This window comes from Psychrobacter sp. JCM 18903 (assembly GCF_000586475.1).
In the GTDB taxonomy this organism is placed as follows: domain Bacteria; phylum Pseudomonadota; class Gammaproteobacteria; order Pseudomonadales; family Moraxellaceae; genus Psychrobacter.
Genome location: NZ_BAWJ01000004.1, coordinates 1 through 115,343 on the forward strand (window position 1 = coordinate 1; position 115,343 = coordinate 115,343).

The following is a 115,343-nucleotide window of genomic DNA, read 5'->3' on the forward strand; positions in this document are numbered from 1 at the left end:
TTTAACCGAAGTGTTCGAGAAGCTTCCTTCTAATTTTAACGAACTACAAAGAGTTAAGGCGTTGGATTTTAGTACCGATCCTAAACAATGGAAAATCTACGACTATTTTTCGAACTGGATATTGGCATGTTTAGTATTGCTGATTTTAGATTAAGGTTATACGCGTAAAGACTTTAAATGAGATTAAGTTCATTACTTCTCAAAACAACTCACCCATCTCAACGTCTTCCTCAAAATCGAATCTTAACTGTTCACCTTTACGCTGTCTCATCTGCTCTATACGCAGTTTACGTCCAGAAACCAGCCTTAAAACTTCACGGCGTTGCTCCGTTGTCATATCATGCCATAATTGACGCTCGACACGACTTCGCAAGCAACCAAAGCAATAGCCCTTTTTATTGCTAGTGCAAACACCAATACATGGATTGGCAATCTCAAACAGCTCAAACTGTTGGTTCATGGCGACTCCATTGCTATTATCGTCATTCCTTTGACTTGCATAGAACTATTATGACCATATTATTATGTCGCAAATACTGACTAATGGTGTGCCGTTTTATTGTTATTATTTTTGTTTAGCGGGTGCTATGCTTAGCGTCACTAGCCTATATAAGATAATCATAACAAAATTAATAAGTGAGATGATACGTGAACTTGATTTATATCCATGGACTGGACAGTGATGCGAACTCTACCAAGGGAATGCTATTAGAAAAATACTGCCAGCATCATCACCCTGATATCAATGTACTGCGTCCCGATTTGAATAAATCGCCACAAGACGTGTTCGATAAACTGATAAGTCTAGTTGAGGAATGGGGCAGCGACTCAAAAGTTGTATTCGTTGGTAGCTCATTGGGTGGCTATTTTTCTACCTTGGTGAGCAATCATACAGGCTGTGCGGCTTTACTATTAAATCCTAGTACGCAGCCACATATTACGCTGCAGCGTTTTGCTAATGAGTTGTTGGCAAATACTGATGGGGAAGGTGAGGTGTTAAACAATGAAATTCTGCATACCACAGCGGGCGGTTGGAATATTACTCACTCAGATTTGCAATGGTTTACAGATCATCAGTTATCAGAAGTTCATTATCCTAAAAAAATTGCTGTATTTATTAAAGAAGGCGATGAGTTATTAAATCCTGAATTGTCTAAAGCCTTTTATCAACAGCAAGGGAGTACGGTTATTTTACAAGCGGGTGGCGATCATCGGTTTAGTGACTTTGGTGAGCAGTTGCCGATGATGATAAATATGCTACAAGATTTAGTACGAGTCTAAACAGGCGACATTATATGACGTGAGCGATGGACTATTAACCTTAACGTCGCTATTTTTGGTTATAATGGTTGAATAGAATTAATCAGACATGAATCGTTAAGGATGCATTTGTGAGTCAATATAATGCGCAATCGTTAGAAGTTTTAGAAGGGCTTGAGCCAGTACGTCGTCGTCCAGGTATGTATACCGATACCACCCGCCCAAACCATCTGGCGCAAGAGGTTATCGATAACTCAGTTGATGAAGCGTTGGCGGGTTATGCTAAAACCATCAAGGTGCAACTGCATAGTGATGGCTCATTGTCAGTTGAGGATGATGGGCGCGGTATGCCGACTGATATTCATCCTGAGTTTAATCAGTCAGGGATTGAGCTGATTTTAACTCGTTTGCATGCTGGTGGGAAGTTTTCAACTTCTAATTATGAAGTGTCAGGCGGTCTGCATGGGGTAGGTATCTCTGTTGTCAATGCCTTGTCGACGCGCGTTGAAGTGACGGTATGGCGTGATAGTACACAGTTTGATATGGCGTTTGAAAATGGCGCACCAGTGACGCCGTTGACTGAAACTATCAGCTCGAATAAACGTAAACGTGGTACCAGAGTGCATTTTTGGGCAGATGGTCGCTTTTTTGATACGCCTAAATTTAATGTCAAGCAGCTCAAGCACAATCTAAAAGCCAAAGCGGTTCTAGCAGCTGGGCTGACGATTGAATTTGTTGATGATATTAATAATGAAAAGGTGGTTTGGCAGTTTACTGACGGAGTGGTCGAATATCTAAGCGAACAGTTGGATGGTTTAGAAACCTTACCTGAAGCACCGTTTTATTATAATTACGATGCGAAAGCGGGCGAACGTGCTGCTATTACCTTTGCCTTGTCTTGGTTACCTGATGGTGGCACGCCGATTCAAGAAAGTTATGTGAACCTTATCCCGACAGCGCAAGGCGGTACGCACGTCAATGGTCTGCGAACGGGTATTTTAGAAGCATTGCGTGAGTTTTGCGATATTCATAACTTATTACCACGGAGTGTCAAGCTAACGGCAGAAGATGTCTGGGATGGGGTGAACTATATTCTGTCGCTCAAATTTTCTGAGCCGCAATTTTCTGGGCAGACCAAAGAGCGTCTATCTAGCCGTGAAGCTGCTGGGGCAGTACAGACATTAGCAAAAGATGCCTTTAGTCTGTGGTTAAACCAGCATGCTGATATGGGTACTCAAATCGCAGAGCTGGCGATTAATAAAGCTGGACGTCGTCTCAAGTCTGCCAAAAAAGTCGCCCGTAAGAAAATCACGCAAGGTCCTGCGTTGCCGGGTAAGTTGGCAGATTGTCGCGGTGATTTGCGTGATGGTGCTGAGCTGTTTTTGGTGGAAGGTGATTCTGCGGGTGGTAGCGCCAAGCAAGCACGTGACCGTCATTATCAGGCGATATTACCGCTGCGTGGTAAGATTTTAAATACGTGGGAGGTGTCATCAGATACGGTGTTATCGAGCCAAGAGATTCATGATATCGCCATTGCTATCGGTGTCGATCCGGCATCTGATGATTTGTCTGAGCTGCGGTATGACAAGGTATGTATCTTAGCGGATGCGGATTCTGATGGTTTGCATATTGCCACGCTCATCTGCGCCCTATTTGTTAAGCATTTTCCTGCCTTGGTGGATGCGGGTCATTTATTTGTCGCCATGCCGCCGTTATATCGAGTAGACGTGGGTAAAGAGGTGCATTATGCGTTAGATGAGCCTGAGCTTCAGCACATTTTGTCCAATGTGCCGGGCAATAAAAAAGCGCAGATTACCCGTTTTAAAGGCTTGGGTGAAATGAGTGCAGAGCAGTTACGTGAGACGACCATGAACCGTGATACTCGGCGTTTAGTTCAGCTAGATATGGATGACATAGTGTTGACTAATAGCGTGATGGATATGCTGTTGGCTAAAAAACGGGCTGCTGATCGCAAGGTTTGGCTTGAGAATAAAGGCAATTTGGCTGACATATCCTAATGGGCTTGATGGATATGTCCATCAATAGCTATATATTTATATAACTTTATAAACCGGTAAGCTGGTAAGCAATAAAAGCCTATAAAATTCAATTTAGTTGTATAAGCTTAATGTTATTATGTAGGTATCTTTTATTATGTGGTGCCGTCATGACATCAAAGTTGTTTAATCGCTCAAAAGCTGCTGCTTCTAAGTCTGTAAACTCTAAAATATTGCCTAAGCTTAGTAGAAAGCAGCTGGGTAGTTTAGTCCCGAAACGCGGTAATAAAATTGCGCCAGTGATTGCCTCAGCTATGCTAAAAGCTGCGGGTTGGCGTACAGTTGGAGAGATTCCAAATATTTCACAAGCCGTGGTTTTAGCGCTGCCGCATACTTCGAATATCGACGGGGTTTATGCGATACCCAGTTTATTCGCCCTAGATTTAAAAATCAGTATTATGGGTAAGCATACGTTATTTAAAGTGCCAATATTTGCTCAGCTATTAAGCTGGATAGGGGTGATTCCCATTGATCGTAGTGATAAAGGCTCAGTGCTGCAAGCAAGTATTGATAAGTTCAAAACCGGTAAGCCACTATTTTTGGGTTTAGCACCAGAAGGCACGCGTCAATATACTGAAACTTGGAAATCTGGCTTTTATTATTTAGCAGTGGGCGCTGGTGTACCTATTTTGCCGGTAGCGATGGATTACAAAACTAAAGAGATACGCTTTATGTCGTTGGTTTATCCTAGTGGTGATATCGAAGCGGATTTACCAAAAATTTATGCTCAGTATAAAGGGGTGATACCAAGACATCCTGAGCGCTTATCTCAACCATTACAAGATATCAATCATTCAGCTGAATAACGTTTTTAAATGAGTTATGAGTATCTGTATTATATTAAGACCCCCTGACAGATTAATGTCAGGGGGTCTTTTGTTTGCGGTGATGAGTTTTAAGAATGGCTAAAAAACTAAGCATTGAGTTAGCTATTAAACGTACTCACCCCGCCATCGACAGGTAAATTCATACCAGTAATGATGGCAGCATCATCACTGGCTAAAAACATCACAGCGGCGGTTACATCAAACGGTGTCGCTGTCTTCCCTAGTGGGGAGTGGCTAATAAATGGATTTGGACTGATGTCTGTTGCCACCAATCCAGCAGATACGGCATTAATACGTACATTATTTGGTATATTCTCTAATGCCAGCTTCTTTGTAACATCAGTCAAATTCTTTTGTCTAGCTTTATAGGTCTCTATATTCCAGTCTGCTGATATCTCCGTTAGCGTTGACACATTAACGATATTGCCTTGTGTTTTTATCAGTTCTGGAATAACTGACTGATGAATGCCGACCGCAGTATCTATGTTGACCATCACATCAATATGTTTATATTTATCGCGTACATGCTCTATCAATCTTGCCGTTTGGGTCAAATCATTAATATCACTGGTCACGGTAAGGTGGTTACCTGTATTGATCCATGTATGATCCTGTGGCAGATCCTCGTAGATGTATTCTAAAATATCGTTATTAATACCAACGATTATACAATTCGCCCCTTCTTGTGCAAATCTAAGCGCCGTTGCACGACCAATATCAGAATCTGCACCTGTTATAATGACAGTTTTCTCTTTAAAGCGTTTCATAACGTTCAATCCTTTTTATTATATAATGGTCATTAAATAATTTTAATAAATGACTCTAAAAAATGTAATCAAAGGCAGCCCATAAGCGATAAGTTTGACTGCAAATCATGCTACTTTGCTATTATCATAACAACTCATTGCCCTGAAAGCGACTGCATTTAATAAGGCTTATTTTGTTAAGTTTTTCGTCGGTAGCCTGTCGTTATAGCAAAAACATTTGCGAATATTCAACATGCTCTAGTGTTATGCTCATCAATAGCAACTTACCATACAACGCGTCCATTCGATAATAAAAGGTTAACACTGTGTCTAACTCATCTATTACCCTATCTGATAATGATTGTCTTGTTAATGAGTTGACCTGCTATTTGCAGAAAGATGCTGTAGATATTGCTTTGGCCAATATGCAGCATCTTGAGCATAAATATGACGCGTGTTACCGTGCTCAGCAATATCACTATCAATTGCCACTGGGTAACCTATCATTACTTGAGCTCATATTGTATTTGCCTGCTAAAAGTAGTTTGGTCGATATTAAAGCTGCGCGTGTGGCGGTAGTAAAGGCCGCGCTCATATGGCACAAGACATATCTTGCTCAGCATAAAAATAACGACAACATGAGCCATAATGTTTTAGTTTTTGATATTCAGCGCACCGATAAAGGTGAAGAAATCAATAAAATTAAGATAAATAACCAGCAACGACAACCCCTAAAAAGGCTCACTCATGGCTTTGGTGTCCACTATTTTATGGAAGATTTGGTGGTGGATATGAGTGACAGTATGCAGCAGCTACAAGTTTTTAGCTGGCATGACTGGCAGGCGATATTAGCAAGCTACAAGCACCATGCGAGTTATGGCGATTTTTGCATTATCGTTTAGGGCAATTGCAGTATTCAGCCAGTAATCATGTCGCTAGCTTTGAATCAGAAGCAGATCTAGTCACTCAGTTTTTACATAGCCCAACTTTGTTTACGGACGCTATCGCAGTAGAGAATGCACTCATCAAGTACGAGGTGCAAGATGAGCCCAATTCTGCATTAGTCGCTATGACACTTGCCTACAAAAACAAAAGCACGACTGCACACATGTATCATCAGCATATGGCGCAAGCGGCAGCTCTGTGGTCGCAGCTAAGCACCCAAATGATAGAGATGCTCGATGCAGAAGTACTAGACAATGCTGATAAAGAGACACTAGGAACAAAACGCTGTTATTGGCAACAGCAGCTATTGGACGAGTCTTTATTTTCGCGCATGAGCTGGTCCGAACTCTATATAGGCATCCTAAACAAGCACATGGTCTGCAAAAAGAAGGTTATGTCGTCCATCAGCACTCTTATGAAAGCTTGGGACGGCATTATGTATTGATCTTCTATGGGCAAGATGTTGAGAGCCAGCACAGTAAACAGGCTATTCAGCCAAACTTAGCAAAGATTGCACAGGATGTTGCGAGCCGCCTGCCAATAGCCGAGCTGCATCATGTAATTGTGTTGGGCATTGATTTTATTGACGAGTCTAATGACACCTTTATTGATATAGATTTATGGATTCAACCGGTTGATCCGATGACCCAGCGTGAGCGGCAGCTGACCAAGCAACTACAGCGCTTAAACCAACAGCATAAACAGCAAACAGTAAATAACTTATCAGCAAGTAATTTATCAGCAAGTAAAAATGAGCCAATGCGAATGCAATTAAATTTGAATATACCTGCACGGAAGACCAAGTCCTGAATATGATTTTGTAGCGATGTTTTGTAGAAAATAAATTTACGCCATAAAAAAGACAGCCTAGGCTGTCTTTTTTGTTCAAAATATATCGTTAATGATGACTTATTTTAAGTCGTTATTATCAATATCAGTAAAGCCTTTATTACTTGGCGCTAGATTTGAACCAGTGTCGATATCGTCATCACTTGTTTCAACATGAGTGATATCTACATGACCCGTACTAAGGTTGTTGGTATCGACAGTGCTAGTAGGGAAGTCACTAGTCATTGTACCTGAAGCAGCAGGAGTGTTCTCTCGAACTGAGTCAGCAACTTTTTCTTGTGTACTTGAGCTAGCATGAAGAGCAGATTTCGCTTTAGCTTCTTCACGTTCTTTGTCCATTTTATCCTGCATTTTACGTAGGAAACGTGCAGCAGCTTCTTGACCACCAAGACCAAATGAAAGGGCGAAGGCTACCGCTACGGCACCTAGCGTTAGACCAAATGCTAGGTTAACGATAGAGTCAGCAATACCCATCGCTTTTAAACCCATGGCAAGTACTAAACCCATGATTAATACACGGACGATGTTTGCTAAGAATTGTGAGCCTTGCTCAGAACGCTCAACGACACCTGCAATGATATTGGCAAGCCAAAAGCCAATAAATAGGATAATTGCGCCCAAGATAATGTTAGCACCAAACGCAATAAACATGGCGATAATGGCTGAGATAGGCTCAAAACCTAGTAAGTCAGCGGCGGCAATTGAGGCAAATAACATCGCAAAGAAGATAATCGCATAACCAACAAGGTCAGAAACTCTCTTATCGCCCATCGTTTCTTGTAAACCAACTTTCGCAGGCAATTGATTAATCTCAGTGTTTTCGATCAAACCTTTGATGATATTGGCAACCATACGTACCACATAGAAGGTCACGACTAAAATTGCAACGGCCATAAAGATGTTTGGCAATGCTTCCATGATTTTGTTCAGCATGTTTGTCGCAGGACGAGCAATCACTTCAATTTTTAATGCGTTTAATGCAGCAATAATAGTTGGAATGATCACTACTAAAAATGCCAATGAACCAGCGATATTAGGCAAACTGTTTTTTTCGCTTAAGCCTGCTTTTGTAGCCAATTCTTGAACATTAAAAGTAGAAACAAGGTTGGTCACAATGCCGCGTACCACTTTGGCAATGATATAACCGACGACAAAGACGACACCTGCAATGAGGATGTTAGGGATAAAGCTAAAGATTTTATCAACCATATTAGTCAATGGAGCAAATAAACCATCAAGCTCTAATTTACCCAATACCATCGTCAAAACAACCAACAAGATGAACCAATAAACCATATCGGCAATCGTGCTACTCATCGGTTTTACACCTGCCTGAGCACTTAAACGCTCATCCATTGACGTTTTCGCCAATGCCGCGTTGATAGCTGTGCGTGCAACAGTAGCCAAGACCCAACCAATAATACCCACAGCGATAGCGCCGATAAGATTAGGGATAAAGGCTAGGACTTGATTGACCATATTTGCAAACGGTGTCGAGATTGAGTTCAAATTCAATTGATTCAGCGCCCCAGAAATCGCGATGATAAAGATGAACCAAAATACAATCTTTGAGATAATACCTTCTAAATCGTAGGTCTTACCCGTTGAAGAGTTCATGCGTTGGTTCAGATTGACTCTAGATAATACATTACGAACCAGTGCCGCGATACCCAGTGCCACTAGCCAACCAATAATAAATATTAAAATAGCACCAATAATAGAGCCGATAGGCCCACCAAGATAACCGTTAAAAGATGTGTACATTGGATTCATCTTATCCTCCTTTAATCATCATACGAAAGCCACTCAACAATATCATCAGTACAGCTATTGTTGAGCGAAACCAATACATAGATGGTTATAATTAATAGTGTTTTTAAAGTAAGTTATGCGGTGATATTATAATTTTTGAGTAGGTAACCTTATCAAAAAACCTTGGTTTCCCTCGTGTTAATTGCTTTACTGCCAATGTTAATCATCCATGATAAAGACGTACACTCGGTTACTTATCACCTTAACTAATTTAGCTTAGCTGATGTATTAGTAGATTTAAAGATAGAAAGCTTAACGTGTTACTGTATTTGTGTGATAACTTGTTATTATGATGAGAAATATTAACATAGACTGTACATTCGCCCGATAATTTGACGGCAAACATGGTTCCTAAAACTAAGATTTGTTATTATAGGAACATGTGACATCTCGCCACTATCCTTACAATTTGAGAGTACTTTATGAAAAAAATCACTACTTTAAGCGTTGGTGCACTTGCTAGTGCTATGTTGTTGGTAACAGGCTGTAGCACAAATAACGGTAACCAAGAGATAGCTGCTAAAAGCGTTTCAATCACCGAGCAAAGCTCAGCAAATGAAAAAGTAGGTTATAGCTTAGGCTTCATGATGGCTGAAGGTAACAAAGAAGCGGTCGGTGACCTGAATCTTGATACCTTTGAAAAAGGCTTCCGTGATGGTTATGAAGGCAATAAATCAGCATTGACCCAAGAACAAATGCAGGAAGTGTTGACGACTTATCAAAAAGAGCAAGAAGAAAAGTTCGTTAAAGACATGGAAACAAAAGCTGGAGAAAACAAAACCAAAGGCGCTGCATTCTTAGCAGAAAATGCTAAAAAAGAAGGCGTCAAAGAAACGGCTTCTGGCTTACAGTACAAAGTTATCACCGCAGGTACGGGTAAATCACCAAAAGCGACTGACGTGGTTGAAGTGAACTACGAAGGTAAGTTAATCGATGGCACAGTATTTGATAGCTCTTATGAGCGCGGTGAGCCAATTGAGTTTCCGTTGAACCAAGTCATCGCTGGCTGGACAGAAGGTCTACAGCTGATGAAAGAAGGCGGCAAATACGAGTTTTATATCCCATCAGATATTGCTTATGGTGAAGCGGGTAACGCAGGTATCGAGCCTAACAGCACGCTTATCTTTACGGTTGAGCTGTTAAAAATAAAATAATACTTAGTACACACCCTAGTGAACAGTGTTAAAAAATAAAATCATAAAAAAGCTCATAATATTATGAGGGCTTTTTTATGACTAGAGATTGAGCATCTAAAGAGTTTTTTGAAAGACTTTAGAATTACGACCATTATGGTATTTTTCTTGACGCGATGCAGGTAACGCGCTGGCCTCGACTTCCGCAAAGCCTTGCTCGACGAACCAATGTGCCGTCCGTGTCGTTAACACAAACAACTTGTGCAGACCATGACTGCGCGCTTGTTGCTCTAAAAATGCCAGTAAGTCCGCACCGCGACTACCGCTACGATAATCGGGATGTACGGCGACACAGGCAACTTCTGCTGATTCTGTATCCAATGGATATAGCGCCGCGCAGCCCAAAATCATACCATCGCGCTCGATGACGCTATAATTATCGATCTCTTGCTCTAGGCGTTCGCGTGAGCGGCTGACTAATATGCCTTGCTCTTCTAGCGGTGATAATAGCTCAATCAGTCCGACCACATCGTCAATATTGGCACGACGAATCTCTTCGTAAGGGTCATGGCTGATAAGAGTACCAGAGCCATCACGAGTGAACAGCTCTTCTAATAAGGCACCGTCTTTGGCATACGAGATAATATGGGTGCGATGGACGCCTTGGCGGCAAGCCAAACTGGCGCAATTTAAGAAATAATTGATCTCGCAATTTAAATCACGATCACGTAAGAAGCGATCGACTTCATTAGGAATCATCTCTCTTAGTAAGCGATCATCGTCATTGATGCCTGCTTCTTCGCCCAAGAAGATAAGCTTATCAGCACCCAGTGCCACAGCCGCACTGAGCGCCACGTCTTCAGCCAACAAATTAAAGACTTCACCAGTCGCTGAATAACCCATTGAGCCTAAAATCACAATATGGTCGTGTAGCAGGTTGTTTTTGATGGCTTCAACATCGATAGAGCGCACTTCGCCAGTCATTTGGTAATCGATACCATCACGAATGCCGTAAGGACGTGCGGTCACAAAATTGCCTGAAATGGCATCGATGCGTGAACCATACATAGGTGAATTGGCCAGTCCCATCGACAGCTGCGCTTCGAGTTGCAGGCGAATAGCGCCTACCGCCTGTAAAATAGCAGGCATCGCCACGCGCGGTGTAATTCGAATGTCTTGATGCAGTGGGGATGTAATGTCAGCATCTTTCAAGTTCTTTTCGATTTGCGGTCGCGCTCCATGTACTAATACCAGCTTGATACCTAAGCTATGTAATAAAGCAAAATCATGAATAAGGGTGCTAAAATTTGGATGATTGACCGCCTCACCACCAAACATAATCACGAACGTTTTGCCGCGATGGGTATTGATGTAGGGGGCAGAGTTACGGAACCAATGGACGTATTCAGGGTTGATTTGGGGCATGGCGCTAGTAGTCATAATAAAGGCAATAGTAGTGAGAATAAGAAAAGGGGCGTAGCAAAAAATGCCTATCGCTAAAGAATTACCATAGCAAAAAACGCCGTTATGAGCTATCTTTTATTTCAGTAGTATCAATCAATTTTTATCACTGATGGACGATATACACAACCTCAACACGGGGTTAGTGTACGTACAAACACTTTTTGCTATGCTAAACGCTATTGCTTTACAGGCGATGAACGAAGATAATCAATAAAAATAAGAATTTTATACGATAAGCTTACCAGCTATGACAAGATAGACGCCAGCAGCATAGACGCATGCAGCGCTTGCCATTAGCTGTCACTACAATCAGCAGCAATACTAGGTCTGCCAATACTATAACAGTCGACCATTTATAATGAGTTATGTTTCTTATGACATGTTTATTATAAGTGGGTATGTTCCGTCTAAATTGCGCTGCCTGTCAACGATTCAATATATATCAAAAGTTATTCAAGTTTTACCAGCTGCGTTTTACCGACATATTAACCAGGGATAATGAAAACCATGAAAAAAAGTAACCAATTTGCTAGCCATTTAGTGCTTGGAGCGGACATCGCTTATTTCACGTTGTGGCTGGTACGCTCATCGGTGCGATGGTAGTGACGCAAGCCTCGGCAATGCTACCGACGCCAGAACAAGCCGTTGATAGTTCGGCAGCTGTACAGACCAATGCTACTAAAAGCAGCAACTCGAGTGCACAAGCTGTCAATAGTAAAATTACCGCGTCATTGATTAGCGTTGATGCAAACGGTCAAGAGGTTTTGGCTCCGGTGAATGCTAGTACGCGCCTGCAATCAGGTAATGTCTTGGAGTACCAAGGTTATTTTACCAATACCAATGCAGATCGCGTCCGAAAAATGACAGTGACGATGAGTATCCCTGAGCAGGTAGAGTTATTGCGTACAGTATCACCTGAGTTTCCATACGGCAGTGCAGACGGCAATACTTTTGCCCGTATGCCATTACGTGGAAAAGTGGATAACCAACTGCAAGAAATTCCATTAAAGTATTATAAAGCGGTACGCTGGGATTTAGAGGGTGTTGGTCTTAATGACACCGTAGTGGTTAAATACCGTGCACGTGTGAAATAAGCCAGTCATTTAATATTAAGTATTTTATCAGTGTGATTTATTTAATACTGGCTTAATATTCGTTTAATCTCAAAAAGCATCACGGCTCGTTGCTGTGGTGCTTTTTTATAGTTTGTTAAAAAGATATTTTGGTACGCCGTTGCAAAGCGCTTAAAGCGTCGCGTATTTTCCGCTAGATTTTTCTTTGATTAATTGCTTGATGGCAGCCATCTGTGCGGTAGTGGCTTGCGAGCCTGCAGCTATGAGAGCACGGCGCTGGCTGGTATCTAGTGAGCTGATATGACTAACCGCAGGCGTAATCAGCACATCAGCACGATCTCGTTCACGTTGTATCGATGAGGCACGATTGGCGCTTGGCGAGGCTACGACATTACTCTCCAAAAATCCCCAAAAACTGCTTAATCCGTTGAGGTTTAATTTTTTATCAAGTGTAGACACACCGTTAGTATTGTTAATAGCAGTATCTGTCACATCAACGGCAATAACAATATCAGCACCTAAATAACGGGCGCTATCGACAGGTACTAGGCTGACCACGCCACCATCGATATACTTTTTACCGACCTTTTCGGGAATACGCGGCGCAATAAAAATATTCGGTACGCTACAGGACGCTTGAACAGCAAGCCCCGCATCACCAGTGGTAAAAATGGCTTTTTTCAAAGTATGCTTCTCCGCCGCGACTGCTGCAAAGCGGATGGGGAAATCCTCTATTGCTTGTCCATCGACTTTATCGTTGATAAAGTTCTTGAGTTTGATACCCTCGATGACACCTTGGTTGGATAAGACAAAATCTGTCAATTCGCTATCTGTAGTGGTCAGTGCCAGTTGCTCAAGTTGTACTGGTGTGTAGCCGCTGGCATATAGGCTACCAACCAAGCTGCCGACGCTGGTGCCAACAATGAGCGTTGGTTTGATACCATTTGCTTCTAGTGCTTTAATCACCCCAACATGGGCGAAGCCTTTGGCACCGCCGCCGCCCAATACTAACGCCACATTAAGTGGCGCTATTTCAGGTGCTTCAGGTAACGGCTGCGCTGGCGTTAGAGAGCTACAAGCGCTGATAGATAATCCGAGTACGATAATTAAGCTGGTGCATAGCACTCTCATACTATGTTGCACTCTTAGACTATGAAGAGGTTGTCGGTACTGGGCAGGAGCGAACATAAAAACACCTTATAAAATGACCATAATACGGAAAATAAGACATCAGTTATTGATATGATACAAATGAGCCGTTTGACTTTCAGGCTTTTTGACGCAGTATTACTAAATAGCTGAGCATAAGCAATTGTATTGTCAGCTATAATGAAATGAGTCGGTGTTTTGATGTGTCCTGTTGATGACAGCTGTTTTATAAAAACTGTCATCATCTACGGTATATTGAAAATACTTGAATGAGTATATGAAACTAAAAATAATATCGTTAGGATCTTTGATGTCAGTATCGGTGAACGCTTCTTTATCCACCAAACAGACCACTTTAGGTCTGAGTTGCCACTCTCAGCGCTAGATATGCCAGTGACGGCGCTGGCGGGTGTGGGATTAAAAGTCGCAGAACAGTTGGCACAATTGAATATTAAACGAATATTTGATTTATTGCTGCATTTGCCACGTGATTATGAAGATCGTAGCCGATTGCTGTCCATAGCAGAGGTGGGGCACGGGCAGTCTGCGTTGATTGCTGGGCGTGTGGTACACGTTGACACCAAGCGCAGCGGTATGACGGTCATGGTAGATGATGATACGGGCACCATATCGCTACGGTTTTTTAAGGTTTATCGTGGTCTTGCACAAACCATGAGCTTAGGGACGCAATTGCAATTATTTGGCGAAGTGAAAGTGAGTCGTTATGGTAAGCAAATCCACCATCCTGAATATCAAGTTATTAGTAGTAATGAGACGGTAGTAAATACTGGTTTGCAGCCCATTTATCCAAGTGTTAAAGGTTTGCATCAAAATAAGCTGCGCACCTTAATTAAGCTGGCATTACAGACGGTTCGCAGTGAAGGCTTACCGATGACGCTGTTTACTCCTACAGACTTTGCAGTCGTGGCTGACTTGCCATTAGCACCTTTTGAACCGGCTAAAATACCGATAACAGAGGCAGAGTATCCAGAAGATATATTCTCGACACTGGCGCGTAGTGTGCCAGATAATACGACTGGTCATAGCGTTAGTAGTGTCAATAAAGCCAATGTCTATGATGCCAATAATAATACAAACAGTGATATCCATACAGTCGCTAATAGAACAGTTAATAACAACGTCTATAATTTGACGATATTTGAAGCCTTAGTATTACTGCATACACCGCCGACTTATACCGACGCAGGACGACAATATCAGCTACTCACCCAGTTAAGTGCCCGTACTCATGCAGCATGCCAGCGTTTAATTATTGAAGAATTAACTGCCCATCAGCTCAGCTTGTTATATCGTCGTCAGCAACTGCATCAGCATAAAGCACCCAAATGTGCCACACAAAGTCCATTGGCTGATAAGCTATTTGCCGCATTGCCGTTTGATTTAACGGGTGCCCAGCAACGAGTCATGAAAGATATTACGGCTGATATGGCGACTTCCATTCCAATGTTGCGGTTGGTGCAGGGCGATGTTGGCGCGGGCAAGACTCTGGTCGCAGCAGGTGCAGCGGGTTATGCGTTAGATAGTGGTTGGCAAGTGGCTGTTATGGCACCCACAGAAATTTTAGCAGAGCAGCATTTGGTCAATTTTAAACAATGGTTTGAACCGTTAGGTATCGGTGTCGGCTGGCTTGCTGGTAAACAAACGGCGAAGCAGCGCCGCGAAGCGTTGGAAGCAGTCGCAGAAAACGCGGTGCAAGTGGTCGTCGGGACTCATGCATTATTTCAAGAGCAGGTGCAGTTTGCCAAATTGGGCTTAGTTATTATCGATGAACAGCATCGCTTTGGTGTTGAGCAGCGTATGGCACTGACCAATAAAGGTGTGGCGAATAGCACGCCGCATCAGCTGATTATGACCGCTACCCCGATTCCGCGCACGCTGGCGATGAGCGTTTACGGTGATATGGATACCTCGATTATCGATGAATTGCCACCGGGGCGTACGCCAATTACTACGGTGACCATTGACCGTAATCGACGCGATGAAGTCATTGAGCGGATTGCAATTAATTGTGAAGCGGGTAGGCAAGCGTACTGGGTTTGCTCGTTGGTCGAAGCGTCTAGTGTGCTAGATGCGCAAGCCGCTGAAGCCACTTATGAGGATTTAAATGAGCGCTTGAATATTCGTATTGGTCTTGTTCATGGCAAGATGAAATCCGTTGACAAACAAGCCATCATGCAGGCATTTAAAGCAGGTCAGCTCGACTTGCTAATTGCCACAACGGTCATTGAAGTCGGCGTAGATGTCCCTAATGCGTCGTTAATGGTCATCGAAAATGCCGAACGATTAGGTCTATCGCAATTACATCAGCTGCGCGGGCGAGTCGGGCGTGGCTCAACCAAAAGCTATTGCGTACTGTTATACCAAAAGCCATTATCAGAGACAGGTACAGAGCGCTTAAATGTCCTGCGTGATAGCACTGATGGTTTTGTTATTGCGCAAAAAGATTTGGAGCTACGTGGTCCCGGTGAGTTATTGGGCAAACGTCAAACGGGTAACGTCGGTTATTATTTGGCTGATCTGATACGTGACGAGCAGCTGTTTGCCATTGCTCAGCGTTTAGCCAAACATCTAATTGCAGATCCTACGCGCAAGGCAGATGTCAGCCAACTGATTCACCGCTGGATGCCTGAGGCGAGTCGTTATACTAATGCCTAAGGGGTGTCCTCAATTCAATCGATTATCGTTTAAATGGGCTAAAAATGGCTAAATTAATGGTAAAAAAGAGGACAGCCAACGCTGTCCTCTTCTATTTTTTGACGTAAAGCCATCATTTCGAAACAAAGCTATTTGGCTTTTTTCGACTTTTTCAATGACTTCTTAAGCTCTTTGAGGTCTTTCTTTTTCTGCTTAATTTTTGCTTTGGTGTCTTTAATTTCTTGTTTAAGCTTCTTTACGTCTGATTTATTAGCCATGATGGATTCCTTTATTAGTAGAGTTATCTTAATAATGACAAATTACCCCATAAATACAAGTCTAAACTGTAGGGCGTATGTATCATTAATTTTTACGAGTGATTGTTCCAACTATAATGGTCGTATCTTAATTCATTCAATATGACAACATATTTGGTCATTTTTTCATTGGCGGAATAAGTTTTAAGAGAGGAACTTTGCGCGAAGAAGACTTATGCAATGAACTGGGACTGAGCTAGGAATAGGCTGTCTTTTGTCTTTACTTATCGTTCACTTTATAATCTTTGCTACTAATATTTTTATTAAGTTCAATGTCTTGATTGCTATCAACAATTGACTATGTAGATACTTAACACAATTGACCCAATGACGAGATAGTCTACAATGATAAAAGACTATTTTGATAAGCTCTGCCTGCATCATTTTGTTTCCCTTATACTTTTTACGGCGTTAGTACCGTGCTTATTTATAGAGACCGACTATGAGTGATTTTGAACACCCTAATAATAAGCAAGCACCGACTAGCGAGCAAGAAACCAACATTGAGCCACCTCAACCATCTGAGCTACCACCGTATCGCCAGTCTGATACTTTGTCTAAAAAAACCGCTTCAAAATTACCATTATGGTTGTTACCCGTATTGGCAGCCGTGCTTATCATTGGTGTGCTACTTGGAAAGTATTGGGGCGGGAGTGATGAAGCCGCGACGGATGAATCGCCAGTTTCTAGTGGTACTTCAAGTGATGGTGCCACTGCAAGCGCTACAAGTACTGAGCAGGCGGTATTATCAGTAGAAACGGTCAGCCCAAGCCAAGATGATATTGGTAACACACTCAGTCTGATGGCACCATTGATGCCAAAGATACGGCGAATGTCAGTGCCAAAGTAAACGGTGTTGCTATCGAGCGTATATTGGTCGAAGAAGGTGATCGCGTCAAAGCGGGTCAAGTATTGGCGATATTTGACACCGATGCTATGGAGCAGCAAGTCTTGCAAGCAGAGGCAGATGTTGCCGAAGCAGAAGCGACGCTTGCCAATGCCAGTGCTGATGCTGCCCGTGTATTGCCATTGATAGATATTGATGCCATTAGTAAACAAGAAGCCGATCGCTATCGTACTGCAAAACTTCAAGCACAGGCTGCGCTACAAGCTTCCAAAGCGCGTCTGAGCACTCAGCGCTTGAGTGTAGATAATGCAACAGTGGTCGCACCAGTCAGCGGTGTCATCAGCGAGAAAATGGCGGAGGTTGGTATGGTTGCTGGTGGCGAGCCATTATTTACTATCATTAAAGGTGGTATTTTGGAATGGCGTGCAGATATTGATCCCAAGCTTGTCGGTGAAGTCAGTGTCGGGACGCCAGTACGGGTGAGCTTACCAGATGGTGATACGGTAATGGGGAAAGTGAGCCGCATAGCACCAACGGCGGACAACAACCGGCAGATTACTATCTATGCGAGCTTGGCGGCCAATGCAAAAGTACGGGCAGGTATGTATCAAACGGGTGAGTTCCTATTAGGCAGTGCCAGTACGCAAACGGTACCCAATAGCGCTATCGTCAGCAACGATGGCTATGATTATGTGATGCTAGTAACCAATGTGACCACTCAAGATGGTCAGACCATGGGTCGTATCAAGCAACAACGAGTGACATTGGGCGAGCGACTTGGCGAAAATGTGGCCGTGCTAGAGCCTTGCCTAGTGACAGTCAAATTGTCAAACAAGGCGGCAGCTTTTTAAATGATGGAGATTTGGTGCGTATCGTTGATGGTGTTAGCCAAACGAGTACAGCAGCGCAGGCAAAACCATGAGTTTAAATGTTTCTGCTTACTCGATAAAAAATCCTTTAGTTGCCATTTTGCTGTTTATATTACTGACGTTAGGCGGTATTTATGGCTTTATGAAAATGAAGGTGCAGCAGTTTCCTGATATTGATTTACCTGCAGTTGTGGTCACGGTGACTTTACCGGGTGCCGCGCCATCACAGCTCGAAAACGACATCGCAAAAAAGATAGAAAACAAGCTCACCAGTATTGAGGGTATCAAGCATATTCGCACCACGTTACAAACGGGTGCTGCCACCATGGTCACAGAGTTTGTGTTAGAAAAGGATATTCAGGAAGCGGTCGATGATGTGCGCTCGGCAGTAGCGAGGTACGCGGCGATTTGCCTGCCGCTGCCAATGACCCTATTATTACTAAAGTTTCAACCGCAGGATTCCCCGTTGTCACTTATTCTGTGGCTTCTAAAAACATGAATGTGGAAGACTTGTCTTGGTTCGTCGATGATACGGTCACCAAGCGTCTTTCTGACATACCGGGTGTCAGTACGGTTAGCCGTATTGGTGGTTTGCAGCGTGAGATTACCGTCGCAGCTGACCCGATTACCTTGAGTGGTCTTAAGCTTCCTATCACACAACTATCCAATCAAATCACGGGTATTCAGCAGGACAGCTCTGGTGGTGAAGCAGAAGTGGGCAAAACCACCCAGACGATTCGTGTCCTTGGTGCGGTGGAGCGGGCAAGTGAGCTCAATGATTTACAAGTGGCAATCCCAGCAGGTGGCACGCAAGCGCTTGGACGTATGGCACAAATCACAGATGGCGCGGCTGATCCAAGCTCTATTGCTAAGCTTGACGGGCAAACGGTGGTGGCATTTAACATCACCCGCTCGCGTGGTGCCAGTGAAGTCGAGGTCATGGAGCTGGTTGATGCAGAGCTTGCCAAGCTGTCAGCCGATGTAGGTAACATCACGATTGAAAAGGTCTATGATCGGGCAACGCCCATCGCTGAAGATTATCAAGCTTCTTTACGGATGCTGATCGAAGGTGGTCTGTTAGCAGTTGTCGTCGTATTCTTATTTTTGCGCAACATTCGGGCGACTATAGTTGCTGCTGTCGCCTTGCCATTATCAGTGATTCCCACCTTTTTAGGTATGTACTTATTTGGCTTTAGCCTCAATATTATATCTTTGTTGGCATTGTCGTTAGTGATTGGTGTATTGGTTGATGATGCGATCGTCGAGGTCGAAAATATCATACGGCATTTACGTATGGGCAAGACACCGTATGAAGCGGCGATGGAAGCGGCTGACGAGATTGGCTTGGCAGTAGTCGCGACCACCTTTACTTTGATTGCCGTGTTTTTACCCACCGCCTTTATGGGCGGTATCGTTGGTCAGTTTTTCCGTCAGTTTGGTTGGACAGCTGCATTATCGATTTTTGCGTCTTTGATGGTCGCACGTCTCATCACACCGATGATGGCAGCGTATATATTGCGACCAGAGAAAAAACACGTTGAGAAGCAAAGCGCGCTGATGGGTTGGTATCTCAAAATAGTGGCATGGACACTGCATCATCGCTGGCTGACGATGGGTGCAACTTTAGTGTTATTCGTGGCGTCACTGATGCTTGTCAAATTACTACCAACCTCTTTTATTCCTGATAATGACATTGACCAAACTCGTGTGGCGATTGAGTTGACACCTGACGTTGCGCTGGAAGACACAGAGCGCGTTGCTGCGCTGGCAAGTGAGCGTATTTTGGCAATGCCTGAAGTCACCAATATTTTTACCTCAGTCGGTGAGGCTCAGGCTAGCATGGACTCAAACTCTAGTGGTGGCAAAGCCGAAAATATAGCAGGTCTAGATATCGTGCTAGCACCACGTGCAGAGCGCGGCTCTAAGCAAGAGATTGAACGTCAAATAAGTAACTTGTTAGCAGAAGTGCCAGGTGCGCGCTTTACCGTCGGTTTATCGAGTGGCGGAGAGAGCGGTTACAACTTCTCTATGACCAGTACCAATCCGCAATTGCTTGAACAGACTGCTCAGCAAATTATGTCAGAGATTCGAGGGTTGCCCAGTGCGGGCTCGGTGACCAGTGACCGCAGTTTGCCGCGTCAAGAGTTAACGGTGACGCCAGACAGACTGGCGATGGCGGATAAAGGGGTGACCACGCAAGACATCGCTACGACGTTACGAGTGGCGACGGTGGGTGACTATGAGCAGCGTTTATCCAAGCTCAATTTGGATACGCGGCAGATTCCTATCGTCATTCGTCTACCAGATGTTGCCAAACAAAATGTCAGTCAATTAGAAGGTCTATATGTACCGAGCTCGTTACCAGCAGGACAGGGTGTACGTGTGGGTGAAGTCGCGTCATTAGACTTTGGCACTGGGCCGGCGCAGATTAGCAGGCTCGATCGGGAACGCGCCATCAGTATCACGGTGCAACCTGCGAGTGGCGAGCTTGGAGACTTGGTACAAGCGGTTAAATCAGTACCTGCCATGCAACAACTACCGCCTTCCATTACCATTATTGACCAAGGTCAAGCAGAAAACATGGCTGAGCTATTCAGCGGTTTTGTGATTGCGATGTCGGTCGGTGTGGTTTGTATTTTAGGCGTACTTATTCTATTGTTTGGGCGTATATTGCAGCTTTTACCATTTTGATGGCATTGCTTTATCGATAGGCGGCGCTTTTGTGGGTTTGGTTATTACCAATAGCAGTCTTTCTATGCCGTCGATGATTGGCTTTATTATGCTAATGGGTATTGCTACCAAAAACTCTATCTTACTGGTCGATTATGCACTGATTGCACAGCGTCGAGGTTTGGCGCGTTTTGAGGCTATTATCGATGCTTGTCGCAAGCGGGCGCGTCCTATTATTATGACCACCATTGCGATGGGGGCAGGTATGTTGCCCTTAGTCTTCGGTTGGGGTGATGCTGATCCAACCTTCCGTCGTCCAATGGCTGCTGCGGTACTGGGTGGTCTGGTGACTTCGACGTTATTAAGCCTTGTGGTGATTCCCGTGGTTTATACTTTGATGGATGATTTGTCAGGATGGTTTGCTAAATGGCTCGTACCTAGTGGCAAAGAGCAAACAACGACAAATGGTAAAGTATGATTTAACGGGTTTATTTGATCATACCTATGACATAGCGTTAGCAGTGAGAATGCTATGTCTAAAACAGACAAGCCCATACTGATTGATTAAGTATGGGCTTGTTGTCATTATATAAGAGAGTAATTATAAGAGCACAATTACAAAGGATGTGATGGCTCTATCATTTATGCAGCAAAGGAATGTTACTATGAATCAAATGTCCCTCTCGACAGTCATACTGTCCTCTCGACCGTCTCTCCTAGCTTTATGTATAAGCATGTTGGGTATCGCCAGCAGTCAGGCGAGGACTTACGATATTGATCCCACCCATACCAATGTACGCTTTGCTATTGACCATTTTAATACCTCTACCAACACAGGTGGCTTTTATAATATCACTGGACAGCTAGATTATGATCCAGCGGCTAAGACCGGTAATATCTCGCTAGTAATTCCTCTGAATAGCCTAAATACAGGCAATACAGCATTTGATATCACACTAAAAAGCGCAGATTTTTTTGATATTGAGCAGTTTCCACTGGCGCAATTTGAGTCTACCAAATGGTATTTTACGACTGATGGTAGTGGTTCAAATGTCAGCAAAGTCGATGGTATGTTGACACTACACGGCAAGACTAATCCCATTACGCTGACGGCCAGCAAGTTCAATTGCTACCTAAATCCAATATTGAAAAAATCAGTGTGCGGTGGGGATTTTACAACGACCATTGATCGAACGAAATGGGGCATCAGTAAATATACGTTATTGGGTATTACTAAAGAAGTTCAGCTAAATATTCAGATTGAAGCGGCAAGGCAGTAGTTTGACCTCGTTAAAGTTGAAAAAATATTTATCGCTAACACAATCAATAGAAAGCAATTCTCTATTTATATTATCAAAAAAAGGGCTGAGACTTAGAAAATAAGTTTCGGCTTTTTTAATGAGAGAATCCTTAGATTCGTTAGTTAATTTATCGAAATTTTCTTTATGCTTTCTTTAGCGTAGCTCATTTTTCTACAGGCTTATTTTTTGCTCAATGATCCTATCGAGTAAGTCGTACAGTCTCCGCTATCCAATCTCATGTCATACCATAATTTAATTAACATGAATTATATTCATCTTATATTTAAATAGTATCGTTTTTATTCATGTAATAGTTTGGGTATGATTCACCTCATACACAAATTTGGTTTTATCTCAAATAATGAGAGTAGATTAGGGTAGCGGATTATCATGAGTAAAGAATTTAACTGTGCAATTAAGCGCATTCGTTTTGATGAAAACTATCATCCTGCAAATAGCACGCGTCTGACGACGAACTTTGCGAATTTGGCGCGTGGCGAGCATCGTCAAGAGAACTTAAGCAAAACATTAAGAATGATAAATAATCGTTTTAATGCTTTGGCACATTGGGATAATCCCACCGCAGATCGTTATTCTGTTGAGGTTGATATTATTTCTGTCGACATGGATGTGGCAGGAAATGGCGATACTTTCCCTATCATCGAGATGCTGCAAACAACGATTGTGGATCATAAAGAAAACACCCGTATTGACGGTATGATTGGTAATAGTTTTTCATCTTATGTGCGCGATTATGACTTTAGCGTCGTCTTATTAGACCATTTCGATAAAAATCCAGCAACCGCACCACCAGTAGATTTCGGTGACTTACACGGCAAACTGTTTCAGTATTTATTGAATTCAGAAGCTTACCAAGCTAATTTCACCAAGAATCCTGTGATTTGCTTGAGTGTTTCCACCAGTAAAACCTATCAACGTACGACCAATCAGCACCCTGTATTGGGCGTTGAATACAAACAAGATGGCTGTTCTTTGAACAAAGGATCGTTGACTGATGAATATTTTTCTAAAATGGGCTTAACGGTTCGCTACTTTATGCCTGCTGGCAGTGTTGCACCTTTAGCCTTTTATTTCTCGGGTGACTTGATTAGTGATTACACCGATCTTGAGCTAATCAGTGCGATTAGTACCATGGAGACGTTTCAAAAAATCTACCGACCTGAGATTTATAATGCCAATTCGGCAGCGGGTCAAGTGTATCAGCCAGCTTGAAGTACCAAGATTACTCCCTAACTCAAATTGTGTATGACCGTGAAGAACGCACCAGATGGCAGTGACGCAAGGTAAATTTACGGAAGAGCAGTTTATCAAGCCTTATAAAGCTATTCTTGAAGAGTGGGCGGCAAGCTACGATGTTGCCAGCTACACTGTGCAAAAAGAAGCTGTGAAAAAAGCCGCAGCATAGCCAATATAAATGTAGCCGAAAAGTAAAATACAAATTAATAAGAAGATGAATCGTATGACAATATTATTACCGACACAAAAGTTATTACCGACGTCAACGGCTGGCAGCTTACCGAAACCTTCTTGGCTTGCAGAACCTGAAAAAATCTGGTCACCTTGGGCATTAGAAGGTGAGCAACTGCTTGAAGCCAAACAAGATGCGCTACGTTTGACATTGCAAGAACAAGTGCATGCAGGCATTGATATTGTCAGTGATGGCGAGCAAACTCGTCAGCATTTTGTGACCACCTTTATTGAACATTTGGATGGCGTCGATTTTGAGAAACGCGAGACCGTGCGTATTCGTAATCGTTATGATGCCAGTGTGCCGTCAGTCGTGGGCGCGGTAAGCCGTCAAAAACCTGTATTTGTTGAAGATGCTAAGTTTTTACGTGCGCAAACCGATCAGCCAATCAAATGGGCATTGCCTGGTCCGATGACCATGATTGATACCTTGTATGATGGTCATTATAAAAGCCGTGAAAAATTGGCTTGGGAATTTGCTAAAATCTTAAATCAAGAAGCGAGAGAATTAGAGGCGGCTGGGGTGGATATTATCCAATTCGATGAGCCTGCATTTAATGTGTTCTTTGATGACGTCAACGACTGGGGTATTGCCACGTTAGAGCGTGCCATTGAAGGTCTAAAGTGTGAAACGGCGGTGCATATCTGCTACGGCTACGGCATCAAAGCCAATACCGATTGGAAAAAGACATTGGGTTCAGAGTGGCGTCAATACGAGCAAGCATTCCCTAAATTGCAACAGTCGAATATTGATATTGTCTCTTTAGAATGTCAAAACTCACATGTACCCATGGATTTAATTGAATTGATCCGCGGTAAAAAAGTGATGATTGGTGCCATTGATGTGGCAACCAATACCATTGAGACCCCTGAAGAAGTGGCCAATACGCTACGTAAAGCTTTGCAATTCGTCGATGCGGATAAGTTGTATCCTTCAACCAACTGCGGTATGGCACCACTATCGCGCCAAGTGGCACGAGGTAAGCTGCAAGCGTTAAGTGCTGGCGCGGCAATCGTGCGTCAAGAACTGACCGCTTAGGGTTCATTAAATAAACTGATGCAAAATTTAGCTTTTATAGGTTGGGTTTTTAACCCGTCTATACTAGATTGTTTAAACTCATGAGTGACCTCAGTTATCAATGAACTTAAAGATTTAAAATTTAGGAGTTAAGTCATGATTGAAGCCACCGATTTTAGAGACGGTATGTCTTTGTTAACAACAGCGGTCAATGTCATTACCACAGAAGGCAGCGCTGGTACTCATGGGTTTACCGCATCTGCGGTGTGTAGCGTTACCGATACACCGCCAACCTTGCTGGTTTGCATGAATCAGACGTCTCGCTCACATGCTCATTTTATTGAAAATAAAACGTTAAGTGTCAATGTTTTAGGCGCACAGCACGAATCAATATCTAACGCTTTTGCCTCCAAATTGAGTTCACAAGAGCGATTTGAATACGGCTCTTGGTCACAACTCAAAACAGGCGCTCCCGTTTTAGAAGATGCGTTGGTCAGTTTTGATTGTGAGATTGAGGACATTCAGCAAGTGGGCACGCATAGTGTTTTCATGTGCCGAGTGGTCGCTATTAGACAAAGTGAGCAAGAGGAAAGTTTGGTGTATTTCAATCGTGCCTATTCTCGGGTTGGTCAAGTGGATCAAGCAGAAATCGCTTAATTTGGCTTTTTAACTGATTGATTGTCACTGAACTAAAATAACCATCGTACTAACTCTACATAAGAAGTAAATATCCCGTGGAATTAATCATTTTTTTAATCATAGGTGCGCTAGCAGGATTTGCTGCGGGGCTATTTGGTGTAGGCGGTGGCACAATTATCGTGCCATTATTATTCATCGTCTTTACGCAAATGGGTTACAGCCCTGACAATATCATGCATTTGGCATTAGGTACGTCATTGGCGACCATCATTGTCACCTCGATCAGCTCGCTCATGGCACATAATAAAAAAGGCGCAGTCATGTGGCCTGTCTTCAAAAATCTGGCACCAGGCTTAGCGATTGGTTGCTTTTTAGGGGCAGGGATTGCAGGGCAGATGTCTGGGCTATACCTTCAGCTCATTGTTGGCGTATTTTTACTGTGGGTCGCTACAAGATGTTTTTCGGTGGCAAAAAACAGGTTACTAATCCTGCTACCAATTCTAGTAGTGCCGACGATGCTAATACACAACTGCCTTCAAAACCTAGGCAGCTCGCAGCAGGTGGGGTTATCGGTATCGCTTCTGCCATTTTCGGTATTGGCGGCGGTAGCTTAACCGTGCCTTATCTCACGCGGTATGGTGTTGTGATGCAAAAAGCCGTTGGCACCTCAGCAGCTTGTGGTCTGCCGATTGCTATTGCTGGAGCATTAGGTTTTATGTTTTTTGGGATGCAGCAACGAATTGATGTGCCTAACACCATTGGCTTTGTGCACATTTATGCCTTTTTAGGGATCAGCATCATGAGCTTTTTTACCGCCAAGCTAGGCGCGAAAGTTGCTCATATACTATCACCAGAGCTTTTAAAGAAATGCTTTGCGTTGTTATTAACGGTTGTGGGGTGCTATTTCCTTTATAAGGGGTTGGTTTAAGTCTTTATATTGGCGCGTTTACACTGCAACGTTTAGATCGTTCAAAAGTCTATTTTGAGTGGTTCTCTTATATCAGTCTGTTTTAAGTGGTCTATTAATGGATTTAAAGGGTGAAGTATCTGGGTTCTGTTGGGTATACGTATTTTTGTTTTTCAGAATGACTGTCCTTTCTAAAATAAGCATGGTTTGACATATAAATTAAATGCTAGAATGCCAACAAAAGCTTACTCTGGTAGTCGTGTTTAATGAGTAATATTGCCTTATACGTTCTTATCGCCTCTGCCACTATTGCTAGCCCAGGTCCTGGTGTCATTCTAAGTATTACAAACTCCCTGACGCATGGTCGAAAAAAAATAGCTTATGGCATCTTAGGTATCTCTCTAGGAATGCTAGGCGTGGCTATTTTCTCAGCTACTAGTATTGGACTAGTGATCGCAACATCAAAGAAAATGTTCTTGGCCATTCAATTGGTGGGCGCAATGTATATATTTTACTTGGGTTTTAAAATAGCCTTTGGAAAAAGAAAATCATTTGTCCTAGAGTCTGATAGCAACTTAGAGGTTAGCAGTACAAGCGCTGGTAGGTTATTCAAAGAAGGTTTGCTAACCTCTCTTTCTAACCCAAAACCTATCTTATTTTTTATGGCTGTATTTCCGCAATTCATCGATACTGAGCAAACCTATCTTTCTCAATTTCTGATTTTAGCTTCAGCTTTTTGCCTGCTGGTCTTACTGATCCATTTTTGCTACGAAGAAGCATTTGCTTTAGCCAGTCGGTATCTATGGAAAGCTCAAGATAACCTCTAGTTAATTACAAAAATAGGCGGTGCAATATTAATGCTCATTGCCGTTCTATTGTGTGTAAGTGTAGTGCTCACTATCTAAAAGCCTTCTATGGTTAATACGAGATTGTCATAAAATTTTTTTAAATATAATAATCAGCCATAACTTCCTAGGCCAACGATATGACTCCTATATACACTGCATTGGCTGTACTGGTTACTTTTATTTGGGGTGTAAACTTTACCTTTATTGCATGGGGACTTGAAAGCTTTCCACCGCTAATGCTCACCGCCCTGCGTTTTTTCTTTACCGCTGTGCCACTGGTTTTTTTTCTAAAACCGCCTAAATTTAACCGTACATTACTTATCTATGCTATCGGTACGTTTGTCATGCAGTATGCTTTTGTCTTTACTGCCATGCATTTAGGGGCATCGGTAGGGTTGACGGCACTATTGCTACAAATTCAAATTTTTATTACCGTATTGTTGGCGTATTTTATACTGGGTGAGGCAGTGAGTCGCATGCAAATCATCGGTATGCTGGTCGGTGTGCTAGGGCTTAGCGTCATCGCGTTGAACCTTGGTGGTGATATGCCTCTGGCTGGGTTTGTCTGTATCTTGATTGCGGCCATAGGCTGGAGTTTTGGTAACATTGCTTCAAAACAGGCGTCAACACAAGCGACGCAGCAAGGATCAGACGGGGCTATTATTCCGTCTAATACTGAAAGGAATAAGGCATCCGCGTTGTCTGCTCTCGCTCTCGTGGTTTGGGGTGGTCTGATCGCTTGCGTGATTTTAACTCTATCTTCTCTCATATTTGAGACCGAGGCATGGCAGCTGGCGACGTTTAACGAGGCATCGCTTAAGTCTTGGCTATCACTTGGGTTTATCGTGTATGTCTCAACGTTGATAGGCTTCGGACTGTGGGCGCATCTGCTTAGTCAAAATACGGCTTCTAAGGTTATGCCGTTTGCTCTATTGGTGCCAGTATTCGGTATGACAACCTCAGTGCTGCTTACAGGAGAGGTCGTGACATGGTGGAAGATGCTGGCAATGATATTGATATTGTCGGGGTTGGTGCTAGCGAATATAAAAATGAAACTGGGAAGAAAGCGCCAGCCAATATGATGTTAGCTGCTCTTATTCCTATAACAGCGCTTACGGTAAATAAAAATCCAAAAGCTCATAGCCGAAGATTGAAGTCCTCACTAAGGTATCGAACCTTCATATCTAGCATCAGTATGTCGACTTCTTTGATATGACTATCTAAGATAAAACCTACGCTGTTTAATCTTTAGCGCTGTCCACCCAAGAAAACTCTTCTAAGATACGCATCCATTGGTCGTCTAATTTAGCTTTTAGCAATAATGGCTCACCAGTGACGGGGTGGCTGAGCGCTAAAGTCTGAGCATGCAGCAACATGCGCGTACAATCATAGTGAGTACGAAAAAATCGTGTGTGACGTATATCACCGTGGCTAGTATCACCCACGATATGATGGAATACATGTCGCATGTGCCGACGCAGCTGATGCTTGCGCCCAGTCTCGGGTGTCAAGCGCACAAGACTATAGCGGCTCGTGTCATGCTTTTTTGATACGGCAAATGGTAGCTCGATTTGTGCCAAACTTTGCCAATGGGTCACCGCCTCTTGAGCGGGTCTGTCCAAATCGGCAAACTTATCGGCGATGGCATCGGGTTGAAAGCTCAGCGCATAATCAACGGTGCCTTGTTCTGACATATAGCCGCGCACCACGCTAAATACTGCTTGGTAACTTTGTGTTCAGTAAAAGCCTCGCCAAGGCTGCGCGCCACGGCTGAGCTCTTGGCAAACAATAATACGCCCGATGTGGGCTTGTCTAACCGGTGCACTGGAAACACGTGGCAACCTACCGCATCACGGGTGAGTTGCATGGCAAAGCGCGTCTCGCCTTTATCTAGCCAACTGCGATGCACCAATAGACCAGCCTCTTTATTAATTGCCACCAGAAATTCATCTTCATAGATTATTTCTATTTGGTTAGCGATTTGATTGGCGGTGCCGCTTTCGATATCCATGTTTTCATTGTCCATACTGTAGATACAGTAATTATATAAGTGATTGAATTATATAAATTACTGATATTTTTCTATTTCGTTATTCACAAAAAATCCTTCGCTATCTTATTCGTACCAGATAGCGAAGGACTCGGTGTAAAAAGCAATTTATTGATAATAAAATCAAATACTTATATTACTCAACAGTCACTGATTTAGCAAGGTTACGTGGCTGATCGACGTCTGTACCGCGCATTACTGCGACATGGTATGACAACAGCTGTACGGGTACGCTATAGACGATAGGGGCAAGCGTCTCGCACACATCAGGCACATAAACCACGTGCATTCTATCTTCTGCAACCATCTTGCTTTCTTCACTGGCAAATACAAACAGCTCACCGTGGCGCGCGTGTACTTCTTGCATATTGGCTTTTAGCTTATCAAACATGCTGTCTTTTGGCGCTAGTACGACGATGGGCATGTCTTTATCGACCAATGCCAATGGTCCATGCTTAAGCTCGCCTGCTGCATAGCCTTCAGCATGAATATAAGAGATTTCTTTCAGCTTTAAAGCGCCTTCTAGCGCTATTGGAAACTGCAAACCACGACCTAAAAACAGGCAGCTCTTTTTATACTCAAAATGCTCACTCATGGCTTTGATAGGCGCATCGAGGTTTAAGCTGGCATGTAGTTGACCACGTAGCTCTTGTAATTGACCAAGCAAGGTACTCAGGTTTTCGCCAGTCATGCGCTCTTGAACCATACCTACTTTTAAGACCAATAGCATTAAAGCGGCAAGCTGAGTGGTGAATGCTTTGGTAGAAGCAACACCAATCTCGGGACCAGCAAGCGTTGGTAAAAAGATATCCGTCTCACGTACCAAAGACGATGTCGGTACGTTGCATAATGCTAAGCTAACTAGACCTGCTGGCGTGTGCTTTTGAATATCACGTAGCGCCGATAACGTGTCTGCCGTTTCGCCAGATTGAGAAATACAAATGACAAGTGTATTGTCGATGACGACAGGATTGCGATAGCGGAATTCGCTAGCGACTTCAACGGAACAAGGCACACGAATCAGGCTCTCAAACCAATATTTTGCGACCAAGCCTGAGTGGTAACTGGTACCACAAGCGATGACTTGGACATGCTTAATGCCTTTTAATTGCGCTTCATGACGCTGTAAAAAATCATCACGCAGTTTAGACGGCTCATCGCTATCTACAGCCATCTCAACAGTACGGGCAACCGCGTCTGGCTGCTCATAGATCTCTTTGAGCATATAATGCTTAAATTCACCTTTATCCGCATTGTGCTGTGCCGCATCAATTTCATGTATCTGACGTTTTACTTCGACACCATCGGCATAAACCTTAATGCTACTGCGCGTCAATTTGGCGATATCACCTTCTTCTAGATACATAAAGCGATTGGTGACTGGTAGTAGGGCTAATTGATCAGAAGCAATAAAATTCTCACCGATACCCACACCAATCACTAGTGGAGAGCCCAAACGAACAGTAATCAGCTCTTCTGGGCAGTCGATATGTAGAATACCAAGGGCAAATGCGCCATGTAATAACGGAATAACGGCACGAACCGCCTCTAGTAAATCAGGTGTGGTTTTGTAGATATCATTGATTAGATGAGCGACGACTTCGGTATCGGTCTGCGAAGTGAACACGTAACCTTTAGCAATCAATTCTTCTTTTAATTCGGCATAGTTTTCAACGATACCGTTATGTACCACAGCAATCTTGCCTGATACGTGCGGATGGGCATTACGCTGTGCCGGCTCGCCATGGGTTGCCCAGCGTGTATGCGCAATACCAATATGACCATCGAAAAATTCAGGATTGACGGCCACAGCATCGACCAATGCTTGCACTTTACCCACTTGGCGCTCGCGATGGAGTTCGCCATCACGAATGACGGTCAGACCGGCAGAATCATAACCACGGTATTCTAGACGCTTAAGACCCTCAAGTAAGATATTAGCGATATTACGCTCAGCGACTGCTCCAACGATTCCACACATAACTATTCCTTAAATTCGATGTTTCATGTTTTGATTTTTAAAGGCTTCAATGTTTCAATGCTTAACCGCTCAAATGCTTTGAGAGGCAATAATGTTCAGTCAATAAATAATAGAAGTTCATACTGGCAGAGCTTTTATACTAACAATTTTGACGTTATAAATATAAGGAAGCAGCATCACAAAAATTGTCATGCTGCTTAGTATTACTTCAATAGATATTGTTCAAAATACTTGTGATTGACCATTGCTATTTTGACTTTTTGGTCGGACGCTGAAAGTCGTTTTTCTGAGTTTGTCGTGCCCGTCCAAAGGCTAATGCTTTACTGTCGACGTCTTTAGTAATCACTGAACCTGCAGCAACCGTAGCGGTATCACCAATAGTCACAGGTGCCACTAAACTTGAGTTCGAGCCAATGAAGGCATTGTCTTCAATAATGGTTTGTGATTTATTGACACCATCATAATTGCAAGTAATGACACCTGCACCGACATTGACATCTGTACCAATGGTCGTATCACCGATATAACTCAAGTGATTAACCTTGCTGCCATGACCGATAGTCGATTTCTTAATTTCGACGAAATTACCAACTTTACTATTGTCAGCCAATACCGTTTCAGGACGCAAATGGGCGAAAGGACCGACATCAACACCTGCCCCAATCTCAGCGCGATCAATCACGCAATAAGGTTTTATGTGGCAGGCATTACCAATGTGGGCGTTTTTGATGACACAGCCTGCTTCGATATAAACATTGTCACCTAAGACACAATCACCCTCGAATACCACACCCACATCGACAAACACATCTTGACCCGCAGTCAAGGTACCGCGAATATCAACGCGACTTGGATCAGCAAACTGCACGCCCGCTTCTTGTAAGTCGGCGACCAGTTTGCCTTGCCAAGTGCGCTCTAAGCTAGCGAGCTGTTGGCGGTTATTGACGCCTTCAATCTCAAAGGTATGCTCAGGCTCAATCGCGACAATATTAATGCCTTCAGCGACCGCCATTTTGACAATATCCGTCAGATAGTATTCTTGCTGCGCATTGTCATTAGACAGTTTTGGCAGGTATTTATGCAATAACGCATTATCGACGCAGTAAATACCGCTATTAATCTCTTGGATTTTCTGCTCATCGGCGCTGGCATCTTTTTGCTCGACGATGGCTTCGATGTTGCCGTCTTTGTCACGTTTGATACGACCGAGACCAAAAGGATTGTCTACGGTCAACGTCAACATCGACATGCCGTCAGTATTAGCCGCTTGTAGCGTTGCTAATGTCTGGCAGCTGACTAATGGCACATCACCATAGAGAATCAGGCTTTGCCCTTCTTTGGGTAATTCCGACAGGGTCACTTTCACCGCATGTCCAGTACCTAATTGCTCAGTCTGAGCAACCCAAGTAATAGGCAAATGCGCATATTGAGCATTGATATCTGCTTGGACTTGCTCGCCACCAAAACCATGAACAATAATGGTGTCATCAACCGTTAATTGATGACAAGTATCAAGGACATGACCCAATAACGACTTGCCAGCCAATGTCTGTAGCACTTTTGGCTTAGCCGACTGCATACGTGTGCCTTTGCCAGCAGCGAGAATGATTACCGAGAGGGGAGTTGTCATAATAGCCTACAAATGTAACAAAATATAATTTCAAATTATAACTCAAACAGTCATTTAACTGAAACGCTATGTCGTGACATCTTTGTAACTTACGTTGCTTGTCATGGGCTTACCATTTACTGGTAGCTTGCTGATAAATTGGCTATCGTCACAAACTCATTATTAAAAAAGTGGGAGAGTCAAAAAAATGGTGGACTATAAACGACAATCGGTTATCAAAGACCGTCGCTTATATAAAAGCGAGGCTAATTTAACAATTAAAGGATGGTGGTATAAATAATGATCCAAACGGCTGCTGCCATGACCCCTGCGATGATGTCATCAAGCATGATACCTAGGCCGCCTGCGACTTTTTTATCTGCCCAGCCAATCGGTGGTGGCTTAATAATGTCAAAAAAGCGGAATAATATAAAGGCGATAATAATGGCAACAATAGAAGAGGTTTGGGCGATATTTTGCCAAAAATTGCCGTCAGCGATACCCATATAAGATAGCGGCAGTAGGGTAAGCCACATGCCTGCCCATTCATCCCAGACGATATGCGGGTTATCATGCCCGCCCATCAGATTCGAGGTGCGACCACATATCTCGTTACCAACCAGACAGGACAGAATGGTAATAATCAAGAATGGTACGAAGCCTAAGCTCAGTAGCGGTATGGCGACGATTAAGCCGCCAACAGTTCCCCAAGTACCAGGCGCACGGCGCGGTAGGCCACTACCTAAACCTAACCCAAGCCAATAAACTACGCGGTCAAGCATATTGGCATTGGCGGGTAGCGGCGGGCAATCATTGGCTTTACGGATATCAGGCTTAGATAGGTTGTGATCAATCATGTTAACCTGCAAAATGTTGGTAACCCGTCAGATTGGGCCAAGTAGTAAAGGGGGCGGGATGGGTAGGTGTGATGGGCTGTCCTTGATAAAAAAGCCCTGATGGTAAATTTTTGATAGAATCTGGCTCATTTACGGTTATGACTTCGCCGATACAGGTAACAGGCGTGTTGCTACTGTCATTAACAGGTGGTTCAATATGAGCAGGCAAAGTAAAAGCCAATTCATAATCATCACCGCCAGTCAGCTGGCACAACAAGCGCTCGGTTAACTCAGCGTTTGCCAATGCTTTGCTAGTAGGTAGCTGATCGAGATGAATGCGCATACTAACGCTGCTTTGTTGGCAGATATGTCCAATGTCTTGATACAGACCATCAGAGATATCTATCATCGCAGTCGCACCAATTTTTGCCAATGCTGCACCCAGTGCAATACGCGGCGTTGGCATATGTAGACGATGCGTAAGCTCAATACCGATAGCAGTATCAGGATGCTGTAGCGCATAAGCGGCATCGCCAAGCGTGCCTGAGACATAAAGTTTGTCGCCAACTTGCGCGCCTGAACGGTAGACGGCTGGCGTCTCTTTGGTGAGTAACCCTTGCGCGCTGACACTCAGAACTAAATTGTCGCTGCGCGTGGTATCACCACCAATCAGCGTCACCCCAAATAGCTGGCAAGCATGAAATAAGCCTTTAGCAAATTCACTTAACCAGTGCTCATTTGCCAAGCGCTCAGGCAAAGCTAACGCCAGTAGAATACTATGCGGAGTTGCACCCATAGCGGAAATATCTGAGACATTAACAGCTACGGCTTTATAACCGATGGTAAATGCCAGCTTACTTATTTGCTCCCAGTCAGCGCTAAAGTGTCGACCTTGAACCAGCGTATCAATGCAGCTGACCAAGCGCGCGCCTGCAGGCAAGCTCATCACCGCGGCATCATCACCAATGCCTTTTTCGACACTGCCTTTGTCGACACTGCTAGACAATGACTGCGCAGCTTGCATTTGGGAGAATATACGCTCAATCAGCTCAAACTCATTCATGATTAGTCTTTGCTGTCTGCATCAGTGCGGTCTGTTTCAGTCGCTTTTTTGCTCGCTTTTTTGCTCGCTTTAAAGTCACTAATATTGGCAGTAGCTTACTAGCGCTATTGCGTTTGACAGTAGCATTATTGGCACTGATACGAGGCTTGTTTGAAGTAGTTGGTTTTTCTTCAATGGCAGCTGTATCAGCACTATCTTCTATATCGGCATTATTTTCTGCATTGATATCAGCTTTTATTACAGGTTTAGCAGCCGCTTTTTGTGAGGTGCGTAAATTGGCTTTGCTATCTGCTTCTACTTCAATAGCACGTAGCTCTACCGCCATTTTATCAAGGACGGCATTAATCAATTTATGCGCGTCAGTAGCGCCAAAGTGATTATTGAGCTTCATCGCTTCATCAAGTACCACTTTATACGGAATCTCTAAGCGGTTCTGTAGCTCGTAAGCACCAATTAAAAGAATAGCGTGTTCGACGGTATCCAATTTATCGATTTCACGGTCAAGATGCTGAGAGATAAGGACATCTAGCGCCTCGATCTGCTCTGGGATATCACGCATCATTTCATGATAATAGCCAATATGTACGGTATGCATGGCATTAGTCGCGCGGGTGCGAGCGGCGATATCGTGTGGTGCATTGTCTTTCCAGCCAAGCTTACCATCGATATCGAAGCGGCGATCAGTGACGAGCCATTCGTATAGACCTTGCATCGCAAAGCGTCGCGCTTTACGAATAGCGGTGTGACTGGTCTTGTAAGAAGACTCACTCATATCGAAGATTTGATCACCCGCACTGCTGCTCGCGATGCGCGTGGCTTCAGCTTGTTTATCATTGGTTTGGGCGGTTTTCGCAGCGCTGATAGCGCGCTTGAGTTGGTCAGTCATAGGGGGTCTATACCTAGTTGCTAAGATAAAAAGTTTTTAAGATAAAAGTTTTAAAATAAAATGTTAAATAGTAGTTAGCTGGCAGCTTTGCCAGTCGAGTTTTGTAGTGTACTTGGTAACAGTCTTTGTAACACTGACGCTGTGGTCTCGATAAAAACGAAAGCTTATAAAAACCACAGCGCTCATTAAATAACTAACAGCCTATCAAATGATGGCTTGATTAAGCGTCTTCACTGTCATCTTCAATATCTAACTGTGATAGTACCGCAAGCATTTCTAGTACAACCATCGCCGCTTCTGAGCCTTTGTTACCCGCTTTCGTGCCAGCACGTTCAATCGCTTGCTCAATGCTGTCAGTGGTCAAGACGCCATTGGCAACAGGGATATTGTAGTCCATAGCTACCGCGCTTAAGCCTTTTGCAGATTCGCTTGCAACGAAATCAAAATGCGGTGTGCTACCACGAATAATCGCACCTAAAGCAACGATGGCATCAAAACGATCAGATTCAGCGGCACGTTGAGCAACCAATGGCAATTCAAAAGCACCAGGCACGCGGATAACGGTAATGTTGCTACCCAATACACCGTGACGTAGTAGCGCATCAATTGCACCATCTACCAATGACTCAACCACAAAACCATTAAAACGACCGACGACGATACCAATACGAACGTCTTTGTTTTGATGTAAATTACCATCGATGTGAGTCACGTCATTGCGCTGCTGTTGTAGATTTGACATAAAAAATCCTTTGCCGAATGGGCTTTTAATTAAAATGTAGGAATAAATAATGCGCTAAATATATCGCTAGGTTCAAATGGCTTATTATCCGTTAGATAATCAGTTAAATGAACGAAAATAAGTGGTTAGCGCTATGATAACATTTTTTTCTGTTTTATTTGTACTTTACGAGCGTACTATAGACGCATTTGTATGCCTTGCGCTGCCATATACGCTTTGGCTTCTTGAACCGTATACTCACCAAAATGGAAGATGCTGGCAGCAAGTACGGCATCGACGCCGCCTTCCAACACCCCTTCGGCTAAATGTTGCAAATTGCCGACGCCGCCTGAAGCAATAACAGGCACATTGACGCGGTTAGTGATTTGCTTCATTAGTGCCAAGTCATAGCCTTTTTTGGTGCCATCACCATCCATCGAGGTGACCAGTAATTCACCAGCGCCAAGCTCAGCCATTTTGCTTGCCCAAGCAACGGCATCGATACCCGTTGGTTTGCGACCACCGTGGGTAAAGATCTCCCAACGCGGCATGATAATGCCATCGACGTTGATATCAGCAACGCGTTTGGCATCGATAGCCACGACGATACATTGGTTACCAAATTTCTGCGCCGCTTCACCGACGAACTCAGGGGTAAATACCGCTGCTGAATTAATCGCTACTTTATCCGCACCTGCATTGAGTAAGTTGCGGATATCCGCAATCTTACGCACGCCACCACCAACTGTCAGCGGAACAAATACCGTCTCCGCCATACGCTCAACGGTATGATAGGTGGTATCGCGCTCGTCATTGGTCGCAGTAATGTCCAAAAAAGTAATTTCGTCAGCGCCTTGTTCGTTGTAGCGTTTCGCTACTTCGACAGGATCGCCTGCGTCTTTAATATCGACAAATTGTACGCCTTTGACCACACGACCATTATCAACGTCCAAACAAGGAATGATACGCTTTGCTAACATAGGGACTTTCGCCTTATAATCAATTCATTCTATAAGCGCTAGTCTAGCAAAATCACCGCCATCTCAGGCAGGTTTTCGCAAGATTATTATGCTTTTAACCAAAGTTTGCTCATGCACGGTACAATCACTGTCATTACCGTCGATATTTATCCTATTTACCTTCTTTTAATTGCCATAAGTGAGATGTCATGTCCGTCTATACCCAGTTAACCGATGACCAGTTTGCCGATTTTTGCCACCGTTTTGGCGTATCGTTCGCGCGTGCCATTCCGATCACCCAAGGTATCAAAAACTCTAACTGGTTTATTCAGACGACTGACGATGTAGATGGCGCACACTCTTATGTATTTACCTTATTTGAAGAACGTCCACCAGAAGACATCGAAAAGATGGCGATTATCTTAAATCAATTGGACGGTAAGTTACCGGTCGCTGCGCCGTTAGCATTGGTTGATAGCGCAGAAAAATGCTATGTCATACGCTATGACAATAAAGCAATTACCTTAGTGCCATGCCTAGCAGGCTCGCATCCACAGCAGACGACGCAAGCGATGTGTCATGAAATTGGCGCCGCTTTAGCGATGCTGCATGAAACATTGCAAGCACTACAACCTGCGGAAGAATATGGCGTGCCGTTATACCCATGGAGCGAGGTGCGTGACCGCGAAAGGCAATTTATGCCAGCTGACGAAGCCAAATTGATGAGTGATATTTGGCAGTCTTATACGGATTTGCCGCTTGCCAGCTTGCCAAAAGGCTTATGTCATTTAGACATGTTCGCTGATAATACCTTGTGGAATCTACAAGTAGGTGAAGAACGTTTAACAGGTTTATTGGACTTTACCGAAGTCAGTGTTGAGCATTATGTGATGGATATTGCCATTACGATTAATGACTTTTGTACCACTTGGGGTATGGCTGAACAAGGCGAGTCAGTGAATTTTGACCGCAGCAAAATGGCGGCTTTCTTACAAGGCTATGAGTCGAAACGCATCCTCGGTGAAGATGAAAAACGTGCCTTACCAGTGATGCTCGCAAAAGCGGCGGTGATTTTTTGGCTATTACGTCTCAACGTTATTCACTATAACCGTACCGAAGGACGTACGGGCGATAATATCATGGTCAAAAATCCTGACCTGATGAAACGCCTTGCCGCTTATCATTGGTCACATGTTGAAAAAGCGCAAAGTACCGTATTTGTACTAGAGCATGCACGTTATAAAGACGATGATAAAAATAACGATGTCGAAGATTTTAAGATAATCGGTGTGTTTGTGACTGAGCAACAAGCACAAGCTGCTATTGAGCAATTAAAATCACAATCTGGCTTTAAAGATTATCCAAACGGTTTCCATATTGATGCTTATCCGTTAAATCAAATTAATTGGTCACAAGGTTTCGGTTGCTAATAGAATGATAGCAACGAGTTATATTTATAAATATTTAAAAGGAATTTATCATGACTGATCAAGTTGATAACTGGCACAAACTGGCACGCTACGACACCAATATTCAAGGTGATCTGCATGCCAATCTGCTGCGTAACAATGGTATTACGGTGTCTCTGCAACCGCTGAGCGCAATGCCGGGTATGAATTCTGGGATTGTGCTGTGGGTGCAGGATACTGATTTGGCGCATGCACAGCGCATTTTGGCAAATATTGACACCGATGGGGCAACGCCTTATGAGGTGTTTGATGAAACGTCAGCCGCCAAAATTAACCCTACTTTAAATTCTGCACAAGACGACAAGAACGGCGGTGAAGTATAAATGTGTCAACTCCTAGGAATGAACTGTAATACCCCAACCGATATTGGTTTTAGCTTTGCAGGGTTTCGTCGCCGCGGTGGCATGACCGATAGCCATGAAGACGGCTTTGGCATTGCATTTTTTGAGCGTAGCGAATGCACTAATAGTGACAAACCAGAGAATGCTTCAACTGGTCTACGCTTATTCCATGACAATCGCCCAAGCCATTTATCGCCCGTGGCTGATTTGGTTAATAACTATCCAATCAAAGCCATGAATGTTATCGCTCATATTCGTAAAGCGACCCAAGGGCAAAATTGCTTGGCGAACACGCATCCCTTTGTCCGTGAAGTGTGGGGCGAGCAGTGGGTTTTTGCCCATAACGGGCAGATGAATAGCGAATTTATCAAACGCTGTCAGCGCTTGCAAGACAACGGCAACGCCTCACATTGCCAGCCAGTCGGCACAACTGATTCTGAAATGGCGTTTTGCTACCTTGTTAATCGCCTAAAAAGTAGCTTTAAAACCCGTCCGGATGACAAAACGCTGTTTAACTTTTTGACCACTCAATGTCGTTATTTATCCGCCAATGGGTTGTTTAATTGCTTGATATCAATGGTAGCTGGCAATTGGCTTATGCGGGGAGTTTATTGTTTTATCTCACGCGTCAAGCGCCGTTTGGCGAGGCGAAATTGGCAGATGATGATTTGGCGATTAACTTTGGTGATGTGACGACAGATACCGATAAAGTGACGATACTAGTGACCGTGCCATTGACTGAAAATGAAAAATGGCAACAGTTAGCCGTCAATGAATGTCTGATATTCCAAGATGGCGACGTCATTTATAAAGATAGTCCAAGCCAGCGGAAGTTTTTGACGATTGATGAAGGCATTGCGGTGGCACGGGCGGTTGGGGCGAGTGTTTAGGGGGTGATATGAACCATGATGAGCTTTTAGAGTTACTCGATACTCTTATTGAATGTTGGGAAAATGAAGTTGTCGAATTTAAGCGCGGTAAAAGAGAGTTCTCTTTATCTGATATCGGGAAGTATTTCTCAGCTATATCTAACGAAGCCAATTTGCGAGGGCAAAGTTTTGGCTGGCTAGTATTTGGTATTGATGATAAAACCCGACAAGTTATTGGCACAGACTACAAAGCTAAGAGTTCTGAACGTATACAAGCAGTGAGTCAGCAGATTTCTCAAGATACGCAACCAACAATTACATTTAGAAATATTTTTGAATTGCAACATCCTAAAGGGGGTGTTGTTATGTTTCAAATTCCAGCAGCACCTAAAGGTTCGCCAATATCTTACAACGGGCATTACTACGCTAGAGCTGGTGAAAGCTTAGTAGCACTAGGATTGGATAAGTTAAATGAGATTAATCAACAAGAAAAATGGATAGATTGGTCAGCACAAATAGTATCAGAAGCGACTATAAATGACCTAGATCCCGATGCATTAAATAAAGCAAAGCAAGGTTTTGCTAGAAAAATGGGTCAAAGGCTTGAAAATGAAACAGTGCTTGAGCTAGACGATTTAGATTTTCTAAACAAAGCTAGATTAACTGAAAATGGCAAAATTACTAGATCTACACTTTTACTTCTTGGAAAACCAGAGTCAGCTAGATTTCTTTCACCGCACCCTGCGGCTATGGTATGGAGCTTAGAAGCGGAAGAAAGAGCTTACGAACACTTCTATCCACCTTTTTTATTAACATCAACACAGCTATACCAGAAGATACGTAACTTCCAAATACGAATTTTACCTGATGATGAGCTCATTCCTGTTGAAATCGATAAATATAATCAACGTGTCGTTTTAGAAGCTTTGCATAACTGTATAGCCCATCAGACTATACTAAAAACTCTAGAATTATCGTGTCTGAAAAAATAGATCGTTTAATCTTTGAAAGTGAAGGAAGCTTTTTCGAAGGCAAACCTGTGGATTATGTAACAGAAGAGAGAAGACCAAAAAAGTATCGTAATTATAAGCTTGCGCAAGCTATGGTTCAGCTCAATATGATTGACACGATGGGTTATGGAATCCATGAAATGTACGAAAAACAAGCGAAGCGCTATCTGCCGTTACCTGATTACGATTTGACTATGCCACAGGCTGTTAAGTTAATTATATATGGTGATGTTGTAGACCCTGCATATAGCAAGTTATTAATTAAAAACACAGATTTATCAATAATGGAAATTATAGCTTTAGATAGAGTTCAAAAAGGTCAGAATATTTCTAAGGGTATGGCTAGAGAGTTACAACGGAAGAACCTTATCGAGGGACGAAGACCGAACTACTATGTATCATCATCAGTAGCAGAAGCCACTAACAAAAAAGCTAAATACATACGTAATAGAATTCAAGATGATACTTTTTATATGCAACTTATTTTAGACTATATAGACAAATATGAATGTGCTACAAGGCCTGATATCGACAGTTTGCTAATACCAACACTTAGTGAAGTTCTTGATGAAAAACAGAAAATCACTAAAATAGGTCATTTATTAACTAAACTTAGAAAAATAGAAAAAATAGAAAACGTTGGGGTGGGTCGGTACTCTAAGTGGGTTATGAAGTGATAGAAGCATTTTAATTGAGAGAGGTTTGAGAGAGAAAAGGCCCAAATGAGAGAGAGAAAGAGCGGTAGTGTTTTTAAGGGTTTGATATATATAGCTTTTATAAAACGAATAATTATAAGTAAACTAGTAATTTGAGAGAGAAACACCAAAAATTGAGAGAGAAACTAACCCAAATAAACCCCACAACAACGCTTAAACTTCTCCCCTGATCCGCAAATACACGGCTGTTTCTGTGTCACAGACAGTGAAACAGTCGGATCTAAAAAGTACCAGCGCGCATCGTTATTAGCTTTGTCTTTTACTCTCACAAAGGTAGACAGCTCATGATGCGCCTGCACTTTCTCTTTTAAATTACTTGCATTATTAGTTGGCTTGAAATAAGCCTTAAACTCAACTTGTGCATGCCTTTTGCCTAGCTTTGGCGTGTGCGCTACGATTTCTAGTCCTGCCCAATTCGTCTCTTTTGCCCACGATTCAATCGCGTTAATATCAAGCAAGTCTTGCTGCGCGGGTAGCGTAGTCTTGACGATATAGTCTGGCTTAATCAACACAAAGGCACTATAGCGCGTGCGCATGAGACGTTTGGCTGTCTCCGCTTTTATACCCTCTGCTTTGCCAACTTCATCATTATAAAGAGTATCATTATAAACAGCCTCATGATAAGGCTGACAGCAATCTTTATACAGTAGTGGTGAGCTGATAGCGCTTGATGATGGATGAATTTGGCAAGGGCAAACGTGTAGATTAGGTTGCATGTTTTATTCTCATTTTCGCTTGGGTTTTACTGCTTTACCGTATCTTTATCGCAGCATGCTTTTTATTAGTTCTGGCAATATGCCAACTTTTAGCTGTGCCCATGGTGCTGGGTCACGCAGCTGCTGCCAAAACGAATCAAACGGCGGGGCAAAATAGACCAACATGGCGAGCAGTGTATATAGTAATAAATACCACCACTTATCTTTAGGCTGATAAAACTTCATCGCTGTACCTGATGAGCGCTTCATTTTCATATTCGATAAGTTAACACTATATAGCTCGTCCAATGTCAAATGCACTAGCGCGCCACCGAATAAAAATAAACCGTAAAACCAGCTTGCCGTCAGTGGAAGGTGCAAAACGTAGTAGCTTAAATAAGTCAGCCCCAAACCCAAAATTGCCATATAAGGCACGGAGTGAATCACGCCGCGATGCACGGTCATGTTGGTAAAAATAGAGAAAACCACATAACGCATAAAGCCGTAGCCTGCCAGCCATAATGCAATCAGGCGAGCAAACTCAGCTCACTGCGCCAATGCATGACCAAACCAAAGGCAAAAATAAATGAGGTGATATTAAAGCCAAGTTTAATCGGTGTGGAGTTATCAGAATCCAAATCGGGAAGTAGCCCACCGATGGTGCCGAGCGCCACGCAAACTAAAAACCCCGAGTCATCAATCAATCCCGCTTTATAAACTGTCAAACTGAGTGTACCACTGACCATAAATGCAACATTCAGGTGGGTGTTAAAATTTGCCATAAAAACTCATCAATAAGTAGCGCGCGAAACGATTGTTTCGAGGCGTTTGCCTAGCGGTAAAAAAGCGCACCATAATAGCATAGCCCAGCCAAACGTCTAATAGATAAGGCTCGTATGCCGCGACTGGTTTACCCATTACCTTTGATTCTAATATTTCTTTGGAAAATATATTGATACTTAATAATAGAACGTTAAACCCTTGTTACGTTTACGATTATGCCACGATTTGACAACGTCTAGACGTTAACAAAGCGCCGCCGTTTTGTTATGGTAAAAGAACGTTATTGTTAAGTCCTAAAGAGTCACTTAGCTATTTTGTTAACTCAAATTTATATTGTATTGTGTCAAATAATAATGATTTTGAATACAACTCGTACAATCATCTATATAGCCACCAATCCTCAGCATAAACCTATAACCGTTTGGGCTTAGGATTTATAACAACGATAAGGAAGCTACCATGAGTGATATTTTTAATGTAAAAGACACCATTTCGGTCGCGGGCAAGGAACATGCCTATTACAGTTTGCCAAAGCTGACCGAAACTTTTGAGCACATCAGCAAATTGCCATTTTGTATGAAAATCGTCTTAGAAAACCTATTACGTAATGAAGATGATGGTCAATCTGTCGGCAAAAACCATATCGAAGCCGTTGCTAACTGGGATGCAGGCGCAGAAGCGTCAAAAGAGATCGCCTTTATGCCAGCGCGTGTAGTCCTGCAAGACTTTACTGGTGTGCCATCAGTTGTCGATTTGGCAGCCATGCGTGATGCCGTGGTTGAGCTTGGCGGTCGTGCTGAGCAAATTAACCCATTTATCCCGAGTGAATTGGTTGTCGATCACTCTGTACAAGTCGATGCTTATGGCCGAGAAGATGCACTAGATTTAAACGAAAAAATTGAATTTAAACGTAACAATGAACGTTATGAATTCCTGCATTGGGGGCGTAATGCGTTTAAAAACTTTGTGGTCGTACCACCAGCGACGGGTATTGTGCATCAAGTTAACCTTGAATACTTAGCTCGTGTTGTAATGGCTGCTGATGTCAATGTTGATGGTAAAAGTGAGTTGACGGCTTATCCTGATACGGTATTTGGTACGGACAGCCATACGACGATGATTAACGGTATTGGCGTGCTTGGTTGGGGTGTCGGCGGTATTGAAGCGGAAGCGGCAATGCTTGGTCAACCGTCATCAATGCTGATTCCACAAGTGGTTGGCTTTGAGCTAAAAGGTAAACTCACTGAAGGCGTTACCGCGACAGATTTGGTATTGCGTGTGGTTGAAATGCTACGTGCGCATGGTGTGGTTGGTAAATTCGTTGAGTTTTATGGCGAAGGCTTACACAGTATGCCACTGGCAGATCGTGCGACGATTGCCAATATGTCACCAGAATATGGGGCAACCTGTGGTATTTTCCCGATTGACCAAATGGCGATTGATTATTTGCGTCTATCAGGTCGTGAAGAAAGTCAGATTGAATTGGTCGAAAAGTATGCCAAGCGCAAGGCTTATGGCACGATGCCGATACCCCAGCGGCAACTTATTCAAGTAAATTAGAGCTAGATTTATCATCAGTACAGCCCGCACTTGCCGGTCCGAACTTGCCACAGCAGCGTATCAATCTATCTGATATGCACGAAAAATTTGGCGAAACCTTAGAAAAAATGACCAAAGACCGCAAGTCAGAAGTCGAAGGCAAGGTACGCTTTGATGAAGAAGGCGGCGAGCAAGAGCAAGCGGATAGACTCTATGCTAAGCCTAATGTTTTCTCTGACGTCAATATTGATGATAAGAGCCATAAATTGCGTGATGGTTCTGTCGTTATCGCAGCGATTACCTCATGTACCAATACCTCAAACCCTGCAGTGATGATTGGCGCGGGATTAGTGGCGAAAAAAGCCGCTGCAAAAGGTCTAAAAGCCAAGCCTTGGGTTAAAACCTCGTTAGCTCCCGGTTCGAAAGTCGTCACCGATTATCTTGAAAAATCTAAGTTAATGGACGAGCTTGAAAAAACAGGCTTCTATTTAGTCGGTTATGGTTGTACCACTTGTATCGGTAACTCAGGACCGCTCCTAGAATCGATTGAAAAAGGTATCGAAGAAAAAGACTTAGTCGCTGCTGCCGTGTTGTCGGGTAACCGTAACTTTGAAGGTCGTATCCACTCGCACGTAAAAGCCAGTTATTTGGCGTCACCACCATTGGTAGTGGCTTATGCGTTGGCAGGTACGGTTGATATTGACTTAACGACGCAGCCGTTAGGACAAGATCAAGATGGCAAAGATGTCTTCTTAAAAGATATTTGGCCAACGTCAGATGAGATCAATGAGCTGATTGCCAATAATATCGATGCGGATATGTTCCGCAAAAACTACGGCGAAGTGTTTGACGGTAGTGCTGCCTGGAACGCCATTAGCTCAGCCGATAGCCAGTTGTATCCGTGGAGCGAAGCGTCTACTTATATCAAAAACCCGCCGTTCTTTGATGGAATGACCATGGAGCCAGAAGGTATCCCTGATATCGAAGGCGCACGCATCTTAGGGTTGTTCGGTGATTCAATCACCACTGACCATATCTCACCAGCTGGTAATATCGATCCAGATTCGCCAGCAGGTAAGTACTTGCAAGAGCGCGGTGTGATGCAAGCCGACTTCAATAGCTATGGCTCACGCCGTGGTAATGATGCAGTCATGACGCGCGGCACCTTTGCCAATATCCGTATCAAAAATACCATGATGGCTGGCAAAGAGGGCGGCTATACTTATTACTTCAACGGCGATAGCGCCACTCTACAAGACGGCGAAGAAATGGCCATCTATGATGCGGCAATGAAGTATAAAGAAGATAAGCGTCCGCTCGTGGTACTTGGCGGTGCAGAATATGGTTCTGGCTCTAGTCGTGACTGGGCCGCGAAGGGTACGATTTTGCTCGGCGTAAAAGCAGTATTGACCAGCTCGTTCGAACGTATTCACCGCTCAAACCTAGTCGGTATGGGTGTCTTGCCATTAACCTTTAAAGACGGTGAAAATGCTGCGACCTATAATCTAGACGGTTCTGAGGTGCTTAGTATTACAGGTCTAGATAATGGCAAGAGTAAGACCGCCAAAGTCACGGCCACGCGTGCCGATGGTTCGTCTGAGAGCTTTGATGTCAATGTCATGCTACAGACGCCAAAAGAGCGCGAATACGTGCGTCACGGCGGCGTGTTGCACTATGTGCTACGTCAATTGGCTGCTGAAAGTAAGAGCGCAGCATAATAGTCAATTGAGCTTAGTATGATAAAAAGCCCATTCCCAGTCGAACTAGGGGATTGGGTTTTTTTATTATCTGGGAAAAAGGAAACACGTATCTGCAAATCTATTCCAATGAATTATCTAAAGTTTTCATTCCAGCTCTCCTTAAATATTTTATTTAAGAATGCTTCTTTATTGATACTGCCGTCATTGTTTAAGCAGGTCTTATCAACAAAAAGATAATTAGTCCAGCTGATATCAGGAGACAGTTCATTGATTTCATTTACGATATCAACTTCACTAATTTCAGAGAAATCTCTAATAACAAGTTTTTGTGCTAGCTCTAAAATGCGACTTTTTGTTTTATACTCATGAGAATTTGGATACTCAGAAATTTTATCAAAAAATTTCTCATAATTGATACTTAAGTCTTCGTTTACATATTCATCACTCCAGAATATATAGTCACTCCAAAATGGGTCAGGAGACAGTTTGTCTAGTTCACGCTTTATTGCTACCTGCCTTGACTCTGAGCATGGAGTATTAATTAACTCTTCAAGTAATAAAGTGATTTTTTGCTTAGTATCATCGTTCATTATTATTTCCTCTGCTATTTATTCCAATGGTTTCAACTCTTCTCAGTCAACAGCCTAATTCCCAAGCCAATAAATACCACACCACTTATCTTGTTTAAAATGGCTTCGATAGAGCTTTTTTCTCAGGTTTTCACTGAATTTTGACGCCAATAATGCTAAGCATAAGCACCATATAAAGCCAGTGACAGCAAAGGTCAGTCCTAAAATGACGAACGACACCATGCTATAAGCATAACTGGCATCGATAAACTGAGGGAAGAACGCCAAAAAGAATAATGCAACTTTTGGATTAAAGGTATTGGTGAGCACGCCTTGCTTATATATTTGCCAGTGATCTAAAGGCTGAACGGGCTTTGGCTTCTCGTCATCCTGCAAACTCGCGGCTATCAAAGGCTGTTGTTGACTTATGAGCATTTTGACGCCTAGATAGCACAAATAGCTGGCACCAATATATTTTACGAGCATAAATGCCGTAGGGGAGTTAGCCAGCAACACGGACAATCCTAGCGAAGCCAGTAGCGTATGCACCAAAATGCCTGAAGTAATACCCAACACAGAATAAAACCCTGCCGTTTGCCCCTGCGAAATACTACGGGTAATGATGTACATGCTGTCCGTGCCTGGGGTCAGGTTTAACAAAATAGCTGCCATGATAAACCCTAGATAGTTCTCAATCCCGAACATGGTTAAAACGTCCTTGTGTTAAGCCTAAAAATTTGTACGTTATAAAGTATTTATACATTCTATAAAATCCTTATAGGATTGATGGTAGCGAGGATCTTACGGGTTGGCAATAGAATAAATCATTCAATAAATACTGATATTAAAAACTATTCAGCATGGTTATGGCTTCAGTCTTTATCGAAATCAATAAAACGTAAATATCTTATAAAATCGCAGATACCGCAATGTGAACTCTGATAAGATATCAGAGATTAATAAGACATTTGTTGATAATGAGGATTTGAGATGAAACGTTTGGCTTATACCATTGCTGTATCTGTTTTGGCCACGACTGTTGGGATAAATGCCGCGCATGCCGAGAGAGTTTGCAAAGTAACAGATCCGACGGGTACTCCATTAAATATTCGTGATGAACCTAATGGCAAGGTTATTAATCAGCTGCGTAATGATCGCGAGGTGTATGTCACAGATACCACTTACGATAATAAAAACCGTCCGTGGGTATATTTAGAAGGCTATTACAAGGGCGAATACAGGCATTGGGGCTGGGCGATTAGAGAGTTTGTCTCTTGTTATGATCGTTGATATATTAATTTCAGCTTATCCAAACCATAATGAACTGGATATAACAAAACCAATAGACATAAAAAAGCCCAGTCACCGTATGATGACTGGCTTTTTTATTGTTCGCTTATTAGTCTAACCTGATGCCAAGCAAAAGTGCTAATAAGTGACGCCGAATAGTGGCGTCCCCAGGGGGATTCGAACCCCCGTTACCGCCGTGAAAGGGCGGTGTCCTAGGCCTCTAGACGATGGGGACGCATAGAGTGTTATAACCAATGGTTACAACGGTACTTCACAATATCAGATAGCTTAATAAATAAGCATTGCCTAGGTGCTGATATCGTCCTACTAGCGAGTATTTATGGTTACGTTTCAGTAGTACTGAGCGTTGCAATAAATAGTATGGTGGAGCTAAACGGAGTCGAACCGTTGACCCCTTGCATGCCATGCAAGTGCTCTACCAACTGAGCTATAGCCCCTCGCTAAGAGTGTGCGTATTTTATGTAAGAGCGGCAGTCTTGTCAACTACTATTTTAAAAATAATGCATAAATATTCGAAAAAAAGCGTTTAAAGCTATTTTAGCTACTTAATAAGCCCAAATTAGCGTGGATTTTGCTTGATGGCAAGCTCTTTGATGGCTTTATCGGTAAAGAATTCTTCTTCAGTACCGTTAGAGAAAATAACGGCAGCACATTCTGTGGGGATATATTGCCCCCCTTTTTGTTGTACTGTGCTGATACCTTTAAAGCCAACGATGTCAGATTCTTTCAATCGATCGACATTATGATTGGTATAACCACAGTAAGTGGTGTATATCCACTTTAAATCTTCAAAATCTTGACCTTTTGTCAGGGTAAGTTTTGCCTCAAAAAGCTCTTTTACGATGGCATCATAGTATTTCTGTGCTTCTTTGAGAGTGCTAAAGACATAATCTTTGCTTTCTATCGTGACGGTTTTGGCGGCCATATTTATATCCAATAAAGGTGTTGAATTTTAAATGCTGAGATTAACGTAAAAAAGGGTTAGTTCAGCCTGACCCCTCTTTTTTTTATCAGCTTTAAATTAAAGACTGCAGTGTTTACTATTATACAATATGTATTAACTTACTAAATTGCATCTCCACCAGCACTATTCCAAGCTTTAGTAAAGCCTGTTACTGGGAAATATAATGTTTCATTGTTATATTGAATCTCAATAGGTGATGTGGCTACTTTGAACAAATTAATGACATAACTTTCACCACGATCTGTTTCAGGCGTTAAGCTAAAATAATACTGTTCCGCATCTTGAAATTTATAACACCAACGTAGCATCTTGACCGCTTGTCCATTAAATATCATAGTGATGCTATCGGGTGTAGTAGTTCTATATTTACAGACGTTAGTATCTTCCGCATAGTAATCACTAAAATAAACTCCTTGATGACCTAGTTTTGAGTGACCAACTTTGGCTTCAAAAACTCTAGTTTCATCACTATAATCACTAACGTATAAAACTGATGCTCTTGCTTTTTCATTTTCTGCCCATGAGAAAGGCATTTGGAAGCCTGTCGAATGACTAGGCATGATCAAAATACCGCTTATAAAGAGTGGTGCTAAGAATTTTATAATACTCAAGTCGATCATCTCCAAATTTATTAAATTGGCTAACTAACTAATGAGATAGTTTACAATATTCTAGTTTTATTAAAAGGCTCAGCACTTAAAAAATGAAAAAAGTGGATTTTGACATCGTAAAATCCACTTTTTCTTATATTAATACTGTACTGTTTGAGCTATTCAGCGGCCAAAAAATCTGGCAATTCTGCTGCTTGTTTTTCAAGTTTTTTCAGTTTCTTTTTACCAAGCCACCCAGTACATCAACCGCATGGCGCAAGCGCGTCAGCGTCATATCAGCGCCGATAATTGCCATAGAATTCATAACTGGCGTCGATGAGGTGCTACCAGCGATAGCGATAAAGAACGGCGCCATAAAGTCACGCATCTTAATATCAAGATGGGCGGCAAGACCTTTAAGCGTGGCGTAGATGTTTTCTTCTGACCACGTTGGCAAGGTTTCTAGCTGCCAAAGCGCCAGTTGCAGCATCTCTGTAATTTGCTCGGGCGTCAGAGATTTATGGGTAAAGCTCTCAGCATTGATATCAGGTAAGTTTTGGAAATAGAAACCGCCCCAATTGACCGCATCAGACAATAATTCAATACGTGGCTGAATAGCAGCGGCGATAGCGGTTAATTTATCGCTGTTACTTGCCCAGTCAAGGATTTTATTCTTTAACTCTTCAGGGGTTAGCGCACGTAGCCATTCGGCGTTAAGCCAATTGAGCTTTTCGATATCGAAAATAGGGCCGCCAAGGGACACACGTTGAATATCAAAGCTGGCAATCATTTCCTCTAAGGTAAATTTCTCAGCTTCGTCAGGCATAGAGTAGCCCATACGACCAAGGTAGTTAAGCAGCGCTTCAGGTAGCACGCCAGCATCACGGTAGTAGGTGATAGACGTTGGGTTTTTACGTTTAGACAGCTTTGATTTATCTGGATTACGTAGTAGCGGCATATGGCAAAGAACCGGCATCTCCCAGCCAAAATACTCATAAAGCAGCTGATGTTTCGGCGCAGAGTTGAGCCACTCTTCACCGCGCAATACATGGCTGATGTCCATTAAATGGTCATCGACAACGTTGGCTAGATGGTAAGTTGGCATGCCGTCGGTTTTTAGCAGCACTTGCATATCGACTTGTGTCCAAGGAATCTCAACCGTCCCACGTAGCATATCTTGTACCTGACAAACGCCTTCGGTTGGCACACGCATACGAATGACGTTTGGTTTGCCCTCAGCAACCAATTGCGCGGTTTTCTCTGGGGCTAAATGGGCACAGCGACCGTCGTAACGCGGCGTTTCACCATTGGCCATTTGCGCAGCACGCATGGCATCAAGCTCTTCACTGCTACAAAAGCAGCGAAACGCATGGTCGTTTTCTATCAGCTGCTCGGCATGCTTTTTATAAATATCGCTACGCTCGCTCTGACGATAAGGCGCATGCGGTCCACCGATATCTGGACCTTCCGCCCAGTCAAGACCAACCCAGCGCAGCGCATCCAAAATCATTTTTTCAGATTGTTCGGTCGAGCGCGTTTGGTCGGTGTCTTCGATACGTAAAATAAACTCGCCGCCGTGGGCTTTGGCAAAGGCTAAATTAAATAGCGCAATATAAGCGGTGCCGACATGCGGAAAGCCAGTCGGTGAAGGCGCGATACGAGTACGGACAGGGCGCGTGCTGTTAGTTGAAGTCGATGATTGCATCATAAAATTCTCAGAATAGGGTGGTTAATGAATATGGCAGTGAAAAATGGCGGTTAAAAGTATTAATAATAAATGTGCATGACAAGTTTGAACAAAAAATACGGCACAAACAATAGCCGTCAAGGTAGAAAAATAGCGTAAAATATAGCGCTAGTATAACAGAGAGATGGGATATTTTTAACGAAAAGCCCGTCTAGCGCTTGACTACCCGTGTATCCTTGCGATAATAATGTTAGACAAGTCATAACTTGTTTATTTTCATCTGATTTTTTACTATTACTGACCAAAATGGTCGTCATCTACTGAGTCGTTTGTGTCCATATTGAATAATAAGCCAAAAAATACGCCGAATACTAAGCAAGATTCTAAAATGAATCCTTCTTTAGCCACTGTTAATGCTGCATCAGAGGCTGAGCTGTCTGCTGTGGAAAACGATTGTGTGGTAGAGAATGACTCTACTAATCAGCCGACGCAAGAGTCTGTCACTGATAAAGCCAACTCTGATGAATTGAGCTTTGTTCATGATGCGGTGCTGTTACAAGAAACCGTTGCAGCAGTGCTGGGTGTCAAAGCGCTCCCAAAGCAAACAGACGATGCAGAACAAAGCAGTGACAACCAAAATAGCTTGCAGATGAGTGGCATCTACGTTGATGCAACCTTTGGGCGTGGTGGTCATAGCCGACTACTATTAAGTCAGTTGGCCGATGACGCAACCTTGATTGTTTTTGATAAAGATCCAACGGCGATTAGCGTTGCTCGCGAATTGGCAAAGACCGATAGTCGCGTGAAAGTGGTGCACGATAGTTTTGCGACGTTGACGGATAGTCTAGCGGCAATGGGTATCATGCAAGTTGATGGCTTAATGGCAGATTTGGGTATTTCATCGCCGCAAATTGATGATGGCAGTCGTGGTTTTAGTTTTATGCGCGACGGGGCGGTCGATATGCGTATGGATACCAGCCGTGGGCAGTCGGTCGCTGAGTGGCTTGAAAAAGTCGATGATGAAACCTTGGCCAATGTGCTTTATGATTTTGGCGAAGAGCGCCATAGTCGCCGCATCGCCCGTGCTATTAAGCAGATGGACAGTTATGACTCTACTTTGGCATTGGCTGAAGTGATTAAAGTGGCGCATCCTAATTGGCAGCGCGGTAAGCATCCAGCGACTCAGAGTTTTCAGGCGATGCGCATTTTTATTAACAATGAGCTTGGCGATGTTGACGACTTTTTAGAACAAAGTATTCCGATTTTGAAGGCAGGCGGGCAGCTGGCAGTGATTAGTTTTCACTCGTTAGAGGATCGCCGTATCAAGCAGTTTTTGCAGCGTCATAGTAAAGGGCAATATCCAGAGGATGAGAATTTGCCGATGCCGCCCAATCGTCCACGCTACTTTAGCAAGCCTAAACGCGTGGGTCCAAGCAAAGCTGAAACCAGTCAAAACCCACGCGCGCGTAGTGCGTGGTTGCGTATGGCGACTCGTACTGATACCGACTATCTACCCAGTGTCGAGCAATAACACAGGTAGCGTGATGTTATAGAGAGGGTGTTTGGCTGAGTTGCTGGTGATTGGTTGCCGTCAATTAAGTAGGATAGAAAGTCTGAATACTTACGCGGCTGTTAAAAATCTGTAAACATTATCTGCTAGGCTCGGCTGTTCCTTTTTCGTTTGGTTTTACTTTATTGATGGTGCTGTACAAAGCGTCTTACCGCTCTAAAACAGTTGCCAATTTTCATACTTGAAGTCCACTTTTTGAGAGCGTCATGGCAATATCTGACAAACCCGCAAACCGTCGCGCTGCAATGCCGTATAACACCGATATCGGCGAGCTATTTGTGCGCCGATTTAATGTGGTTAGTATTTATGTAGTGGTGCTATTGCTGTTAGCAGTGGCGATTGTGTGGAGCGGTATCAAAACAGCCGAAGGCGTTCAGCAATATCATCAGGATTATAAAACCTTGCAAGACATGAAAAAACAAGAGCGTAATCTGCAAGTCGAACATCAGCGTTTGCTCATTGAACAGCAGACTTTTAGTGCGACGCCGCAAATTGCTAGCCGTGCGGTGGCTGAACTGGGCATGTTTTCACCGACGCTAAAAGATAAGCTCATTATCCAACCGGGTGTTGCCACAGCACAGGTGCCAGTCGTCGATACTGACTCAAATGAGGATAAGTCTGACATTATCGAACCACGAGCTGCTACGGATATATCGCCTGACGCTCCTATCACCGATGCCACGGTAGCGGAGGCAGGACAATGAGTGATAAAAAACCTAATGCCAATAGTGGTAAAACGACCGCGAAAAATGCGAATAAAAAGCCAACTAGCGGTAAGGTGACTAAGCCTTACGTCCTGCCAGTGCAGCCAAATCGGGACAAACAGGCAGTACGGCTGAAAAAAAATCCTCTGGCAACCGTAAGGCTAAATTGTTTGATCGATTGAAAAAAAGTGAAGAGCAAGGCGCTTATACCAGTGTCAAAAACCTGAAAAATAAAAGAGGGTTTTTGGGTAAAGCGTCTGGCGCTTCCTCTCGCGGCGGTTTTGAGCAAGACAAAAATCGTTTCCGTACTATTTGGGTCATTGCATTGGTTGTCTTGGGTTTGCTGATAGCCCGTGCTTATTATTTACAAGTTGCCAATGCCCAGTTTTATCAAGACAAAGGTGATGAGCTCATCACTAGCGTGCGCACGCAAAAATCCTATCGCGGTATGATTACCGATCGCAATAATTTGCCACTTGCAGTCAGTGCACCACTGGCGACGGTCTCTTTTAGTCCGCATGATTACGCGCGCGAATATTACGAGCTTAAGCGTATTATTATCACCAATCCTGAGAGTCCACAGCTGGTTGCGCGTATGCAAAAGCGTTTGGATAACATGGATCTGACCACGCTTGCGGCGGCTGCGAATATTTCGGTCACTGAGCTGAAAAAAGTTACTGCCATCGATGACAGTATTGATGTAACCGATGAAGCAGCAGTTAAAGCAGCACTGCCATCGGGTGCAGGCTCGCACTATCTGCCGCTACTGAATAAAGTGACGCCTGAGATTGCCCAAAGTGTCAGCACCCTTGATTTTCCTGGCGTCTATGAAAAAAACTTTTTCCAACGTTATTACCCGCAGCCACAACCAAACTCGCAGCTATTGGGTTTTATGGGTCAAAATGTCAGCGATCCTGAAGGTGGTTACGAAGGTCGTGCTGGTATCGAACGCCAATATGAAACTGAGCTGGCAGGTGATGATGGTAAAGTGTTGGTGCTAAAAGATGCCAAACAAAACAGTTTAAAAGAAATTAAACAGATTGAACCAGAAATACCAGGTAAAGATGTGGCGTTGACCATTGATTCGCGCCTGCAGTATTTGCTTTATAAAGAACTAGAGAAAGCAGGGCGTTTGCAAAAAGCGCGCTGGTCAACAGGCATGATTGTTGATGTGCAAACGGGTGAAGTGCTTGCCTTGTCAACATGGCCATCTTTTAATTCTAATAACCTGAATGAGATGACCGGTGAAAACCAACGTAACCGTGCGCTGCTAGATGTCTTTGAACCCGGTTCAGTGATGAAGCCATTCACCGTTGCAGCGGCTTTAGACTCAGGAAAATATACCGCCACTACCTTGATCGATACCAATCCTGGTTCTATTCGTGTCCGTGGTTATACCATTCGTGACCATAATAATTTAGGGCGGATTACGATGGCAACGCTATTACAGAAATCTAGTAACGTCGCCTCGACTAAGATTGCTTTGTCTTTACCAGCTGATGGCATTACCAATATGCAAAAGCAATTTGGTTTTGGTTCAAAGACACCGCTACAGTTCCCAGGGGAAGGTAGTGGGCTTGTGGTCACACCAAAAGAAAAAGAAACATCAAGACGTGCAACGGTTAGTTATGGTTATGGTCTACAGGTAACACTGGCTCAGGTCGCGCAGGCTTATTCGGCGCTGGCGGCAGGCGGTGTGATGCATCCATTGACCCTCATTAAAGATGACAAGCCGCAGCCAAGCAAGCGTATCATGGCACACGAGCAAGCGATGTCTATCGTACAAATGATGGAAAGTGTCACCGAACCGGGTGGTACGGCTAAAGGTGCTGCGATTGACGGTTATCGCGTCGCTGGTAAAACAGGAACGTCGCGCCGTATCAATCCAAAAGGTGGCTACTATACTGACCAATACCGCAACGTTTTTGCGGGTATGGCGCCAGCATCCAACCCTAGGCTGGTCGGCGTGATGCTCATCGAAGACCCGCGTGGTCAGATTTATGCTGGTTTAACAGTCGCGCCAGTCTTTCATAATGTCATGAAAGAGGCGCTGCGTTTATACAATGTACCCTTAGATAAGCCGTTAAAAACGGAAGATCTATAGGCTTAAACGTAAGTTTTTTAAGTGTTCAGTTTTTAACTATTTGATGTGTTTTAACCGTATAGGATTTGCCAATGACCCTGTCACCCTCGTCGCCAAGCATCACACCAGTTACCTTGCAACAGCTGACTGAATCTAGTAGTAGCAATAGCAGGCATGGTGTAGGTATAGAGCAGGCATTGCAAAAACTATCGACTCAGACGACATCGATTGGGGCGGATTCAAAACCAATCAATTCGTTTCTTGATATTCCATTCCTGCAGTTTCGTTTAGACAGTCGTCAGCTAGAGCCGAACGATGTGTTTGTGTTATTAAAAAGCCACATACCAAACTGTCAAAAAAGTCGCGACTACCTCTATCAAGCCGCTGAAAATGCGGCTTTTATCCTATCAGAAATAGATCCCACGGCTTTGCTTAACACGACTAGTGTATCAAATCACGCCGATATCACTTTATCGAATGATAGTACTGCTAAAACGCAGCAGCAATTAGCAGCATTGCCTTGCCCTGTTTTACATGTGCCCAATATTCGTGATTTTTTAGGGACGCTCATTCAAGCACGTTTGCAGTATCAGCAGCCCGTGACCTTGCCAACTGTCATAGCGGTGACGGGCACCAATGGCAAAACGACTATCAGTCAATTGGTGGCGCAATTGACGCAGCTGACAGGTATGAGCAGCGCCGTTATGGGCACGGCAGGGAATGGTAGGCTTGGCGCTTTGGTGCAAGCCAGCCATACCACGGGTGATGCCTTAGCGGTTCAGCAATTTTTATATCAAATGGGTACAGAGAATGCTGAGTTATTGGCATTGGAAGCCAGCTCGCATGGTTTGGATCAGCAGCGTTTACAAGGTATGCCAGTGTCGGTGGCGATTTATACCAATCTTAGCCGTGACCACTTAGATTATCATGCCGATATGACAGAGTATGCCGCAGCAAAAGCTAAACTGTTTGATAAAGCACATTTTCCAGATTTGACACACGCTATCATTAATATCGATGATGAACATGCCCAGATTATGCTCGACACCGCAGATGCCAGTGATTTAACGGTCTGGACGTACAGTTTAGAACCATCAAAATCTGCGACCTTTGTTGCGGCTGAAATCAAACCAAGCTTACAAGGTGTCGAGATTACGCTACGTACAGATTTAGGCGATGGCGAAGTTAATCATTTAGGTATCGTTAGTCCATTACTCGGGCGCTTTAATGTTGCCAATTTGCTTGCCGCAATGGCAGCTGCCGTCGCTTTAGGCATTAGCCTTGAGCGTATTGCCGCAGTGGTGCCGCAGCTACAAGGTGCGGTTGGACGTATGCAGCGTGTGCCGTCTAATGATGGCTGCTTTATCGTTGATTATGCGCATACGCCAGATGCCTTAAGCCAAGTGCTTGCCAGCCTAAAGACCCATTGTAAGGGTCAGCTGTGGGCAGTGTTTGGTTGTGGTGGCGACCGTGATGCAGGCAAACGTCCTCTGATGGCGCAAGCAGGATTGGCAGGCGCGGATAAAGTCGTGTTAACGGCAGACAATCCACGTACTGAAGACCCCAATGCGATATTGCAAGATATGCAGGCAGGAATGAGCGCTGAGCAATATCAGCGTACCTATATTGAGCCTGCGCGCCAAGCAGCGATTGAGTATGCGGTCACTCAAGCAGCGGCTGATGATATCGTCGTGATCGCTGGCAAGGGTCATGAGACTTATCAAGAAATTAACCATGTTCGTTATGATTTTGACGATAGTGTTATTTTGCAAAACGCCTTAAAACAAGCAGGGCGTGTATAGCCTTGATAAATAAATAGTAGCGCTGAACATCCATTTTATATGCTTCTTAAGAAGCATGAGTCGTTAACTATAAAAAATAAATAAGTAGTCATCATATATATAAGGTAATCATTATGACAGCCGACAACGATAACAGCATTCAGTCGCAAGGGCTGTATGTTTGGCAAGCAGACAATCTGCTCGCGGCAACCGCAGCACTCAATGGGCATTGGCAGCTGAGTGAAGATCAACCCGATTCAGAAAACACTTCAGTAAATGATGTCATGAGCACTCGTATCGCCACCGATACCCGTACGATAAAACCTGGTGATATATTTTTAGCGTTATCGGGTGATAATTTTGATGGTCACGATTATCTCGATACTGCCATCGCGCAAGGTGCGGTTGCGGCTATCGTCGCTCGCCCTGTTGCTACGGCTGATGCAAATAGCATTCCGCAGTTAGTGGTGAGCGATACCCGTTTGGCGCTAGGAAAATTGGCTGCGTATCGTCGTCAACAGCATCAAAATTTAACCGTCATTGCTATTACTGGCTCTAGCGGTAAGACCACATGCAAAGAAATGCTTGGTAGTATCTTTGGCAGATTGGCACCGACATTGATTACCCGTGGTAACCTAAATAACGATTTGGGTGTGCCGATGATGTTGCTCGAATTATCCGACCACCATCGTTATGCCATTCTAGAGCTTGGCGCAAACCATATTGGCGAAATTGCTTATACTACCGAGATTGTAAAGCCAGATGTCGCGTGTATTTTAAATATTGGTACGGCGCATTTGGGTGAGTTTGGCAGCCGTGAAGGGATTTGCCAAACCAAGGCTGAGATTTACCATACCTTGAATGACAGCCAATTTGCGATCGTTCCTGATAAAGATGATTTTACCAATCAATTACGCCGTATCGCTGAAAAATATACGTCACACGTGATTGGCTTTGGTAATACTGATGTCAGTGCCAGCCATTTAGATGTCGAGCCTGAGCGCAGTGAATTTAAGCTGCATATCGGCAATCAAATCCATGATATCAACTTGCCACTAGCGGGCGAGCACAATGTCAATAATGCTTTAGCCGCTGCTGCTTGTGCCCATGCACTAAATATCGATGTTAGTGATATCGTCGTCGGACTTGAAAATGCGCGTCCTGCTAAAGGGCGCTTGAACAGTCAATTACTGGGTATGCATCGCTTGATTGATGATACCTATAATGCCAATCCGCATTCGGTGCGAGCGGCAGCGAAAGTATTGGCGGCGCAAACGGGCACGCAAGTCATGGTGCTGGGCGATATTGCAGAACTGGGAGAGGCGGCGGTCAGCGAGCATCAAAGCTTGGGTCGTACGATCGCGACAACGGGCATCAATGTGCTGCTGTGTGTTGGTGAATACGCGCCTTTTACCGTGGCGGGTGCACAAGAGGTTTCTGACATCAATGCCCATGCGTTTACCGATAAAGACAGTTTATTGGCGTATTTGAAGCCGTATTTGCAAGCGCAGCAGGCGCAGCCTTGTACGGTGCTGTTTAAAGGTTCCCGTTCCATGCAAATGGAAACCCTTATCAATGCGCTAATCGAGGAGTAGGCGGTGTTAGTTTGGTTGTTTGGCTGGCTTGGCCAGTATTACACGCCGTTTTCTGCGGTTTCTTCGTTGACGCTGCGAGCGTTACTCGCGGTCATTACCGCCCTCGCATTTAGCATGTTTTTTGGTGGGCGTGTCATTCGACGTCTGCGTGCACTGAAATATGGTCAGGCGATTCGCAATGATGGTCCGCAATCGCATTTGGCGAAAACTGGTACGCCGACCATGGGTGGGGTGCTGATTTTAAGTGCGATTGGCGTGTCCACCTTACTATGGGCGCGTTTGAATAATCCGTACGTTTGGATTTTGCTCATTGTCATGATTATCTTTGGCGCAGTCGGCTGGGCAGATGATTGGCTAAAAATTAAGTATAAAGATCCCAAAGGCTTAATTGCTCGTAAGAAATACTTTTGGCTCTCTATGGGTGCTTTGTTCGTCGGTGTGTCTTTGTATTATATCGCCACCTTGCAGCCAGATATCGCGACCACGCGTGAGATGCAGGATTTGCTGCTACCGATTTTTAAAGATTGGATGATTCCTTTTTCGGCAGTGCCATTTGGTATTGGCTTTATTATCTTTACCTACTTTGTGATTAATGGGGCTTCTAACGCCGTCAACTTAACCGATGGCTTGGATGGTCTAGCGATTTTGCCTGTGGTCTTGGTCGCGGCAGGTTTGGGCGCGATGGCTTATGTATCAGGTGATGTACGCTTTGCTGATTACTTGCATGTGCCTTATATTGCCTATAACTCCGAGGTTCTCATTGTCTGTGGTTCGATGATTGGTGCAGGGCTTGGTTTCTTATGGTTCAACGCCCATCCAGCCCAAGTATTTATGGGTGATGTGGCGCGCTTGCTCTCGGGGCGATGCTTGGTACGATTGCTGTTATGACCCGCCAAGAAATCGCTTTTGCTATTATGGGCGGTCTATTTGTCGCCGAAGCACTGTCGGTCATGCTACAGGTTGGCTCGTATAAGCTGCGTAAAAAGCGCGTCTTTCGGATGGCACCATTGCATCATCACTTTGAAGAGATTGGCTGGAAAGAGACGCAAGTGGTGGCAAGGTTTTGGATTATTGCCATTATTCTCGTCATCCTTGGGCTCATGACCTTAAAACTGCGTTAACATAGCCATATCGCTCGAACATTAATGTGAATATCATGTATGCAAAAGCCATCTCACTTTAGTTGAGGTGGCTTTTTTTGGTTGCTGATAGTTTGTTTTTCGCATTTTCTTTCCTGCATTGTTTATCGCGCCTTTTATCACGCAGTAAGCCTGAATTTTGTTAAAATGGCAGCCATATTGCGATGACGTTGAGATACTTGTGAGCTTATTTATTTGTCCCCTTTGCCAATCACCATTACAGCCTGCCGCAGATACGTGGCGCTGCGATGGCAGCTTGCACCCAAAACAAACGGCTCATCCATTTGATATAGCACGTCAGGGTTATGTTAATTTACTGCCCGTACAACAAAAAAAATCCAAAGCACCGGGCGATAGCCAGCAATCAATCGATGCACGCAAACGGTTTTTAAACGCCGGACATTATCAGCCATTGCAGACGCTTATTTGCCAAAAAATGAGGGAATTGTTGGCGAAAAATGAGTCGGTCGCTGATTCAGCAATTGAGCCGATAACTACAAAGGATAGCAAGGCAATCAATTGGTTGGATATTGGCTGCGGTGAAGGATATTACACGCAGGCAATGGCACAGACAGGCATGGATGCTCTCATCGCCGCAGATATCAGTAAACCGGCTGTGGTAGAGCTTGCGAAAGCCAGTAAGGTAGCAGGGCGTCTTTGGTATCAGCAAGTTAAAGACAGTGTTACTAATGCGACAGCCAAGTCGCAGTCATCTATCCGCTTGTTACCAGCGCTGCCCATTTGCCGTTACGCGCGCATAGCATCAATGGTATTAGCAGTATTTTTAGCCCTATCTTGCCAGACGCGTTCAATGAGGTATTGACTGCAGACGGTTATTTAATCATTGCCAAGCCCGATATCGGGCATCTAGCGACGATGCGCGAAGCGTTATTTGACAACGTCCGCGAGCATGATTCGGATAAGTTTTTGCATGAATTGGCTCCATATTTCACGCTAATAGGTACGGAGCATGTCAGTACCGAGATGACGTTGTCAGCCGCTGATTTGGCTGATTTGATGACTATGACGCCTTATGCTTATCGCGCGCTTAATGAAAAAAGACAGGCGCTACTAGCAGCGGTCGAAACAGAATCCTTTACGACGCAAGCTAAGTTTGTCGTTTATATTTTGCAGAAGACAGCAGCTGAATAGAATGCTTAATGTCATTAGCCCGTTTAGATATGATCAATTGAATTGAGGCACGCCCTAATAATGGGTTATAAAACAGGTCCCATCGTGGCGACAATGTTATTCCAGATTTTATAAGATAACGGCCAGTTTTCAACTTGCTCACGAGTGACCTCTTCAGAATCAGCGATATACTGGTATTGTCGCTCAACGATATCCGCTGTGAGCGTTTTATCGCTAAACACAATGTTGTTTTCATAGTTCAAATCAAAGCTACGCAAGTCTAAATTGGTCGAGCCAATCAGACTGATTTCGCCATCGATGGTCAAGGTTTTTGCGTGTAATAGACCGGGTTTATATTCGTAAATATTGACCCCCGCTTCAAGCAGCTGCCAGTAATAACTGTGCTGGTAGCAGCCACGACTATTGAGTCGTTATTATTTGGGAAAATCATGGTTACTTGTACACCGCGATAAGCGGTCGCACACAAAATGCTAACGAGCGAATAATCAGGCACAAAATAAGGCGTTGAGATAATCAGGGTTCGTTTTGCCTGACCAATTAAGACACCTAAAAATTGTGGCGTGGTGCCGCGTCGTTGGGTAGGACCATCAGAAAAAACCTGTGCCGCAAAGCCATTTGGCGGTGATGTTATTGGTACAGGCTTATCAGTTTCTGGCTGTGGGGATTTTTGTTGCTTTGGTTGAGGGTCAATAAAATAAGGAAAGCTGTCAAGCGGCGTATCAGGATTTTCAGTCAGCCAATCACTGGCGAACAACATCTGATTCTGTGCCACGACCGGTCCTTCGACCCGCAGCATAATGTCTACCCACGGCGCAAATTTTGGCTTTACACGAAACTCAGGATCGGCGCAGTTGCGACTGCCACAGTAGCCGATTTTGCCGTCAATAACCGTAATCTTGCGGTGATTTCGCAAGTCAATCCGGCTAAACATGAGTACCTTTAAAATATTACTAATTGGTAGGGCAACACTGACTTGTACGCCAGCTTCTATCATTTCCTGCCATATCTTTGAGCCGACCATTTTTCGTGAGCCCATACCGTCAACCATTGCTCGGCATATGACGCCGCGCCTTGCCGCTCGTATGAGCGCTTGAGCAGTATCGATTCCCATACCATCGATTAGCCAAATATAATACAGCACATGAATATGATCGGTCGCTGCATCAAAGTCGGCAATCATACGTTTGCGCGTCTCAGCCGCATCTGCCATCAGCTCTGCGTGATTGCCCACCGTTGTATGATAGCCAGTTGCATTGGCAGAGTAGGCAAAGGCCGCTTGGTATTCAGGCTTGATGGCCTCCGACAAAGTGATGTCATCACCAAGTACTTCAGGACTATGTGCGCTTAATTTATCAATGATCTCTTTACGTTTGCGCGTAAAATCGCGTCCTAGATGCACCTCACCAAACATCCAATAAATTACAACCCCCAGATAAGGCAAAATGAACAATATCACGAGCCAAGCGAGCCGAGCGGGCGAGGTCAGATCATGGCGCGCAAGCACTCGCAAAGAGATCAGTATCAGCAGCATAAAATGAACAGTTAAAAAGATATCCAATAGCATAATGCGCTCCATCATTATTATTTTTATTTGCAGTATTTATCAGTGGTTCTTACTGATTATAACGCACTGTAAAATTACCACCGTTTTGATTGGTAAAAACAGTAATGCGGCAACGCTAGAGCTATGATATTTAGCAGTAAGCTTGTTCAAACTGATGAAATATACATCACTATCAATACTCTCCTAACAGCCAGCCACTAACAAAGGCAAAATACTCGCGAAACCAAGCGTTATAACGAATGGATAAAGGCGTGGGACTGGCGACGGTGATCGGCTGTGTATAGCCCTGATGTCGCGCAATGCTGGCTGCGCGAATGCTATGAAAATCACTCGTAACGATGGCGATAGGATCAGTGATAGATAGCCCTTTTGCTTCTAACAACGCTCGGCTGTTAGCGAGGTTTTCTTCCGTACTGGTACTTTTACCTTCTTGTAAAATGCGTTCGAATGGCACGCCATGTGCCTCATGCAAATACGTGGCCATGATATCGGCTTCGCTACGTGTACGCTGAAAACCAACGCCACCACTGGTCATCACCAAAGCATCTGGTTGTGTCTCGATAAGGGGCACAGCGGTGTCCAAACGCCTGGCGAGCGTCGGTGTCGGCTTACCTGCAACCGTGCCTGAGCCTAATATAATAATCGCTGCCACTGTCGGTGCAGGCTGCTGGCTAAGCGTAATCTGCTGTTGTAATGACCAAATAAATAGAGCGAAGCTCAACAACCAAAGTATAAATACAGCCCATAACCCATACCAAAGGCGGTTAAAGCCATAATGTTGCTGCAAAACCTGCGTATTGCATGCCAAAACATCCCATGTATGACAAAAACCATGCCGAGTAAAAAAGGTACAACCGAGCCGAAGTTGACTTTACCGACGACCATCAATGCAACGCAATCGATGATAAGTATGATGCCGATAACAGATAAGAGGCCACGAATAACGGAAATTAAACCTTTAGACATAGTGAAAGACGCTTTTATTCAAGTGAATGGAGTTTCTGATAGTGGCTTATAAAAGTAGGCGGTAGTGAGGTATGTCTTAACCCATTTTCAACCTTTTTTTAACCTGTCTTTATAAAATATAGTGATTCTGGACATACTGAATGCACAGTTCATGAAACGCTTGTGCTGGCGGTGAAATCGTTTTATTTGCCAATTTAAAAATACCAATTTGTCTGTCTAAGGCAGGTTCAAGTAAGTCGAGCCATACCAATTCTGGCTCATTCGACGGAAAAGCGAGCTTGGGTAGGGTGGTGATGCCAAGATCATTGCGTAATAATGAAAATAAGGAAGTAATATTCTCGACCGTGTAACGCGCATTACGGTTGAGCACCTCGGCGGGTGTGTTTTCGAGCAGTCGACAGGTGCCATTATAAATAAAAGGCTGGGTCATCAGTTGTTGCCATTTAAGCCCTATTTTTTGTTGGTTTCTTGACGGTTTTACTGGTTGATTTAACGAGTTACTTTTTAAGCAGACCACGCCAATCGGGTCAGATATGAGCAAGGTGAAATCTATATTTGATTGATCGATACTGGTGCAGTTGCCCAATGCCAAATCGATTTCACCTGCCAGTAAACGATTGGCCACACCGACAGAGTTATCATCTATTAGTACAATCTCGACATCAGGATATCTCTTGGAGTATTCAACCAACACACTAGGCAAGAGTTTTGTCACCAGTGATGGCACGCTTGCAATCCTTATTTTGCCTTTATCGCCAGCGGCTGCTCCTTTTAAATCATCCTTTAGCGCTTGATAAATCGTCATAAACTGCTCGATTTTGGGTAAACAAGTCTCTCCAAAAGGCGTGAGTGTTGCTTTATTTCCTCCTTCAAATAAGCGCTGACCTAGTATTTTTTCCAATTCCTTTATCGAGCAGACAACGCCGCTTGCGAGCGATTGGCGCGATCCGCCGCCGCCCGAAAGCCACCTTCCTCTACCACGCATAAAAAGTGATGTAATTGCTGTAATTTCATACGCTTACTCCTCACCACTATTAATATATAAGATATCGTCTATGATAGATTAAATCTATCATATTCTAAATTTAATTAGTTAGATTTATCATTAGTACTTGGGTAGGATACCTCTATAGCAATCGCTGCCCAATCATTGATCAAAGGATATGACGACATGACGACTCATTCAACCAAACAAGCCATCAGAACCTCACTTTATGCGTCTAAAGCCCCTTTAGAGTGGGCGATCACTAGCAACGGTACGTTGTACACCGCGCAGATTCCTATCGATGAAAATGGTGATGTGGTTGCAGGTGGTATCGAAGCGCAAACCCGCCAAACGCTAGACAATCTCAAGCACACACTAGAATGTGCCAATGTTGGTATGGATTCTGTGCTACAGGTCATGATCTATGTGACCGATCGTGATTATCTAAAAACCGTCAATCAAGTTTATGCTGAATACTTTGAAGCACCCTATCCAAATCGGGCAGCGCTCGTGATAGCAGGACTGGCTCGTGAAGAAATGCTGGTTGAGCTGGTTGTATATGCCGCTGTGCCTTAAAACTAATTTTAATACTCCATCTTTTAATACTTTATCAAGGAAGCTCTTATGTCAGCTCACACCGCCAAACAGATATTGCAGCAAGACCCAACCAAATCACTTTATATCAATGGTGAATGGCAGGCGGGCGTAAATACCGTTGCCAATATTAACCCATCTGATATCACTGACACTATCGGTGAGTTCGCACAGGCCAGTGGCGATCAAGTCAAAGACGCTATTGCTGCTGCTCGTCACGCTCAACCAAAATGGGAAGCGACTCCTTTAGAAAAAAAGCAGTCTATCCTACAAGCAATTGGCGATGAAATGATTGCTCGCTGTGATGAGCTAGGTACGCTGTTGTCTCTTGAAGAAGGTAAGCCTTTTGCGGAAGGTCGCGGAGAGATTTACCGCGCAGGTCAGTTCTTTCATTACTATGCCGCTGAAGTATTGCGCCAAATCGGTGATAACGCAGCCTCAGTACGTCCTGGTGTCAAGGTTGAAGTCACCCGCGAAGCAGTCGGTGTGGTCGCGATTATCTCACCTTGGAACTTTCCAACGGCCACCGCTGTATGGAAGATCGCGCCAGCTCTGGCCTTTGGTAACACGGTCATTTGGAAGCCTGCGAACTTAACACCTGCCAGCGCAGTGGCATTGGCTGAAATCATTCACCGTCAAGGCATGCCAGAAGGGACGTTTAACCTGCTACTGGGTGGCGGCTCGTCAGTCGGCGATGCACTCATCAATTCTACAGATATCGATGCCGTTAGCTTTACCGGTTCTGTACCAACAGGTCGCAAGGTCGCTGCTGCGACGGCACCGAACTTTATCCGTTGCCAGCTTGAGATGGGCAGCAAAAACGCCTTGGTCATCGCAGATGATGCCGATTTGCAAGTTGCTATCGATGCGGCAGTGCTGGTGCGTTTGGCGGTTCGGGACAAAAATGTACCGCTTCTTCACGACTCATCGTAATGGACAGTATTCATGATGCCTTCGTCGAAGGTGTGGTCGCAAAAATGAAGACTTTAAAGGTCGGTCATGCGCTTGATGAAGGTATCTTTATGGGGCCTGTCGTCGATGACAAGCAGCTGGCATCAAACATGGCTGGATCGAAAAAGCCAAGCAATCTGGTGCCAATTTAGCCTTTGGTGGTGAGCGTTTAGAGATGCCGCATGACGGCTACTATATGTCGCCGACGTTATTTACCGAGACGGACAACAGCTGGGATATCAACCAAGAAGAAGTATTTGCGCCGCTCGCTTGCGTCATGCGTGTCAAGGATTTGGACGAAGCGATTGCGATGACCAATGATACGCGCTTTGGTCTGACGGGTGGCATCATTACCCAGAGCTTGCGTAGCAGTGCGATGTTCAAAGAGCAAGTACAAGCAGGTTGTGTCATGGTCAATCTAGCGACTGCAGGTACGGACTATCATGTACCGTTTGGTGGCCGTAAACAGTCAAGCTTTGGCCCGCGTGAGCAAGGTCAATATGCCAAAGAGTTCTATACCATCGTGAAGACTGCTTATCAAAAAGCGTACTAAAAATGTCTTAATAAGAATACTCGCCGCTATCGAAGCGACACGGTGTGAAAAAGCACTTAATAGCCAATGATAGCGGCCACTGATAAAAGTATTAAAGGGAATTGATATGTACCAAGACCATATCGTCATTGACGGATTACAGTATAGCCATTGGGATCGTGATTACTTTAAGATGCTACAAGCCAGTGGTATCAATGCGGTACACGCCACCTTGGTCTATCACGAAGATGCTCGTCAGACCATGACCCGCTTTAGTGAGTGGCACACACGCTTTGAGCAAAACTCAGATCTTATTTTGCCAGCGTACTCAGTTGCTGATATCAAAACGGCAAAAGAGCAGGGCAAAGTTGGCATCTTCTTTGGCGCGCAAAACTGCTCACCAATCGATGATGAAATTGGCCTAATCAGTGTAATGCGCCGCTTGGGTCTATTGATTATGCAGCTGACTTATAACAATCAGAGCTTACTAGCGACGGGCTGTTATGAGCAGAATGATAGCGGTATTACGCGATTTGGCCAGCAAGCCATTGCTGAGATGAACCGTGTCGGTATGATTATCGATATGTCACACAGCGCTGAGCGCTCCACGCTTGAGGCGATAGAAGCATCATCGCGTCCGATATGTATCAGTCATGCCAATCCAACCACGGCACACGATGCCCTACGCAATAAATCGGATACGGTTATCAGTGCCTTGACCAAAGCGGGCGGGTTGCTAGGTTTTAGTTTATATCCGTTTCATTTGCCAAATGGTAGTGATTGCACATTAGATGATTTTTGTAAGATGATTGCCAATTGTGCTGACAAATATGGCGTCGAGCATTTATCCATTGGTAGTGACTTGTGTCTCAATCAACCCCAAACCGTGCTTGAGTGGATGCGTAATGGGCGCTGGTCAAAAGCGATGGACTATGGCGAAGGCAATGCCAATAATTCAGGTTGGCCAGATACCTTGCATGGTTCGCTGGCAAGGACGGTATGGAAAACATCTATAACGGTTTGCTCAAGCATGGTTTTAATGAGATTGATGCTGGAAAAGTCATCGGTCAAAACTGGTTTGATTTTTTAGAGCAGGGCATAAAGCCTTTGGCTTGAACAGTCAATTCTAAAGATTTTTTAGCCAGTTATTGTGTGAAACCGCTATAAGACGACAGATGTTTTATAGCGCACAGCCATTTGAAATAGACAGTTTTGAAGTAAATAGCTTTGAAATCAATAATATAGTGAGGTTATCTGGTTATATCCTCATTGCGATACCTCTGATTTAAAACGCAACATTAGCCTTAGCATATGGAGCCACATCATGGCCGATTTAAAGGGATTTAACCAAGGTGAGCAAGGATGCTCAAACGCTGCCAATAGCACAGCGGATGTCAGCACTGTACCAGCTGCTGCCGATATTGATGCGTTGGGGCTAAAAAACCCGGCCTTTTGGTATAGTGGCGGGTTTATTACAATTTTTGTGCTCATGGCGATTTTTGCAGAAGCACAGTTAGCAACAATCGTGGATGTTGGTTTTAAATGGTCGGCCAATATCTTTGGTCCTTTTTGGCAAATTCTGCTTCTCGCTACTTTCGTCATTGCTTTAGCGGTTGGTGCAGGTCGCACGGGTCGTGTTATTTTGGGCAACTTACCAAAGCCTGAAATGGACAATTTCAAGTGGATGGCCATTCTGTTTTGTACATTGTTGGCTGGCGGTGGGGTTTTTTGGGCGGCGGCAGAACCTATTGCTCATTTCGTGTCAGCGCCTCCTTTATACGGTGAGTCGCCAGACTTGCAACAACGAGCATTTAACGCCTTATCACAATCTTTTATGCATTGGGGATTTTTGGCGTGGTCGATTGTCGGTAGTTTGACTGCGATTGTGGTCATGCATTTGCATTATGACAAAGGCTTGCCGCTGAAACCTCGCACACTTCTTTATCCTATGTTTGGTGAGCGCGTACTTACTGGTCAAACGGGCGCGATTATCGATGCTTGCTGTATCGTCGCCGTGGCTGCTGGGACGATTGGTCCTATTGGTTTCTTGGGCTTGCAAACCAGCTATGCACTGAATGAATTGTTTGGTATTCCTGATACTTTTGCCACCCAGCTTATCATTATCATATTCGCGATTGCGCTTTATACCTTATCAGCGATCAGTGGTCTTGCTCGAGGCATGCAATTGCTCAGCCGCTTCAATGTCATATTGGCAGTTGCGCTGATGGTCTTTATTTTGATATTTGGACCGACCAATTTTATCGTCAATGGTTATATTCAAGGTGTCGGCACGATGGTCGATAACTTTATTCCGATGGCCACTTTTCGCGGTGATGAAGGCTGGCTTGGCGGTTGGACCGTGTTCTTTTGGGGTTGGTTCTTGGGTTATGGCCCGATGATGGCCATCTTTATCGCTCGTATCTCACGTGGTCGTACGATTCGTCAATTGATTACCACCGTATGTATTATTGCGCCGCTCGTGACGTGCTTTTGGTTCACCGTCGTTGGTGGTTCGGGTCTGGCGTTTGAGATTGCCAATCCGGGCAGTGTTAGTAGCGCGTTTGAAGGCTTTAACTTACCTGGTGCACTATTAGCCGTTACCCAGCAATTACCCTTTCCTTTAATTACCTCGATATTATTTCTAATTTTAACCACCGTTTTTATCGTCACGACAGGTGATTCGATGACCTATACCATCAGCGTCGTCATCAGTGGCGAGCGTGAGCCAAACGCCATGATTCGTACCTTTTGGGGCATCATGATGGGGGTAACAGCGATTGTTTTAATCTCGCTTGGTTCAGGGGGCGTGACCGCATTACAGTCCTTTATCGTGATTACCGCTGTGCCTGTCTCCTTTATTCTATTGCCGTCGTTATGGAATGGACCACAAATTGCCCAGCAAATGGCGCGAGAGCAAGATTTGTATCGACCCAATCAGGTAGAGGTAAGACATAAAATCAGCGAAGAAAAGCTTGCTAAGGAAAAGCTTACTCAAAAAACTGATTGACCACCAAACGGTCAAGGTCAAAACAACGATCCTCAAAACGGCTGAATACTTATTTACCAATAGATATCATCATTGAGATTATTAACAAAGCTGCTGGCTCAATATATTAGGTAAGGTAGTGAAATTATGAATATGATTCATGCAAATAATGAAAGCATTAACGTCAAGCCGCCCCAACTTACCACTGAATTTCGTACTCGTGACGTGATTATGAATGCAGAAAGGTTGGGCGCGATGCACCAAACTCGCATTAGCTTTGTGCGCACGTTACTGCGTAAGATTGATAGAGAGCAATGGACGCTCAGTACCCATTTGTGGGGTTTGGATGAGCAAGGCTATGGCACGGTTATTTATCGCCTCAATACCCCAGAGCATCTGTATCATCTGGTGGTTTTTTGTAATGAGCTGGCTGATGATGAGCGCAACGATAGGGTGATTGCCCAAAAATGGGATGTGACCTTTGGTCTGGTCTTTGGTGAGATAAGTGAGGAATTACTGGGTAATCTACAAGCCAACGTACCGCTGCAAGAAGCAGGTCGCAACTCTAATATGGTGATGGTGCTGGCAAGAGCAAATAAGAGCGTACGGGTCTTTGATCATATCGTTAGCTCACTCGCCGTTGGTCAGCAACCAGATTTAGATATACTTGCGCAAGTGGGTTATATATTGCGCACTACTGCCGTCTATGGCAATGGTAAGTTTGGTATTTATGACTTCAAACCGTTAGATCACAGTGCAGATTTTGATCAATCCTTTCGCGCGCAGATGTGTGCCGTGTATTTGCTGCGTGAGTTTAGCTTAGATTGGGTCGATTATTTGGCAAAGCAAAAAGGCGGTAGCAACGCCGCTGCGCTGCATCCAGAGATTAAGCGTTACTTGGGAGTTGGTAACGCCACCGGTCTGGGCATGGCACCGTATCTAATCAACCATCCTTGTGTCGTCGATCAATGGCTAACTACCCGTGAAGAAGCGTTGCAAGTAACACTGATCTGCCAGATTGAACCCAAAAAACCGCATATTTTGCCAGTTTAATCAAACGTGCTATTCAGCATTTTAGCGAGATTGTTACCATCAATGAGTCGCAAATCAAACTCAATGAAGCGGTCGTTGCAGAATTAGCCGTATTACAAAATAATTTGATGGTAACCATTAATCAATACAGTACATGGGCAGAGTTCTTACAAGCTCACCATCATCTAAGCCTTGAGAGCCAAGAAGTGATTATCTCTTGCTTGATGGAGCTTTATCCTGAGCGTGTCGATGCGTTTCAAGAAAAAATAAATGCCGATGAAACGCTGTCGCTACCGAAAGGCAAGGTGATCCAAGATTTAATCGATGTATTAGAGCTACATTATCAGTGGGCGATTCATATTGATTTTAGCCAGCCCGATAATAGCCATTGGTTTTGGTATCGTTCGGTGGATAAAGAAGAGCCAAGGATGGGCGTGCGCGGGCAAGAACCGGGTGCTGATCGTGAGCTTGCATTAGACATCGCACGGCAAGCAAATAAGCTGTATCTCGCGTTGAAACCTACCGATCCACAGCAGCTCATTTCAGAATTCATCTTAAATCAGCCAAAATATCGCTCGATTGCGCGCCGCGTTTGGACGATGGGAAATAAGCCACTGGGCGATATTCAGATGAATGTCTTGCATAAAACCACATTACCCATGCACCTGTTACGGTGTAAATTATCGATGTTTGGTGCCACCAAGTTCGATCCCAGATCAGATCGCTGGGTGCGGATCACCTTGTTTCAAGGTGCGCCTTTATTTAGCGAGGTGCATAGTGATGAATGGCTATTTCCTTTATTACCCGATTTATCAAAAGAGCAGGGAGGTTTGACTCATGATCGTATCGCATAATGAAATCGTGACGATAGTACACAAAGCCTTTACTGGGATGCACCGAGAAGTAGGCGAAGCGGATGTGATTGCTACTATGGTCGCTGAGCTACAGATGGCGGGCTTGGACGGTATCAGACACTTTAATAATGCCAGTCCGTATATCTTAACTGAGCACGATACGCCAATCGATATCGTCCATCAACAAGACGGTGCTATTCGTTTAGATCTGCATGGTAGCAGCTTGGCTTGTCACTTGCCGACTATCATCGATTATGCGCTTGAAAAAATGGGTGATTTGGCGCATTTTCATATTTATTTACAGAACTGTCATAACCGCTGGTTGGCTTATAGCGAGCTGGTGGGGCTGGCTGCCAAAGGCTTTGCTTGTCTGGCTAAATGGGACAATGGCTCTGTGCCCAAGCATACATTATTTACGTTAAATCAAGGTTTTGTGTATCCTGATTTATACTTTTTTGACCAAGCACAAGCCAATTATAATACCAATGATATGATTATTGAAATTGCGACCCAAAATTTTGATATTGAACAGGATACACAGCATTTCAATCGTAAAATATCGACAGATGAGCTATTTGAAACCCATCAGCGCGCATGGAAAGAAGGCATCTATGTCGATGATGAGCAGTGGGCGATACTCAAAAAAACGGCTGCTGCGATGTTGGTAGAAAATAGCGAAACATCAAGTAAAGGCGCGGGAGGGGCGTAAGTGAGAGGAAGGTAATAAATAAAAGGTGACAAAATGACATAGGCAAATAGATTAAGCCAAAAAGAGGCTTGTAATTAAAAATTTCAGAAAGTGTTTTGGATTAACAGGTATTTTGGAGTTGTTTGAACAGATGGGAAAAGCTAGAGGCTTTGATTAAGCAGAATAAGATTGGCGGTGAAGGAGGGATTCGAACCTCTATTTTAAGTGTTTGATATAATTGTATTTATGATAAAAAATTATTGTATTAGACCAACAAATAGACCAACAACTTTCAAGTGTTGGGTGCAAGGTAAATAATAGGAGTTATCTCACGATAAAATGTAACTAAATATTTCTATGGTATCATTTGATTTGAAACATATACTATCACTAAAAAAGCGTTTTTAGTTTATTCATCATATATCGAATAATATTCGACTTTAAAAACCCATGTTGATGAAATGTGTTTACTAGCCGATGCTTTGAAACGAACGCCTTCATTAATTCCTGGAATGTTTGCAGCTACCTCTGCTGCGCCAGCTAAGCTGTCGTTAAACTGTAAATTTATTTGATGTGAGCGCAGTCCATTGTTTAACCTATGAGTTGCCATGAGTCCTAAGTCCGAGTCAATATCAACCCACTTTTGCAAATGCGGAGGTATCATTGGCGTTCCTCTAGGTTTATCGAAAGAGGAATAAACTTCCCTTTTTATACTGCCATCCTTCTCAAAATTTGCATTTATACCGATATCCATTGCTACAGGCTTGAGCACACTAAAGTCCGTCTCTAATTTTCCTTCATTATTATAAAAATTTGCATCTTCTAAGTGTATGGACTTTGCACCTAATGCAGCCGCAAGTTCCATAAATACATTATTCTTTTCTTTTGCCAACAGCTTATTATAATCTTGCAGAGGTATGTATATATCTTCTTTTATAGGATGCGAGATATAGAAGCAGTTATTTCTAGGAACTTCTCCCATACCTAGTGCAACATTACTTGCTTCACTTAAAAGCATATGACTTATATTAGCTCCTAAACCTAATAACTGTTGTATATCTGACAAGATAACATTTCGATCAATTTTCTTATTACCGAAAATTTTTCCGATACTAAAGGCTGGCTGTAATTGTGCAAACGCCATAACTTTCAACATTGGATTATTAATACTGGACACAGTTTTAATTAATTTCGCAAAATCATATATCTTCATCAAAGAGGATTCATCTGCAACCAATAATATATTTTGTTCTCTACGCATTTACAGCCTACTGTTTCATAGTCAACCATTAAGATGTTTAATGATATATGAGTGTTAGGTTAGTTTATATCAAATCTATAAAATATATCTCTATAATGAACTATCTTTTCTCACTAGACTCTCTATCTACTAGCAAGAGTAAGCTATGCATAAACGCCATTTGGAAGTTATCATCGCCTATAAACTTCTTATAAAAATCCACTTCTTTACGGCGGTCTGAGACAATGATTTCTTTGATCGTATTGGCAAACTCCATCTTGCGTGATTGCTCATCTTCAATATTATTGTACTTATACTCAAAGTCTCGGTGCTCTTGAATACATTTCACTAGGGTCTGTTGAACATTCAAATGTGGTGCTGGCAGTCACTATTTTTTAGGCATTGCTTTTTTTTAGGCATTGCTTTTTTTTAGGCACTGCTTTTTTAGACACTGGGCAGTGAAATTTTTGCGGCCTAGTCATTCTAGGTTAAACAATGTCGCCATATATTGGCAAAAAATAGTACTGCCCCAAAGCTGATGCTAAAATCACCCCAAACGTTGTTGCAAGCTTCGCTAAGGTCTCGACATTATCGTCAGCTTCGCCTAGTTTGAGGCAATTTTAGCGATCAGCAGCCCTAATATTTGAATGTTCAACAGACCCTAGATTTATTAGTTTAAAATGTTGGCCTAAGTAAAGCTTAACTAACGACTATTTACGTCATAAAAAAAGCCCCTTAGCTAACAGCTAGAAGGCTTTTTACTAATTACGCAAAATTCTACTTACCCTTCCATATTCTCTACAGTGCTTGCCTTATCGTATTCATCAAGACGCTTACCATTAAGCTGCCAGTGATCCAAGGCTAGCTCCATTAGTATTTTCTGTCTTTGCTCAATAGATGCCTTAGTCCACCTATCAAACTGAAAGTTTAGCTTATTTTTTAGGCGATTTAGACCAGTGTTTTTGCCGATAGTATATTGATCATTCAATAGCTTGGTCAGTACAAAGCTGGAGTGTATATATTCTGCTTGCTTCATTCCAAACCAATCAGTGGATAAATCGTTATGACTATTAATAGCTTGATTGATTTGACTCTCAAGTAGTGTGGTATTTCCTAGCATAGCAGTATATTTGTCACGTTCTTCTTCATTAAATTCATTACTTACATCTAAATTGGTCAAAGTTTGCGGAAGGATATGCTCAATTTGAAGCTTTTGTATATTTTCTTGACTAAGGGGTGTTAGTCCCGCTTGCTTAGATATCTCGGTGTTGAGGCAGCCTAAGACATAACGCTCTCTATACTGTGGGTTATAATCGTAATGTTTGACCTGTAAAAAATTATTTTTAAAATCAGATAAATAAACTCGTAAGAAAGGTGTCATAGCTTCGTCAACGAATCCAGCAACTTCTACTACAGTATCTTTGCCTCGTAGTTTGATTGCCCAGTCTGTAAATCGTTTTTCATAGTTTTTCGTTTGCATTCTAAGTGTGTTCGCAAAAAATAAAAAACTTTCTATTTGTTGGGCGAGATAGTTGATCACTTCATCATCACAGTTTAAATCCAATGCCATCAGTAGGATGAGATGTTGTCGCGAGCGTTGCTTATTAATATAACCAATATTAACTACATTAGGGTATTTGTTGATACCAGCTTCGTGAATATCGTTATTGGTCGCTTGAACTAAGTAGCTATAACGTTTAGACGCAATAGCCATTTCATTAACTAGATAGAGAGGTCTGTCTTCATACTGCAGTTTTTGTTTACCTTCTTTTGAAATAATCCATGAATATAGACCATCTTCTCGAATGATACCGTTATGGTAACGGGCAATCATAAAATACCTTAAAAAGCGTAGCGGTTTATCCCCTTCATCACAACTTTGGAGATCGGTAGTGATTTGTTTCCATTTAGCTTTGATAATTTCAAAGTCATAATCTTTAGCTTTGCTAAACAGTAGGTTTTTCACTAAGTCCATAGCGTTTAAACCAGCACCACGCTGGTTAATGGTTTCAAATATCTTTAAAGCACTGCCAAGGTTATCTGATTCAATCACTACTATATTCACGCTAGTTAGAAAGTACTTAACGTATTTCTCAAAGATTTTGATATCTTGTTGAACGTAACTTTCGAAATGTTCCAATATACGATCATAAGCTTTTTTCATCTTATCAATCGAGCTGGTAACTTCATTCTCGTATTTAAGCTTTTGGATCATTGTATCTAAGTAACCATTGCTATCATCATATTGCAGCTCTAGACGTGGCATAGTCGTCTCTGCTCTCATATCAAATGTGTATAGCCAGTTTTTTGTGATATCAAGCATATTGCTACTCATACGAGATAGTGGCTCTTTATTATTTAGTGATTCTAAGATATTACGCATGGCACACAAACAGAGCACGATTGTAGTTAGCCTTTGTTGACCGTCAATAACATCATATTTATTGTCTTTTTTTACAATGATAATTGAGCCTAGAAAATAGCTCTGCTGTTCAATAGCATGAACGTCAAACTCTTCGTCGATATCAACTAAAAATTGATAAATATGTTTATCTGCCTCCCAAACATACTCTCTCTGATAGTCTGGTACTACAAAGTAATACTTATCAAGATCTTTAATGCTGAAGACATCTGCGTCAATTTTCATGTTTTTCCTTTACAGTTGTTTCTACTTAATAACAGAGTTTTTGACTTCATTACCCAGTTTATATTGGTCACTAATAGCAATGATATTTACTGATCTATTGTAACTAATGTTATCAACTTTAATTTGGATTAATTAAAAATTTTATTGAAAAAACCTGACAGTATAATTGTTCAATGAGGCTATCATTAACCTTTCTAAACCTTGAATGATAGTATTTAGAAAGGTAGCGCCTCAGTAGAATGTTTGTTTAGCCAATAGAATTGAAATCTCAATGACCGAATAATACTAAACTTTACTCTATTTTTACTGTAAATTTGTATTGCTAGAGTGTTACTGAAAAGCTATAGTGAGACTGTCGAAAATTGAAAGGATACATAATTGAAATCTTCAATGAAAATAGTTAAAGCTTTTTTAGCAATGGCTTGTATTTTAAGTACTAACCAAGCCTCATCGCGGCCAACAATAGATAAAATGACAATCTGTTATGGTGTAGATAAACAAGACAATATGTCTTTTAAAACACCTTGTATGGTAAGTGATTGGGGAGGGGCTGGACTAAGTGTTCTTACGTATCGAATAAATGATAAAGATTATGATATTGAAACCTCTGATGATGGTGACTTCCTCAATGGGAAACCATATAAGACTTATGTGAGAGATGCTTTTTTCAGTCGGCTTACTGATGGTAGTGACGAATATAGCTATTATTGCTATAAGTCAAAGTTAGCTCATTTTTGCTCTCAGCAGAACGCCAATTGAGTGTCAACCTAAGTAGTAATCAGATCATAAATCATACTACTTAGTTGAGATGCTTACACCGAACTTAATAAATAGATATTTAAGTGAACTCCTATGAATAATAAACTATTAACAGTAGTCGTATTATCAATACTGCCACTATCAAATACTGCTATTGCAAAGCCTTCCTCAACTAAGGCTAATACAGCAACAGTATACGGTAAGCCTTACTATCCTTCCGATTACACGCCAGAGATGACTGTCTATGCGAGAGATTTAAAATCGGGAAAAACATACTCTGTCAACGTCCCAGATAGTGCGCCACGATATAAAATAAAATTACCTGCACCTGCCACTTACGTATTCTTTTCATGGACGAAAGATAGACTAGGCACCAATGTCGATGACCCTGAAGGCTATATAGAAAGGTGGGTGCACTATACAGCCACTGTAGTGCAACAGTTCTTGATGTGACTTGTGACAATCACTCTCCTGAACCTGTAGCGTTAAAACCTAACCAAGTAATTAGAGATTTTCAAATATCAGATTACTACTACGATAAAGATCAAGTCCCTCAGCCTTAAGTAGGCATCTGCTAAATAAAAATTAATGGAATCTAGCTAATGAAGACGTCAATAAATTTAATATTACTGTCTCTAGGACTGCTTGCATTTGATACCAATGCTGCCAATTTTAACCACAAGTATACAGAATGGTGCTACCTCATCATCTTGTTATCATGATCCATGTGCCGTAACAAGAATAATGAAGTCTGAGATTGTGAAACAGAAACCGGGTTATACACAGTTGAAGCTTAAAGCAGTAAGTGGTTACAAAGGTTGGGATGCAAAAAAAACGACATGATCATGAGTTTTATACGATATATGTCAATTGCTCTCTAAAGAGACCCAATTTAGCAAATAAGTCCAACGTTGAAGGTAGCATTTTACCCCTTGGCGTGGGTGAGGATAGTTGGATACCAGGCGCGGAGTATCCTAACACTATTCTGTATTTACAAGCATGTCATAACTATGACGGAGAAACGGAAAAGGCTGGTAAGAAGTTCGGCTACAATATAAAGGAAGCTGATAGATTTAATTAGAGCTAATTAGCTTGTACCAGTTCTAGTGAAACTCTCAGATATTTTACTGATTCCCATCCTAATAACCTACGGCAAGCAATTGAGACATTGCTTGCGTTCTTGTTACTATCAAATGAAAGTTGACCTCAACTATATTATTAATCCACTGTGCGATAATGTTTAGTACCCTTATGCAATTGATATAATCGAATTTTTCAGCAATGACATCTGCCAATTCTCTTAGACATTGCTATCATTATCGAAACCAGTTAATAAAAGTCGGTACAACCAATAATAGGTAAAGGACCATGAAAAAATTATTCATAATATTATTAAGTATGACAGTAGCAGGGGTAGCGTTTGCAGAGACTGAGATAGATGAAGGCTTGAAAGAGTCAGGTATCGTTGATCATAATTATGTCTATACAGACATCGATTTAGCAACTACCTTCTTTACTATAGTGACAGACACTCATGCGAAATCATTACCAATGAATTTCAATCGTTTGATTGAAGTAACTGGCATAATGATGACCCCTTATTACGGCAATTTTATTTATCGCTATACTATTCCTTTTGATGCAGCAGAGAGAATAGATTTGAAGAAAAATCTATCATCAAAACAAAATATTCGTGAAGTCTGTGAAGATTCTTTTCTACCTGAGCAATTTATGATAGCGAATAACTTTACCTTGGTTTACTCCTATATGGATGTAGATTATAGACCTATAGTTAACGTAACTATTAACAATGCTAGTTGCGCTTCTGCGCTTGCGCCATAAACTAAATCAACCAGCTATAAAAACTATTTGACAGTACATATCCGCCTAAGGAAATTCTAGTAATGCCTGATAAACAGACCAGCAAAATCAATCAAGACGACATCAACAAAGCCGTATGGAACGCCTGCGATACTTTTCGTGGGGTCATCAGCGCCGATACGTATAAAGACTTTATCTTAACCATGCTGTTCCTAAAGTATTTATCAGACGTCTATAGAGATGAATACAACAAGCTGGTCGAGCAGTTTGGCGACAACCCCGAACTGATCCATGCCATGATGTCCAAGCAGCGTTTTGTATTGCCTGAAGGTGCCAGCTTTTGGGACTTATACGAGCAGCGTCATCAGCCGGGTAACGGTCAGCGCATCGATGAGGCGCTACACGCTATCGAAGAAGCCAACGGCACCAAGCTCAAAAACGTCTTCCAAGACATCAGCTTTAACACCGATAAACTCGGTCAAGAAAAGCAAAAGAATGAGCTATTACGCCATCTGTTAGAAGATTTTGGCAAAGACATCCTTAATCTAAGCGTTGAGCGTGTCGGTAGCCTCGATGTGATTGGTAATGCCTATGAGTTTTTAATCAAGCATTTTGCTGCCAGTAGTGGGGCGACGGCTGGCGAGTTCTATACGCCACCGGAAGTGTCTAACTTGCTAGCGACTATCCTTGAACCTGTTGAGGGTGATCAAATCTGTGATCCTGCTTGCGGTTCAGGGTCACTACTTATCAAGTGCGGGGCAATGGTACGCAAAAACTCAAGTTCTAAGAAGTATGCGCTATACGGTCAAGAAGCCATTGGCTCGACATGGGCACTGGCCAAGATGAATATGTTCCTACACGGTGAGGACAACCACCGTATCGAGTGGGGCGATACAATCCGTAATCCGCTGCTACTCGACAAGGACGGCAAGCACTTATTACAGTTCGATGTGGTGACCGCCAACCCGCCGTTTTCATTAGATAAATGGGGTCATGAAGATGCCAGCAGCGATCCCTATGGTCGCTTTCATCGCGGTGTACCGCCCAAGACCAAGGGCGACTATGCCTTTATCAGTCATATGATCGAAACGCTGAAACCTGCGACTGGGCGTATGGGTGTGGTCGTGCCGCATGGCGTGCTGTTCCGTGCGTCAAGCGAAGGCAAAATCCGTCAGCAGCTCATTGAAGAAAACCTGCTTGATACGGTGATTGGCTTACCAGAAAAGCTGTTCTTTGGTACGGGTATTCCAGCCGCTATTTTGCTGTTTAAAAAGAACAAAACTGATGACAAAGTGCTGTTTATCGATGCCAGCAATGAATTTAAATCAGGTAAAAACCAAAACCAGCTCACTGAGGACAATATTGCTAAAGTCATTGAGACGTATAAAGCGCGGGAAAGCGTTGATAAATATGCGTATCTAGCCAGCTTTGATGAAATTAAAGAAAATGACTTTAACCTAAATATACCACGCTATGTCGATACCTTTGAGGAAGAAGCTGAGATTGATCTGGACGCGGTGCGTACTGAGCGTCTTGAATTAAAAGCTGAATTGGATAAATTAGAGACTGAGATGGCAGGGTTTTTAAAGGAGTTGGGTTATGGTGCCTAAGGATTGGGAGTATTCAACTTTAGAATCGTTGTGTGAGCCTAGTGCTCCTATAACGTATGGAGTTTTGAAGCCTGGAGATTACTTCGCTGATGGTATACCTCTTCTTCAAATAAAGGATCTGTTATCAGATTTGAGTGAACCGCAATGTCTTCACCATATCTCACCTGAACTCGATGAACAATATAGACGTTCAAGAATAAAGACTAATGATATTTTAATATCATTAGTTGGTACGGTCGGTCGGATTGGAATAGTTCCAAAACAATTAAATAACGCTAATATACATAGAAATTTAGGTCGTATACGTACGAAGAGTTTCGAGTTCCTTGTTCATTACCTACATTCAGATATAGCTAAAAATAGATTTGGTATTTCTTCCTCTGGAAGTTCTCAATCAGCTCTTAATCTAACTGTATTAAGATCACTAAAAGTGCCAGTCCCACCTTTCCCAGAACAACAAAAAATCGCCAAAATTCTATCTACTTGGGATAAAGCGATTGGCGCGACTGAGCGTTTGATTGAGAATAGCACCCAGCAGAAAAAAGCCTTGATGCAGCAGTTGCTGACGGGTAAAAAGCGCTTGCTTGATGAGTCGGGTAAAAGGTTTGAGGGTGAGTGGGAAGAGGTTAAGTTAGGTGATGTTTCTGATGTTAGAGATGGAACCCATGACAGTCCTGAGTTTATAGATGTAGGTTATCCTTTAATTACCTCAAAGAATTTACTATCTTCAGGCAGATTAGATTTATCAAATGTTAAATTGATTTCAGAAGAGGATTACCTTCAAATCAATAAACGTTCAAACGTAAATAATGGTGACATTTTGTTTGGAATGATAGGGACAATAGGTAACCCAGTTCGAGTTAAGTCATCTAATTATGCAATCAAAAATGTGGCTTTGATAAAAGAAACAGGGATCTTGCTAAATAGTTTCTTGATATATTATTTATCAAGTCATGATATAGATAAGCAGATCTATCGCCTAAATGCTGGTGGCACACAAAAATTTGTTGCTTTAGGTGTTTTACGTAACTTAGTTGTTAGTCTTCCAACTCAAAAAGAACAACAAAAAATCGCCACCGTATTAACCAATGCCGATAAAGAGATTGAATTGCTTGAGCAGCAATTAGCTGATTTGCAGCAAGAGAAAAAGGCGCTGATGCAGGTATTGTTGACGGGTAAGAAGCGGGTGGTAGTTGATGGGGAGGTTGCGTGATGAACAAGTCTAACGCAATTTCTAAATTGAGTTCCCTTGTTGATAGAGCTAATGCACTTGATTTTAAGACAGGTAATTCTCAACCAATAGTCAAGTGGAAAAGAGATGCGGACGCTGCCATTAGGAATATATTTGGTATTGACTCTCATCATATAAAAGAATTTGAAAATTTGAACTACTCTCTTTCAAGTATTAGTGAAGAGGACTTACTACTAGGCTTTCAGAGTAGTGATGAAATTCTAGGTTCTTCAATTACATTCTTAGAATCTATGATTGATGAGATAGAGGAATATTGGAATGAAGCTGACAAAAATCTAAATGTTGTCATGAATGCTAATGAAAACGTCGAACTTATTATTAATCGGTTTCACCAAGTATGTCGACAGCTAAGTCATAGGTATAGCAATAGGAGTACTCTCAATATAAATGATGAATACGACGTACAAGACTTATTTCATGCCTTATTGAAACTATATTTTGATGATGTTCGACCTGAAGAGTATACACCAAGCTATGCAGGTGCAGCCTCAAGAACTGATTTCTTATTGAAGAATGAACAGATTATCATCGAACTTAAGAAAAGCCGTTCAGCCTTAGAGCAAAACAAGTGGGAGAGCAACTCATTGTTGACTCACAAAGATATCAAGTACATCCAGACTGCAAACGGATTATTTGTTTCGTTTACGATCCGAAGGGTTTATCGCTAATCCTAAAGGTATAGAGAACGACTTGAGTAAAGACACGAATGGTATTCCTGTGTCGGTCTTTATTCGTCCAAAGTCGTAAGAAATTGCGAAAAATTTAATACGTTTACTTTCAATTTTTATAATTTCTTAGTTAGGTATACTGAACTGACTCTACGCAACTTGTTACGTGGTTAGATGCCTTAAAACATCACTGAATTACAGAATAGAAAAACCGCCTAATTTAGGCGGTTTTGAATTTGGAGGGAGCTAAGGAATTGCACCTACGGTACTACTCTCCACAACGGGTTGGCACTAGTGCTTACTTGCAGCTGCACTCCCAGTATACCGCGCTCCAACTTACGTAATTTTTCAACTTATTCATCGCCTTTTCTCCTTTTTAAGTATCTATACGTTCTAAGTACAGAAAACAACACTTTGACTTGTAGGTCAAAGGATAGATCCATGGGAATCAGTAAGAGAGCACTAAGTGTAAACCCAACCACTAGAGAAGTCGTTTGCTAATAAATTATACAAAAGCATTAGCATATGGCAATTATAGGCATTCGACCCAACCGCAGTCAAGAGTTAGTAAATATTGAAATGATAGCAATTATTTATTAGTCTGTATTCAACATAACCGTCACGCTGCTACGCCCTTTGGGTAACGCGCAACCTTGGCGGTTTTTTGTTGTCTTTTTTATGACAGTATCAGTTACAATCGATAAGACCGAACAAACGCTATGTCTGGATTGGAAAGAAGAGTAGAGGTGCGTTGTACGAACCATTGAACTACTATCAAGAAAACTGAATCTAAAAAGGCGTCACTTAATGTTAAAACAAGCTTTAGTCCTATTTTTTATACTACCTTTAACGGCTATGGCTGCCCCTGTAGTAGAAGGTGTCTATGTCAGCGGCACCAATAAAAAAGTACACCTAAGCAGTTTTGAATATGAGGGTGCTAAACACTACGAGCTGTTCCTTGCTAATATGATTGGCGACTCTAGCTTTGTTGTCGCTAGCAAAGCTAAACCCATCCAAGACAATAGCACTGTTGTTTTTACAGTACCAGAGAGTGGTTATCTAGACTATCAGTCTAACTTAGGTTGCCAAGTTGAAGCGAGATTTTCACCCAATGAAATTCAGTTAAAGAACTTAAGCAACTGTACGTCTACTGAAAGGGCGTTTAACGGCTCTTATGTCTATTCAAAGCAGTCCAGCATTGTTCCTAAAAAGTACCAAGGCTCTTGGGGAGACTGCGATCTCCCTAAAGCAATTCGTGAGCCAGCATTTTTAAGTGATAGCAAAGGTTCTTCAAATGGTACTCAGCGATTTAAAGTTATTAGAGTAGATCCTACATCTTCAAATGAGTTGAATGTCACAGGTGCTTTTTATTATGAAGCTGACCCAGTTATACACACGATAAATTATAAATATTTACCGGATAAAAGTGTACGTGTCAAAGCTGATTGGAATGACAACTCATCACTTTATAAAAAATGTCGTAACTAGCTTCACATTTCTTAGGCAATACTAATATACATATAGAATATAGTTGGTTTTTATATCTCACCTAAAAGGAAATTGGTAAATGGCTCAAGTTAATTTTGTGATGGTCAGAAGTCCTAAGCTTATTAAAAATAATCAGATTGGCTATGGTTGGGCGAGCGTTAATTTTTCTCAATTTGAGACTGTCAAAGATTTAATTGACCAAGGATTCAAAGGTATCGGTAGAGGGCGACAAACCAATCAAATAAAACGCTATTTTAATCTTAAGCAAGGTGACTATGTGATTGTTCCTTTTTCTGGAGCAGTTGCTGTTGCGGAAATAATTGGTGAGAAAAGTTATCAACCTGTTACCGAAGGCATTCAGTATGGGGAGAATAGAATATCTGTCAGATATCTAAAGCATAAGGATGGTTACTTTATCCCTAGAGGTAACTTATCAACTGCTCTGCAAAACAGACTTAAAATACGCATGACTGTTTGTGATTTGAATGAGTTTTCGGATGAGTTATATAAGCATATAGAGTCGATTAAGAACGACAAGCTATATACATGGAATAATGAACAAGAACTTAAAATACAGCAAAATACTGAGAATTTTAAAGTTGATCTACTATCTAGATTGCGCAGTAATAAAGATATAAACCTTCAGTCTGGTGGCATTGGTCTTGAACACCTTATTAAAGAAATTTTAGAAGCTAAAAACTACACTGCACGTATACCTGCGAAAAATGAGAAATCGGGCATACAAGATGTCGATGTCATTGCGACACGTTTTTCAGAATTCTCAGAAAAGAAGGAAGGCATTTTTATTCAAGTTAAGCACCATGATGGTACAACAGGGAATCATGGTATAAAGCAAGTTGCAGAGTATGAGGTCAATGAAGATGATTACTCCCAAATCGATAAAGTTCTGATTACCACTGCCGACTTTAAAAATAATGATTTTGCAGATTTGCACAATGTTACTGTATTAGCAGGAGCTGATTTCGTCAACTGGATATACGATAACCTTAATCTGTTATCAGATGACAGTCTCTCATCACTCGGGATATCGAGCTTGCCTACGTTGCTATAACAAAGATGAAAGGTATGTGCGACATAGGTTGTATAAACCGTCATAAGTATCCATAGATATCGAGTGATCGTACAGATGTCAGTCGCTAATGTTAACTTCTAATAATAATTTATTAAGTTCAATCAAAGGAACAGTGAAATGGATATGGACATTACGGCAAAAACATTCGGTGGGCAAGGTGGGCGTGATGAGTTTCAGCGTAAAAGCATTGCTGAGAAAGCTATCAAGCTTTTAAAATCTGATATAGATATTTCACCAATGGTTATCGATGGTAGTTGGGGAACAGGAAAAACTGAGTTTTGCCATAAACTGATCAATCTGATGAAAGAAGGCAGTACGCACAATATAATTTATATCGATGCTTTTAAAGCTGATCACGTTGATGAGCCTTTAATGACCGTACTAGCAGAAATTATTAAAATATTACCTGAAGGTCCACGCAGAAAAGCTTTTATAAATAGAGTATTGCCAGCTGTACGCTATACCATTAAAACAGTCGCTAAAGCTGGTGTTTCTCATATTCTGAGACAAGACTTTGCTGATCTTGCAAATGATTTTGATGAAGTAATTCAAAAAGCAGCTGATGACTCAATAGATAAAACGGCAGAGCTCATACTAAAAGACCATGTGGAGGCAGAAAAGAGTTTACAGACGTTACAAACTGCTCTAACTGCTATCGCATCCCAAGATCCTATTATTATATTTATCGACGAACTTGATCGATGTAGACCAAATTTTGCAGTCGACATGCTCGAGATAATCAAACATACCTTTGATGTTGAAGGTGTTAGCTTCGTACTTGTTACTAATACTCAGCAGTTGAGAGCTTCTATAAACCATTGCTATGGTCAGGCGGTTGATGCACAACGTTACTTAGATAAATTTATAAAGTTTAGGTTTGAATTGTCTGCACATTCTATTAGGGATTTGAACTATCCTGTGTTAGCAGCTACTGATCACTTTTTTAAACTAGCAAGAGATAAAGAGTGCTTACCTAATGAGCTTTTAGGAAAAGAACATTTTAGAAAAGCGATCGAACATCTGGTTAAACATCAAAATCTCTCTCTTAGAGAAATAGAAACACTAATTTTGCATATACAAATTGTACAGAATCTTTCTAATTCAGAGACATTTTCTGAAAGGATGTACTTTGGTTACGTCTTGCTACGACTGATTGCTGTGATGTTAGTTTGCTTTCGACCTTCAATCTTAAGCAGAATTAAACACGAACACATTGATGCTAGTTTATTAGGTGATTTTCTAGGAGTAAAAGAGATTCCAGTCATTAATGATGGAAGTCTCAGTCATCAATATATCGTTAGGCCCGAAGCTTTTGAAGTGATGATGGTGGTTCTTGCAAGAGATTGCACCCAGAATACAGAAAATTATACACCAAGTGACGACAAGCTAGAAGAATGGGCTTTATATATGGATAGGTTTATGGATGGCACGCCATATAAAGGTAGAGCGATAAAACTAATATTAGAAACAGCAAATATAATGGCTTTTGGCTAATAGGAGTACATGATGACATCAGCCATTAATTTTGCAGAAGAATTTAGCTCAAAAATTCCTGCCTTAACCTTACTCACTACACTGGGCTATGAGTTTATTCCGCCCAACCAATGCATTACCATGCGCTCAAAGACTGTCTCAAATAAGGCCACTGACCAAGTGGTGCTATTGCCGATTATGCATACGTTTTTATCCAAACAGACTTTTATTTTTGAGGGCAAGCTACATCCTTTATCAGACAGCGCCATTGATAAAATCATGCACGAGCTAAATCCCGCCATGAACTTAGGCTTGCAGACAGCAAATGAGCAGCTGTATAACGCCATGCTCTATGGCGTGACGGTGACTGAGTTTATCGACGGCAAAAAGACTTCGCAAACCATTGCTTTGATAGATTGGAATAATATCAATAATAACGCCTTTCACTTTACCGAAGAGTTTGTAGTACAGAATGCCGAGGGTACAGGCAACATCATTCCTGATATCGTCTGCTTTGTGAACGGTCTACCGCTGACAGTGATTGAAGCCAAACGTCCTGACGCCAGTAAGGTAGGGCAATCGACGAATGCGCAAGCTGTCTCGCAGCACATTCGTAATCAAGGTCAAAAACAAATCCCACATCTATTTGCCTATAGCCAATTATTGCTAGCGGTAAATGGTCATGACGGGCTGTATGGGACTTGCGGTACGCCTGAGAAGTTTTGGGCAAAATGGATCGAAGAAGAGATCCAAGAGCCTGAGTTCCACCGTCTAAAAAACCAAAAGCTCAGTGATGAGCAGCTAAGTCGTCTATTTGGTCATCGTCCTGCTTCTGCAAAACAAAACTATTTATCTTTAGTAGATGGTGGTGAGTTAGTCGTTACTGATCAAGACCGCTTAATAATCAGCTTATTGCAGCCTGAGCGTTTGCTTGAGATGACGCGTATGTTCACCTTGTTTGATAAGAAGGCGGGCAAAATTGTTGCCCGTTATCAGCAAGTCTTTGGTATCAAAGCCCTGATTAAACGTATCAGCAGTTTCGATACTTCTAATCACAAGCAGGGTAGTCGGCAAGGTGGGGTGATTTGGCATACTACTGGTAGTGGTAAATCCTTTACGATGGTGTTCTTCTCTAAGGCGCTTATTTGGTTAGAAGAGCTTGCGAAGTGCCGAGTCATCGTCGTCACGGATCGTGTTGATCTAGAAACCCAGCTCAGCCAAACCTTTGCTTCGGGTGGCGTGCTCAGTGATCGCGACAAAACGGATGCGATGGCTACCTCTGGTCGCCGTCTAGCACAACAAATCGGTCACGGTAACGAGCGCGTTATCTTCTCTATTATTAATAAGTTTGGCTCAGCGGTTAAGTATGATGAGTGCTATAACGACAGCCCAAATATCATTGTCATGGTCGATGAAGGTCACCGTAGCCAAAACGGTGAGAACAATATTCGCATGAGCCAAGCGTTGCCAAACGCCGCTTTTATTGCCTTTACAGGTACGCCGTTACTGAAAGATGACAAGACCGAAAACAAATTCGGTAGCATCATTCACTCTTATACCATGCAGCAAGCGGTCAAAGACAAAACCGTTACCCCACTGTTATACGAAGAGCGTATCCCTGAGCTCAATACCAATGACCAAGCTATTGATGCTTGGTTTGACCGTATTACCCAAAAGCTTACCGATGATCAAAAAACTGATCTTAAACGTAAGTTCTCACAAAAAGGTCAAATCTATCAGGTTGAAGGTCGTATTGAGCTGATCGCTCATGACATCTCTGATCATTTCCAGAACTTTAAACAGCAGCACCTAAAGGGTCAGTTGGCTTGTGACTCTAAAGCCTCTGCTATCCGCTATAAAATGGCCTTAGATAAGATTGGCAAAGTGACCTCAGTGGTCGCTATGTCGCCACCTGATACCCGTGAAGGGCATGACACTGTCGATGGCGAATCAAAAGACATTGTTCAGAATTGGTGGCAAGCCAATGTCGCCAAAGAGTATGGCGGTGATGAAAAAGCCTATACCAAAGCTATCATAAAGGCCTTTAGTCAAGATGATGGCCCTGACATTATGATTGTCGTTGATAAGCTATTAACGGGCTTTGATGAGCCAAAAAACACCGTGCTATATATCGATAAGCCTTTAAAGCAGCACAACCTCATTCAGGCGATTGCACGGGTAAACCGCTTGCATGAGAAAAAGCGTTTTGGTTATCTGATTGATTATCGTGGCATCTTAAAAGAGCTGGATATCACCATTGAGAAATACCAAGACTTAGCCGAGCGTACACAAGGTGGCTTCGATATCGAAGACCTTAAAGGTCTATATAACGCGATGGATACTGAGTATAAGCAGCTACCCAGACTGCATAGCGAACTGTGGGCAATATTCTCTTCGGTGAAGAATAAGCAGGATGGGCAAGCGTTAAGACAGGTGCTTGCACCAAAAATGCAGGAAATCGATGGCAGAGTAGTCGATACCAAGCTTAAAGAGCGTGATGATTTTTATGCAGCTTTGACAGAGTTTTCTAACGCCATGAAAATTGCGTTGCAATCGGCGTCTTTCTTTGAAGATAAGTCATTCGATAGTAAGCGTGATCGCTACAAAGCCGATCTAAAAGCCTTTGTTAATCTACGTAAGCAAGTGCGCGAGGATGCTGATGAAACCATCGATTACGATGAGTATGAAGCGGATATTCGAAGCTTGCTTGATAAGCATATCGCTGGACTTGAGGTTCGTGAGGCAAAAGGTGCATACTTGGTTGGCAACTTAGGTAAAGATGTTAAGCCTGAAGAATTAAGCGATGATGAAGCCCGTAACCAAACGGATAAAATCACTGGTCGGGTGACCAAGATGATTGAGCAGGATTTGGCTGATGACCCTTATGCCCAAGAGTATTTTTCTAAATTGCTTAAGCAAGCGATTGCGGATGCCAAAGCCATGTTCGATGCACCAGTGAAGCAGTACATGATGTTTGCTGATTTTGAGCAAGCTGTCAAAGACCGTGATGTCGCCGATGTACCAAATGAGTTTATCGATAATAGCGGCAAATTAAACAAACATGCTCAGGCGTATTTTGGTCTGTTTAAGCACTTATTTGATACTGATTTCTTGATAGATAAAGAGTTAGATAACGACAAGCTAGTTGCTTACGCCTTTGAGATTGATAATATTGTTAAGACAGCAGTGGCTGAGTATTCTATTAACCCAGCAGAAATTGAAAATGCTATTAGTGTCAAATTGCTGCCGATGTTATTTATGGATTTGGGTATCGATAAAGCGCAACAGCTCATTGAGGAAGTGCTAAAGATTACCCGTCTTGGACTTTCAAGAGATAAGTAGCCTAAGAGCAGCAAGAGGGTAGTAGGTAATGACTGAGAATGGCGTATTTTATTATGGTCAAGATAAGATTGATTATGAAGTCGTGCGTAAAGAAGCAACTTATAAAGAAAAGATAAATAAGCCTGAAAGCGACAAGCTGATTGCTAAAAAGGCTAAGCCTCGAAAAGTAGTCATTAAAGTACATCCTGATCAGCGTGTGGTTGCCACCGCACCTATCGATGCCAGCGAAGAAGTAATACATAACGCGATGATGAAGCGTGCTCGCTGGATATGGCAAAGCCTACAGGACTTTGCCAAGCAACAAGATCATGTATTACCTAAGCGTTATGTTAGCGGTGAAACCCAGTTTTATCTGGGTCGTCGTTATGTGTTAAAAGTGATAACCGATGCAGAAGCTAACGATGTGATAAACAGTACTGTGAAGCTTAGTCGCGGTAAGTTGAATGTAGAATTGTCTCAAAGTGATTCTAGGTTGGACGATGAAGAACGAGCCGCTCTCGTAAAAAGCCTTATTGACAAATGGTATAAAAATAAATTTAGGTCGATCTCTAGAGAGAGGCTTGAAGCCTTGCTGCATAAGGCCTCATGGGTTGATAGTAGTCCTTCAATAAAATTAATGACTATGAAAAAGCAATGGGGGAGCTGCTCAATTAAAGGCAATTTAATATTAAATCCTCATTTAATAAAAGCCCCAAAGGAGTGCATTGATTACGTGATATTGCATGAGCTGTGTCATATAGCTGAGCATAATCATAGCGAGAACTTTTGGCGCCTATTAACGCAAGTAATGCCGAACTGGAAAGAGGTGAAGGCTAGGCTCGACGGGATGGCTGAGTTTTACTTGAATGAGTAAAATTTGGAGCTAGATAGTTTAAGATGGTTTTTTGGAAAAGTATCAGCCTCCGATATACTCGAGGCGCTTCACTACAGCATCCGCTTTAAGGTGTTATCCTTTTTAATGTAATGATGATACAAAGCCATAGCAGTGTGGACAATGATTAGTGCTGTCAGCATCCAAGCCAGTGGTGCATGCAGTTGACCCAGCGTTGCCGCCCAAGCAACCTTTTCACCTTCAGCAAAGATATCAAAGCCGAATGCGGTTAGGCCATAGCCTCCACCAATCATTATCATGATTCCAGCTAGCGGCAGCAGTAACATACACGCGTAAAGCAAACCATGACCAGCGATAACCAGCTTGGCAGTGGTTGGCTCGTGTACTGGACGTTGATGGCGTTGCGAAGCGACCCACATCAGTCTCAGGACAACTAATACGAGCAATAGAACACCAATAGAAACATGCCAAGGCACTAACGTCTGACCGATCCAATGCTCGCCGTCGCTGATACGGTCAGTGAACTTAAGTAACTGCCAGAAGATTAATACTGTCATACTCCAGTGAAAAAATTTGCTAATGCGACCATAGCGCTCTTTCGAATCAATATTCATAACCTTTTCTTCTTGTATTGGCTGTGATGCTCAATTAAGCCCATTCGATAACAAGCGTCTCTTTGCCAGCCATACGTAGCAAATGATCACTGACAACTTGCTGTAATTTTGGCAACTGCTCGGTATCACTTTTGAGTGTTACTATCAGTAAGTCAGTACAATACATCTGACAGACACCCATGGGCAGCTCAATCTCACCTTTATCTGAGCTTAGGGTAACGGGCAGCTTATGTGCCAGTGCTTGCACAGTCGATTCATTATTTGCTGCGGATTTTGTGTTTGTATCGTTGCGCTAGATGTTAGCATAATTAAATACCCTTATTATTAATGATAGAAACTTACCGTCTAAAACTCGTTAAGCAATACTTTCTACAATACCACCTTCAACCCGTAGTGCTGAACCCGTGGTTGCGCTCGCTTGTGTTGAGGCAATATAGACACTCATGTTGGCAATTTCTTCAGGGGTTGCAAAACGCTTAAGTAGCGTTGATGGACGGTTCTCATCTAAGAATACGCCTTCCATCTCCTCCGCTGAGACGCCGCGCTCATCCGCCAGTTCTTGCATCATGGCTTTTGCGCCCTCGGTTCGAGTCGGTCCTGGCAAAATACTATTCACTGTCACACCGCTGCCCGCTAACACTTTGGCAAGACCACGTGATACGCTTGAATAGCTGCTTTAGTCACGCCGTAGTGCACCATTTCAGCTGGGATATTCAATGCCGATTCACTAGAGATAAACTGAATACGACCCCAACCTTTTTCCTTCATTGCTTTTGCATAATGCCGCGACAGACGGACACCGCTCATGACATTAATTTGGAACATCTCCTCCCAAGCATTGTCATCAATATCAAAGAAAGGGGTGGCGCCATAAATCCCTAGATTGTTCACTAAGATATCTACTTCTGGCAAGGTGTTGATAATTGTCTGACAGCCACCAGCCGTCCCCGCATCAGCAACAATGCCTTTTATATTATTGGCATCATTAACAGCATCAGCTTGTTGAAGCTGTTTGATCGCCTCATCAACGCCAGCTTGATCGCGACCAACGATAGTGACTTGTGCGCCAGCTTTGGCAAGACCTGTTGCAATAGCGAGGCCAATACCCGCAGTTGAACCTGTGACGAGTGCTGTTTTTCCATTAAGGTCGATGTTCATAATATTTCTCCGTTTATAAATAATTTTTGTCTATGTATGTTTGCTGCTTTGTGAGTATCAGTTTATAAAGAATTAAATGAATATCAGATTAATAAATTTAGCCAAACTGAAAGGCTGAAATCTGAGTTTTCATGACTTGCTGAGAATATGTTTTCTTACCTCTATCTGTTCCTGCTGCCCCTACGGCAACCATTAAAGGTAGCAAATGCTCCTCCGCACCTAATAGATGAGAATCCAATGCATGAGGTGCCTCTGGCCAATTAGCAAGCGCTGCAAAGCGCTCATCTGCATTAGCTGCAACTGCTGTCGTTAGCCACTCGTCAAATATTACTGACGGTGCGGTAAAACTCGAATCACCATAGCCGCGCATATTATGAAAGCTCATACCACTGCCTACGATCAACACGCCTTCATCACGTAGTGAGGCAAGCGCTTGGCCCGCTCTTAGATGTACTTTTGGGTCTAAATCATGACGCAGAGATAGCTGTACTACTGGAATATCGGCGTCAGGGAACATCAGTTTCAGTGGAATAAACACCCCATGATCAAAACCTCTGGAACTGTCCTGCTTATTGCTTAAACCAGCATCGATGAGCAAATGACCAATCCGCTCAGCCAGTACTGGCGCACCAGCTGCTGGATAAGTCAGCTGATACGTATGCTCAGGGAAGCCAGAGTAATCATAAATCAGCTCAGGCTGCTTGCTGGCAGTAATACTAAACTCCCGCGTTTGCCAATGGGCACTGACTATTAAAATAGCTTTGGGACGCTCTGGCAAACCATTTGAGCTATTAGTTAAAAAGTCAGCCATCTGATCCCAAGTGTCTGCTGGTTGCCAATCCATAAAAAAACAAGGCCCGGCACCATGAGGTATAAACAATACAGGTTGCTTGACTGTGGTTGATTCATTATTCATGAACTTTACTCCTTTATCTTGCTAAATATGTTCAGGCCCTGTGGGCACGATTCCATTGGGATTTAACGCTTTGATAGAGTAATAGCCTGCTTTGATGTGCTTGATACTCACCGTCTCTGAAATGCCATCAAGCGCTAAGATTCGTAGCATATAAGCATGTAGAGAACTCATATCTTTGATCAAGTTACGGTTGCATTTAAATAGACCGTGATAAGCGGCATCAAAACGTACTAAAGTCACAAACAGTCGAATATCTGTTTCCGTCAGCTGCTCACCAAATAGATAATGACGACCATCACTCAGGCGCGCCTCAAGCATATCTAAGGTGTCAAATACTTGCTGATAAGCTTCTTCATAAGCCCCTTGTGTCGTCGCAAATCCTGCTTTGTATACGCCGTTGTTTAAATTCTCATAGATAACTAAGTTTAGGGCTTCGATATCATCAGCAAGCTCTTTTGGAAACAAGTCAACGTAATTTGGCACGAGTTCTGTAAAAGCGGTATTTAGCATACGTAAGATATCAGCAGACTCATTATTAACGATAGTATTGGTTTTTTTGTCCCAAAGCACAGGTACAGTCGCGCGTCCGGTAAATTGAGGGTCTGCTTTGGTATAAAGTTGATGAGCAAATTGGGCATGATTAATAGGATCACTGTCAGCACCGTCAAAGCCACCAAACTGCCAGCCTTGATTGCCAAGCTGCGGATTGACCACGGTAATATCGATTATATCTTGCAGACCTTTTAACTGACGTGCCATCAAGGTACGTGAGGCCCAAGGGCAAATCAGCGCTACGTATAGATGATAGCGGTCTTTTTCTGCTTTAAAGCCCCCAGTACCCGTTGGTCCTGCTTGTCCATCAGCAGTAATCCAATGACGGAACGATGAGGTTTGACGAATAAAACGCCCTTGTTCGTCTTCTGCTTGTACCGGTTGCCAGTCTTCAGTCCAATTGCCATTGATTAACATAATACTTACTCCTAGTCAGATGATTGCTTTTAAAAAGCATGACCCTACTTTACCATCAACATAAAAAAAGAGTAAGATAGGTGATATTGATTAATTAACAACATATCGTTGATAATGGCTTTATTGTTCAATTTCGATAGTTAAAGAAAAACAGGGCAAAATATGGATAGAATCGATGCGATGCGTGCCTTTGTAGCGGTGGTGACCGAAGGCAGCTTCACTAATGCGGCAAATACTCTGCAACTGTCACCTCAATTGGTGAGCAAATATGTCTCTAAGTTGGAGGAGCAGCTAAATAATCGTCTGCTGAATCGTACCACCCGTAAAGTAAGCCTCACCGAAGCTGGTAGTCATTACTTTGGTCATGCGCAGCAGATTTTATTGAGTATGGATGATATGGAGTCGCAACTAAGTGGTTTGCAGCAAAACCCTAAAGGTGTGTTGCGCATAAGTGCGCCAGTATCTTTTGCTTTAAAACATATGGCTAAATTAGTCACTGACTTTCAGATCCGTTATCCATTGGTCACAGTCGATCTACAATTGACTGATCGTAAAGTCGATATTGTTGAAGAAGGGTTTGATATTGCACTGCGTATAGGTCAACTGAAAAGCTCATCACTTATTGCGAAGGAAGTGGCACCTATTCGTGTGGTTCTGTGTGCGTCGCCTGAATATTTGAAAAAGCATGACACACTCGATAAGCCTGAAGATTTAGAGAATCATCGCTATTTACATTATAGCTATATGAACATGGACGCGAAGGAAGAGGTCTACCAATTATTAAAGGCGAAGATTCTCAAGCAAGGTAGTGAGTTTCTTAGTAATAACGGTGATGTGTTGGTAGAAGGAGCTATTGAAGGTGCAGGATTGGTATTACAGCCGACATTTATTGTCAGTGAAGCAGTTAGCAGTGGCAAGCTGGTGATAGTATTGCCTGAACTTGAACCTAAACGCTTAGGTTTATATGCCGTCTACGCCCATAGAAAGCTACTACCGCACAAAGTCAGGTGTTTTATCGATTTTATGGAAGGCTATTATGGAGCGCCGCCTTATTGGGATGAGTCTATAGCCAAAAGCCAGTCGCTCAGTAATACGTGAGGCACTGGATAACTAGCTTCTCCTAAGATAGATGCGGCTTGCTATTTTTTATGCTACTACACTTTACAGCGGTTGAGATATTGCTGTTAGTATCCGCTTGTAACTATCCCCTAAACTAACACAGCGATTATTTTATTGGGACGTTATGAATCCACGTATTTTTTAAGTCCAGCGCAAGCACATATCACTTGGATTCTAAAGGGCGTTGATGGTATTGAAAAAGACTATGAGCATTTTTCGCCACCATTTTTGTTAGCCTTGGACGAGGTGTATAACAAAATTCGCAATCTAAATTACCGCTACATGCCTGCTGGTACGTTGTTCCCTGAAGAGGTGCAGCAGTACGACCTCTATATCATCCGTGAAGCATTAAGTAATGCCATTGGTCATCAAGACTATCGTCTGGGTAGACTAGCTGACTTTGATAAGATGCTGACTAATAAATTACCGCAAGTACTAAATGATAAACAGCGTAAAAACAAGGTGCGTAATCTATTACAGAAAATGTGCCGTGATAGCCTAGTGGCTTCTAAAGATCAAACTTGGTATCTTGCAGATAGCTAGAAGTGGCTAAACGTAGCTAGGTGCGGTTAAGGACAGCAAAAAAATAAGCCGCGTAGTGCGGCTTATTTTCTATCCTTGATCAGTGAATCCGATCAGCATCTTACTCTCAATCCAAGCAGCCACTTCGCTTTCTACCCATGCTACACGTCCCTTTGATAGCTTTACTTGAATAGGGAAAGTAGGATCGTAGCGTTTAGATTTCTTGTCTAGCATATCGTAAATGGTAGTACTGCTAAGTCCTGTATGGTACGTTACTTCTTTTAATGGCAACATTCGTGGTAAGCATAATGCACTGAGATTAGCGGTGTTGTTTTGGTCATTAATATTCAAGTTTTCCATGATTGCTCCTTATAAGTGAATGAGAGTGTTTCCTCTCATACAGTTACCGAGTCCCATATTTTTTTACGGCATCCCATTCAGACCAATGGTTAGCCTTAAATCAATCAATAAAAAAAGGAGCTGAATAGTCAGCTCCTTCTTATACCGCATATCTTCCTCAATTTCTTTAGCTTACAGCTGTCACGCTTTGCCGCAGCCCTTGCTCAATGCTAGTCACGTTATGAGTGGCTAACCCGTTCTGATAACTCCCCTGTTGGCTATTGCTTACGTCATCTGTCTCCATGGGATAAAATTCTTCAGCCACATCAAGTAAGCCATCGTTATCAATTTCAAAGGATGAATTGACGTAACCCTGTTTTGCAGCCTCTTCTAGCGCTGCTTGATCAAAGCCGTGTTCGCTAAGCTCCGCATCAATTGCCTGCGCATCTTGCACTGCTTGCTTTAGTGTCACACCATCACGCAGCGTTAAATCGACAAAGTAAATTGGCGTCCGATAGCTTTGTGTGGTGCTTTTGCCTCTTAGGGTTAATTGCAGTGGTAAGCAGGACAGCTTATTACCTGACACCGCAGCAAAGTAGCTCAGCCGTGCGGCAAGCGTGCGAATACTATTAAAGCCTGTGGTGCGAAAGATAAACGTGCCTAACTCGTCGTCTTCACTGAGATTAACGTACAAGCGACCATATGGTTTACAAGCACCGCCTTGCGCTAATGGGCAACGATCAGGTGATGGGCAAGGCAGTGTTTCCACGCCATTGTTTGTACGGCGTTGACACTGCTCACCGTCACCCACGCATAGTGGCCGTCCGGTTTGTCTATCGAACAAGGTGTACTCAGCTCGCAGGTTTAGCTCAGGATCGTTAAACAACATGCGTACCGGTATGTGTCTCAGCTTACCGTTACTGTGCTCGCGTAGCTTTTCATCTAGTGGATGATTGATCCAGCCATCCTTGTTCTGCACTTGACTGGTAATGGTGAATTGATCGTCTTTAGCAGGCAAACGCTTACCATCTTTTTGAATGACACGTCCAATACTGATACGACCTAGAACTGGTGGGGTTATGGTTAGACCTTTAATCATGATGATATTCCTTATAGTTTTAATAAAATGTGTTTAGCCATAAAAAAGCCCACCGATTAGGGTGGGCAGTTATGCGCTTGTTTTGGTTAAGTGTAGTAGGTTTCTGCTTAATCGTTCAAAATGACGAAGCGGCGACTACCTTGCTTGGTTTTACTAAATTTAGCCAACAGCTCAGGATGCGCTTTGATAACGGCCTTGCTATCAAGACCGATACTATCTTTCGAGCGTTTCCAAGAAATAGCGCCTTTTTCAAACACAGCGACTTCATCAGCTGCAATCAGTGTTTGCAGCTGATGCTTTACCTGATCATGGCGCTTCTCTAGCTCTTGCATGTAATCACGATAACTCAGCAGTTGCTCAAATAACTTATTGGCACCATCGTCATCTCGTAGATCAACCTTGCTTGACGGCTTAGGCGTTGGATAAAGCAGCTTTAAGGCTTTGGCAGCTGACTCGCTATGATCAGGCGTTGGTGGGGTGTCGGTCTGCACGTATTGCCAGAACTGACGCTCATGCTCCATGATGGACTCAATCAAGCGCTCATCACGCTCAACCTTGTATATCTTGGCTTCATGTCCACAAAGTAGCACACAGATATGCGCCGCAGTTTTACCAGTGACCGCCAGCTGATGCTGCACTTGGCAGGTGACGTATAACGGCACGCCATGCTTCCAGAGCTTGGCACCATGTTCACCAGCGGTTTTACACTCTAAAATCTGTACCTCATCATTGCCTGTTACTGCATAATCTAAATTGGCTAGCATAAAGTGCTTGTCAGGGTCGGCGTGTTGCAAGACGGCATTTACCCGACGAACTTTATTACCTGTATGCTCTTGGTAGTATTTAGCGACCATTGGTTCAAGCGTATTACCCCAGTACAATGGAGAATAACCCTCAATACTCTCATCAATGTTTGAGCTCATGCGTCCCGTCTTAATCATCCATAGCTCAAGCATGGATAGGTACGGATGAATCCCACATGCAGCGGCAGCATCAGAGCTACCAACACCTTGCTTTCGAACGGCTAACCAGTCTTCACGGCTCAAGCCCTTGGTACTGACAAGACGTTTAGCGTTGGTTGATTGAGTCGATGGCACCAAAGGCGTTGGGTGCTCAATGTTGGCTTTCGTGTTTGAAGGTATGCGCATTGTTTTTGCTTTAACAGTTGAACGCTTTGCGCGTCTTGGCTGAGTAGTGCTGTGTAGTGCGATCATGTTCATGGCAAATTCCTTAGATAAATTGATTATTGGTATTCAATGAAATAAGCGACATAAAAAACCACGCTCGAAGGCGTGGTTGATTGTATTGTCAGATTTTAAATGTGGCTGGTTAAGCCAGCAACAGTAGTGATTCTTCTAGACCCTTTTGTTTAAGCTTAGCGCCAGAGCCAAACCAAGCACCGTCTAATCGATGATCTCTCGACATCGCCCGTCTTTCATGATCGACGTATTCAGTGATACTGCATAGCAAGCCATAAGCGGTATCTTTGGCAGCATCAAGATCGGCTCCGCGACCTTGACCGTTAAACATATTCATCACCTGATTCATCGCCTTGGCATTGGGCACCGCGTCTTTCTCTTTCTTAGCACTGTTAAACAGAATGATGTCATTGTCCTGATCGTTGAATACACGGCTTAAATAATTGGCGGCTTCTGCTTGAGTCACACGGCGCTCAGATAACTGCTTCATCTCATAGCTGTGTTCATCCCATTGTTTAACTGACACGCCTAGTTGCTGCTTGACCTTGTCCGCATCAAAGGAGGTGCTATGCGGTACTTTTACTGCGCCTCCGCTTCCGTTAGCTAAGCTGATTGCTAAGGTGTTATTACAGACCACACGGATCGATGTGAACTGAGCAGTAGTCGCTAGCGTGCCATCACAAGCGGTGGCCAGTAACAAGTAACCATTACTGACATCTTTACCCTTAAGCGTTGCTGACTGCCCTGTACGAGCCAATGCCCACATCTTACGACCGCCCTTTAAGATTCCTGCCGTTTCAAGCTCAAATTCAGACTGCTCGGTAAGATCACGATAGAACTCTAGAATCTCACGCGGCTGTACTTCCTGATAGCGTTGACTGACCACCGATAACGGCTCAAAGTTATCACTACGGTACAACACCTTTTGCTCAGTAAAGGGCAGAATCAGGTTATGCCCTTTGTCATTGTTTGCCATATAACTGACGTCTGAGGATTCTATACGCCAGTCCATACCCGCTTGCTTTGCCCAGATCTCGATAGCTGCTTGGGAGCAAGCTCATTACCCAAGCCATGCCAAGGGGTTTCGCCAACGTATGCCATTGATTCGATTAAATGTGCCATGATCATTATCCTTTTAGATTTGATTAGAATTATGGGTTATATGGATAAGTTAAATACTGAAAGTTCTTGAGCAGGTATTGCAGGTGTAACTGGGCTTTGCTGCCAAAACGAGTAAGGGTGGCTGTTGAAGCTTGTCTTTAGCCAAGCTAATAGCAGAAGCCAGTGCCGTTCCTACCACCACACCGATTGCTGAATTGATTTTGTAGTACTTACAGATACTCACACCAAGACCTGATAGGGCAGATTGTGAGCACAGCTGTTCGAAGATATTAAAGGGGCTGTCAGTATCGGTAGTGCTTCTGACGTTCGCTGAATGACAGTGTGGGCAAATGGGTCTCATAAATAGCTCCTTTTAGATTGCGCATAAAAAAAGGCCTGCGATTAAGCAGGCCTTTGATTAGGATGGATTGGGGTTAAACAGTCAGGAGAGCGATGCTTCCTGACTGATCTCATAGGAATACTATATATCTAAAAATATTTTGATATGGGCAAGGCTCTGTTTTTTACTTTTCTTTAAATTCACCATGTCCAAATGTTTGCATCTTAGGCACCCAAACTTTAAGTTTTTGTCCGTATTTGTCAGACTTTGTCAAATACCCTGCTACAGTAAAAGCGTTCTCAACCTCCCTAGGGTTATCACGGTGTATTCTACCAATACCTAGCTTTCCATCTTTTCCATAAGTGCGCTTGGTTTCAGCATCGTTAGAGTTATGATAGGTACCGACGCCCTTTGTGATCTCTTGCCACTTCTCACCTATCGCTTTAGCGATATACCAGTCAGAATATCTTTTTGAATTATCATACGTTAAAACTAAATGGCAGTGAAAACCACCATCTTTATAGCCTTGCTCTAATGCCCATGCATAACCAGTTTTATGTTTGAAACAAGAGTCTTCCGTAGTAATAAGCCTTCTGAGTTTTTTTATATGATTATGGAAATCAAAAATAGTTACATTATGACGTTGGTCTTTTAAATACTTTAGCTCAATAAAGATAATCAATACTCTTGATCTATTTTCAATTAAACTTTTAAAGTATAAGTCCAAGCCTTTTTTATTCTTTTTTTCTTGATAAATCCAATCATATTTCTCTCTCATGATACTATTTTTATAGTCCAAAAGCTCTGTAATGAGCTTTTGGGTCATCTCATAATCCCAAATAACATCGTAAGGATGTGTAGTGCCAATAAAAATAATGGAACTGTTAATAAGTGCATTAATAGCTTGAGAGTAATTTGCAGTATCATGTAAGTAATACATGAGCATGAACGGACGATATAACTCGTTCAATTTATTTTGAAAGCTTTTACAACTAAGATTTTTGAATAACACGTTTTTAACGAGTTTATCGACATCACTGGTAAGTCTAGATTGATCAGTAGTGAGATATGACATTGTAGTACTCCTATGAAATTAATGGTTCATAGGGTTTTAGTAAATTGTATTATTATAATGCTAGTAGCTAAGAGAGTAGCTCTTAGCTAAACAATGACCAGTTAAAAAATACTGATATATATTGATATTGTAATACCAACCTAATACAGCTTGCTTAATACTTTGTTATTTAAAGGCTACCTTGAAATCTTATATGATTTGCTAGAGGAAAATCCTTATTTCTCTAGAAATATTATCGAGGATAGTTACCTGAGAAATAGCATCATACATCTAAGCTTCTATTATAATGAAAATCCTTCAGTTTATAAGGTTCGAATGGCCGTTAACGCTATAAAAATATTATAAAGATAACGGGTAAATATTACTTTTTTATTATATAATTTCTATTAAAATTCTAGAACCATAATACTAAAATATCACTCGTGATATTACCATTTAACAACATAAAGAGCCTTGTATGTCATTACAATTTAATAATGAAAACTCTCAAGTGAGATATAACAATAAAAGTTATTTTGATAAAAACATCAGGTCTTTAACAGAAAGACAAGTTAAATGGATGCAAACATATCTAGCTTATAAAGTGAATGTTAGCTTTTCAAGTAATGGATCAAGTGACCGTCATGAAGAATTAATGAACCAACTATCTAGACATGAAAATTTTAAAGACTATGTGTCTGATGCTTATTCGGAAATGACTTATAAACTTGTGCCTGAACAGAATTTTGAATGGCTTGTCGATAATTTAAGAAGCCAGATTTTCGTTTTGAACATTTTAAGTAAAGAGAAGGGTTATATTTATTTTGACATAAATAGTAATAATTTAATGGAGGAGATTTATAGTTTCTTTGATAATAAAGATAATGCTAATAATTTGGAATCTAAAATATTTTTACTAAGTGATATGCAGAAAAGATGGTCTTCTATTATTAGGAGTGAAAACTATTCTAAATGGCTGGTTGAAAGTGATATATTACATATAGAGTGGACTAAAGATTATTTAAGAAAGGTTGGTATTTACAATAAATCAGTAAGAAATAATAAATCTTCAAAGGAAACGAGAAACCATATTTTGGCTTCTTTGGATCTTATAGATCATCCAGTATCTGAGATTATGAATGATAATTATATTAATTACAGATCAAGCGATCGTAAAGAAATAATTATTGATAAAATGAAACGAGCTTGGAGCCAGCAAAAATACCGAAGCGCTGGTAAAACAAAAAAGGCGTATCACCTACCACTGACAAAAAAAACCAAAGCTAAATTAGAGAAAATGGCTCAAGTACAAGGGCTGTCAGAGACAGCCATGCTTGATATATTAATTAATCGCTTTTATGACCTAGATTACGTCGATGTTGATGGCAAGGAGTTATACTAACGCTTATTAATATATCCTTGTAGCTCATCTGCTGTGATTCCTTGATCTAACAATGCTTTAATCAGATCCTGCTTATCAGCGTTTTGTAATAAGTTAGGCTGCTTACTTTTCAGGGACTGTTCAATTTGCAGCCGCGCTGTCTGAAAGTCTACGACCTCGCCTGTACCTCTGAGCAGGTCTAAAAAGTCTGCCCAAACTTGCATAATCTTACGACGCTCTTCTAAGTGCTGCGCGTGGTTATAAACTGCGCGAATACTGCTTTTTTTATCATGCGCCATCTGCTTTTCGATTGCATCACCCATGTAACCAAGCTCGTTTAAGTTAGTTGAGGCGATGTGGCGGAAGCCATGCCCAGTTTGTTTACCCGCATATCCAATTATGTCTAGCGCATTATTAATGAACTCTGCACTATAAGGCTGGTGCATGCCTGTATTGTAGAACACGTATTCATATTGACCCGTAATTGTTTTCATCTCCTCTAGTACTGCTAGCATTTGATCAGATAAGGGAACGACGTGCTTACGCGCGATTTTTAGGTTATCAATATCGACCCGCCATAGGCGGTTGGGAAAGTCGATGTGTTCCCACTTCATCATACGCAGCTCGATAGTGCGACAGAAAGAGTAGGCTAGAAACTTCATGGCTAGGCGTGTCTGATCGTGACCATGATAGCTCTCAATATCTTGCAGGAGTTTGGGTAGCTCTTTAAGGTCAACGTGCTTCATGTGCTGGCTTTTGGCTTTAGGATAAAGCTCTTTGAGGCCCTCCGTATGAATCGTATCGATTAAGCGCTCTCTCTTAGCTCTCCTAAGAATATTAGTAATAAGGTCAATCGTACGTCTAGTTACTTCTCTTGGGGGTGAGCCTTCATCGGTTGTCCTATTCTCTATCTGATCTGCCATGAATTTACAGTCTTCAAAGGTCACATCCCTCAAAGCTATACCATTAAAGCTAGGTATGACGTCTTTGTGCATACGGTTGTAGTCTTGCTGGTAGGTGCGAGGCTTTACGTTGCGCTCACGCTCCTCTAGCCATTCAAGCGCATAATCATTGAACATTTTAGCTTGCTCATTTGCAAGCTTATCTTGACGTTTTTTATTCTTGGGATTGATCCCACTAGTTACTAAAGCTTTGATATCAGAGTTCGCTATTCTTGCTTCTGCTAAGCTTATCTGTGGGTATGCACCTAAAGTAGTTTTCTGCTGCTTACCATCAAAACGATATGCGCTTATCCAAGTCTTCGTTCCTGAGCTACGTACTAATAGCTGTAGCCCTTGCTGATCGCTATATTTATCTGGACGGGCAGGGGTACAATTATCAGTTGGTTTGAGCTTACGAATTTTGGCATCACTTAACATGTTGGTCTATTCCTATACCTACGAGCTATATGCTTAAAGCGTTAAGAGGGTTATGTTGGTCTACAGCATATAAATCTAGATCGAATGTTGGTCTAATTACGGCGTATATGAATAATAGACCAACGAATAGACCAACACAAGCGACGGGATAGGTGTGTCACGTTGGGTTGAATTGGGAAAATAGCAGGCATAAAAAACGCTAGACGCGTTATTTATAAAGGGTTTGATTGGTATATGGGTCGAATTAGGGAAAGGTGGGAAAACTAATATTTTATAAGATTGGCGGTGAAGGAGGGATTCGAACCTCGATACGCTATTAACGCATACACACTTTCCAGGCGTGCGGTTTCAGCCACTCACCCACTTCACCGTTTTTAGACGGCTTAGTATAGCGGATACTGTCTAGAATGTCACGACTTGCACCTTATCTTTCTTTATTTACAAACGCCTGCTACGATAGCGTATACGTAATGACAAGTATAGATGGTTGAAAGTTGAATGATAAGTTTCGGTAGGCTCAATGCCCGTTTGAAAAACAGTATTACAATGACCGTGATGGCGGTGGTCGTAAGCATAACTTCAGCACATGCTGATGACTTTACTCAGTGTAGCGAGTCTTTTTATGGCGGTGTCTATCCTGAGTTTATTAATACCAAGCTAAGCAACAAAACCCAAGCTTTATGCATGGATGGTTTTGCCGTTATGTATTCTGGCGTATCGCGTACACCGCTTTGGTCGGCAGAATATTTGGATCGCAAGCGTTTACAACAAGCAAAAGAAATCGATCGTGAAGACAGCTTTCATGAAGAAAGTAGGTTACCAAAATCCGCACGTGCTTCATTGTCCGACTATTCAGGCTCTGGCTATGATCGCGGGCATTTAGCGCCCAATGCCGATATGGCGAATCGCAGTCAACAATATGATAGCTTTAGTCTTGCCAATATCGCCCCGCAGTCACCGCGCAACAATCGCTATATCTGGCGTAATATTGAATCAGCACTCGCTATTTGACCCAGCAATATGGAGAGGTTTATAGCATTACTGGAGTAGCCTTTACTGGAAAAACAACCAAGCAATTGGCAGATCGTGTACTGGTGCCCAGCCATTTTTTTAAAGCCGTCTACATACCAGCGATTAATCAAGCAGGGGTCTATTATGCACCCAATGATGAGTCAGAACGCATAGAGGTTATTAGTGTTGATGAACTCTCGACCAGAATTGGTATCGATGTGCTGCCCGTCTTGGATGCCAAAACCAAAACACAGGCATTTGATCTGCCATTAAAGGCGGGTGAAAGCTCCGAGTTGCCCGATGAGCCAACAGAAGAGCCGGCTTGGATGCTGTTTGTTTGGGCGATTCTTGAGTGGGTAATCGCCCAATTGCAAGCATAATGCCTTTGTGACACGAGTCTATATATAATAAAAGGCACAAAAAATCCAAAAATTACGCAAGATATTGTTAATAAAAAGGAGAATCAAATGATTGATCCATTTGTCAATGACCACCAAAGCATGCAAATTGGTGAGCTTATCATCGAAAACCAAACAGATAAAATTATTATATATGGCGATATTGATTTGACTCTTGATGCTACTGGATATGAGCAAGCGCAACAGTTACATGAACTAACAAGCAAGATTATTCAGGCATTTGAAAATAATTCTATTTACAATAATAGTCAGCATAAGTCAAAAGAAAAAGATGACCGGTTGGATAAAAATATCGACAATCCTTTTTTATAACTATTTGATATAGTTCAATTTTTATAGAAATAATAAACTATAAAAAAATTACTAGGCAAAAGCTTAAAATTGCTTATAATGAGTCAAGACATCGCTTATGTCGTATAAAATTTTGATGAGCAGTTTTTTAGATGCGATAACCACTCCCAAAGAGTAGAAAGTCGTATAGCTGTTAATAGGGGTTTTAGCGAAGGATAAGCCTAGGAGATCAGAAACATAACGTTTCGAGTAATCATTGTATGAAGGGAATCAGTCTATGAAATTATTTACCAAAACCACTCTAGCTGTTGCAGGTATCAGTTTAGCAAGCATGGCATTCGCCGCTGATCCTTTAGCCAATACCACGTGGCAGACATTTGATGAAGGTAAGCCAAAAGGTACCGTAAAGATTACTGAGTCAAACGGTGTACTAACAGGTACGCTTATTGCTACCAACTCAGCCAAAGGCAAAAAGCACGTTGGTACGACCATTATTAAAGGTTTAAAGTCTGATGGTGGTGGCAAATATAGTGGTGGTACGATCACTGATCCTGAAAAAGGCAAAGACTATCGTATGACCGCAAACTTGAGTGGCAACACCTTAAATCTAAAAGGTTATATCGGTCCATTCTCACGCAGTCAAACGTGGAAAAAGAAATAAACCTATCGTTTATTTTTAACATTAGACCTAATATTTATAAATAAAAATCCCGCAATACCTTTTGGTAATGCGGGATTTTTAGTACATATATTTTAATATTGGCTTCAGAGCTTATCTCACAAATTCTGGATATGCTTCCATGCCACACTCTGCTATATCCGCACCTTCATACTCATCTTCTTCAGAGATACGCAGACCAATCACTAATTTGATAACCGCCCAAGTGATTAAGCTGGCGATGAATACCCAAGTAAAGATAGTGGCTGCACCAGCAATCTGACCTACGAACGATGCTGCCGGATTGGTAATTGGTACGATAAGTAGACCGAACAGACCGACTACACCATGAACTGAGATAGCACCCACTGGATCATCTATTTTTATTTTATCCAATGCTAAGATAGATAGCACAACGATAACGCCAGCGATCAAACCAAACAGTGTTGCTTGTAATGCAGATGGGGTTGAGGGTTCTGCTGTGATAGCGACTAATCCTGCGAGTGCACCATTTAAGAGCATGGTTAAGTCAGCTTTGCCAAAGATGATGCGTGCTATTATTAAAGCACCAATTGCACCGCCTGCCGCTGCTGCATTGGTATTCAAAAACACCATAGCAACCGAGTTAGCACTGGCAATATCACCCAGTTTTAGCACCGAGCCGCCATTGAAACCGAACCAACCCATCCAGAGAATAAGTGTTCCAAGCGCTGCCAGTGGTAAGTTAGCACCTGGAATGGCGCGTATTTCACCATTAGGGCCATACTTGCCTTTACGTGCACCTAATAATAATACCCCTGCTAATGCAGCCGCAGCACCCGCCATATGGACGATACCAGAACCTGCAAAATCAGAAAAACCCATGTCGCCTAAATTGAACATACCAAATACATCATTGCCACCCCACGTCCAGCTACCCTCTAATGGATAAATGACACCAGTCATCACCACAGCAAATAATAAGAACGACCACAGCTTCATGCGCTCAGCTACCGCTCCTGAAACGATCGACATACAGGTTGCAACAAATACCACTTGGAAGAAAAAATCAGACGCAGCGGAGTAAACAGAATCACCGTCAAAGCCGTTTTCAGCGGAGGCTGCTAGGGCATCTGCTACCAGCGTTTCATTACCCGCGATACCGCTCAAGAATAAGTTGCCACCATACATAATGGCATAGCCGCATATCATGTACATGGTACAAGCGGTGGCAAAAAGTGCGATATTTTTGGTTAAAATCTCAACGGTGTTTTTTGAGCGGACGAGTCCAGCTTCTAACATGGTGAAGCCTGCTGCCATCCACATGACGAGCGCCCCGCACATTAAAAAGTAAAACGTATCAAGTGCGTACTGGAGCTCGAAGATTTGATTTTGCATGTTAATTCCCCCTTGAATTGATGCAATACAGCTATCGGTATGATCTATAAATCTGTGTCTATATGGCCTTGCGCGTTAGATAGCGTCAGGGCCTGTCTCGCCCGTACGAATACGAATAACTTGCTCGAGTGCAGTGACAAAGATTTTGCCGTCACCAATCTTGCCCGTGCTAGCGATGCGAGTGATGGCTTCGATAGCAGGTTCGACCATCTCATCAATAACAGCCACTTCGACTTTTACTTTAGGTAAGAAGTCCACCACGTATTCTGCGCCGCGATAGAGTTCTGTGTGACCTTTTTGGCGACCGAAACCTTTGACTTCAGTAACAGTGACACCTTTAACACCGATGTCAGAAAGCGCTTCACGTACATCATCGAGCTTAAACGGTTTTAAGATCGCAGTGATTAGCTTCATAAAATATTCCTTATTTGTGTGATGCCGCAGGTTGATCGAAGCATTGTGGTGCATCGTATCGCTGCCATGCTTACTATTAGTCATTCAAGAACTGTGCCAATTTACTCAAGGGGGATAGGTAAGATTGGATTTGTTTGTTCAAAAACAGCCATAGTTATGGCAAAAAATACTGGTTATGCTGCAATGGTATAAACCATCGTTATGAGCATAGAGAATGCGAATTAACCTTTAGCGTTGAACTGACGAAAACTTTATTATAACCAACTTTTTAGGTGCTTGGGGAGACCATCCATCTATTTCCTGTGATGATTTGCTAACCTAGTTTGGTATATGAAACGAATCACTTGAGGAGAAAGTAGGGAAAATTGTGTGATACGGCACGCGGCAGAGCTTAACATGGATGTATAGGCTCTGCGCTCAAAGAGAGAGGGGTGGCTGCGTAGATCGGCTAGAGCCTATACCTTTGGGAAGAGTAGGTAGGGGGTTTTGGTGCTACCGAGCAGCTTTTTTGTGTCGCTACCTTTTAGAAGTTCACGCAGACGAGATTGGCCAAAAGCACCGGTCATCAGCATACCGATATCATTTTCATTTTGATAATAATTCAAAGCCGAAGTGACATCGCGGCAGTCCAGCAATGCTTTTTTAGACTTGATGCCTGCTTGTTTGAGCCGCGCATAAGCTTCGCGTAGCGCATCGCAATTTTCAGAATTTTCTTTACCGACCATCACGATATGAACGGTTAATGCGCGAACCAGTGAGGTTTTGCAGAGCCAATTGAGCAATTTATGAGATGTTGGACTGTTGTCAAAAGCAAACAACGCGGTCGTAGGGGGCAAAAATGGTGCATGAGTCACCAAAATGGGGCAGTGGCTGACTCTAATTAACTGGCTCAATGTCGATTTGCAGGTGACATTGTGACCTATAACGATCAATTGTGCTTTGTCATCGACGTAATCGATACTTTCATTGAGGTGTTCATGGCGATGCAGGGTATAGGTTTTTAGTTTTTGTCGCTGCTGTTCGCAATAGGTGGTGGCTTGATGAAGCAAAAGCTTGCCTTGGGCTTTTAGCTCACAATTACTCAAGTGCTCCTTGGTGGTGAATTGCTCAAGCAGCATGTTTTCATCATCGATATTTAGGCAGCCTGAATAATTCACCGCCGCTTTTTGTTGCAAGCTCGGTACAGAATGCAACAGTCCAACAGGTGCTTGTAGACGAGTCGCGGCCCACATGCTGGCTTCTAACACTGCTTGCACGTGGTCTGGGCAGTCCAAGCAGGCAATCACACTATCTGGTTTCAAATTACTCATAAGACCACCACATTATTCCAATATTAAAAAGACAGAATAAAAAGACAGCTGCTTGGCTCAAGGGTGGGGCGATAATGCTTATGCCCAACCCTTTGCACCAATGCAGCTGTTTATTCAACTTCAACTGTCTATTTATGAGCGGTTAATCAATATTAGCTCAATAAATAGACGTGGCTTTGTTTAATCCAATAAGCCAATATCTCGGCGATCGTGGATAGAGAAGCGATCAATCAGTGTTCGGCTCGCATTATTGAGTCCCACCACTTTGACATCAATGCCCTCACGTTGCAAGCGCATGACCAGTTTGTCCAAGGTGTCTACGGCACTGACATCCCAAAAATGCGCTTGGCTGACATCAATTTGAATACTATCTAAAGCTTCTTTGGTATCGAAGCTGTTTAAGAACTGAGTCGTAGAAGCAAAGAATACTTGTCCTTGCACATAATAATAACGGGTATTAGTACTCTCATCATATTCGCTAAATACCGTTAAGAATTGACCAATTTTATTGGCAAATGCCAGCGCCGATAGCAGCACGCCCACGCCTACACCATAAGCTAGGTTGTGCGTAAATACTGTGGTCAAAACAGTCGCTAGCATGACAATATTAAATGACATCGGATGCGTTTTAAATTCGCGAATAGACTGCCAGTTAAAAGTACCAATAGAGACCATAATCATCACAGCGACCAGTGCCGCCATGGGAATTTGACTGACCCATTCACTTAAGAACACTACCATAATGAGCAGTACGATACCTGCCATCAAAGTGGACAGACGCGTACGTCCGCCAGATTTGACGTTGATCATAGATTGACCAATCATGGCACAGCCTGCCATGCCACCGAAGAAACCTGATACGACGTTGGCAATCCCTTGACCGCGACACTCGCGGTTTTTATCGCTTGGCGTATCTGTCAAATCATCGACGATAGTCGCTGTCATCATCGATTCTAATAAACCAACGATGGCAAGTGCGATAGAGTAAGGCGCGATGATCAGTAAAGTATTTAGGTTCAATGGAATGTCAGGTAATAAGAACATTGGTAATGAATCAGGCAAATCGCCCATACTGCCGACATTACGAATATCAAGATTCATATACATGGCGACAGCGGTCAAACCAACGATACAGATCAGCGGTGACGGAATCACGCGACCGATTTTAGGAATCAGCGGAAACAAGTAGATAATCGCTAAACCCGCCGCTGTCATGATATAAACCGTCATGCCAACGCGTTCAGTCATTGGGTTAAGCTCAGGCAGCTGGGCGGCAAAGATCAATATCGCGAGCGATTGACGAAGCCAATGACTACCGAGCGCGACACAAAGCGCATCAAATTACCGAGCTTTAGAATACCCATTATAATCTGAATCCCACCGCACAATAAGGTGGCAGCTAGCAAATACTGCAAACCATGCTCGGCGACTAAGTCAACCATCACCAGTGCCATCGCCCCAGTTGCTGCCGAAATCATGCCTGGACGACCACCGACGAAACTGATCACGACCGCGATACAAAATGAGGCATACAAGCCGACTTTTGGATCAACACCTGCGATAATAGAAAAGGCAATGGCTTCAGGAATCAGCGCTAAGGCAACGACCAAACCGGATAAAACGTCGCCGCGAACATTGGAAAACCATTCGTCACGTAAGTTATCAATAAAAGATGTCATAAGTAAACTGCATAGGGTTAGAGGCAAAAAAAGTAATCATTACTCATTCATAAAATGATCGCATCGCTATAAAAGTAGCTATTCATCTTTCTTTTACGGCAACATGTGCTGTGTCATATTGCGGTATTGAGTTATTAAAGGTCAGTAATAAATAGGTCTATTGATTTACTTACTGGTATCGCTGATACGCTCACCAATAATTGATACGATGATAAATTCAGTGAGACTACCTAAAAAAATAGTTAAAATAAGGTGCTTAAAGCAGGGCGTTTATAAGAGCACCTACAATAACGAATAGCGTCAGCATGATATGCTGCGGTAGAGGGTAATAAATAATCTATCAAATAAAAATAGCCGCTCGACATGACCCGTCTATAGTAGTAACTTTGCCAAACAGAAGTGACAATAGCGTGCTAACTGTGACAACATGCTAAACTAAAATGCTTGGGTAAATACCCAGTCACTTACAGATTAAGGCAACTATTATAGCATTAGCCACTTAATATAAAAACAGGCGCATAATAGCACATCGTCATAAAAAACCAGTACCGAAATCTGAACGATACCGTTATGATGCGTCTCATCTTGACGGCATCATTTTGCTTCTTTATATACTAGGTTTGTTTGATGCCATTTTGCTCGTCCAATAGAAGGAATAAATATGACCACCAACACTGCAACAGATGCCTTACTTCATAAAGGCAGTGGTCTACAAGTCGTGGTCGGTTTGGGACAATCTGGATTATCAGTTGCGCGCTATTTGGCCAATCAAGGCTATCAGGTTGCTGTCACTGATGCTCAGGTGACACCTAGCTTAGCAGATCAACTGCCCGCTGAGATTAGTGTTCGCCAATTTGGTGCGATTGACGCCGAGCTCTTGCAGCAAGCGGCACGTATTATTATAAGCCCCGGTATCTCACTTGCTACCGAAGCCGTCGCCGCTGCCCGCCAAGCGAATATTCCCGTGGTTAGTGACATTCAGCTATTTTGTGAGGCTTGTACCGTACCGATAGTGGCGATTACTGGTTCTAATGCTAAGAGCACCGTGACCACCTTGGTCGGGCAAATGGCCGCGGATGCTGGTGTCAATGTCGGTGTCGGCGGTAATATTGGCGTGCCAGCGCTGACCTTGCTTGATAATACTGATATGGAACTGGCGGTACTTGAGCTGTCGAGTTTTCAGTTAGAGACGGTGACCAATTTGGGCGCGCAAGTGGCGACGGTTCTAAATATGTCACCTGACCATCTAGATCGCCACGGTGATATGCTGGGCTATCATCAAGCCAAGCATCGTATCTTTCAGGGTGCTAAGTCCGTGGTTATCAATCGCGAAGACGCATTGACGCGCCCGCTCGTGGCTGATAATTTGCCCAGAGTGAGTACCGGTATACATGCTCCTGATAAAGGTCAATATGGTCTTATTACTACTCCTGAAGGCCAGATTTATCTTGCCCACGGTACAGAAAAACTACTGTCGGCAGATAAACTGTTGATTAAAGGTCGTCATAATCTGCTCAATGCACAGGCAGCCTTAGCGTTAGGCGAACTTGCTGGTTTGCCATTAGGCAGTATGTTGAATACCTTACAGCAGTTCACTGGACTTGAGCATCGTTGCCAGTATGTGGCAAATGCTGCAGACATTGACTATTTCAATGATTCAAAAGGCACCAATATCGGCTCAACGATGGCAGCTATCGAAGGGCTGGGCGCAGTCTATGCGCCAAAGGACGGTAAACTACTATTGATTTTGGGTGGACAAGGTAAGGCTCAACAGTTTGGTGAATTGACGCCGTTTATCAATCAGTATGTTAGCCAAGTACTATTCATTGGTGAAGATGCGCCGCTGATCGAACAGCATCTGCGAGCAGCTAAGATAAGCGCCGATGTGGCGTTACATCAATGCCAAACTTTAGAAAATGCCTTTACAACCATTCAACAAGTCACGACAAGCAGCCTATCGCAAGTGCAAGCGGTGCTATTGTCACCTGCTTGTGCCAGCTTTGATCAATATAGTGGCTACGCAGCTCGCGGTGAGCATTTCAGTCAGTTGGTTGGTCAATTAGCAACTGAGTCGTCAGATATGATGACTGCGGAATAAAAGGTTTGGTGATTTAAGCCTTTGCATGATAAGTGCTTAGCGAATCTCAGCATTTAATAAAGAACTCATGTATTTAATAAAGAAGAAGAGCAATGCAATAGGATTGCCCTGAATTGACTTTTACGACGCGCGCGCATTTTCTGTATAAATGATTGTTTTGCTTATAGATTGCTGCTACTGTCAATCATAGCCAGTCAGCAACATGAATGGTCAGCTTATTTGCTTAGTAATCTGTCTGGTACTGTCTATTTTCTATTTTTTAAACGGTGGCGTTTAATAGACGCCGTGTTTTTTCGTTCGTTAGTGTATATAAAATTATGGCGCTCTCTTCTCTTTTTCGTTCCTCGTCCCAACCGAAGCAAGCATCTGGCTCAGATGGTATTCTTTCTATGCCGTCAGCACGCGCCATTCTCCTATCGAGTGTTGGCTGTATGTTGGTGCTCAGTTTATTGATGGTGGCTTCCGCATCTATTCCTTTTGCGCTCAGTCGCGGCATGACAGAGCTGCACTTTTTCAAAAACCAGCTGCTGTATATGATGATCGGTTTGACGGTCGCTACGGTTTCTTATTACAGCGTGTCTCTGCGAACACTATATAAGACTGAAACCCAATTTATCTTATTGGGTATCACTGGCATGCTGCTAGTGGCAACCCTATTTAGTACGCCTATTAACGGCTCCAAGCGTTGGCTGAACCTAGGGGTATTTAATTTTCAGGTGGCAGAGTTGGCCAAGTTGGTGATGATTGTCTTTGTCTCTGATTTTGTGGTGCGTCGCTCTTTTGAAGTTCGTAACGGCTTAGACGGTTTTTTACGGATTATGTTGGTGGTGGCACTCATCACCATGCTGCTATTGTCACAGCCAGATTTTGGTTCTTTTGTCGTTATTTTAGGTACCATCTTTGCGATTTTTTATATCGCTGGTGCGCCTTACAAGCACTTTTTAGCACTGGGCGCGGCTGCCATCGGTGGTGCGGTATTGATGGTGACGACAGCGCAGTACCGATTGGTACGTGTGATGTCATTTATGGATCCGTTTGATGATGTGCAAGACACGGATTATCAGCTGGCACGCAGTTTGATTGCCTTTGGTCGTGGACAATTTACAGGCGTTGGTTATGGTGAGAGCGTACAAAAACTGTCGCATTTGCCCGAGGCACATACTGATTTTCTATTAGCATTACAGGGGAAGAGTTAGGCTTTGTTGGGGTTACCATGGTATTGGTGCTCGAAGCGCTGATTATCGGTAGCGCGATGCGTATCAGTTATAACGCGCTCAAACGTCGGCAGATGCGTATGAGTTATACCGCCTTTGGTATCGGTGTGGTGTTCATAGCGCAGACAATTATCAATGCGGCGATGAATATGGGCGCGATTCCAACCAAAGGATTGACCATGCCATTCTTCAGTTATGGAGGCTCATCAATGTTGATTAGTTTGGTGATGGTTGCGTTATTGCTAAAAATTTATAAAGAAAGCCCTGAAATCGAAAAAAGCCAATGCCGTTATTATTGATAGGTTGAGCATTAGTTATAGGCTCGATGCATCATGACTGGCATTATCCAAAGAAGCGTCGCTAAATAGTGGCGCTTTTTGCTAGCTGACTTTTATTCATTGGGCATATTTAACTGTTGCTTGCCTTGTAGCGGCGTACTGCCCCATTGAGCAATGGCTTGCTTTAACATACGAGTAGGTGTGTCTCTATCAACGGCTGGTTGCTGTAATAGTTGTAAAGCATTGGCGATAAGTTTACTTGGATCTCGTGTATCAATGGGTTGTGCTAGGTTTTGCTTGGAGAGTTTTTGTCCATCAGCATGACATATCAGTGGCAAGTGATACCAATGATCGATGGCAGGTAAGCGTGCGGCATCCATGATGCTGATTTGCGCTGTCGTCATGGGTAGGATATCTAGACCGCGCATAATATGTGTCACTTGTTGCAGTCCATCATCAAGGCTAGCAGCCAAAATATAATTGATCATACCATCTTGGCGACGCACCACCATATCACCCAATGTCTGCTGAGGGTTATCCCACTGCAATCCTTGAATACCGTCGTTAAAACCAATCTTATAATTCGGTAGCTGTATGCGTAGCTTATGTTGCTCTCTATCAAGGTCAGCGCTGACGCAGCAGCGTGGATAGCGCTTCCTGTTTGGTTGCAATGGGTTAGCATCATAAGATGGGCTCAGCTCTTCTTGCGCCCAGTATTGCTCCAAATCTTTACGCGAGCACTGACAACCATAAGTGAGCGGATGCAGCTGAGTGTAGATAA

General features: G+C 42.8%; 88 protein-coding genes, 3 tRNA genes and 18 pseudogenes (1 of these 109 running past the window's edge). 61 read left to right on the plus strand and 48 right to left on the minus strand.

Annotation, left to right across the window (positions count from 1 at the left end; translation table 11 throughout):
- Nucleotides 1-199: 199 nt before the first annotated feature.
- Nucleotides 200-460, minus strand: a complete 261-nt coding sequence (locus TT12_RS03630) for a DUF1289 domain-containing protein (protein WP_045452319.1) — start codon at nucleotides 458-460, stop codon at nucleotides 200-202.
- Nucleotides 461-648: 188 nt separating this feature from the next.
- Here TT12_RS03630 and TT12_RS03635 point away from each other — a divergent pair, with 188 nt between their 5' ends.
- From TT12_RS03635 to TT12_RS03645, 3 genes are all read left to right on the plus strand, one after another.
- A complete protein-coding gene (locus TT12_RS03635) occupies nucleotides 649-1,281 on the plus strand; it encodes a YqiA/YcfP family alpha/beta fold hydrolase (protein ID WP_045452321.1) in 633 nt (210 codons plus the stop codon).
- A gap of 110 nt (nucleotides 1,282-1,391) precedes the next feature.
- Complete coding sequence (gene parE, locus TT12_RS03640) at nucleotides 1,392-3,278, plus strand: DNA topoisomerase IV subunit B (protein WP_045452322.1); 1,887 nt, start codon at nucleotides 1,392-1,394, stop codon at nucleotides 3,276-3,278.
- A 149-nt stretch (nucleotides 3,279-3,427) separates the two neighbouring features.
- Complete coding sequence (locus TT12_RS03645; RefSeq protein WP_045452324.1) at nucleotides 3,428-4,123, plus strand: lysophospholipid acyltransferase family protein; 696 nt, start codon at nucleotides 3,428-3,430, stop codon at nucleotides 4,121-4,123.
- 119 nt (nucleotides 4,124-4,242) lie between these two features.
- Here TT12_RS03645 and TT12_RS03650 read toward each other — a convergent pair whose 3' ends face one another.
- Entirely contained in the window at nucleotides 4,243-4,911 is a 669-nt protein-coding gene (locus TT12_RS03650) for an SDR family NAD(P)-dependent oxidoreductase (RefSeq protein ID WP_045452325.1), read from the minus strand.
- 305 nt (nucleotides 4,912-5,216) lie between these two features.
- On the opposite strand from TT12_RS03650, the gene TT12_RS03655 reads away from it, so the two are divergent.
- Genes TT12_RS03655 through TT12_RS03665 form a run of 3 tightly spaced genes read left to right on the plus strand, consistent with a single transcriptional unit; the run spans nucleotide 5,217 to nucleotide 6,645 of the window.
- Nucleotides 5,217-5,792, plus strand: a complete 576-nt coding sequence (locus TT12_RS03655) for a hypothetical protein (RefSeq protein WP_045452327.1) — start codon at nucleotides 5,217-5,219, stop codon at nucleotides 5,790-5,792.
- Nucleotides 5,777-6,280 (plus strand): hypothetical protein, encoded by a 504-nt coding sequence (locus tag TT12_RS03660; RefSeq protein WP_045452328.1) that lies wholly within the window; start codon nucleotides 5,777-5,779, stop codon nucleotides 6,278-6,280. The genes TT12_RS03655 and TT12_RS03660 overlap by 16 nt, the downstream gene beginning before the upstream one ends.
- Nucleotides 6,259-6,645, plus strand: a complete 387-nt coding sequence (locus tag TT12_RS03665) for a hypothetical protein (protein WP_207803986.1) — start codon at nucleotides 6,259-6,261, stop codon at nucleotides 6,643-6,645. The genes TT12_RS03660 and TT12_RS03665 overlap by 22 nt, the downstream gene beginning before the upstream one ends.
- 99 nt (nucleotides 6,646-6,744) lie before the next feature.
- Here TT12_RS03665 and TT12_RS03670 read toward each other — a convergent pair whose 3' ends face one another.
- Nucleotides 6,745-8,457: a mechanosensitive ion channel gene (locus TT12_RS03670; RefSeq protein WP_045452331.1), complete on the minus strand. Its 1,713-nt coding sequence runs from the start codon at nucleotides 8,455-8,457 to the stop codon at nucleotides 6,745-6,747.
- Nucleotides 8,458-8,918: 461 nt separating this feature from the next.
- On the opposite strand from TT12_RS03670, the gene bamJ reads away from it, so the two are divergent.
- A complete protein-coding gene (gene bamJ / locus TT12_RS03675) occupies nucleotides 8,919-9,650 on the plus strand; it encodes a BamJ family beta-barrel-assembly machinery protein (protein WP_045452333.1) in 732 nt (243 codons plus the stop codon).
- A gap of 96 nt (nucleotides 9,651-9,746) precedes the next feature.
- Here the strand turns inward: bamJ and argA are convergent, their stop codons facing one another.
- On the minus strand, nucleotides 9,747-11,069 hold the full coding sequence (gene argA / locus TT12_RS03680) for an amino-acid N-acetyltransferase (RefSeq protein WP_045445754.1): 1,323 nt from the start codon (nucleotides 11,067-11,069) through the stop codon (nucleotides 9,747-9,749).
- A 596-nt stretch (nucleotides 11,070-11,665) separates the two neighbouring features.
- Here argA and TT12_RS03685 point away from each other — a divergent pair.
- Entirely contained in the window at nucleotides 11,666-12,187 is a 522-nt protein-coding gene (locus tag TT12_RS03685) for a hypothetical protein (protein WP_243443339.1), read from the plus strand.
- A 150-nt stretch (nucleotides 12,188-12,337) separates the two neighbouring features.
- Here the strand turns inward: TT12_RS03685 and TT12_RS03690 are convergent, their stop codons facing one another.
- Nucleotides 12,338-13,354 (minus strand): patatin-like phospholipase family protein, encoded by a 1,017-nt coding sequence (locus tag TT12_RS03690; protein WP_227678959.1) that lies wholly within the window; start codon nucleotides 13,352-13,354, stop codon nucleotides 12,338-12,340.
- Between the two features lie 348 nt (nucleotides 13,355-13,702).
- Here TT12_RS03690 and recG point away from each other — a divergent pair, with 348 nt between their 5' ends.
- Nucleotides 13,703-15,991, plus strand: coding sequence for an ATP-dependent DNA helicase RecG (gene recG, locus TT12_RS03695; protein WP_201605891.1), 2,289 nt, complete (start codon nucleotides 13,703-13,705; stop codon nucleotides 15,989-15,991).
- A gap of 128 nt (nucleotides 15,992-16,119) precedes the next feature.
- Here recG and TT12_RS18185 read toward each other — a convergent pair whose 3' ends face one another.
- Nucleotides 16,120-16,248 (minus strand): hypothetical protein, encoded by a 129-nt coding sequence (locus TT12_RS18185; protein ID WP_264298302.1) that lies wholly within the window; start codon nucleotides 16,246-16,248, stop codon nucleotides 16,120-16,122.
- Between the two features lie 481 nt (nucleotides 16,249-16,729).
- Here TT12_RS18185 and TT12_RS16485 point away from each other — a divergent pair, with 481 nt between their 5' ends.
- The 10 genes and pseudogenes from TT12_RS16485 (at nucleotide 16,730) to TT12_RS03740 (ending at nucleotide 27,956) form a co-directional block, all read left to right on the plus strand.
- Complete coding sequence (locus TT12_RS16485) at nucleotides 16,730-17,137, plus strand: hypothetical protein (RefSeq protein WP_243443340.1); 408 nt, start codon at nucleotides 16,730-16,732, stop codon at nucleotides 17,135-17,137.
- On the plus strand, nucleotides 17,098-17,985 hold the full coding sequence (locus TT12_RS16490) for an efflux RND transporter periplasmic adaptor subunit (protein ID WP_305080023.1): 888 nt from the start codon (nucleotides 17,098-17,100) through the stop codon (nucleotides 17,983-17,985). Before TT12_RS16485 ends, TT12_RS16490 begins: the two co-directional genes overlap by 40 nt.
- Nucleotides 17,986-18,052: 67 nt before the next feature.
- Nucleotides 18,053-21,151 (plus strand): annotated as a pseudogene (locus TT12_RS03705) (efflux RND transporter permease subunit).
- 256 nt (nucleotides 21,152-21,407) lie between these two features.
- Nucleotides 21,408-21,953: a YceI family protein gene (locus TT12_RS03710; protein WP_227678985.1), complete on the plus strand. Its 546-nt coding sequence runs from the start codon at nucleotides 21,408-21,410 to the stop codon at nucleotides 21,951-21,953.
- 411 nt (nucleotides 21,954-22,364) lie between these two features.
- Nucleotides 22,365-23,400 (plus strand): annotated as a pseudogene (locus TT12_RS03715) (putative oxygenase MesX).
- A 54-nt stretch (nucleotides 23,401-23,454) separates the two neighbouring features.
- A complete protein-coding gene (locus TT12_RS03720; RefSeq protein ID WP_045452472.1) occupies nucleotides 23,455-24,501 on the plus strand; it encodes a methionine synthase in 1,047 nt (348 codons plus the stop codon).
- Nucleotides 24,502-24,636: 135 nt separating this feature from the next.
- Nucleotides 24,637-25,137: a flavin reductase gene (locus TT12_RS03725; RefSeq protein ID WP_045452339.1), complete on the plus strand. Its 501-nt coding sequence runs from the start codon at nucleotides 24,637-24,639 to the stop codon at nucleotides 25,135-25,137.
- A 77-nt stretch (nucleotides 25,138-25,214) separates the two neighbouring features.
- Nucleotides 25,215-26,047, plus strand: a pseudogene (locus TT12_RS03730) (sulfite exporter TauE/SafE family protein).
- A 245-nt stretch (nucleotides 26,048-26,292) separates the two neighbouring features.
- Nucleotides 26,293-26,853: a LysE family translocator gene (locus tag TT12_RS03735; RefSeq protein ID WP_201605837.1), complete on the plus strand. Its 561-nt coding sequence runs from the start codon at nucleotides 26,293-26,295 to the stop codon at nucleotides 26,851-26,853.
- A 158-nt stretch (nucleotides 26,854-27,011) separates the two neighbouring features.
- On the plus strand, nucleotides 27,012-27,956 hold the full coding sequence (locus TT12_RS03740; RefSeq protein ID WP_045452341.1) for an EamA family transporter: 945 nt from the start codon (nucleotides 27,012-27,014) through the stop codon (nucleotides 27,954-27,956).
- A 159-nt stretch (nucleotides 27,957-28,115) separates the two neighbouring features.
- Here the strand turns inward: TT12_RS03740 and truC are convergent.
- From truC to hisF, 8 genes and pseudogenes are all read right to left on the minus strand, one after another.
- Nucleotides 28,116-28,900, minus strand: a pseudogene (gene truC / locus TT12_RS03745) (tRNA pseudouridine(65) synthase TruC).
- 160 nt (nucleotides 28,901-29,060) lie between these two features.
- On the minus strand, nucleotides 29,061-30,905 hold the full coding sequence (gene glmS, locus TT12_RS03750; RefSeq protein WP_045452343.1) for a glutamine--fructose-6-phosphate transaminase (isomerizing): 1,845 nt from the start codon (nucleotides 30,903-30,905) through the stop codon (nucleotides 29,061-29,063).
- A 247-nt stretch (nucleotides 30,906-31,152) separates the two neighbouring features.
- Nucleotides 31,153-32,535 carry a bifunctional UDP-N-acetylglucosamine diphosphorylase/glucosamine-1-phosphate N-acetyltransferase GlmU gene (gene glmU / locus TT12_RS03755; RefSeq protein WP_045452345.1) on the minus strand — a complete coding sequence of 461 codons (1,383 nt, stop codon included), beginning with the start codon at nucleotides 32,533-32,535 and terminating at the stop codon, nucleotides 31,153-31,155.
- Nucleotides 32,536-32,792: 257 nt separating this feature from the next.
- On the minus strand, nucleotides 32,793-33,371 hold the full coding sequence (locus TT12_RS03760; RefSeq protein ID WP_045452346.1) for a phosphatidylglycerophosphatase A family protein: 579 nt from the start codon (nucleotides 33,369-33,371) through the stop codon (nucleotides 32,793-32,795).
- A 1-nt stretch (nucleotide 33,372) separates the two neighbouring features.
- A complete protein-coding gene (thiL, locus tag TT12_RS03765) occupies nucleotides 33,373-34,413 on the minus strand; it encodes a thiamine-phosphate kinase (RefSeq protein ID WP_045452348.1) in 1,041 nt (346 codons plus the stop codon).
- Nucleotides 34,406-35,299: a transcription antitermination factor NusB gene (nusB, locus tag TT12_RS16495; RefSeq protein ID WP_243443341.1), complete on the minus strand. Its 894-nt coding sequence runs from the start codon at nucleotides 35,297-35,299 to the stop codon at nucleotides 34,406-34,408. The genes thiL and nusB overlap by 8 nt, the downstream gene beginning before the upstream one ends.
- Nucleotides 35,300-35,519: 220 nt before the next feature.
- On the minus strand, nucleotides 35,520-36,041 hold the full coding sequence (ribH, locus tag TT12_RS03775) for a 6,7-dimethyl-8-ribityllumazine synthase (protein ID WP_045445783.1): 522 nt from the start codon (nucleotides 36,039-36,041) through the stop codon (nucleotides 35,520-35,522).
- A 176-nt stretch (nucleotides 36,042-36,217) separates the two neighbouring features.
- Nucleotides 36,218-37,000, minus strand: coding sequence for an imidazole glycerol phosphate synthase subunit HisF (gene hisF, locus TT12_RS03780; RefSeq protein ID WP_045452349.1), 783 nt, complete (start codon nucleotides 36,998-37,000; stop codon nucleotides 36,218-36,220).
- A 188-nt stretch (nucleotides 37,001-37,188) separates the two neighbouring features.
- On the opposite strand from hisF, the gene TT12_RS03785 reads away from it, so the two are divergent.
- The 5 genes and pseudogenes from TT12_RS03785 (at nucleotide 37,189) to TT12_RS15250 (ending at nucleotide 41,345) form a co-directional block, all read left to right on the plus strand.
- Nucleotides 37,189-38,409 (plus strand): homoserine kinase, encoded by a 1,221-nt coding sequence (locus TT12_RS03785; RefSeq protein WP_045452351.1) that lies wholly within the window; start codon nucleotides 37,189-37,191, stop codon nucleotides 38,407-38,409.
- A 50-nt stretch (nucleotides 38,410-38,459) separates the two neighbouring features.
- Nucleotides 38,460-38,771, plus strand: a complete 312-nt coding sequence (locus tag TT12_RS03790; RefSeq protein ID WP_045452353.1) for a DUF2007 domain-containing protein — start codon at nucleotides 38,460-38,462, stop codon at nucleotides 38,769-38,771.
- Nucleotides 38,772-39,679, plus strand: a pseudogene (locus TT12_RS03795) (class II glutamine amidotransferase).
- Nucleotides 39,680-39,687: 8 nt separating this feature from the next.
- Nucleotides 39,688-40,650, plus strand: a complete 963-nt coding sequence (locus TT12_RS15245; protein ID WP_207803987.1) for an ATP-binding protein — start codon at nucleotides 39,688-39,690, stop codon at nucleotides 40,648-40,650.
- Nucleotides 40,635-41,345 (plus strand): ATP-binding protein, encoded by a 711-nt coding sequence (locus TT12_RS15250; RefSeq protein ID WP_207803988.1) that lies wholly within the window; start codon nucleotides 40,635-40,637, stop codon nucleotides 41,343-41,345. Before TT12_RS15245 ends, TT12_RS15250 begins: the two co-directional genes overlap by 16 nt.
- A gap of 164 nt (nucleotides 41,346-41,509) precedes the next feature.
- Here TT12_RS15250 and TT12_RS03805 read toward each other — a convergent pair whose 3' ends face one another.
- Entirely contained in the window at nucleotides 41,510-42,100 is a 591-nt protein-coding gene (locus TT12_RS03805; RefSeq protein WP_045452355.1) for a YchJ family protein, read from the minus strand.
- Nucleotides 42,101-42,145: 45 nt separating this feature from the next.
- Nucleotides 42,146-42,861 (minus strand): annotated as a pseudogene (locus TT12_RS18835) (metal-dependent hydrolase).
- A 700-nt stretch (nucleotides 42,862-43,561) separates the two neighbouring features.
- Here TT12_RS18835 and acnA point away from each other — a divergent pair.
- Nucleotides 43,562-46,119 (plus strand): annotated as a pseudogene (gene acnA, locus TT12_RS03815) (aconitate hydratase AcnA).
- A 113-nt stretch (nucleotides 46,120-46,232) separates the two neighbouring features.
- Here acnA and TT12_RS03820 read toward each other — a convergent pair.
- Both TT12_RS03820 and TT12_RS03825 read right to left on the minus strand, forming a co-directional pair.
- Nucleotides 46,233-46,691, minus strand: a complete 459-nt coding sequence (locus TT12_RS03820) for a hypothetical protein (protein ID WP_045452356.1) — start codon at nucleotides 46,689-46,691, stop codon at nucleotides 46,233-46,235.
- Between the two features lie 54 nt (nucleotides 46,692-46,745).
- Nucleotides 46,746-47,375 (minus strand): LysE family translocator, encoded by a 630-nt coding sequence (locus tag TT12_RS03825; RefSeq protein WP_243443344.1) that lies wholly within the window; start codon nucleotides 47,373-47,375, stop codon nucleotides 46,746-46,748.
- A gap of 285 nt (nucleotides 47,376-47,660) precedes the next feature.
- On the opposite strand from TT12_RS03825, the gene TT12_RS03830 reads away from it, so the two are divergent.
- The gene (locus TT12_RS03830; RefSeq protein ID WP_201605842.1) at nucleotides 47,661-47,960 is read left to right on the plus strand and encodes a hypothetical protein; all 300 of its coding nucleotides are present in this window, start codon (nucleotides 47,661-47,663) and stop codon (nucleotides 47,958-47,960) included.
- 159 nt (nucleotides 47,961-48,119) lie between these two features.
- Here TT12_RS03830 and TT12_RS03835 read toward each other — a convergent pair.
- The 5 genes and pseudogenes from TT12_RS03835 to gltX form a co-directional block, all read right to left on the minus strand.
- Nucleotides 48,120-48,195: transfer RNA gene (locus TT12_RS03835), tRNA-Glu, on the minus strand.
- Nucleotides 48,196-48,342: 147 nt separating this feature from the next.
- Nucleotides 48,343-48,418 (minus strand) — tRNA-Ala (locus TT12_RS03840).
- A gap of 122 nt (nucleotides 48,419-48,540) precedes the next feature.
- Entirely contained in the window at nucleotides 48,541-48,906 is a 366-nt protein-coding gene (locus TT12_RS03845; protein WP_045452358.1) for a hypothetical protein, read from the minus strand.
- 140 nt (nucleotides 48,907-49,046) lie between these two features.
- Nucleotides 49,047-49,556: a hypothetical protein gene (locus TT12_RS03850; protein WP_201605843.1), complete on the minus strand. Its 510-nt coding sequence runs from the start codon at nucleotides 49,554-49,556 to the stop codon at nucleotides 49,047-49,049.
- A gap of 158 nt (nucleotides 49,557-49,714) precedes the next feature.
- Nucleotides 49,715-51,243 (minus strand): annotated as a pseudogene (gene gltX / locus TT12_RS03855) (glutamate--tRNA ligase).
- A 310-nt stretch (nucleotides 51,244-51,553) separates the two neighbouring features.
- Between gltX and rsmH the strand changes: the two are divergent.
- From rsmH to TT12_RS16515, 8 genes and pseudogenes are all read left to right on the plus strand, one after another.
- Nucleotides 51,554-52,753 (plus strand): 16S rRNA (cytosine(1402)-N(4))-methyltransferase RsmH, encoded by a 1,200-nt coding sequence (gene rsmH, locus TT12_RS03865; protein WP_045452362.1) that lies wholly within the window; start codon nucleotides 51,554-51,556, stop codon nucleotides 52,751-52,753.
- Nucleotides 52,754-52,998: 245 nt separating this feature from the next.
- Nucleotides 52,999-53,496 carry a cell division protein FtsL gene (gene ftsL / locus TT12_RS03870; protein ID WP_045452363.1) on the plus strand — a complete coding sequence of 166 codons (498 nt, stop codon included), beginning with the start codon at nucleotides 52,999-53,001 and terminating at the stop codon, nucleotides 53,494-53,496.
- Between the two features lie 166 nt (nucleotides 53,497-53,662).
- Complete coding sequence (locus TT12_RS03880) at nucleotides 53,663-55,600, plus strand: peptidoglycan D,D-transpeptidase FtsI family protein (RefSeq protein ID WP_045445979.1); 1,938 nt, start codon at nucleotides 53,663-53,665, stop codon at nucleotides 55,598-55,600.
- A 71-nt stretch (nucleotides 55,601-55,671) separates the two neighbouring features.
- The gene (locus tag TT12_RS03885; RefSeq protein ID WP_045452366.1) at nucleotides 55,672-57,381 is read left to right on the plus strand and encodes a UDP-N-acetylmuramoyl-L-alanyl-D-glutamate--2,6-diaminopimelate ligase; all 1,710 of its coding nucleotides are present in this window, start codon (nucleotides 55,672-55,674) and stop codon (nucleotides 57,379-57,381) included.
- A gap of 113 nt (nucleotides 57,382-57,494) precedes the next feature.
- The gene (locus tag TT12_RS03890; protein ID WP_045452368.1) at nucleotides 57,495-58,955 is read left to right on the plus strand and encodes a UDP-N-acetylmuramoyl-tripeptide--D-alanyl-D-alanine ligase; all 1,461 of its coding nucleotides are present in this window, start codon (nucleotides 57,495-57,497) and stop codon (nucleotides 58,953-58,955) included.
- A gap of 3 nt (nucleotides 58,956-58,958) precedes the next feature.
- Nucleotides 58,959-60,076, plus strand: a pseudogene (gene mraY, locus TT12_RS03895) (phospho-N-acetylmuramoyl-pentapeptide-transferase).
- A 199-nt stretch (nucleotides 60,077-60,275) separates the two neighbouring features.
- Complete coding sequence (locus TT12_RS16510) at nucleotides 60,276-60,917, plus strand: putative RNA methyltransferase (protein WP_243443345.1); 642 nt, start codon at nucleotides 60,276-60,278, stop codon at nucleotides 60,915-60,917.
- Nucleotides 60,914-61,246: a class I SAM-dependent methyltransferase gene (locus tag TT12_RS16515; protein WP_243443346.1), complete on the plus strand. Its 333-nt coding sequence runs from the start codon at nucleotides 60,914-60,916 to the stop codon at nucleotides 61,244-61,246. The genes TT12_RS16510 and TT12_RS16515 overlap by 4 nt, the downstream gene beginning before the upstream one ends.
- A gap of 65 nt (nucleotides 61,247-61,311) precedes the next feature.
- Here TT12_RS16515 and cls read toward each other — a convergent pair.
- The 4 genes and pseudogenes from cls to TT12_RS16525 all read right to left on the minus strand — a co-directional run bounded on the left by cls (nucleotide 61,312) and on the right by TT12_RS16525 (nucleotide 64,790).
- A pseudogene (cls, locus tag TT12_RS03905) lies at nucleotides 61,312-62,810 on the minus strand (cardiolipin synthase).
- 172 nt (nucleotides 62,811-62,982) lie between these two features.
- Nucleotides 62,983-63,618, minus strand: coding sequence for a YdcF family protein (locus TT12_RS03910; RefSeq protein WP_243443348.1), 636 nt, complete (start codon nucleotides 63,616-63,618; stop codon nucleotides 62,983-62,985).
- A 267-nt stretch (nucleotides 63,619-63,885) separates the two neighbouring features.
- A complete protein-coding gene (locus TT12_RS03915) occupies nucleotides 63,886-64,677 on the minus strand; it encodes a LysR substrate-binding domain-containing protein (protein ID WP_243443349.1) in 792 nt (263 codons plus the stop codon).
- Between the two features lie 5 nt (nucleotides 64,678-64,682).
- Nucleotides 64,683-64,790 carry a helix-turn-helix domain-containing protein gene (locus tag TT12_RS16525; RefSeq protein ID WP_243443350.1) on the minus strand — a complete coding sequence of 36 codons (108 nt, stop codon included), beginning with the start codon at nucleotides 64,788-64,790 and terminating at the stop codon, nucleotides 64,683-64,685.
- A 157-nt stretch (nucleotides 64,791-64,947) separates the two neighbouring features.
- On the opposite strand from TT12_RS16525, the gene TT12_RS03920 reads away from it, so the two are divergent.
- From TT12_RS03920 to TT12_RS03945, 8 genes and pseudogenes are all read left to right on the plus strand, one after another.
- Nucleotides 64,948-65,337 (plus strand): RidA family protein, encoded by a 390-nt coding sequence (locus tag TT12_RS03920; protein WP_045452370.1) that lies wholly within the window; start codon nucleotides 64,948-64,950, stop codon nucleotides 65,335-65,337.
- 48 nt (nucleotides 65,338-65,385) lie between these two features.
- Nucleotides 65,386-66,458 (plus strand): annotated as a pseudogene (locus TT12_RS03925) (aldehyde dehydrogenase family protein).
- Nucleotides 66,425-66,859, plus strand: coding sequence for an aldehyde dehydrogenase family protein (locus TT12_RS18190; protein ID WP_279378798.1), 435 nt, complete (start codon nucleotides 66,425-66,427; stop codon nucleotides 66,857-66,859). The pseudogene TT12_RS03925 and the gene TT12_RS18190 overlap by 34 nt, the downstream one beginning before the upstream one ends.
- Before the next feature lie 106 nt (nucleotides 66,860-66,965).
- Nucleotides 66,966-67,928, plus strand: coding sequence for a membrane dipeptidase (locus TT12_RS03930; RefSeq protein WP_243443351.1), 963 nt, complete (start codon nucleotides 66,966-66,968; stop codon nucleotides 67,926-67,928).
- Between the two features lie 234 nt (nucleotides 67,929-68,162).
- The gene (locus TT12_RS03935; protein WP_045452371.1) at nucleotides 68,163-69,845 is read left to right on the plus strand and encodes a BCCT family transporter; all 1,683 of its coding nucleotides are present in this window, start codon (nucleotides 68,163-68,165) and stop codon (nucleotides 69,843-69,845) included.
- Nucleotides 69,846-69,971: 126 nt separating this feature from the next.
- Complete coding sequence (locus TT12_RS16530) at nucleotides 69,972-70,877, plus strand: hypothetical protein (RefSeq protein WP_243443352.1); 906 nt, start codon at nucleotides 69,972-69,974, stop codon at nucleotides 70,875-70,877.
- 107 nt (nucleotides 70,878-70,984) lie between these two features.
- Nucleotides 70,985-71,710 carry a hypothetical protein gene (locus TT12_RS16535; protein WP_243443353.1) on the plus strand — a complete coding sequence of 242 codons (726 nt, stop codon included), beginning with the start codon at nucleotides 70,985-70,987 and terminating at the stop codon, nucleotides 71,708-71,710.
- Nucleotides 71,694-72,419 carry a DUF3726 domain-containing protein gene (locus TT12_RS03945; RefSeq protein WP_045452373.1) on the plus strand — a complete coding sequence of 242 codons (726 nt, stop codon included), beginning with the start codon at nucleotides 71,694-71,696 and terminating at the stop codon, nucleotides 72,417-72,419. The genes TT12_RS16535 and TT12_RS03945 overlap by 17 nt, the downstream gene beginning before the upstream one ends.
- Before the next feature lie 388 nt (nucleotides 72,420-72,807).
- On the opposite strand, the gene TT12_RS03950 is transcribed toward TT12_RS03945, so the two are convergent.
- From TT12_RS03950 to TT12_RS03960, 3 genes are all read right to left on the minus strand, one after another.
- Complete coding sequence (locus TT12_RS03950; RefSeq protein WP_045452375.1) at nucleotides 72,808-73,659, minus strand: hypothetical protein; 852 nt, start codon at nucleotides 73,657-73,659, stop codon at nucleotides 72,808-72,810.
- A gap of 100 nt (nucleotides 73,660-73,759) precedes the next feature.
- Nucleotides 73,760-74,008: a hypothetical protein gene (locus tag TT12_RS03955; protein WP_045452376.1), complete on the minus strand. Its 249-nt coding sequence runs from the start codon at nucleotides 74,006-74,008 to the stop codon at nucleotides 73,760-73,762.
- Between the two features lie 411 nt (nucleotides 74,009-74,419).
- A complete protein-coding gene (locus TT12_RS03960) occupies nucleotides 74,420-76,285 on the minus strand; it encodes a DUF262 domain-containing protein (protein ID WP_045452378.1) in 1,866 nt (621 codons plus the stop codon).
- A 378-nt stretch (nucleotides 76,286-76,663) separates the two neighbouring features.
- Between TT12_RS03960 and TT12_RS03965 the strand changes: the two genes are divergently transcribed.
- From TT12_RS03965 to TT12_RS04020, 11 genes and pseudogenes are all read left to right on the plus strand, one after another.
- On the plus strand, nucleotides 76,664-77,044 hold the full coding sequence (locus TT12_RS03965) for a hypothetical protein (RefSeq protein WP_045452381.1): 381 nt from the start codon (nucleotides 76,664-76,666) through the stop codon (nucleotides 77,042-77,044).
- 93 nt (nucleotides 77,045-77,137) lie between these two features.
- A complete protein-coding gene (locus tag TT12_RS03970; RefSeq protein ID WP_045452383.1) occupies nucleotides 77,138-77,497 on the plus strand; it encodes a hypothetical protein in 360 nt (119 codons plus the stop codon).
- Nucleotides 77,498-78,412: 915 nt separating this feature from the next.
- Nucleotides 78,413-78,886: a hypothetical protein gene (locus TT12_RS03980; protein ID WP_045452387.1), complete on the plus strand. Its 474-nt coding sequence runs from the start codon at nucleotides 78,413-78,415 to the stop codon at nucleotides 78,884-78,886.
- Between the two features lie 62 nt (nucleotides 78,887-78,948).
- Entirely contained in the window at nucleotides 78,949-80,475 is a 1,527-nt protein-coding gene (locus tag TT12_RS03985; RefSeq protein ID WP_045452389.1) for a type I restriction-modification system subunit M, read from the plus strand.
- Complete coding sequence (locus TT12_RS03990) at nucleotides 80,465-81,688, plus strand: restriction endonuclease subunit S (RefSeq protein WP_201605857.1); 1,224 nt, start codon at nucleotides 80,465-80,467, stop codon at nucleotides 81,686-81,688. The genes TT12_RS03985 and TT12_RS03990 overlap by 11 nt, the downstream gene beginning before the upstream one ends.
- Before the next feature lie 326 nt (nucleotides 81,689-82,014).
- Nucleotides 82,015-82,409, plus strand: a pseudogene (locus TT12_RS19025) (PD-(D/E)XK nuclease domain-containing protein).
- Nucleotides 82,410-83,202: 793 nt separating this feature from the next.
- Nucleotides 83,203-83,883: a hypothetical protein gene (locus TT12_RS04000; RefSeq protein ID WP_045452391.1), complete on the plus strand. Its 681-nt coding sequence runs from the start codon at nucleotides 83,203-83,205 to the stop codon at nucleotides 83,881-83,883.
- Between the two features lie 79 nt (nucleotides 83,884-83,962).
- Nucleotides 83,963-84,955: a restriction endonuclease gene (locus tag TT12_RS04005; RefSeq protein ID WP_045452393.1), complete on the plus strand. Its 993-nt coding sequence runs from the start codon at nucleotides 83,963-83,965 to the stop codon at nucleotides 84,953-84,955.
- Between the two features lie 138 nt (nucleotides 84,956-85,093).
- On the plus strand, nucleotides 85,094-86,470 hold the full coding sequence (locus TT12_RS04010; RefSeq protein WP_201605858.1) for a KAP family P-loop NTPase fold protein: 1,377 nt from the start codon (nucleotides 85,094-85,096) through the stop codon (nucleotides 86,468-86,470).
- 9 nt (nucleotides 86,471-86,479) lie between these two features.
- Nucleotides 86,480-89,791 (plus strand): type I restriction endonuclease subunit R, encoded by a 3,312-nt coding sequence (locus tag TT12_RS04015; RefSeq protein WP_045452395.1) that lies wholly within the window; start codon nucleotides 86,480-86,482, stop codon nucleotides 89,789-89,791.
- A 28-nt stretch (nucleotides 89,792-89,819) separates the two neighbouring features.
- Complete coding sequence (locus tag TT12_RS04020; RefSeq protein WP_045452396.1) at nucleotides 89,820-90,644, plus strand: M48 family metallopeptidase; 825 nt, start codon at nucleotides 89,820-89,822, stop codon at nucleotides 90,642-90,644.
- A 71-nt stretch (nucleotides 90,645-90,715) separates the two neighbouring features.
- Here TT12_RS04020 and TT12_RS16540 read toward each other — a convergent pair whose 3' ends face one another.
- The 5 genes and pseudogenes from TT12_RS16540 to TT12_RS04045 all read right to left on the minus strand — a co-directional run bounded on the left by TT12_RS16540 (nucleotide 90,716) and on the right by TT12_RS04045 (nucleotide 94,280).
- Entirely contained in the window at nucleotides 90,716-91,237 is a 522-nt protein-coding gene (locus TT12_RS16540; RefSeq protein ID WP_045452398.1) for a cytochrome b, read from the minus strand.
- A 34-nt stretch (nucleotides 91,238-91,271) separates the two neighbouring features.
- Nucleotides 91,272-91,484, minus strand: coding sequence for a DUF2218 domain-containing protein (locus TT12_RS16545; protein ID WP_243443354.1), 213 nt, complete (start codon nucleotides 91,482-91,484; stop codon nucleotides 91,272-91,274).
- A gap of 108 nt (nucleotides 91,485-91,592) precedes the next feature.
- Nucleotides 91,593-92,395 (minus strand): annotated as a pseudogene (locus TT12_RS04035) (SDR family NAD(P)-dependent oxidoreductase).
- Nucleotides 92,396-92,492: 97 nt separating this feature from the next.
- Nucleotides 92,493-93,311 (minus strand): DODA-type extradiol aromatic ring-opening family dioxygenase, encoded by an 819-nt coding sequence (locus tag TT12_RS04040; RefSeq protein ID WP_045452399.1) that lies wholly within the window; start codon nucleotides 93,309-93,311, stop codon nucleotides 92,493-92,495.
- A gap of 21 nt (nucleotides 93,312-93,332) precedes the next feature.
- Nucleotides 93,333-94,280, minus strand: coding sequence for a glutathione S-transferase family protein (locus tag TT12_RS04045; protein ID WP_045452401.1), 948 nt, complete (start codon nucleotides 94,278-94,280; stop codon nucleotides 93,333-93,335).
- 162 nt (nucleotides 94,281-94,442) lie between these two features.
- On the opposite strand from TT12_RS04045, the gene TT12_RS04050 reads away from it, so the two are divergent.
- Together TT12_RS04050 and TT12_RS04055 are read left to right on the plus strand one after the other, a co-directional pair.
- Nucleotides 94,443-95,378, plus strand: a complete 936-nt coding sequence (locus TT12_RS04050) for a LysR family transcriptional regulator (protein WP_045452403.1) — start codon at nucleotides 94,443-94,445, stop codon at nucleotides 95,376-95,378.
- Between the two features lie 135 nt (nucleotides 95,379-95,513).
- Nucleotides 95,514-95,942, plus strand: a complete 429-nt coding sequence (locus TT12_RS04055; RefSeq protein WP_045452405.1) for a hypothetical protein — start codon at nucleotides 95,514-95,516, stop codon at nucleotides 95,940-95,942.
- 69 nt (nucleotides 95,943-96,011) lie between these two features.
- Here TT12_RS04055 and TT12_RS04060 read toward each other — a convergent pair whose 3' ends face one another.
- The 6 genes and pseudogenes from TT12_RS04060 to TT12_RS04080 form a co-directional block, all read right to left on the minus strand.
- A complete protein-coding gene (locus TT12_RS04060; protein WP_045452406.1) occupies nucleotides 96,012-96,281 on the minus strand; it encodes a helix-turn-helix transcriptional regulator in 270 nt (89 codons plus the stop codon).
- Nucleotides 96,282-96,447: 166 nt separating this feature from the next.
- On the minus strand, nucleotides 96,448-97,359 hold the full coding sequence (locus tag TT12_RS04065) for a recombination directionality factor (protein ID WP_045452408.1): 912 nt from the start codon (nucleotides 97,357-97,359) through the stop codon (nucleotides 96,448-96,450).
- A 107-nt stretch (nucleotides 97,360-97,466) separates the two neighbouring features.
- On the minus strand, nucleotides 97,467-98,579 hold the full coding sequence (locus TT12_RS04070) for a YqaJ viral recombinase family nuclease (RefSeq protein WP_201605860.1): 1,113 nt from the start codon (nucleotides 98,577-98,579) through the stop codon (nucleotides 97,467-97,469).
- 109 nt (nucleotides 98,580-98,688) lie between these two features.
- Nucleotides 98,689-99,680 (minus strand): annotated as a pseudogene (locus tag TT12_RS04075) (DUF932 domain-containing protein).
- 49 nt (nucleotides 99,681-99,729) lie between these two features.
- Nucleotides 99,730-100,020 carry a hypothetical protein gene (locus tag TT12_RS15265; protein WP_201605863.1) on the minus strand — a complete coding sequence of 97 codons (291 nt, stop codon included), beginning with the start codon at nucleotides 100,018-100,020 and terminating at the stop codon, nucleotides 99,730-99,732.
- 163 nt (nucleotides 100,021-100,183) lie between these two features.
- Nucleotides 100,184-101,074, minus strand: coding sequence for a YagK/YfjJ domain-containing protein (locus TT12_RS04080; protein ID WP_045452409.1), 891 nt, complete (start codon nucleotides 101,072-101,074; stop codon nucleotides 100,184-100,186).
- Between the two features lie 457 nt (nucleotides 101,075-101,531).
- Between TT12_RS04080 and TT12_RS04085 the strand changes: the two genes are divergently transcribed.
- Nucleotides 101,532-102,455: a CBS domain-containing protein gene (locus TT12_RS04085; RefSeq protein WP_045452411.1), complete on the plus strand. Its 924-nt coding sequence runs from the start codon at nucleotides 101,532-101,534 to the stop codon at nucleotides 102,453-102,455.
- On the opposite strand, the gene TT12_RS04090 is transcribed toward TT12_RS04085, so the two are convergent.
- Both TT12_RS04090 and TT12_RS04095 read right to left on the minus strand, forming a co-directional pair.
- On the minus strand, nucleotides 102,452-103,813 hold the full coding sequence (locus tag TT12_RS04090) for a tyrosine-type recombinase/integrase (protein WP_201605865.1): 1,362 nt from the start codon (nucleotides 103,811-103,813) through the stop codon (nucleotides 102,452-102,454). The two genes, TT12_RS04085 and TT12_RS04090, sit on opposite strands and share 4 nt — an antisense overlap.
- A 280-nt stretch (nucleotides 103,814-104,093) precedes the next feature.
- Nucleotides 104,094-104,183 (minus strand) — tRNA-Ser (locus TT12_RS04095).
- A gap of 332 nt (nucleotides 104,184-104,515) precedes the next feature.
- Here TT12_RS04095 and TT12_RS19030 point away from each other — a divergent pair.
- From TT12_RS19030 to TT12_RS04110, 3 genes and pseudogenes are all read left to right on the plus strand, one after another.
- Nucleotides 104,516-105,204 (plus strand): annotated as a pseudogene (locus tag TT12_RS19030) (DNA/RNA non-specific endonuclease).
- An 87-nt stretch (nucleotides 105,205-105,291) separates the two neighbouring features.
- Nucleotides 105,292-105,555 (plus strand): hypothetical protein, encoded by a 264-nt coding sequence (locus TT12_RS04105; RefSeq protein ID WP_045452412.1) that lies wholly within the window; start codon nucleotides 105,292-105,294, stop codon nucleotides 105,553-105,555.
- Nucleotides 105,556-105,811: 256 nt separating this feature from the next.
- The gene (locus TT12_RS04110; RefSeq protein ID WP_045445845.1) at nucleotides 105,812-106,195 is read left to right on the plus strand and encodes a DUF2147 domain-containing protein; all 384 of its coding nucleotides are present in this window, start codon (nucleotides 105,812-105,814) and stop codon (nucleotides 106,193-106,195) included.
- A gap of 111 nt (nucleotides 106,196-106,306) precedes the next feature.
- On the opposite strand, the gene TT12_RS04115 is transcribed toward TT12_RS04110, so the two are convergent.
- The 4 genes and pseudogenes from TT12_RS04115 to TT12_RS04130 form a co-directional block, all read right to left on the minus strand.
- Complete coding sequence (locus TT12_RS04115; protein ID WP_045452414.1) at nucleotides 106,307-107,569, minus strand: ammonium transporter AmtB; 1,263 nt, start codon at nucleotides 107,567-107,569, stop codon at nucleotides 106,307-106,309.
- A 75-nt stretch (nucleotides 107,570-107,644) separates the two neighbouring features.
- The gene (locus tag TT12_RS04120) at nucleotides 107,645-107,983 is read right to left on the minus strand and encodes a P-II family nitrogen regulator (protein ID WP_010197981.1); all 339 of its coding nucleotides are present in this window, start codon (nucleotides 107,981-107,983) and stop codon (nucleotides 107,645-107,647) included.
- Nucleotides 107,984-108,438: 455 nt separating this feature from the next.
- Nucleotides 108,439-109,293: a universal stress protein gene (locus TT12_RS04125; protein ID WP_045445851.1), complete on the minus strand. Its 855-nt coding sequence runs from the start codon at nucleotides 109,291-109,293 to the stop codon at nucleotides 108,439-108,441.
- 180 nt (nucleotides 109,294-109,473) lie between these two features.
- Nucleotides 109,474-110,972 (minus strand): annotated as a pseudogene (locus TT12_RS04130) (SulP family inorganic anion transporter).
- A 661-nt stretch (nucleotides 110,973-111,633) separates the two neighbouring features.
- On the opposite strand from TT12_RS04130, the gene murD reads away from it, so the two are divergent.
- Both murD and TT12_RS04140 read left to right on the plus strand, forming a co-directional pair.
- On the plus strand, nucleotides 111,634-113,070 hold the full coding sequence (murD, locus tag TT12_RS04135; RefSeq protein WP_045452415.1) for a UDP-N-acetylmuramoyl-L-alanine--D-glutamate ligase: 1,437 nt from the start codon (nucleotides 111,634-111,636) through the stop codon (nucleotides 113,068-113,070).
- A 317-nt stretch (nucleotides 113,071-113,387) separates the two neighbouring features.
- Nucleotides 113,388-114,583 (plus strand): annotated as a pseudogene (locus TT12_RS04140) (FtsW/RodA/SpoVE family cell cycle protein).
- 92 nt (nucleotides 114,584-114,675) lie between these two features.
- On the opposite strand, the pseudogene gluQRS reads toward TT12_RS04140, so the two are convergent.
- Nucleotides 114,676-115,343, minus strand: a pseudogene (gene gluQRS, locus TT12_RS04145) (tRNA glutamyl-Q(34) synthetase GluQRS); it runs 272 nt beyond the window's last position.

Bases quoted from the DNA above. Each gene is read 5' to 3' on its own strand.
- TT12_RS03690 (WP_227678959.1), bottom strand. From the start codon at position 13,354: ATGTTCGCTCCTGCCCAGTACCGACAACCTCTTCATAGTCTAAGAGTG.
- TT12_RS03935 (WP_045452371.1), top strand. From the start codon at position 68,163: ATGGCCGATTTAAAGGGATTTAACCAAGGTGAGCAAGGATGCTCAAAC.
- TT12_RS16535 (WP_243443353.1), top strand. From the start codon at position 70,985: ATGGTAACCATTAATCAATACAGTACATGGGCAGAGTTCTTACAAGCT.
- TT12_RS04125 (WP_045445851.1), bottom strand. From the start codon at position 109,293: ATGAGTAATTTGAAACCAGATAGTGTGATTGCCTGCTTGGACTGCCCA.
- TT12_RS04045 (WP_045452401.1), bottom strand. From the start codon at position 94,280: ATGTTAATCAATGGCAATTGGACTGAAGACTGGCAACCGGTACAAGCA.
- TT12_RS04005 (WP_045452393.1), top strand. From the start codon at position 83,963: ATGGCTCAAGTTAATTTTGTGATGGTCAGAAGTCCTAAGCTTATTAAA.
- TT12_RS03945 (WP_045452373.1), top strand. From the start codon at position 71,694: ATGATCGTATCGCATAATGAAATCGTGACGATAGTACACAAAGCCTTT.
- murD (WP_045452415.1), top strand. From the start codon at position 111,634: ATGACCACCAACACTGCAACAGATGCCTTACTTCATAAAGGCAGTGGT.
- TT12_RS03985 (WP_045452389.1), top strand. From the start codon at position 78,949: ATGCCTGATAAACAGACCAGCAAAATCAATCAAGACGACATCAACAAA.
- TT12_RS04060 (WP_045452406.1), bottom strand. From the start codon at position 96,281: ATGGAAAACTTGAATATTAATGACCAAAACAACACCGCTAATCTCAGT.
- TT12_RS04070 (WP_201605860.1), bottom strand. From the start codon at position 98,579: ATGAACATGATCGCACTACACAGCACTACTCAGCCAAGACGCGCAAAG.
- TT12_RS03650 (WP_045452325.1), bottom strand. From the start codon at position 4,911: ATGAAACGCTTTAAAGAGAAAACTGTCATTATAACAGGTGCAGATTCT.
- TT12_RS03920 (WP_045452370.1), top strand. From the start codon at position 64,948: ATGACGACTCATTCAACCAAACAAGCCATCAGAACCTCACTTTATGCG.
- TT12_RS03885 (WP_045452366.1), top strand. From the start codon at position 55,672: ATGACCCTGTCACCCTCGTCGCCAAGCATCACACCAGTTACCTTGCAA.
- TT12_RS04065 (WP_045452408.1), bottom strand. From the start codon at position 97,359: ATGATTAAAGGTCTAACCATAACCCCACCAGTTCTAGGTCGTATCAGT.
- TT12_RS03845 (WP_045452358.1), bottom strand. From the start codon at position 48,906: ATGGCCGCCAAAACCGTCACGATAGAAAGCAAAGATTATGTCTTTAGC.
- TT12_RS16485 (WP_243443340.1), top strand. From the start codon at position 16,730: ATGAGTGATTTTGAACACCCTAATAATAAGCAAGCACCGACTAGCGAG.
- TT12_RS03760 (WP_045452346.1), bottom strand. From the start codon at position 33,371: ATGATTGATCACAACCTATCTAAGCCTGATATCCGTAAAGCCAATGAT.
- TT12_RS04080 (WP_045452409.1), bottom strand. From the start codon at position 101,074: ATGTCATATCTCACTACTGATCAATCTAGACTTACCAGTGATGTCGAT.
- TT12_RS16525 (WP_243443350.1), bottom strand. From the start codon at position 64,790: ATGAAATTACAGCAATTACATCACTTTTTATGCGTGGTAGAGGAAGGT.
- TT12_RS04115 (WP_045452414.1), bottom strand. From the start codon at position 107,569: ATGCAAAATCAAATCTTCGAGCTCCAGTACGCACTTGATACGTTTTAC.
- TT12_RS03720 (WP_045452472.1), top strand. From the start codon at position 23,455: ATGACAATATTATTACCGACACAAAAGTTATTACCGACGTCAACGGCT.
- TT12_RS16530 (WP_243443352.1), top strand. From the start codon at position 69,972: ATGAATATGATTCATGCAAATAATGAAAGCATTAACGTCAAGCCGCCC.
- glmS (WP_045452343.1), bottom strand. From the start codon at position 30,905: ATGTGTGGAATCGTTGGAGCAGTCGCTGAGCGTAATATCGCTAATATC.
- TT12_RS04085 (WP_045452411.1), top strand. From the start codon at position 101,532: ATGTCATTACAATTTAATAATGAAAACTCTCAAGTGAGATATAACAAT.
- TT12_RS03710 (WP_227678985.1), top strand. From the start codon at position 21,408: ATGTTGGGTATCGCCAGCAGTCAGGCGAGGACTTACGATATTGATCCC.
- TT12_RS03670 (WP_045452331.1), bottom strand. From the start codon at position 8,457: ATGAATCCAATGTACACATCTTTTAACGGTTATCTTGGTGGGCCTATC.
- TT12_RS15245 (WP_207803987.1), top strand. From the start codon at position 39,688: ATGAACCATGATGAGCTTTTAGAGTTACTCGATACTCTTATTGAATGT.
- TT12_RS03785 (WP_045452351.1), top strand. From the start codon at position 37,189: ATGTCCGTCTATACCCAGTTAACCGATGACCAGTTTGCCGATTTTTGC.
- TT12_RS03645 (WP_045452324.1), top strand. From the start codon at position 3,428: ATGACATCAAAGTTGTTTAATCGCTCAAAAGCTGCTGCTTCTAAGTCT.
- TT12_RS03980 (WP_045452387.1), top strand. From the start codon at position 78,413: ATGAAAAAATTATTCATAATATTATTAAGTATGACAGTAGCAGGGGTA.
- TT12_RS04010 (WP_201605858.1), top strand. From the start codon at position 85,094: ATGGATATGGACATTACGGCAAAAACATTCGGTGGGCAAGGTGGGCGT.
- thiL (WP_045452348.1), bottom strand. From the start codon at position 34,413: ATGAATGAGTTTGAGCTGATTGAGCGTATATTCTCCCAAATGCAAGCT.
- TT12_RS04040 (WP_045452399.1), bottom strand. From the start codon at position 93,311: ATGAATAATGAATCAACCACAGTCAAGCAACCTGTATTGTTTATACCT.
- TT12_RS03825 (WP_243443344.1), bottom strand. From the start codon at position 47,375: ATGTTCGGGATTGAGAACTATCTAGGGTTTATCATGGCAGCTATTTTG.
- TT12_RS04105 (WP_045452412.1), top strand. From the start codon at position 105,292: ATGATTGATCCATTTGTCAATGACCACCAAAGCATGCAAATTGGTGAG.
- TT12_RS04110 (WP_045445845.1), top strand. From the start codon at position 105,812: ATGAAATTATTTACCAAAACCACTCTAGCTGTTGCAGGTATCAGTTTA.
- TT12_RS15265 (WP_201605863.1), bottom strand. From the start codon at position 100,020: ATGAGACCCATTTGCCCACACTGTCATTCAGCGAACGTCAGAAGCACT.
- TT12_RS03735 (WP_201605837.1), top strand. From the start codon at position 26,293: ATGAGTAATATTGCCTTATACGTTCTTATCGCCTCTGCCACTATTGCT.
- nusB (WP_243443341.1), bottom strand. From the start codon at position 35,299: ATGACTGACCAACTCAAGCGCGCTATCAGCGCTGCGAAAACCGCCCAA.
- TT12_RS04020 (WP_045452396.1), top strand. From the start codon at position 89,820: ATGACTGAGAATGGCGTATTTTATTATGGTCAAGATAAGATTGATTAT.
- argA (WP_045445754.1), bottom strand. From the start codon at position 11,069: ATGACTACTAGCGCCATGCCCCAAATCAACCCTGAATACGTCCATTGG.
- TT12_RS18185 (WP_264298302.1), bottom strand. From the start codon at position 16,248: ATGGCTAATAAATCAGACGTAAAGAAGCTTAAACAAGAAATTAAAGAC.
- TT12_RS03990 (WP_201605857.1), top strand. From the start codon at position 80,465: ATGGTGCCTAAGGATTGGGAGTATTCAACTTTAGAATCGTTGTGTGAG.
- TT12_RS03970 (WP_045452383.1), top strand. From the start codon at position 77,138: ATGAATAATAAACTATTAACAGTAGTCGTATTATCAATACTGCCACTA.
- TT12_RS03790 (WP_045452353.1), top strand. From the start codon at position 38,460: ATGACTGATCAAGTTGATAACTGGCACAAACTGGCACGCTACGACACC.
- recG (WP_201605891.1), top strand. From the start codon at position 13,703: ATGCCAGTGACGGCGCTGGCGGGTGTGGGATTAAAAGTCGCAGAACAG.
- bamJ (WP_045452333.1), top strand. From the start codon at position 8,919: ATGAAAAAAATCACTACTTTAAGCGTTGGTGCACTTGCTAGTGCTATG.
- TT12_RS03630 (WP_045452319.1), bottom strand. From the start codon at position 460: ATGAACCAACAGTTTGAGCTGTTTGAGATTGCCAATCCATGTATTGGT.
- TT12_RS04000 (WP_045452391.1), top strand. From the start codon at position 83,203: ATGTTAAAACAAGCTTTAGTCCTATTTTTTATACTACCTTTAACGGCT.
- TT12_RS03830 (WP_201605842.1), top strand. From the start codon at position 47,661: ATGAAACGTTTGGCTTATACCATTGCTGTATCTGTTTTGGCCACGACT.
- TT12_RS04050 (WP_045452403.1), top strand. From the start codon at position 94,443: ATGGATAGAATCGATGCGATGCGTGCCTTTGTAGCGGTGGTGACCGAA.
- TT12_RS03740 (WP_045452341.1), top strand. From the start codon at position 27,012: ATGACTCCTATATACACTGCATTGGCTGTACTGGTTACTTTTATTTGG.
- TT12_RS03820 (WP_045452356.1), bottom strand. From the start codon at position 46,691: ATGAACGATGATACTAAGCAAAAAATCACTTTATTACTTGAAGAGTTA.
- TT12_RS03960 (WP_045452378.1), bottom strand. From the start codon at position 76,285: ATGAAAATTGACGCAGATGTCTTCAGCATTAAAGATCTTGATAAGTAT.
- TT12_RS04120 (WP_010197981.1), bottom strand. From the start codon at position 107,983: ATGAAGCTAATCACTGCGATCTTAAAACCGTTTAAGCTCGATGATGTA.
- TT12_RS03950 (WP_045452375.1), bottom strand. From the start codon at position 73,659: ATGCGTAGAGAACAAAATATATTATTGGTTGCAGATGAATCCTCTTTG.
- ftsL (WP_045452363.1), top strand. From the start codon at position 52,999: ATGGCAATATCTGACAAACCCGCAAACCGTCGCGCTGCAATGCCGTAT.
- TT12_RS04015 (WP_045452395.1), top strand. From the start codon at position 86,480: ATGATGACATCAGCCATTAATTTTGCAGAAGAATTTAGCTCAAAAATT.
- TT12_RS04090 (WP_201605865.1), bottom strand. From the start codon at position 103,813: ATGTTAAGTGATGCCAAAATTCGTAAGCTCAAACCAACTGATAATTGT.
- TT12_RS03890 (WP_045452368.1), top strand. From the start codon at position 57,495: ATGACAGCCGACAACGATAACAGCATTCAGTCGCAAGGGCTGTATGTT.
- glmU (WP_045452345.1), bottom strand. From the start codon at position 32,535: ATGACAACTCCCCTCTCGGTAATCATTCTCGCTGCTGGCAAAGGCACA.
- TT12_RS16540 (WP_045452398.1), bottom strand. From the start codon at position 91,237: ATGAATATTGATTCGAAAGAGCGCTATGGTCGCATTAGCAAATTTTTT.
- hisF (WP_045452349.1), bottom strand. From the start codon at position 37,000: ATGTTAGCAAAGCGTATCATTCCTTGTTTGGACGTTGATAATGGTCGT.
- TT12_RS03725 (WP_045452339.1), top strand. From the start codon at position 24,637: ATGATTGAAGCCACCGATTTTAGAGACGGTATGTCTTTGTTAACAACA.
- TT12_RS03805 (WP_045452355.1), bottom strand. From the start codon at position 42,100: ATGCAACCTAATCTACACGTTTGCCCTTGCCAAATTCATCCATCATCA.
- ribH (WP_045445783.1), bottom strand. From the start codon at position 36,041: ATGTCAAATCTACAACAGCAGCGCAATGACGTGACTCACATCGATGGT.
- TT12_RS03930 (WP_243443351.1), top strand. From the start codon at position 66,966: ATGTACCAAGACCATATCGTCATTGACGGATTACAGTATAGCCATTGG.